Annotated in this window: 73 protein-coding genes, 1 other RNA gene and 1 pseudogene (1 of these 75 only partly in view); 58 read left to right on the forward strand and 17 right to left on the reverse strand. The window is 70.5% G+C overall.

What is annotated here, in order from left to right:
* Positions 1-1,583, reverse strand: partial view of an outer membrane protein assembly factor BamB family protein gene (locus tag AC07TY_RS01085; protein ID WP_494784088.1) — the 5' portion only. The gene continues 13 nt to the left of window position 1, outside the view; only the first 1,583 of its 1,596 coding nucleotides appear in the window; it begins with the start codon at positions 1,581-1,583; its stop codon lies beyond the left edge, outside the window.
* Positions 1,584-1,662: 79 nt separating this feature from the next.
* A complete protein-coding gene (locus tag AC07TY_RS01090; protein ID WP_494784089.1) occupies positions 1,663-3,231 on the reverse strand; it encodes an outer membrane protein assembly factor BamB family protein in 1,569 nt (522 codons plus the stop codon).
* A 135-nt stretch (positions 3,232-3,366) separates the two neighbouring features.
* Between AC07TY_RS01090 and leuC the strand changes: the two genes are divergently transcribed.
* The 6 genes from leuC to AC07TY_RS01120 all read left to right on the forward strand — a co-directional run bounded on the left by leuC (position 3,367) and on the right by AC07TY_RS01120 (position 9,821).
* Positions 3,367-4,830, forward strand: a complete 1,464-nt coding sequence (gene leuC / locus AC07TY_RS01095; RefSeq protein WP_488626537.1) for a 3-isopropylmalate dehydratase large subunit — start codon at positions 3,367-3,369, stop codon at positions 4,828-4,830.
* Positions 4,830-5,441 (forward strand): 3-isopropylmalate dehydratase small subunit, encoded by a 612-nt coding sequence (leuD, locus tag AC07TY_RS01100; RefSeq protein WP_123504960.1) that lies wholly within the window; start codon positions 4,830-4,832, stop codon positions 5,439-5,441. Before leuC ends, leuD begins: the two co-directional genes overlap by 1 nt.
* Positions 5,441-6,808: a UDP-N-acetylglucosamine 1-carboxyvinyltransferase gene (gene murA, locus AC07TY_RS01105; RefSeq protein WP_123504959.1), complete on the forward strand. Its 1,368-nt coding sequence runs from the start codon at positions 5,441-5,443 to the stop codon at positions 6,806-6,808. The genes leuD and murA overlap by 1 nt, the downstream gene beginning before the upstream one ends.
* 15 nt (positions 6,809-6,823) lie before the next feature.
* Positions 6,824-7,597, forward strand: a complete 774-nt coding sequence (locus AC07TY_RS01110) for a lysophospholipid acyltransferase family protein (protein WP_488626536.1) — start codon at positions 6,824-6,826, stop codon at positions 7,595-7,597.
* 85 nt (positions 7,598-7,682) lie between these two features.
* The gene (locus AC07TY_RS01115) at positions 7,683-8,684 is read left to right on the forward strand and encodes an NAD(P)H-dependent glycerol-3-phosphate dehydrogenase (protein WP_494784543.1); all 1,002 of its coding nucleotides are present in this window, start codon (positions 7,683-7,685) and stop codon (positions 8,682-8,684) included.
* A gap of 30 nt (positions 8,685-8,714) precedes the next feature.
* The gene (locus AC07TY_RS01120) at positions 8,715-9,821 is read left to right on the forward strand and encodes a D-alanine--D-alanine ligase family protein (protein WP_123504958.1); all 1,107 of its coding nucleotides are present in this window, start codon (positions 8,715-8,717) and stop codon (positions 9,819-9,821) included.
* A 102-nt stretch (positions 9,822-9,923) separates the two neighbouring features.
* Here the strand turns inward: AC07TY_RS01120 and AC07TY_RS01125 are convergent, their stop codons facing one another.
* The gene (locus AC07TY_RS01125) at positions 9,924-10,424 is read right to left on the reverse strand and encodes a DUF3515 family protein (protein WP_123504957.1); all 501 of its coding nucleotides are present in this window, start codon (positions 10,422-10,424) and stop codon (positions 9,924-9,926) included.
* A 24-nt stretch (positions 10,425-10,448) separates the two neighbouring features.
* Here AC07TY_RS01125 and thiL point away from each other — a divergent pair, with 24 nt between their 5' ends.
* Positions 10,449-11,450, forward strand: a complete 1,002-nt coding sequence (thiL, locus tag AC07TY_RS01130) for a thiamine-phosphate kinase (RefSeq protein ID WP_488626533.1) — start codon at positions 10,449-10,451, stop codon at positions 11,448-11,450.
* 30 nt (positions 11,451-11,480) lie between these two features.
* On the opposite strand, the gene AC07TY_RS01135 is transcribed toward thiL, so the two are convergent.
* Positions 11,481-12,047, reverse strand: a complete 567-nt coding sequence (locus AC07TY_RS01135; RefSeq protein ID WP_123504955.1) for an RsmD family RNA methyltransferase — start codon at positions 12,045-12,047, stop codon at positions 11,481-11,483.
* Positions 12,048-12,095: 48 nt separating this feature from the next.
* Here AC07TY_RS01135 and AC07TY_RS01140 point away from each other — a divergent pair, with 48 nt between their 5' ends.
* The 11 genes and pseudogenes from AC07TY_RS01140 to AC07TY_RS01190 all read left to right on the forward strand — a co-directional run bounded on the left by AC07TY_RS01140 (position 12,096) and on the right by AC07TY_RS01190 (position 26,857).
* Positions 12,096-14,276 (forward strand): ATP-dependent DNA helicase RecG, encoded by a 2,181-nt coding sequence (locus AC07TY_RS01140; RefSeq protein ID WP_494784090.1) that lies wholly within the window; start codon positions 12,096-12,098, stop codon positions 14,274-14,276.
* 95 nt (positions 14,277-14,371) lie between these two features.
* A pseudogene (gene coaD / locus AC07TY_RS01145) lies at positions 14,372-14,845 on the forward strand (pantetheine-phosphate adenylyltransferase); the annotation flags it as partial.
* 74 nt (positions 14,846-14,919) lie between these two features.
* Positions 14,920-15,939, forward strand: a complete 1,020-nt coding sequence (locus AC07TY_RS01150; protein ID WP_494784091.1) for an AAA family ATPase — start codon at positions 14,920-14,922, stop codon at positions 15,937-15,939.
* A gap of 2 nt (positions 15,940-15,941) precedes the next feature.
* Complete coding sequence (locus AC07TY_RS01155; RefSeq protein ID WP_494784092.1) at positions 15,942-17,210, forward strand: DUF58 domain-containing protein; 1,269 nt, start codon at positions 15,942-15,944, stop codon at positions 17,208-17,210.
* A complete protein-coding gene (locus AC07TY_RS01160; RefSeq protein WP_494784093.1) occupies positions 17,203-19,449 on the forward strand; it encodes a transglutaminase TgpA family protein in 2,247 nt (748 codons plus the stop codon). The genes AC07TY_RS01155 and AC07TY_RS01160 overlap by 8 nt, the downstream gene beginning before the upstream one ends.
* A gap of 11 nt (positions 19,450-19,460) precedes the next feature.
* Complete coding sequence (locus tag AC07TY_RS01165) at positions 19,461-20,000, forward strand: YceD family protein (RefSeq protein WP_494784094.1); 540 nt, start codon at positions 19,461-19,463, stop codon at positions 19,998-20,000.
* A 95-nt stretch (positions 20,001-20,095) separates the two neighbouring features.
* Positions 20,096-20,299, forward strand: a complete 204-nt coding sequence (rpmF, locus tag AC07TY_RS01170; protein WP_055958861.1) for a 50S ribosomal protein L32 — start codon at positions 20,096-20,098, stop codon at positions 20,297-20,299.
* Positions 20,300-20,339: 40 nt separating this feature from the next.
* Complete coding sequence (rnc, locus tag AC07TY_RS01175) at positions 20,340-21,065, forward strand: ribonuclease III (RefSeq protein WP_123504950.1); 726 nt, start codon at positions 20,340-20,342, stop codon at positions 21,063-21,065.
* A gap of 5 nt (positions 21,066-21,070) precedes the next feature.
* Complete coding sequence (mutM, locus tag AC07TY_RS01180; protein ID WP_494784095.1) at positions 21,071-22,030, forward strand: bifunctional DNA-formamidopyrimidine glycosylase/DNA-(apurinic or apyrimidinic site) lyase; 960 nt, start codon at positions 21,071-21,073, stop codon at positions 22,028-22,030.
* A 148-nt stretch (positions 22,031-22,178) separates the two neighbouring features.
* A complete protein-coding gene (smc, locus tag AC07TY_RS01185) occupies positions 22,179-25,715 on the forward strand; it encodes a chromosome segregation protein SMC (protein ID WP_494784096.1) in 3,537 nt (1,178 codons plus the stop codon).
* Between the two features lie 74 nt (positions 25,716-25,789).
* Positions 25,790-26,857, forward strand: coding sequence for a PrsW family glutamic-type intramembrane protease (locus AC07TY_RS01190; protein ID WP_494784097.1), 1,068 nt, complete (start codon positions 25,790-25,792; stop codon positions 26,855-26,857).
* Positions 26,858-26,911: 54 nt separating this feature from the next.
* Here AC07TY_RS01190 and AC07TY_RS01195 read toward each other — a convergent pair whose 3' ends face one another.
* Together AC07TY_RS01195 and AC07TY_RS01200 are read right to left on the reverse strand one after the other, a co-directional pair.
* Positions 26,912-27,490: a histidine phosphatase family protein gene (locus tag AC07TY_RS01195; RefSeq protein ID WP_123504947.1), complete on the reverse strand. Its 579-nt coding sequence runs from the start codon at positions 27,488-27,490 to the stop codon at positions 26,912-26,914.
* A 125-nt stretch (positions 27,491-27,615) separates the two neighbouring features.
* Positions 27,616-28,614 (reverse strand): TerC family protein, encoded by a 999-nt coding sequence (locus tag AC07TY_RS01200; RefSeq protein WP_494784098.1) that lies wholly within the window; start codon positions 28,612-28,614, stop codon positions 27,616-27,618.
* A 231-nt stretch (positions 28,615-28,845) separates the two neighbouring features.
* Between AC07TY_RS01200 and ftsY the strand changes: the two genes are divergently transcribed.
* Both ftsY and ffh read left to right on the forward strand, forming a co-directional pair.
* Positions 28,846-29,715 carry a signal recognition particle-docking protein FtsY gene (gene ftsY, locus AC07TY_RS01205; protein ID WP_123504945.1) on the forward strand — a complete coding sequence of 290 codons (870 nt, stop codon included), beginning with the start codon at positions 28,846-28,848 and terminating at the stop codon, positions 29,713-29,715.
* A gap of 23 nt (positions 29,716-29,738) precedes the next feature.
* The gene (gene ffh / locus AC07TY_RS01210) at positions 29,739-31,301 is read left to right on the forward strand and encodes a signal recognition particle protein (protein WP_123504944.1); all 1,563 of its coding nucleotides are present in this window, start codon (positions 29,739-29,741) and stop codon (positions 31,299-31,301) included.
* Positions 31,302-31,320: 19 nt separating this feature from the next.
* On the opposite strand, the gene AC07TY_RS01215 is transcribed toward ffh, so the two are convergent.
* The gene (locus tag AC07TY_RS01215) at positions 31,321-32,472 is read right to left on the reverse strand and encodes a glutamate--cysteine ligase (protein WP_494784099.1); all 1,152 of its coding nucleotides are present in this window, start codon (positions 32,470-32,472) and stop codon (positions 31,321-31,323) included.
* Between the two features lie 233 nt (positions 32,473-32,705).
* Between AC07TY_RS01215 and aroA the strand changes: the two genes are divergently transcribed.
* The 9 genes from aroA to trmD all read left to right on the forward strand — a co-directional run bounded on the left by aroA (position 32,706) and on the right by trmD (position 42,846).
* Entirely contained in the window at positions 32,706-35,840 is a 3,135-nt protein-coding gene (gene aroA, locus AC07TY_RS01220) for a 3-phosphoshikimate 1-carboxyvinyltransferase (protein WP_494784100.1), read from the forward strand.
* Positions 35,840-37,018 (forward strand): acyl-CoA dehydrogenase family protein, encoded by a 1,179-nt coding sequence (locus AC07TY_RS01225; RefSeq protein ID WP_199738183.1) that lies wholly within the window; start codon positions 35,840-35,842, stop codon positions 37,016-37,018. The genes aroA and AC07TY_RS01225 overlap by 1 nt, the downstream gene beginning before the upstream one ends.
* Before the next feature lie 32 nt (positions 37,019-37,050).
* Entirely contained in the window at positions 37,051-37,884 is an 834-nt protein-coding gene (locus AC07TY_RS01230; protein ID WP_494784101.1) for an SDR family oxidoreductase, read from the forward strand.
* The gene (locus tag AC07TY_RS01235) at positions 37,865-39,961 is read left to right on the forward strand and encodes an FAD-dependent oxidoreductase (protein ID WP_494784102.1); all 2,097 of its coding nucleotides are present in this window, start codon (positions 37,865-37,867) and stop codon (positions 39,959-39,961) included. The genes AC07TY_RS01230 and AC07TY_RS01235 overlap by 20 nt, the downstream gene beginning before the upstream one ends.
* A gap of 217 nt (positions 39,962-40,178) precedes the next feature.
* Positions 40,179-40,667, forward strand: coding sequence for an ArsR/SmtB family transcription factor (locus tag AC07TY_RS01240; RefSeq protein ID WP_123504939.1), 489 nt, complete (start codon positions 40,179-40,181; stop codon positions 40,665-40,667).
* Positions 40,668-40,819: 152 nt separating this feature from the next.
* Positions 40,820-41,245, forward strand: coding sequence for a 30S ribosomal protein S16 (gene rpsP / locus AC07TY_RS01245; RefSeq protein WP_123504938.1), 426 nt, complete (start codon positions 40,820-40,822; stop codon positions 41,243-41,245).
* 3 nt (positions 41,246-41,248) lie between these two features.
* Positions 41,249-41,485: an RNA-binding protein gene (locus tag AC07TY_RS01250; RefSeq protein WP_123504937.1), complete on the forward strand. Its 237-nt coding sequence runs from the start codon at positions 41,249-41,251 to the stop codon at positions 41,483-41,485.
* Positions 41,463-42,134, forward strand: coding sequence for a ribosome maturation factor RimM (rimM, locus tag AC07TY_RS01255; RefSeq protein WP_123505190.1), 672 nt, complete (start codon positions 41,463-41,465; stop codon positions 42,132-42,134). Before AC07TY_RS01250 ends, rimM begins: the two co-directional genes overlap by 23 nt.
* Positions 42,135-42,141: 7 nt before the next feature.
* Complete coding sequence (trmD, locus tag AC07TY_RS01260; protein WP_494784103.1) at positions 42,142-42,846, forward strand: tRNA (guanosine(37)-N1)-methyltransferase TrmD; 705 nt, start codon at positions 42,142-42,144, stop codon at positions 42,844-42,846.
* Between the two features lie 43 nt (positions 42,847-42,889).
* Here the strand turns inward: trmD and map are convergent, their stop codons facing one another.
* Positions 42,890-43,657, reverse strand: a complete 768-nt coding sequence (gene map / locus AC07TY_RS01265) for a type I methionyl aminopeptidase (protein ID WP_494784104.1) — start codon at positions 43,655-43,657, stop codon at positions 42,890-42,892.
* A 38-nt stretch (positions 43,658-43,695) separates the two neighbouring features.
* Here map and AC07TY_RS01270 point away from each other — a divergent pair, with 38 nt between their 5' ends.
* The 9 genes from AC07TY_RS01270 to AC07TY_RS01310 all read left to right on the forward strand — a co-directional run bounded on the left by AC07TY_RS01270 (position 43,696) and on the right by AC07TY_RS01310 (position 51,068).
* Positions 43,696-44,208, forward strand: coding sequence for a hypothetical protein (locus AC07TY_RS01270; RefSeq protein ID WP_494784105.1), 513 nt, complete (start codon positions 43,696-43,698; stop codon positions 44,206-44,208).
* A 224-nt stretch (positions 44,209-44,432) separates the two neighbouring features.
* The gene (gene rplS / locus AC07TY_RS01275; protein WP_123504933.1) at positions 44,433-44,783 is read left to right on the forward strand and encodes a 50S ribosomal protein L19; all 351 of its coding nucleotides are present in this window, start codon (positions 44,433-44,435) and stop codon (positions 44,781-44,783) included.
* A gap of 67 nt (positions 44,784-44,850) precedes the next feature.
* Positions 44,851-45,675 carry a signal peptidase I gene (gene lepB / locus AC07TY_RS01280; RefSeq protein ID WP_370454054.1) on the forward strand — a complete coding sequence of 275 codons (825 nt, stop codon included), beginning with the start codon at positions 44,851-44,853 and terminating at the stop codon, positions 45,673-45,675.
* Positions 45,672-46,310: a ribonuclease HII gene (gene rnhB, locus AC07TY_RS01285; protein ID WP_123504932.1), complete on the forward strand. Its 639-nt coding sequence runs from the start codon at positions 45,672-45,674 to the stop codon at positions 46,308-46,310. Before lepB ends, rnhB begins: the two co-directional genes overlap by 4 nt.
* Before the next feature lie 17 nt (positions 46,311-46,327).
* Positions 46,328-46,651: a DUF2469 family protein gene (locus AC07TY_RS01290; protein WP_123504931.1), complete on the forward strand. Its 324-nt coding sequence runs from the start codon at positions 46,328-46,330 to the stop codon at positions 46,649-46,651.
* Positions 46,652-46,769: 118 nt separating this feature from the next.
* Positions 46,770-47,180, forward strand: a complete 411-nt coding sequence (locus tag AC07TY_RS01295) for a YraN family protein (protein WP_494784106.1) — start codon at positions 46,770-46,772, stop codon at positions 47,178-47,180.
* Positions 47,177-48,712 (forward strand): YifB family Mg chelatase-like AAA ATPase, encoded by a 1,536-nt coding sequence (locus AC07TY_RS01300; RefSeq protein WP_494784107.1) that lies wholly within the window; start codon positions 47,177-47,179, stop codon positions 48,710-48,712. Before AC07TY_RS01295 ends, AC07TY_RS01300 begins: the two co-directional genes overlap by 4 nt.
* 17 nt (positions 48,713-48,729) lie before the next feature.
* A complete protein-coding gene (gene dprA / locus AC07TY_RS01305; protein WP_494784108.1) occupies positions 48,730-50,016 on the forward strand; it encodes a DNA-processing protein DprA in 1,287 nt (428 codons plus the stop codon).
* A gap of 128 nt (positions 50,017-50,144) precedes the next feature.
* Positions 50,145-51,068: a tyrosine recombinase XerC gene (locus AC07TY_RS01310; protein WP_494784109.1), complete on the forward strand. Its 924-nt coding sequence runs from the start codon at positions 50,145-50,147 to the stop codon at positions 51,066-51,068.
* 27 nt (positions 51,069-51,095) lie between these two features.
* On the opposite strand, the gene AC07TY_RS01315 is transcribed toward AC07TY_RS01310, so the two are convergent.
* Positions 51,096-51,779, reverse strand: a complete 684-nt coding sequence (locus AC07TY_RS01315; RefSeq protein WP_494784110.1) for a M23 family metallopeptidase — start codon at positions 51,777-51,779, stop codon at positions 51,096-51,098.
* 147 nt (positions 51,780-51,926) lie between these two features.
* Here AC07TY_RS01315 and AC07TY_RS01320 point away from each other — a divergent pair, with 147 nt between their 5' ends.
* The 10 genes from AC07TY_RS01320 to AC07TY_RS01365 all read left to right on the forward strand — a co-directional run bounded on the left by AC07TY_RS01320 (position 51,927) and on the right by AC07TY_RS01365 (position 60,786).
* Positions 51,927-53,384 (forward strand): sugar porter family MFS transporter, encoded by a 1,458-nt coding sequence (locus AC07TY_RS01320; RefSeq protein ID WP_123505186.1) that lies wholly within the window; start codon positions 51,927-51,929, stop codon positions 53,382-53,384.
* Positions 53,385-53,584: 200 nt separating this feature from the next.
* Complete coding sequence (gene rpsB / locus AC07TY_RS01325) at positions 53,585-54,604, forward strand: 30S ribosomal protein S2 (protein ID WP_123504927.1); 1,020 nt, start codon at positions 53,585-53,587, stop codon at positions 54,602-54,604.
* Positions 54,605-54,649: 45 nt separating this feature from the next.
* Positions 54,650-55,480, forward strand: a complete 831-nt coding sequence (tsf, locus tag AC07TY_RS01330) for a translation elongation factor Ts (RefSeq protein ID WP_494784111.1) — start codon at positions 54,650-54,652, stop codon at positions 55,478-55,480.
* 156 nt (positions 55,481-55,636) lie between these two features.
* Positions 55,637-56,356: a UMP kinase gene (pyrH, locus tag AC07TY_RS01335; RefSeq protein WP_494784112.1), complete on the forward strand. Its 720-nt coding sequence runs from the start codon at positions 55,637-55,639 to the stop codon at positions 56,354-56,356.
* 130 nt (positions 56,357-56,486) lie between these two features.
* Positions 56,487-57,002 (forward strand): ribosome recycling factor, encoded by a 516-nt coding sequence (gene frr / locus AC07TY_RS01340; protein WP_233579878.1) that lies wholly within the window; start codon positions 56,487-56,489, stop codon positions 57,000-57,002.
* Positions 57,002-57,973 carry a phosphatidate cytidylyltransferase gene (locus AC07TY_RS01345; RefSeq protein WP_123504923.1) on the forward strand — a complete coding sequence of 324 codons (972 nt, stop codon included), beginning with the start codon at positions 57,002-57,004 and terminating at the stop codon, positions 57,971-57,973. Before frr ends, AC07TY_RS01345 begins: the two co-directional genes overlap by 1 nt.
* Before the next feature lie 129 nt (positions 57,974-58,102).
* Positions 58,103-58,651 (forward strand): DivIVA domain-containing protein, encoded by a 549-nt coding sequence (locus AC07TY_RS01350; RefSeq protein ID WP_494784113.1) that lies wholly within the window; start codon positions 58,103-58,105, stop codon positions 58,649-58,651.
* Positions 58,652-58,798: 147 nt separating this feature from the next.
* On the forward strand, positions 58,799-59,560 hold the full coding sequence (locus AC07TY_RS01355; protein WP_488626504.1) for an aggregation-promoting factor C-terminal-like domain-containing protein: 762 nt from the start codon (positions 58,799-58,801) through the stop codon (positions 59,558-59,560).
* A 153-nt stretch (positions 59,561-59,713) separates the two neighbouring features.
* Positions 59,714-60,028: an Rv1322 family protein gene (locus tag AC07TY_RS01360; RefSeq protein WP_123504922.1), complete on the forward strand. Its 315-nt coding sequence runs from the start codon at positions 59,714-59,716 to the stop codon at positions 60,026-60,028.
* Entirely contained in the window at positions 60,025-60,786 is a 762-nt protein-coding gene (locus tag AC07TY_RS01365) for an alpha/beta hydrolase (protein ID WP_494784114.1), read from the forward strand. The genes AC07TY_RS01360 and AC07TY_RS01365 overlap by 4 nt, the downstream gene beginning before the upstream one ends.
* A 102-nt stretch (positions 60,787-60,888) precedes the next feature.
* On the opposite strand, the gene AC07TY_RS01370 is transcribed toward AC07TY_RS01365, so the two are convergent.
* The 3 genes from AC07TY_RS01370 to AC07TY_RS01380 all read right to left on the reverse strand — a co-directional run bounded on the left by AC07TY_RS01370 (position 60,889) and on the right by AC07TY_RS01380 (position 64,679).
* Positions 60,889-61,749: an oxidoreductase gene (locus AC07TY_RS01370; RefSeq protein ID WP_494784115.1), complete on the reverse strand. Its 861-nt coding sequence runs from the start codon at positions 61,747-61,749 to the stop codon at positions 60,889-60,891.
* 103 nt (positions 61,750-61,852) lie between these two features.
* On the reverse strand, positions 61,853-62,911 hold the full coding sequence (locus AC07TY_RS01375; protein ID WP_488626500.1) for an AI-2E family transporter: 1,059 nt from the start codon (positions 62,909-62,911) through the stop codon (positions 61,853-61,855).
* 7 nt (positions 62,912-62,918) lie between these two features.
* Positions 62,919-64,679, reverse strand: a complete 1,761-nt coding sequence (locus AC07TY_RS01380) for a coiled-coil domain-containing protein (RefSeq protein WP_494784116.1) — start codon at positions 64,677-64,679, stop codon at positions 62,919-62,921.
* Positions 64,680-64,891: 212 nt separating this feature from the next.
* Here AC07TY_RS01380 and AC07TY_RS01385 point away from each other — a divergent pair, with 212 nt between their 5' ends.
* Together AC07TY_RS01385 and AC07TY_RS01390 are read left to right on the forward strand one after the other, a co-directional pair.
* Positions 64,892-66,664: a DUF8094 domain-containing protein gene (locus tag AC07TY_RS01385; RefSeq protein WP_488626498.1), complete on the forward strand. Its 1,773-nt coding sequence runs from the start codon at positions 64,892-64,894 to the stop codon at positions 66,662-66,664.
* Positions 66,661-67,611 (forward strand): tetratricopeptide repeat protein, encoded by a 951-nt coding sequence (locus AC07TY_RS01390; RefSeq protein WP_494784117.1) that lies wholly within the window; start codon positions 66,661-66,663, stop codon positions 67,609-67,611. The genes AC07TY_RS01385 and AC07TY_RS01390 overlap by 4 nt, the downstream gene beginning before the upstream one ends.
* A gap of 90 nt (positions 67,612-67,701) precedes the next feature.
* Here AC07TY_RS01390 and glgB read toward each other — a convergent pair whose 3' ends face one another.
* From glgB to glgX, 5 genes are all read right to left on the reverse strand, one after another.
* Positions 67,702-69,873, reverse strand: a complete 2,172-nt coding sequence (glgB, locus tag AC07TY_RS01395; RefSeq protein WP_494784118.1) for a 1,4-alpha-glucan branching protein GlgB — start codon at positions 69,871-69,873, stop codon at positions 67,702-67,704.
* Positions 69,874-69,881: 8 nt separating this feature from the next.
* A complete protein-coding gene (locus AC07TY_RS01400; RefSeq protein ID WP_494784119.1) occupies positions 69,882-71,894 on the reverse strand; it encodes an alpha-1,4-glucan--maltose-1-phosphate maltosyltransferase in 2,013 nt (670 codons plus the stop codon).
* A gap of 444 nt (positions 71,895-72,338) precedes the next feature.
* On the reverse strand, positions 72,339-72,611 hold the full coding sequence (locus tag AC07TY_RS01405; protein ID WP_488626722.1) for a DUF3072 domain-containing protein: 273 nt from the start codon (positions 72,609-72,611) through the stop codon (positions 72,339-72,341).
* 153 nt (positions 72,612-72,764) lie between these two features.
* A complete protein-coding gene (gene ybaK, locus AC07TY_RS01410; protein ID WP_123504913.1) occupies positions 72,765-73,247 on the reverse strand; it encodes a Cys-tRNA(Pro) deacylase in 483 nt (160 codons plus the stop codon).
* 20 nt (positions 73,248-73,267) lie between these two features.
* Positions 73,268-75,331 carry a glycogen debranching protein GlgX gene (glgX, locus tag AC07TY_RS01415; RefSeq protein WP_233579797.1) on the reverse strand — a complete coding sequence of 688 codons (2,064 nt, stop codon included), beginning with the start codon at positions 75,329-75,331 and terminating at the stop codon, positions 73,268-73,270.
* A gap of 67 nt (positions 75,332-75,398) precedes the next feature.
* On the opposite strand from glgX, the gene AC07TY_RS01420 reads away from it, so the two are divergent.
* The 8 genes from AC07TY_RS01420 (at position 75,399) to AC07TY_RS01455 (ending at position 82,043) form a co-directional block, all read left to right on the forward strand.
* Positions 75,399-76,562 (forward strand): cysteine desulfurase family protein, encoded by a 1,164-nt coding sequence (locus tag AC07TY_RS01420; protein WP_494784120.1) that lies wholly within the window; start codon positions 75,399-75,401, stop codon positions 76,560-76,562.
* Between the two features lie 108 nt (positions 76,563-76,670).
* Positions 76,671-77,270: a hypothetical protein gene (locus AC07TY_RS01425; RefSeq protein ID WP_123504910.1), complete on the forward strand. Its 600-nt coding sequence runs from the start codon at positions 76,671-76,673 to the stop codon at positions 77,268-77,270.
* 25 nt (positions 77,271-77,295) lie between these two features.
* Complete coding sequence (prfB, locus tag AC07TY_RS01430) at positions 77,296-78,405, forward strand: peptide chain release factor 2 (RefSeq protein ID WP_123504909.1); 1,110 nt, start codon at positions 77,296-77,298, stop codon at positions 78,403-78,405.
* A gap of 74 nt (positions 78,406-78,479) precedes the next feature.
* Positions 78,480-79,322 carry a cell division ATP-binding protein FtsE gene (gene ftsE, locus AC07TY_RS01435; RefSeq protein ID WP_123504908.1) on the forward strand — a complete coding sequence of 281 codons (843 nt, stop codon included), beginning with the start codon at positions 78,480-78,482 and terminating at the stop codon, positions 79,320-79,322.
* Positions 79,319-80,233 carry a permease-like cell division protein FtsX gene (ftsX, locus tag AC07TY_RS01440; protein ID WP_123504907.1) on the forward strand — a complete coding sequence of 305 codons (915 nt, stop codon included), beginning with the start codon at positions 79,319-79,321 and terminating at the stop codon, positions 80,231-80,233. The genes ftsE and ftsX overlap by 4 nt, the downstream gene beginning before the upstream one ends.
* A gap of 105 nt (positions 80,234-80,338) precedes the next feature.
* Positions 80,339-80,848, forward strand: a complete 510-nt coding sequence (gene smpB, locus AC07TY_RS01445; RefSeq protein ID WP_123504906.1) for an SsrA-binding protein SmpB — start codon at positions 80,339-80,341, stop codon at positions 80,846-80,848.
* Positions 80,849-80,925: 77 nt separating this feature from the next.
* Positions 80,926-81,302: a transfer-messenger RNA gene (gene ssrA, locus AC07TY_RS01450) on the forward strand.
* Positions 81,303-81,395: 93 nt separating this feature from the next.
* On the forward strand, positions 81,396-82,043 hold the full coding sequence (locus AC07TY_RS01455) for a DedA family protein (protein ID WP_494784121.1): 648 nt from the start codon (positions 81,396-81,398) through the stop codon (positions 82,041-82,043).
* The last annotated feature ends 363 nt before the right edge of the window (positions 82,044-82,406 follow it).

Here is an 82,406-nt window from a genome sequence, read left to right on the forward strand (position 1 = left end):
CGTGCCAGTCCGTCGAGCCCGACGTCGATGACGTGCCCTCCCCAGACCCCCAGCTGCAGCTGCGAGGTGTGCGCCCACAGCCTCCGGCCGCTCGACAGGTCGAACGCCACGACGGTCGTCCTCGCTCCGGTGGCCCCGTAGGTGAGGGCGTAGCCGACCGTGTGGCCGGCGGCGACCACGTACGACCCGGCGGGCACGTCGGCGTGGAACCGGACGCGTCCGGTGCCTCCGTCGAGCGCGACCACCTGGGGGTCGTCGTTCGTCGACACCGTGTAGACGTCGTCCGTCCGCTGGCCGACGGCGCTGCCGGCGTAGCTGTACGACTCGGTGTCGCGACTCCAGCGGACCGCGCCCGTGCGGTAGTCGAGGCAGGTCAGCCGATCGCCGCGCAGGTTGGTGACGACGAGGCAGTCGCGGCCGACCGAGAAGCTGCCGCGCAGGTCGAGGTCGGACGACCAGAGCACCCTGCCGGTCTTGTCGACGGCCGAGAAGCCGCCCGCGGCGCTCGTCGTCACGCCGGAGCCGCGGGTACGGGCGGCGAAGACCACGTCGCCCCGCAGCGCGTAGCCGAGCGCCGTGTTCACCGGTCCGCTCCACGGACGGGGCGTGCCGGTGGCCAGCGGGATCTGAAGTGTCCCCCGGTCGCCCAGCAGCAGCCGGTCGTCGAGGGCGATCAGGGTCGCCGTCTCGTTCGCGGTGCCCTGCCACACCACCCTCGACAGCGCACGCGAATCACGGAGCTCGTAGATGTACTCGAGGCCGTCGCCCGTGCGGCGGCCCATGGCCACGACATCGCCGTTCGCCGTGAACCGGTCGTCGCCGCTCCACGACTGCGTGCCGGTCGAGCCGAGCACCTGGCCCGTGGTCGTCGACAGCGTCTCGACGACGGAGGAGGTCTCCGTGCCCGAGCGCACCAGGAGGCGCGTGCCGGAGCCCGTCGTCGAGACCCACGAGATGGCCACGCCCGACCGCGCATCCACGTCGTTGGCGGTGTCGTGCACCCACCGGACCGCGCCGGTCGCCGTGTCGAGGAGCGCCACGCGCGACTTGTAGCCCGAGGGGACGATGGAGCACGAGGCGTCGTCTGAGAAGCCGGAGTTCCACGCCGAGTCGGCGCGCACCGCGGCGAGGTCCTGGCCGACGTCGACGGCCGTGAACCGGAGGCACTCGGCGGGCGCACCGGGAGCGAGCGTCGAGGCGAGGTCGACGGCCCAGGCGCGCGGGGTCGGCGAGGCGCGGACGTCGTCGACGCGCACGCCCGACCACGGCGAGAGGGTGCCGTACGACGGCTGGACCACGACGCCCACGCCGACGACCGCGGCGATGACGGCGGCCAGAGCGACATAGGAGAGCAGGATCCGCCGCGGCAGCGAGGTGCGGAACCACAGACCGGCGATCCGCCCGCGGCGCGGTGCTCGACGACCCGGGCGGCGAGGGGGCGCCGACGGCGGGGTGGCGAGGCCGGGTGCGGGCAGTTCCTGCGCCCCGGTGCTCGGCTGCGCGGTCGGGAGGGGCGGGGTCCACGGCGAGGCGGGCCCCGGAGGACGCGGCGGAGTCCAGGGGCGGTGGTCGATCTGCGACATGACGACGCTTCCTCGCGCGACGCTGCGCGATCGTGTTGCGGCCGGAATCACCGACCGCCCCGGAGCCTAGTCTTCGCGCCTACGTTCCGAGCACCGTGCCCGGAGGATTCGTCAGCTCTCTCACGATGCCGTCGCTGGAGAGCTCGACCAGCCGCCCGCCCCACATCTCGGTGTCGCCGTCGTCGAGCACGTTCCGCTGCCACAGGATCCGCCCCGACTCGGTATCGAACGCGATCAGGCCGATCGGCGTGCCGCTGAGGCTCGACGACACCAGGTAGCCGGTCGTGCGCGAGACGGCGGCGATCGTCGTCGTCGGCAGGAGGTCGACCGAGAACTTCGGCCTGCCGCTGCCGCCGGCGAGCATCACGAGCTCGGAGTGGTTGCCGAAGCTCCGGAAGACCGCGACGTCGTCGGTCGTCTGGCCGATCATGCCGGTGGGCGAGCCCTGCGAGGCCAGGTCGCGAGTCCAGCGGCTCGCGCCGGTCGCTCGATCGACGCACCGCAGCGACGTGGTTCCGGGCAGGGAGGTCAGCAGGCAGCTGCGGCTGAGCCCCGCGAAGTCGCCGAGGCCGCCGCGCGTCCACAGGCGCCTGCCCTCCGGGCTCCACGCCGTGATCGCGACGCCGCTCGCCAGCGTGTCGCTCGTGAACAGGTCGACGCCGTCCTCCTCGACCGAGCCGAAGCCCACGGTGCCGTCGCCGACCTGGTTCGCCTCGCCGGTGGCGCCGTCGATGCGGACCGACCGGCCGTCGACCTCGGTGAAGAGGCCGCTCCGCAGCAGCACGACCGGGGTCGAGTCGGGCAGGAGATCGGTCCAGACCGGGTCGCCGAGGGTGCGGATGTCCGTGAGGGTCCACAGGCTCGAGCCCTCGCGCGACGTGCTGACGCTGTAGGCGACCAGGCTGCCCTCGACCAGCGGGCCCGAGCCGATGTCGCCGCGCGGCACCTGGATGCTGCTCAGCAGCGTCCCGTCGCCGAGCGAGAGCACCGCGAGAGTGAACCGGCCGTCGGTCGTGAACGCCACGAGCACGCGCCCCACGTCGGCGCGAATCCACGTCTGCTGCACCGTGAACGTCCCGGTCGTCGCCGGGAACTCGCGGCTCAGGTCGTGACGCCATCGCACGTCGCCGGTCACGGGGTCGAAGAGGGCGACGGTGGCGTCGACCTGCTGGATCGTCGACACCGAGCAGTTCGCCGTCGATCCGAGGGAGGGCGAGTCGGCCGTGATCATCACGAGCGGGTCGGTGGCCGACGAGGCCCGGAACTCCGCACACCGCGACGGCACGCCGGGCAGCATCGCGCGCGACAGGTTCGTCGTCCAGCCGGTGGGCTCGGGGCTCTGGCGCACGTCGGCGATCGCCGCGTCACGCCACGGAGCGAGATCGCCGTACGACGGAGTGAGGGCGGTGCCCACGCCCGTGACCGCCCCGATCACGAGGGCCAGCAGTGCGAAGCCGGCGATCACCCTCGTGGCGGGCGAGAGCGGCAGCCGCCGTCGACGGCGTCGGGAGGCGACGGGCGCAGGAACTCGCCGCTCGCCGACGGGCGCGACCGGCAGGCCCGCGATCGCCGTCGGCGTGCCGAGCGCGGCGCCGTGCGGTGCGGCGGGGGCGGGGCGCTCGGGGCGCGCCGGGGTCCAGCCCGTCATCCCAGCACCGCCTTCGCTCGGCCCCCTCGTCAGCCGCACTCTATCCGTCCGGGAAGAACGCGGCGCGGGGGCGCGTTGGCCTCCGCGGAAACACAGCCGTAACACGGCTAGACTCGTCCGATCCGAAGCCAACCGATGGAGGGCACACCCTTGGGTAGAACGCTCGCAGAAAAAGTGTGGGACGACCACGTCGTCGTCAAAGGCGCCGACGGCGCTCCCGACCTTCTCTACATCGACCTCCACCTTGTGCACGAGGTCACGAGCCCCCAGGCGTTCGACGGCCTCCGCCAAGCCGACCGCCCGGTCCGCCGCCTCGACCTCACGATCGCGACCGAAGACCACAACACGCCGACGCTCGCCATCGACCGTCCCATCGCCGACCTGACGAGCCGCACCCAGATCGACACGCTGCGCAGCAACGCCGCCGAGTTCGGCGTCCGCCTGCACTCGCTGGGCGACGCCGAGCAGGGCATCGTGCACGTCGTCGGCCCGCAGCTCGGCCTCACCATGCCGGGTGTCACGGTCGTCTGCGGCGACTCGCACACGTCGACGCACGGCGCCTTCGGCGCCATGGCGTTCGGCATCGGCACCAGCGAGGTCGAGCACGTCCTCGCCACGCAGACGCTGCCGCTCAAGCCGTTCAAGACGATGGCCATCACGGTCGAGGGCGAGCTGCGCCCCGGCGTCACGGCGAAAGACATCATCCTGGCCGTCATCGCCAAGATCGGCACCGGCGGCGGCCAGGGCTACGTGCTCGAGTACCGCGGCAGCGCCATCCGCTCCCTCTCGATGGAGGGGCGCATGACCATCTGCAACATGTCGATCGAGGCCGGCGCCCGCGCCGGCATGGTCGCGCCCGACCAGATCACCTACGACTACCTGCAGGGCCGTCCGCACGCCCCGGAGGGCGACGACTGGCGCGACGCGGTCGCCTACTGGAACACTCTGCCCACCGACGACGACGCCGTGTTCGACGCCGAGGTCTTCCTCGACGCGGGCGAGCTCGAGCCGTTCGTGACGTGGGGCACCAACCCGGGCCAGGGCGTGTCGCTCTCGGAGTCCGTCCCCGATCCTGCCGCCATCAGCGACCCGAACGAGAAGGCCGCCGCGTCGCGCGCCCTCGAGTACATGGACCTCGCCGCCGGCACTCCGATGAAGGAGATCGCCGTCGACGCGGTCTTCATGGGCTCCTGCACCAACAGCCGCATCGAAGACCTGCGGGCCTTCGCGTCGATCGTCCGGGGCCAGAAGAAGGCCGAGGGCGTCCGGGTCATGGTCGTCCCGGGCTCGGCGCGCGTCCGCATCGAAGCCGAGGCCGAGGGCCTCGACAAGGTGTTCACCGACTTCGGCGCCGAGTGGCGCTTCGCCGGCTGCTCGATGTGCCTCGGCATGAACCCCGACCAGCTCGCACCGGGCGAGCGCTGCGCCTCCACGTCGAACCGCAACTTCGAGGGTCGCCAGGGCAAGGGCGGGCGCACGCACCTCGTGTCGCCGCTCGTCGCCGCCGCCACGGCCATCCGCGGCACGCTCTCGAGCCCGTGGGACCTCGCGGCCGACTCGACGACCGCCAACGCCTCCGAGCTGGAAGGGGCCCTGTAATGCACAAGACCACCGTGGTCACGGGCACGCCCGCGCCCCTCAAGCGATCGAACGTCGACACCGACCAGATCATCCCGGCCGTCTTCCTCAAGCGCGTCACCAAGACCGGCTTCGAGGACGCCCTGTTCTACTCGTGGCGCCAGGACCCCGAGTTCGTGATCAACCGCCCCGAGTTCCAGGGCGCAAAGGTGCTCGTCGCCGGGCCCGACTTCGGCACCGGATCGAGCCGCGAGCACGCCGTCTGGGCGCTTCGCGACTTCGGCTTCGAGGTCGTCCTCAGCCCGCGCTTCGCCGACATCTTCCGCGGCAACTCGGGCAAGCAGGGCCTGCTCGCCGCCGTCGTGGCCGAGCCCGAGATCGAGAAGATCTGGGCCATCATCGACGCGGCCGTGGAGGCCGGCGAGCCGGTCCCCGAGATCACGGTCGACCTGGCCGAGCAAACCGCCACGATCGCGGGCTACACGGTTTCGTTCGAGGTCGATGCTTACACTAAGTGGCGTCTCCTCGAGGGGCTGGACGACATCGCCCTGACTCTCCGCGACGAGGCGGCAATCACAGAATTCGAATCACGCCGCGCCACCTGGCGGCCCAAGACATTGCCGGTGAAGTAGTGAACTCCCTTGTTCAGGATGCAGCAGCAGCAGGCGCCCGCGTGGGCCTGAAGTCCGACGAGATCGTCATCCGCGGCGGCAAGCCGCTGATCGGACGCATCGAGGTCCGCGGCGCCAAGAACCTGGCGACGAAGGCCATGGTCGCCTCGCTCCTCGGCGACACGCCCTCGATCCTGAAGGACGTGCCCGACATCAGCGACGTCAACGTCGTCCGCGGGCTCCTCTCGATCCACGGCGTCCGCATCACCGACCCGGCTCGCGGCGAGATGATCCTCGACCCGTCGAACGTCGAGGGCGCGCACTTCGCCGAGATCGACGCGCACGCGGGCTCCTCGCGCATCCCGATCCTGTTCTGCGGCCCGCTCCTGCACCGGCTGGGCGAGGCGTTCATCCCCGACCTCGGCGGCTGCCGCATCGGCGACCGACCGATCGACTTCCACATGGACGCCCTCCGCGCGTTCGGCGCCGTCGTCGACAAGTCGTACAACGGCATCCATCTGACTGCCCCGAACGGCCTCAAGGGCGCCAACATCGAGCTCCCGTACCCGAGCGTCGGCGCGACGGAGCAGGTGCTGCTGACGGCGGTCCTCGCCGAGGGCGTGACGGAGCTGCGCAACGCCGCCATCGAGCCCGAGATCATGGACCTCATCGCGATCCTGCAGAAGATGGGCGCGATCGTGAACGTCGAGCCGAACCGCGTCATCTTCATCGAGGGCCAGAAGTCGCTCCGCGGCTACACCCACCGTGCAATCAACGACCGCAACGAGGCCGCCTCCTGGGCCGCCGCGGCTCTGGCCACCAAGGGCGACATCTTCGTCGAGGGCGCCAAGCAGCAAGACCTCATGACCTTCCTCAATGTCTTCCGCAAGGTCGGCGGCGAGTTCGACGTCCACGAGGACGGCATCCGCTTCTACCACCCGGGCGGCGAGCTCAAGCCCGTCGTCATCGAGACCGACGTGCACCCCGGGTTCATGACGGACTGGCAGCAGCCGCTCGTCGTGGCCCTCACTCAGGCTCACGGCGTCTCCGTCGTCCACGAGACCGTCTACGAGAACCGCTTCCAGTTCACCGAGGCGCTCAACGACATGGGTGCGCAGATCGTCGTTCACAAGGACGGCCTCAAGCACGCCGACCGCCGCGTCGCCCGTCGCGACTTCGAGCAGGCCGCCGTCATCACCGGCCCGACTCCGCTCCACGGTGCCGACATCCGCGTGCCCGACCTGCGCGGCGGCTTCAGCCACCTGATCGCGGCGCTGACCGCGGAGGGCGAGTCGAAGATCACGAACGTCGGCATCATCGCGCGCGGCTACGAGCACTTCGTGGCGAAGCTGCGGAAGCTCGGTGCGGACTTCGACTTCGCGGGGTAGACGACCATCGTCGCAATGAACCCCGACGCGCCCCTGCCCCCGCAGAAGCGCAGGCGCGAACCCAATGCCGTCTTCGCCGTGGCAGGACGCATCGCCTACGTGCCGCTGCTGGCCCTCGCGAGCTACCGGCTGAAGAACCCCGAGAAGCTCCCGGCCGACGGCGCTTTCGTGCTCACGCCCAACCACTACAGCAACTTCGACCCGCTCGCCGTGGCGTTCGCCCTGTGGCGGCGGGGGCGGATCACGCGGTTCCTCGCGAAGGAGTCGCTCTTCCGGGTGCCCGTGCTCGGGTGGATCCTGCGCCAGACGAAGATGGTGCCGGTGGATCGCTCCGGGCGCACCCGGGGGTCCGACCCCGTCGCGGCCGGCGTCGCCTCGCTCGCCACGGGAGCCTGCGTGGTCGTCTACCCCGAGGGCTCGCTCACGCGTCAGCCCGACCTCTGGCCGATGCGGGGCAAGGGCGGCGCCGTCCGCATGGCGATCGACGCCGGCGTGCCGCTGATCCCGATGGCCAGCTGGGGCGTGCAGGAGCTCCTGCCGCCGTCGAACAAGCTCCGCCTCTTTCCGCGCAAGCGGTTCACCTTCGTCATCGGCGACCCGGTCGACCTCTCGGCCTACCGGGGGCGCCACCTCGACCAGCACGAGGTCGCCGAGGCCACCGAGCTCGTCATGAGCCGCATCGACGCGCTCGTCGCCGAGCTCCGGGGCGGGCAGCCGCCGGCTGTCCGATACGACCCCGCGCACCACAACCAATCCGAGATCGGGCGTTTCGACCGTGGCACCTCCTAGCTCCTCCGGCCCTCAGGAGGGCCTCGACCGACTCAACAAGGGATTCGTGACGACCGAGTCGATCTCGATAGTCCGGGCCGCGTCGATGGAGCGCCGCGTGGCCGTGCTCGGCGCCGGCAGCTGGGGCACGACGTTCGCGAAGGTGCTCGCCGAGGGCGGCGCCGAGGTGCAGATGTGGGCCCGCCGGCCCGAGATCGCCCGCGAGGTCACCGAGACCCACCGCAACAGCGACTACCTGCCCGGCATCAACCTGCCGATCACCCTGACGGCGTCGCCGAGCATCCCCGCGGTGCTCGACCGGGCCGAGCAGATCTACGTGTCCGTGCCCTCGCAGACGCTCCGCCAGAACCTCTCCGAGATCCGCGACCTGATCCCCGCCGGCGTGCCGGTCATCAGCCTGATGAAGGGCGTCGAGAAGTCGACGGGCCTGCGAATGAGCGAGGTCATCATCCAGGCCCTCGGCATCGACCCGTCGCTGGTCGCCGTCGCCTCCGGGCCGAACCTCGCCCTCGAGATCGCCAAGCGCCAGCCGACCGCGGCCGTCATCTCGTCCCAGAGCCTCGAGACCGCGACGCTGGTCGCCGCGACCGCCACGAACCCGTACTTCCGCTCGTTCGTCAACACCGACGTGATCGGCACGGAGTTCGGCGGCGTCCTGAAGAACCTCATCGCCGTCGCGATCGGGATCGTCGACGGAGTCGGCTACGGCGAGAACACGAAGGCGTCGATCATCACGCGCGGCCTCGCCGAGATGACCAGCTTCGCCGTCTCGTTCGGCGCCAAGCCGGAGACGCTCGCCGGTCTCGCGGGCCTCGGCGACTTGATCGCCACCTGCCAGTCCCCGCTCTCGCGCAACAACACGGCGGGGCGCCTGCTCGGCCAGGGCTACCGGTACGACGACGTGATCCGCCAGATGAACCAGACGGCCGAGGGCCTCGCGTCGGTCGCCCCCATCCTCGAGCTGGCCCGGTCGCGCGGCGTCGACATGCCCATCGTCCAGCAGGTCGCCGAGGTCCTCGCCGGTACTCTGGACCCGCGCAACATCGCGCCGCACCTCACCGAGACCGACGAGCCGCAGGGCGAGTAGGGCTCGCACCGCATCGTCGAAAGGCGCCCCGTGACCGACACCACTCCTGCCTCCCGTCTTCGCGTGGTCCTCCTGTTCGGCGGCCGCTCCAGCGAGCACTCGATCAGCTGCGCCACAGCGGGCGGAGTGCTCGCGGCGCTCGACCGCGACCGCTACGACGTGATCCCGGTGGGCATCACCCGTGACGGCGCCTTCACGCTCCAACCCGACGACGCGGCGCACTTCGCCCTCGACGCCGAGAAGCTTCCCTCCGTCGAGGCCAACGGCACGCAGGTGCGCTGGCCCGAGTCGTCCGCGACGCGCGAGATGACCGTCGTCGAAGACGGGGTCGAGCGGTCGCTGGGCGAGGTCGACGTCGTGTTCCCCATCCTGCACGGTCCCTTCGGCGAGGACGGCTCCGTCCAGGGCATGCTCGAGCTGCTCGGCCTGCCGTACGTCGGCGCGGGCATCCTCGCCTCGGCCGTCGGCATGGACAAGCACTTCGCCAAGACGGTGCTCCAGGCCGCCGGCATCGACGTCGCGCCGTGGATCACGGTCCCCGCCCGCGACTGGGCCGACCGTCGCGCCGTCGTCGAGGAGCACGTCGAAGAGCTCGGCTGGCCCGTCTTCGTCAAGCCGGCCCGCGCCGGCTCCAGCGTCGGCGTCTCGAAGGCGACCTCGCTCGCCTCGCTCGCCACCGCCATGGAGATCGCGTTGGCCGAAGACTCGAAGGTGCTCGTCGAGGCGGCCGTCGTCGGCCGCGAGCTCGAGATGGCCGTGCTCGGCGGCCGCGGCGGCGGAGCGCCCCGCACATCCGTCGCGGGCGAGATCGTGCTCGCTGACGACAAGTTCTACGACTTCGAGTCGAAGTACCTCGGCGCCCCCGGGGCCGACCTGGTCTGCCCGGCCGCTCTGTCGGGCGCCGAGTTCGAGCAGTTCTCCGAACTCGCCGCCCGCGCCTTCGACGCCATCGGCGGGGCCGGCCTCGCCCGCGTCGACGTGTTCCTCACCGACGAGGGGTTCATCGTCAACGAGCTGAACACGATGCCGGGCTTCACCCCGATCTCGATGTTCCCGGCGTGCTGGCTGGCCTCCGGCCTCAGCTACCCGGCGCTGCTCGACGAGCTGATCGCGCTCGGCCTCGAGACGATCCGCTAGGGCGAGTTCCTGCGCCGGCCCGCCTGTGCCCGCCCGTCTGCGCCTGCCCGTCTGCGCCTGCCCGTCTGCGCCTGCCCGCCTGCGCCTGCCCGCCTAGGCGGGCTACGGGGCGGGGGTCGCGTCGGACGGCGACTGGCACGCCCGGTTCTGCGGCAGCGTGCCGACGGCGCTCGACACGTCGTGCAGGACGTTCGTCGGGGCCTCGACGGCCTTCGTGTCGACGACGACCTGCACGCCGGGGCTGCGGCCGTACGTGGTGAAGGTGGCCTTCGAGGTGCCGATGTCGGCGAGCCAGTCGACGCCCTCGATCGTGTAGCACGAGAGGTCTGACACCTCGGGCGTCGTGATGCCGCACGTCAGCACGATCGACGTCGGTGAGCCCCACGCGCTCGTGCCCTGCGCGTTCGTCTCGCGGACGGTCTCGGACTCCACCGAGGTCGGCAGGTGCACGACGACGTCGGCGCACGCGACGGTGTCGGCCCGCGCCGCGGGCTGCAGATGCACGCTCGTGACCTGCACGGCGGCACACCCGGCGAGCACGGGCACGGCGGCCAGGGCGGCGGCGAGGGCGAGGGCCGCGCGGCGGCGGCGACGAGGAGGCATCGACGTCCACGCTACCGTGAGTGCATGAGTGAGAGTGCCGCGACCAGCGCGCCCGAGACCGTCGAGAGCCTCGGCGAGGTCGCCACCCTCGGCCGCATCCTGCCGCGCCTGCCGAAGGGCGACCGCACGCTGCTCGGGCCCGGCGACGACGCGGCGGTGGTGGCCGCGGCCGACGGGCGCTTCGTGGTCACGACCGACCTGATGGTGCACGGCCCCGACTTCCGGCTCGCCTGGTCGACGCCCTACGACCTGGGCTGGAAGGCCGCCGCCTCCAACTTCACCGACGTGGCCGCGATGGGGGCGGCTCCGACGGCGCTGGTCGTCGCGCTGGCGGTGCCGGGCGATACCGAGGCGGCCTTCCTCGAGCGGTTCGCCGACGGCCTCGCCGACGGCTGCGCGGTGATGGCGCCGGGCTGCGGCGTGGTCGGCGGCGACATGTCGGTCTCGCGCACGATGACCATCGCCGTCACCGCGTTCGGCGACCTCGACGGGCGTGCTCCGGTGCGGCGCGACGGCGCTCGTCCGGGCGACGTCGTAGCCGTGTCGGGGGTTCTCGGCGACTCGGGGTCGGGCCTCGAGCGGCTCTTCGCCGAGGCGGTCGACGGCGCAGGAACTCCCGATCGCCGAGCCGCCGACGCTCTCCGCCTGAGCGACCCCCGTGTCGCGTGGCACCTCGCGCCGACGCCGCCGGTCGCCGACGGTGTGCTGGCCGCCGTCGCCGGGGCCACCGCCATGCTCGATCTCTCTGACGGACTCGCCCTCGACGCGGGCCGCGTCGCCCGGGCCTCCGGCGTCACGCTCGACCTCGTCGGGTCGGCGCTCGGGCCCGACCCGCTCGCGGCCCTCCGCGGGGGAGAGGACCACTCGCTCCTGGCGACGTTCCCCGCCGACGCCGTCCTGCCCGGCGGCTTCCGCCCGGTGGGCGTCGTGCGCGCGGGGGAGCCCGTCGTGCTCCTCGACGGAGCGCCCCTCGCGGATGCGACGGGGTGGGACCCGTACGCGCGGTGGTCGGGCGGGGTGGGCTGAGTTCCTGCGCCCGATGCTCTGGGGAGGCCGCTAGGCGCGAGCCCACCAGAGCACGGTGTCGCCGTACGACTTCTTGGTCTCGAGGGCGAGGCCGTCCGGCCAGATCGGCTCGCCGCTGCGGGCGCGGCGCTCGACGACGACGAGCGCGTCGGCCTCGAGGGCCGGCACGAGGGCCACGAGGTCGAGGCGGAGGTCGTCGTCGCCGAGCTCGTAGGGCGGGTCGATGAGTACCAGGTCGAACGCCTTCTGCGGGGCGTGCTGCAGGTAGGCGCGCACAGTCTGGGTCGCGACGTCGATCGAGGGAGCCGACCCGCGGGGCGCGCGGCCGGCCACGAGCGTGCCGTTGGCGCGGCAGAGGCGGGCGGCCTGCGGGCCCTTCTCGACGAGGGTGACCGTCGCGGCGCCGCGGGAGGCGGCCTCGAGGCCGAGGGCCCCCGTGCCCGCATAGAGGTCGAGCACGCGGAGGCCGCGGACCTCGTCGCGCGCCTCGAGCGCCGAGAACAGCGCCTCGCGGACGCGGTCGCTGGTGGGCCGGGTGCCGGTCTTCGGGACGCGGAGGGCGGTGGAGCCGGCGAAGCCGCTGATGATGCGAGTCACGGCACCATCATCGCAGGCGGTGTCGGCGGCGCCGGGTAGCGTTGAGCCGTGCCCACCTCTCCGCTCGACACGACGCTGTCCAACGCGCTCGGCGGGCGCACGGCCGGTGCCCTCAAGCGCGCGTTCGGGTACGAGACGGTCGGCGACCTGCTCAGCCACTATCCGCGGCGCTATGCGCGGCGCGGCGAGCTCACCGCCCTCAGCGAGCTGGCCATCGGCGAGAGCGTCACGATCGTGGCCGAGGTGCTCGACGTGCGCGAGCGCACGATGCGCGCGCGACGCGGGTCGATCCTCGAGGTGCGGATCGGCGACGGCCAGGGGATCCTGACCCTGACCTTCTTCGACCAGGCCTGGCGGGCGAAAGACCTGGTCCCGGGCATCCGCGGCATCTTCGCGGGCAAGGTCGGCGACTACCGGGGCAACCGCCAGCTGGCGCATCCCGACTACGAGCTGTTCGAGCAGGGCGACGAGCGGAACGCCGAGGCCGGCGATGCCACGGCGCAGAGATGGGCGAAGCAGCCCATCCCGATCTACCCGGCCAGCGCGTCGGTGGCCTCGTGGCAGGTGCAGAAGTCGATCGAGGTCGCCCTCGACACCCTGCCGCCGCTGCCCGACTCCGTGCCCGAGACGGTGCGTGCCGAGCTGCAGCTGATGCCGCTGCGCGAAGCGCTCGAGAACGTGCACCGGCCCGAGCGCGACCGCGACTGGAAGGCCGCGCGCGAGACGCTGAAGTTCGACGAGGCGTTCGTGCTGCAGGCGGCGCTGCTGCAGCAGCGCGCCGAGCTGAGGGTGTCGGCGGCGGTGGCGCGAGTTCCTGCGCCCGCTGGTCTTCTGGCCCGGTTCGACGAGGCCCTGCCCTTCGACCTGACCGGCGACCAGTCGCTCGTCGGTGCCGAGATCGCACGCGACCTGGCGGCCGACGTGCCGATGAACCGTCTCGTGCAGGGCGAGGTCGGCTCGGGCAAGACGCTGGTCGCCCTGCGCGCGATGCTCGCGGTCGCCGAGTCGGGCGGGCAGTCGGCGCTGCTCGCGCCCACCGAGGTGCTCGCGGCGCAGCACCTCCGATCCATCGTGACGACCCTCGGTCCTGATCTCGCGGCCACGCTGCGGCCGGTCCTCCTGACCGGGCAGATGCCGGTCGCCGAGCGCCGCAAGGCCACGCTCGCCATCGTGAGCGGACAGGCGCAGATCGTCGTCGGCACGCACGCCCTCATCTCGGACCGCGTCGAGTTCTACGACCTCGGGCTCGTGGTCGTCGACGAGCAGCACCGGTTCGGCGTCGAGCAGCGGGAGGCGCTGCGGCGCAAGGGGCAGACCCCTCCGCATGTGCTCGTGCTGACGGCGACGCCGATCCCGCGCACGGTGGCCATGACGGTGTTCGGCGACCTCGACGTGTCGACCATCGCCGAGCTGCCGAAGGGACGGCAGCCGATCGAGTCGTTCGTCGTGCCGCTCGTCGACCACCCGGGTTGGATCTCGCGGGTGTGGGAGCGGTCGTCCGAGGAGATCGCGCGAGGCCGCCAGGTGTTCGTGGTGTGTCCGGCCATCGACGCCGCGACGCCCGAGGTCGCCGACGAGCTCGCCGAAGACGCGGAGGCCGCCGAGGCGCCGGTGGCCATAGCCAGCGTCGACGGCGTCCTGGCCGCCCTGCGCGACGCGCCCGCTCTCGCCGGCCGGCGCATCGAGCCGCTTCACGGCCGGATGAGCGCCGTCGAGAAAGACGCCATGATGCAGGAGTACGCCGCCGGACGCATCGACGTGCTCGTCGCGACCACCGTGATCGAGGTGGGCGTCGACGTGCCGAACGCCTCGACGATGGTGGTGCTCGATGCCGAGCGGTTCGGCGTCTCGCAGCTCCACCAGCTCCGTGGCCGGGTCGGCCGGGGCGGGCACCCGGGGCTCTGCCTGCTCGTCACGAACGCGGAGGAGGGGACGACCGCGCGAGAGCGGGTCGCCGCCGTGGCCTCCACGACCGACGGCTTCGAGCTCGCCCAGATCGACCTCGACCTGCGGAGGGAGGGCGATGTGCTCGGCAGCCTGCAGTCGGGCGGACGCTCGTCGCTGCGGCTGCTGCGGGTCGCGCACGACGGCGACGTGATCGCGCTGGCTCGCGAGCACGCCGCCGAGGTGATCGAGGCCGACCCGACGCTCGCCGGGCACCCGGCCCTCGCCGCGGCGCTGGCCCGCCGACTCGACGACGCCAGCCGCGACGCGCTGGCCAAGAACTGACACCCGTGCGCGTCACCGCGAGTTCACCGAGACCGTCAGTGACGCGTCACGGAAGTGTTCAGCCAGGTGTCGCCTTCGACTACTAGGGTGGCCGAATGAGCACGATTGCCGTCGTCCCGGGGTCTTTCGATCCGGTGACTCTCGGGCACCTCGACGTGATCGTCCGGGCCGCGGGCCTGTTCGACGAGCTCCACGTCCTGGTCGTGCACAACCCCGACAAGGCGGCCTTGATCCCCATCGAGAAGCGCGTCGAGTTCATCAGCGATGCGGTCGCTGCCGCAGGTGCGCCCGACACGGTGACGGTCACCAGCTGGAGCGAGGGGCTGCTCGTCGACTACTGCGTGCGCGTCGGAGCGAAGGTGCTGGTCAAGGGCATCCGCTCGCAGGTCGACGTCGCCTACGAGACGCCGATGGCGATCATGAACCGCAGCCTCGCCGGCGTCGAGACGGTGTTCCTGCTTCCCGACCCGGCGCACGCGCTCGTGTCGTCGTCGCTCGTGCGTCAGGTGGCCGCGCTGGGCGGCGACATCTCGCCCTACGTCCCCGCCGACGTGGCCGCGTACCTCGCGACCGGGCCCGGCACGCCCGCCGCAGCCGGCACGACCCCGCCCGAGCTCCCCTCGGCTCCGAACAACGGATCAGCATGACGACGACGACGGAGAACGCCCAGAACCCCTCCCTCTCATCCGGCGGCGAGGCCCCGATGGAGCTCGACGAGGTGCAGTACCTCGCGCGCACCATCCTCGAGGCCGTCGGCACCGTCATCGACGGCAAGGCCGGCGCGATCTCGACCGCCCTGACCGTCATGCTCGCCGAGGGCCACCTCCTGATCGAAGACGTGCCGGGTGTGGGCAAGACCCAGCTCGCACGCGCCCTCGCCAAGGCCGTCGACGCGTCGGTCAGCCGCATCCAGTTCACGCCCGATCTGCTGCCGAGCGACATCACCGGCGTCTCGATCTTCGACCGCCAGGCCAACGCGTTCGAGTTCAAGCCCGGCCCGGTCTTCGCCAACATCGTCATCGGCGACGAGATCAACCGGGCCTCGCCCAAGACGCAGTCCGCCCTCCTCGAGAGCCTCGAGGAGCGTCAGGTGACCGTCGACGGCTTCTCGCACCCGCTGCCCGACCCGTTCCTCGTGGTCGCGACTCAGAACCCGGTCGAGATGGAGGGGACGTACTCGCTCCCCGAGGCCCAGCGCGACCGCTTCATGGCCCGGATCTCGCTCGGCTACCCCGACGCCACCAGCGAGCTGCGCATGCTCAGCCAGCGCGAGACGGCGAGCCCCCTCGACGCGCTCCGGCCCCTCGTCACGCTCGCGCAGCTGCGCCGGATGATCGCCGCCGTGCGCCGCGTGTACGCCGCCCGGACTGTCGAGCGCTACACCGTCGACATCGTGCAGGCCACGCGCGTGCACCCCGACCTCCGCCTCGGGGCGAGCCCGCGTGCCACCCTGCAGCTCATGCGCGCCGCCAAGGCGTGGGCCGCGCTCAACGGCCGCCGCTTCGTCATCCCCGACGACGTCGACGCCCTGAGCGGGCCGGTGCTCGGCCACCGGCTGATCCTCGCCGGGCGCTCCGGCGCCGGCGCGGTGTCGGCCGCCTACGACATCGTCGAGCAGGTGGTGCGCACGACGCCCGTGCCGCTCGACGAGCCCGCCGTCTGAGCGTGCGGCGCGCACTCGCCGAGCGAGCGAGGGGCTGGCCGAGGCCGACCCCGCGCGGCCTCGGCGCGGCCGTCGCGGGCCTGGCAGTAGCCGTCGTCGGCTATCTGCTGAGCTCCATGCCGCTCGTCTTCGCGGGCGTCGCCCTCATCGCCGTGGTCGTCGCCGCTCTGGTCTCCGTCGGGATCACGATGCCCGAGCTCGTCGTCGCGCGCCGCTTCTCGCCCGACCGGGCCGTCGCCGGCTGGTCGGTCGTCGAGACGCTGAGCGTGTCGTCGCCGTCGTCGACCGGGCACGTGGCGCTGCGGGTGCGCGAGAGCGTTCCGTGGCGCAGCATGCACGCCGACGAGGCGATGGTGGCCGAGATCGAGCCCGGTCGGGTGGTCCGCCTGACGTTCGAGCACGACGACCTGCCCCGAGGCCGGCACCGCGTCGGTCCTGCCCGCATCGACGTCATCGAGTCGTTCGGCCTTGCTCGGCGGCACGTCGAGATCGTCGGCCGCGGCGAGCTGGTCGTGTTCCCCGAGATCGTCGGCACCGGTGGCGGCCGCGAGTCGGGTGCCCTGGGCGAGGGGGCGCGCCAGCGCCGCGACCACAGCCTCGCCGGCGGGCAGGACGATCCCATCACACGCGAGTACCGCCGCGGCGACCCCATGCGCCGCGTGCACTGGCGCGCGACCGCCCGGCAGGGCGAGCTCATGGTGCGGCAGGAGGAGCAGCACGCGCTTCCCAGCGTCCGCGTCGTCCTGCCCGTCGCCAAGGAGAACTGGCGCGACTGGCATCCGGCCCTCGGCTCGGGCGATCCGGTCAGCGACGGCTTCGAGTGGGCGGTGTCTCTGACGGCATCGCTCGCGCTCGAGTACGGCATGGCCGGCTCGCAGACCCGCGTCGTGTCGCTCGAGGGCAGCACGGTGGGCGTCCACGACCCCTCGACGACGCCGCTCTTCTTGGAGCGCCTCGCCGACATCGCCCTCGACGACCCGGTCGATGACCGCAGCCCGGACGCCGCACCGCGCGAGCCCGTCATCGCCATCGTCTCGAGCCTCACGCCCGGCGACCTGGTGCGCCTCGGCCACGCGCGCGGCCCCGGCGTCGGGGGAGTGGCGATCGTCGTTCATCTCGACGGTGACCCGCTGACGCCCGACGACACCGACCGCGATGCGCCGCGCCACGTGGCCGCGACCCTCCGCCAGACCGGCTGGCGGGTCGTCGAGACCGACTCGGTGGGCGACCGCGAGGCCGTCCTGCGCGCACCGGGGGTGCTCGGTGGCTGAGCGCGCGCCCGACCGGTTCGCGCCCGGGAATGCGCGCTGGGGGCTGACCCTCGTGCTCTGGCTGACCCTTCTCACTTCGCTGGCGAGCCTGCACCCGCTCTTCCAGGGCTCCTCCTGGTGGTTCGTCCCGGCAGTGGTCTCGGGCCTCGTCTTCGCCGCGTCGGCTGCCGCCCGCGCGGCCCACTGGCCGTCGGCGGTCGCCTCGCTGGCCGGCCTGGTCGTGGGGCTCGTCGCGTCGACGGTGATCGTCCAGGGCGGCACGGCGATCGCCGGCATCATCCCGACCAGCGACACCGTGGACCGCATCCGGCTGCTCGTTCAGCAGGCGGAGGACGCCATCGTCAGCGACCAGGCGCCCGTGGTCGTCGGCGACGCTCTGCTCGCGGTGATCGTGGTGTCGGTCGCTGCGGCGTCCGTGCTGCTCGACGTGCTCGCGCGCGTGAGCCGCATCCCGGGGCTGACCGGCGTCGTGTTCGCCGTCGTCATCCTCGTCCCGGCGCTGATCCCGAACATCGACCCGGCGTGGGTGTGGGTCGTCGCGACCGTCCTCGGTTACGTCGCGATCCTGCTGATCTCGACCGGTCGGAGGCCGTCGAAGGCCAGCTTCGTCACCGGTCTCGCAGGCATCGTGGTCGCGGGCATCATCACCGCTCTCCTCCCGACGTCGCTGGCGTCGCCGCTGACCGGCATCGGCACCGGGACAGGCATCTCGACGGGTGTCAACCCGGTCATCAACCTCGGCAAGGACCTCCGGCGCGGCGACCCGGTCACCGTCCTCACCTACAGCACGTCGGCCTCGACCGGGCAGTACCTCAAGCTCGTCGACCTCGTGGACTTCTCGGGCACCCGCTGGAGTCCCTCGGCTGTGCCGCTCGACTCCGCCGACAGCGTCGACAAGCTCCCTGCTCCCTCCGGCGTCTCGGCGGGCACGACGAGAGACACCGTCGACACCGACGTCTCGGTCACTCTGCTCCGCAGCCCGTATCTGCCGATCCCCGTACCGGCCACCAAGATCAGCGGGATCGGCGACGCCTGGAAGTACGTGAACGAGTCGGGCGTCACCATCCGCAGCGCGACGCAGGGCTCCCAGGGCCTCGACTACTCGGTGACGTCCAAGCCGGTCGACCCGACGACGCAGCAGATCATCGACGCGCTCGGCGAGCAGTCCGCCGACATGTCGAAGTACCTCGACGTCGACGGAGTTCCTGCGTCCATCACCCGCCTGGCGAAGCGCGAGACCTCGGGCGCGGCGAACAAGTTCGATGCCGCCGTCGCCCTGCAGGACTACTTCCGCAACGGCGACTTCACGTACTCCGAAGACACGCCGGTGCGCGAGGGCTACGACGGGTCGGGCCTCGACATGGTCGAGACGTTCCTGCAGCGCAAGAGCGGCTACTGCGTGCACTTCGCCTCGGCGATGGCCGTCATGGCGCGCACCCTCGGCATCCCGTCGCGCATCGCGGTCGGCTTCCTGCCCGGCACGCAGGTCGGCGGCAGCGACGACTGGACCGTCACAAGCAACGATCTGCACACCTGGCCCGAGCTGTACTTCCAAGGCCTCGGCTGGATCCCCTTCGAGCCGACGGTCGGCCAGGGCACGACCGCCAGCTACCTGACGCAGACGGGCACCGACACCAGCCCGTCGGCGTCCGCATCGGCGACGACCGAGCCCAGCGACACCGCCTCGGCCGAGGCCACGCCGACCAGCACGGCCGCGAGCAACGCCGCCACGGCGACCTCGACGAGCTCTGCCGACGCGCAGGCGGCCGGCAGCGGCACGACCGTCGGGGGAGTGCCGCTGACCGTCGGAGCCATCGCCATCGTGATCCTGCTCGGGATGCTGCCGTGGTGGCTGCGGACGTCACGCCGACGCCGCCGCCTCACCCAGAGACCACCCGACTCCGCCCTCGCCGCCTGGCGCGAGATCGTCGACACGGCTCGCGACCTCGGGCTGCCCGTCGATCCGGCGGCGACCCCGCAGCAGACCTCTGCCACCCTCGCGAAGGCCGTCGCGCCTGACGACCTCGCACTGGCGGCGGTCGACGCGGTGCGGCGCGCCGTCGAGGAGGAGCGGTTCGGCTTCGCCGATCAGCGCGCCGGAACTGAGGCGCAGGACGCCGCCCGCGAGGCCATCCGGGGCCTGCACCGCACCAGCGCGCCGCTCGCCCGGGTGCGCGCCACGGTGGTTCCCATCAGTCTCTTCGTCGAGGCTCGCCCGAGGACGGCGCGGGGAGCGTAGACTCGATCTTCGTGCCTCATTCCACTTCCTCCCCGTACGACGTCACCGTCTACGACCTCATGCGCAGCCCCGGCTCCATGCGCGAGGCCGATGTCGAGGTGACCGTGCCCTCCAAGCTCGGCGAGGGCGTCATCGCCGTCGCCGAAGGGGCGACGATCGATCTGAGCCTCCGTCTCGAGAGCCTGCACGACGGCATCCTGGTCACCGGGCACGTGTCCGGAGACGCTGACGGCGAGTGCAGCCGGTGCCTGAAACCGATCACCGAGAGTGTCGAGGTCGATTTCGCCGAGCTTTTCGCGTATTCTGACGACGAAGCCTTTGACTATCGGGTTCAAGACGATCACGTGGATCTTGAACCAGTCGTCAGAGACGCAGTGGTCCTGTCACTGCCCTTCCAACCGGTTTGCCGGCCTGATTGCCCAGGTCTCGACCCCGAAACGGGCGAGCGGGTAGAAGACCTGGTCGACTACCAGCCCCGCGAGGTGCTCGACCCCCGGTGGTCAGCTCTCAATCAGCTCGTCGCTGACGCGGACTCCAAGCCCACCGAATAGCGTGCGCCCGGCACAATCCTGTGCCACGGCGAACCACATCCGATCAACACAGATCCGATCCACATAGATCTGACCAACACAGAGAAGAGACAGTCATGGCAGTTCCCAAGAGGAAGCAGTCGCGCGCCAACACGCACGCCCGCCGTTCGCAGTGGAAGGCCACGCCCGCCACTCTCGTGAAGACCATCGAAGGCGGCAAGACCGTCTACAGCCTCCCGCACCGCGCGAAGGTTGTCGAAGACTCCGCCGGCACCGCCCTGTACATGGAGTACAAGGGCCGCAAGGTCGCCGACATCTGAGTTCTTCTCAGACAATTCGAGTCGACTAAGCTTGGCTTCCATGAGTCAGCCCGATCACGCACCAGTGCCTGATCGGGCTGATCTGGTTAACTTCCTCGACGTCGCCGTCACCCCCGAGCTGCTCGAGCTCGCGCTGACCCACCGCTCGTACGCGTACGAGCACGGCGGGATCGGCAACAACGAGCGCCTCGAGTTCCTCGGCGACTCGATCCTCGGGCAGGCCGTCACGGTGATGCTGTTCCGTGAGAACCCCCACCTCGACGAGGGCGACCTCGCTAAGCGCCGCGCGAGCCTGGTCTCGACGGTGGCGCTGGCCGAGGTGGCTGCGCACATCGGCCTCGGCCGGTACCTCCTGCTCGGCCGCGGCGAAGAGATGACCGGCGGGCGCGAGAAGCACTCGATCCTCGCCGACACCGTCGAGGCCATCATCGGCGCTACCTACCTCGACGCCGGGGCCGCCGCCGCGACCGGCCTCGTGATGCGCCTCATCGCCCCGCTGCTGGCCGACCCGGACCGCTTCGGCGCCGCGATGGACCCGAAGACGAGCCTGCAGGAGCTCGCCTCCGCCCAGGGTCGCGGCATGCCCAACTACCTCATCACCGACTCCGGTCCCGACCACGACAAGCGGTTCCACGCGATCGTGCGCCTCGGCAAAGACGAGATCGCCGCCGGTACCGGGAGCAGCAAGAAGATGGCCGAGATGGCAGCGGCTCTCGAGGCGTGGACTCAGCTCAGCGTCCCGCCGGTCGCGCCCGACCAGATCTGACCCGCGTGCCCGAGCTCCCCGAGGTCGAGGTCGTCCGTGCCGGCCTCCAGCCCGCCGTCGCGGGTGCGGTCGTCGAGCGCGTCGAGGTGCTCGAGCCGCGCAGCCTGCGCCGCAACGAGGGCCCCGCCGACGACTTCGTCGCACGGCTCGAGGGGGCCGAGCTGCGGGGTGCGGTGCGGCGCGGCAAGTTCCTGTGGCTCCCGTTCGAGTCGGCCGCGGGCGACGACAGCCATGCGCTCGTCGCCCACCTCGGAATGAGCGGGCAGGTCCTGCTCCGCGACCGCGACGCGCCCGACGACCGTCTGCTGCGGATCCGCCTCGATCTCGACCACCCCTCGCTCGGGCCGCAGCGCCTGGCGTTCGTCGACCAGAGGATCTTCGGCTCCATGGCGCTCGACGAGCTCGTCCCGACCGTGGACGGGCGGGCTTCCGGGTTCGCGGGGGCGTCCCTGCTGGGGTCCTCCGCCTCGGAGTCACCGGCGCAGGATCCGCCCTGGCTCTCCGTCATCCCGCGCCAGGTGGCCCACATCGCCCGCGACCCCCTCGACCCGGCGTTCGACGAGGGCCTCTTCTTCACGCGGCTCGCCGCCCGCGCCTCGGGGATCAAGCGCGCCCTGCTCGACCAGACCCTGGTTTCCGGCATCGGCAACATCTATGCCGACGAGTCGCTGTGGGCCGCCAAGCTCCACTTCGATCAGCCGGCGTCGTCGCTGTCGCGCGGCAAGGCGAAGCTGCTGCTCGTCGAGATCCGCGCCGTGCTGTTCAAGGCCCTCGCCGAGGGAGGCACGAGCTTCGACGCCCAGTACGTCAACGTCAACGGGCAGTCGGGCTACTTCTCGCACAGCCTCAACGCCTACGGGCAGCAGGGCAAGCCGTGCCCCCGCTGCGGCACCCCCATCCGGCGCGTCTCCTTCATGAACCGCGGCAGCCACTTCTGCCCGCGCTGTCAGCGCCGGCGGTACTAGCCCGCGGCGGCGGTAGAGAATCCCCGCCGGAGCTGCAGGTTCCCGCCGCCGCGGCGGGTCAGCAAGCAGGACGAACCGCGCCACGCCGCTACCCTAGGGGGATCGCACGGCGCAGGGCCGCGCGGGCGCCGACCAGAGGGGAGCCCCGGTGTACCTCAAGAGCCTCACCCTCAAGGGCTTCAAGTCGTTCGCCCAGCCGACCACCTTCGCGTTCGAGCCCGGGGTCACCTGCGTCGTGGGGCCGAACGGCTCGGGCAAGAGCAACGTCGTCGATGCGCTCGCCTGGGTGATGGGGGAGCAGGGCGTCAAGACCCTCCGCGGCGGCAAGATGGAGGACGTCATCTTCGCCGGCACCTCCACCCGCGGGCCGTTGGGCCGCGCGCAGGTGATCCTGACCATCGACAACAGCGACGGCGCGCTCCCCATCGACTACACCGAGGTGACGATCAGCCGCACGCTCTTCCGCAACGGCGGCAGCGAGTACGCGATAAACGGCGACAACTGTCGACTGCTCGATGTGCAGGAACTCCTGAGCGACTCCGGCCTGGGTCGCGAGATGCACGTCATCGTCGGGCAGGGCCAGCTCGACGCCGTGCTGCGCGCCACCCCCGAGGAGCGCCGCGGCTTCATCGAGGAGGCTGCCGGCATCCTGAAGCACCGTCGCCGCAAAGAGAAGACGATCCGCAAGCTCGAGGCGATGCAGACCAACCTCACGCGTCTGAGCGACCTCGCCGGCGAGATCCGGCGCCAGCTGAAGCCGTTGGGTCGCCAGGCCGAGATCGCCCGCGAGGCGCAGGGGATCGCCTCGATCGTCCGCGACGCCCGCGCCCGTCTGCTGGCCGACGAGGTCGTCGGCCTCCGCACCGTCCTGACGACGCAGTCGGCGAGCGAGAACGAGCGCAAGAGCGAGCGCATCGTGCTGCAGGAGCAGCTCGACCAGAACAAGATCCGCGAGCAGCGCCTCGAGCAGGCGATGGTGGGCGACGCGGTCGACGAGGCCCGCCGGGTGGCGTTCGGCCTCGAGTCGGTGCAGGAGCGCCTCCGCAGCCTGTCGAGCCTCGCCAACCAGAAGCTGACGATGCTCGCCCAGCAGGCCGACTCTCCGGGTGTGGCCACGACGGTGTCCGCCGGCATGGTCGCCGACGCGCGCGATGAGTCGGAGCACCTGCAGGCAGGTGTCGCGGAGGCCGAGCTCGCCGTGGCGAGGGCCGCGGCGGATGTCGCGACGACGCGGGCCTCGCTCGACTCGCTCGACGACGAGATCGCCGCCCAGAGCGCTCTGGTGTCTGAGCACGACCTCGAGGTCTCTCGGCTCGGCGCGGCCGTCGAGGTCGCGCGCTCGAAGCTGGCCGCCGTCCGCGGCGAGCAGCTCCGCCAGACGAACGCGCTCGAGGCGTCCGAGGCCCGCCGCGAGACCTCCCGCGCCGAGTTCGCCGCTCTCGAGAAGGAGTCGCCCGAGTCCAGCGGCGACGACGTCGACCATGCCGCGCTCCAGGCCGTAGCCGACGAGCGGGTGTCCACCGCGCAATCCCTGGTCGACGAGCTCCGCGAGGTCCTCCACGGCGCGGAGCGCGAGCGCGACTCCCTCGCCGCTCGCACCAGCGCCCTGTCTCTGGCGCTCGATCAGAACGACGCGTCCAGCGCCCTCGTGGCGGCGGCCCGCCCCGGCGTGACCGGTCTGGTTGCCGAGCACGTGCAGGTCGAGCCCGGCTTCGAGGTCGCCGTGGCCGCGGCCCTCGGGTCGGTCGCCGACGCGGTGCTGGCCGAGACGCTCGACGACGCCGTGGCGGCCGTCCGCCACGTCACGGACGAAGAGCTGGGCCGGGTCGAGGTCGTCGTCGCGACGCCGTCGCGCGAGACCGACGGTCTCCACCTCGACCTGCCGTCCGGCGCGGTCGCCGCCACCTCCGTCGTGGCCGGTCCGGCCGGTATCGCGGCGATCCTGGCGACCACGGTGATCGCCGACGACCTCGCAGTCGCGGCCGCCGTGCTCGCACTCGGCGGCGACGCGCCGTCGACCGTCATCACCCGCGCCGGCGAGGTGCTCACCGACTTCGTGGTCCGCGGCGGGTCGGCAGGAGGACGCTCGCGACTGGAGCTCATCGCCGACCGCGACGCCGCAGCCGAGGCGCTCACCGGCGTGAGCGTGACGATCGAGAAGTCGGCCGCGCAGCTCGACGACGCCCGCCGCGAGCTCGCCGAGGCCCGGACCGCCGCCAAGGAGATCCAGGCGGCCGCTCGCGAGCACGAGAGCCGCCTCGCGGCCCACGGCCAGCGCGCCGGGCGTCTCCGCGCTCGACTCGAGGCGGCCGAGGCCGAGGCCGAGCGTCTCTCGGCGGCGCTTGCGACGTCGGCCGAGGCGGTGCACCAGGCCGAGCGCGTCGTGGCCCAGGCGACGAGCGCGCTCGAGGAGTACGGCTCGAGGCCGCGCCCGATCCTCGACGTCTCGGCGCGCGACGGGGTCCTCGCCGAGGTCGAGAACGCGCGCGGCGTCGAGATCGAGAAGCGGATCCAGCTCGAGACCATCCGCGAGCGTGTCCGTGCCGAGGTGTCACGCGCGAACGAGCTGCAGCGCCAGCTCGAAGAGCAGCGGGCCGCCGCCGAGGAGCACGCCCGCCAGACGGTGGTGCGCCAGCGTCAGATGGCCGCGACGACGGCCGTGCTCGACGCGCTGCCCGCCGTGCTCGACGCCGTCGACCGCTCCGTCGCCGAGGCTCGTCGGGTGCTGGCGCTGCGCGAGGCCGAGCGGTCGGGGCAGAACGACGAGCTCGCGGCCCTGCGCCGCGACGAGCGCGCCCTCCGTGACCGCCTCCACACTGTCACCGAGAGCGTGCACGGGCTCGAGATGGAGATCTACGAGAAGAAGCTGCACCTGTCGAGCCTGCTCGAGCGCGCCGGCTCCGAGCTCGGCCTCGTGGAGTCGGTCCTGATCGACGAGTACGGCCCCGAGGTGCCGGTGCCGGGCACAGCCGAGGGCGACGAGCCGGTCGCGTACGTCCGCGACGAGCAGAAGAAGCGCCTGGCGGCGGCCGAGCGGACCCTGGCTCAGCTCGGACGCGTCAACCCCTTGGCGCTCGAGGAGTTCGCCGCTCTCGAGCAGCGCCACAAGTTCCTGACGGATCAGCTCACCGACCTCACCTCGACCAGGAAGGACCTCCTGACGATCATCGACGAGATCGACGAGAAGATGCAGGTGATCTTCGGCAGCGCCTTCGACGACACGCGCGAGGCGTTCAACCGGGTGTTCCCGATCCTCTTCCCGGGCGGCAGCGGCTCGATCCACCTCACCGACCCCGAGAACCTCCTCGAGACCGGCATCGAGGTCACGGTCAAGCCCGCCGGCAAGAAGATCGAGCGGCTCTCGCTGCTCTCGGGCGGCGAGCGGTCGCTGGCCGCGGTCGCGCTGCTCATCGCCATCTTCAAGGCGCGCCCGTCGCCGTTCTACATCATGGACGAGGTCGAGGCGGCGCTCGACGACGCCAACCTCGGCCGTCTGCTCACCATCTTCCGCGACCTGCGCGAATCGTCGCAGCTCATCGTGATCACGCACCAGAAGCGCACGATGGAGATCGCCGACGCCCTCTACGGCGTCTCGATGCGCCAGGACGGCGTCTCGGCGGTGATCGGCCAGCGCGTGGTCGATCCTCATGAGCGCGGCGCCGAGGCCGAAGCCCAGACCGCCTAGCCCCGAACCGGGTCAGGGCGCCCAGCCCCGAACTGGGTCAGGCCTGCCCGACGAGCCCCGCGTAGCCTCGGAGGATGCGCGCGAACTGGCCCCCGCCCCTCTGGCTTCAGTCGGAGGTCCCGGCGAAGAAGTGGCTCGGCCGCTGGGGAGGCCTGTGGATCGCCGCGGGCGGCACCGTGTTCTTCCTCTTCCTGATCCTGGTCGGCGGCCTCCTGCTCGAGAACGGCGCCGCGATCACGGTCGGCCTCCTGGTCGGCTCTGTCACCGTCGCGGCCGCGTTCGTCTACACGATGGCGTACCGCTTCGTGCCGCGCGACACCATCGGGATGCCGCGCCTGCTGCTCGCCTTCGGCCTCGGCGGCCTCATCGCCGTCGCCCTCGGATCCTCGTTCGACTCGCTCCTGAACAAGGCGACCGGCGGGGGAGCGCACCCCGGCCTCACCGTCCTCTGGCTCGCCGGCATCTCCGAGGAGCTCGCGAAGATCCTCGCCGTCATGGCGGTGTCGTGGAAGCTCCGCGACAAGAGCATGCGCAACGGCCTCTTCCTCGGCGGCGCGGTCGGCCTCGGCTTCGCCGCGCTCGAAGACCTCGCCTACGCCGTGAGCTTCTACCAGAGCCCGCCCGCGCAGCTGCACCTCACCCCGATCCTGGCGGCACTGGTGCTCGTGCCGACCCGCGGCATCCTGACGCCCTTCCTGCACCCGCTCTACACGGCGTTGTTCGCGGCGGCCCTGTTCTCAGCGTCAAAGGGCGGGAGGTTCCGCTTCCGCCCGATCGTGCTGGTCGCCTACCTCGGCGTCTCGCTCGCCCACGGCCTCTGGGACGGCGCCGCCGGCACCCTCCAGGTCGTCACCGGCCCGGCGCAGTACCTCCTGGCGATCGTCGTCGTCCTGCTGGTGTATCCCGGCGTGATCGTCGGCACGGGCCTCGTCTGGATCAAGGTGGCTCGCCGGGCTCGTCACGCGTTCCACCTCCGCGTCGTCTGGTGGCTCGCGCCGCCGCCCTCCGGCGGCTCGCCCCTGCCGCCCGGTCCGCCTCCGGGCCGCCACGCGGGCCCGCCGACCGCTCCGCCGCTTCCGGTATCGGCCCCGTCGGCGGTCCCGGCAGCCTGGGCGCCGCCCGCCCCGCACACGCGCGCGTAGACGCGGAAGCGCCCCCGACTCGTCAGAATCGAGGGCGCAAGAACTCGCCGACCTCTACGCGGCCACCCCGACCGGCTCGCCGTTCACCGTCAGCACGCGCCACTCGCCGTCGGCCCACTCGACCGTGTTCGCCGCGGCGTTGTGGATGTGGCCGACCTCATAGCCGAGGATCGCCGACAGGGTGAACCGGATGATCGTTCCGTGGCACACGACGACGATGTTGCTGTCGTCGCCGTCGAGGGGGAGGCGCGTGTCGCGGATGTCCTCGAGGGCGCCGAGGCCGCGCCGCGCGACCGACTCGCGCGGCTCGATGTCGGGGAAGTCGGCGTTGGGCTCGTCCGGGATCTTCGTCTCGGTGATGGTGCCCTCGCGCGAGGCGTAGTCGCGCTCGATCAGCTCCGGGTAGGCGTCGCCGAGCTCGATGCCGAGGTCGCCGGCGATGATCCGCGCGGTCTCCCGGGCGCGCCCGAGGGGCGATGACACGATGGCGGCCCAGTCGTAGGGGGCCAGGAGCTCGGCCGCTGCGTGCGCCTGGGCGCGACCCGTCTCGTTCAGGGGGATGTCGCTGGAGCCCTGCAGCTGGTCGTTGAGGTTCCAGTCGGTCTGTCCGTGGCGGATCAGTTCGAGGCGCATGTCTTCTTCAGTCTTCTTCTCGTCGATGCGCGCGGAGCGCGCGGGGGACGAGGGCCGGGCCGGCCCTCGACACCATCGCTGGTACTCCAACGCTGGATGCGGGGCCGGCCCTCAGGGTGCGTCGACTAGGACGCAGCGACCTCGTCTTTCTTCTTCGCGTCCGCAGCCGACTTGCGCAGGCTGAGGACGGTCGCGACGAGGATCGTGAGCAGGATGAACCCGAGCGAGAACCAGATGGGGATCTCGGGGGCCCATTCGACGGACCGACCGCCATTGATAAAGGGTACTTCGTTCACGTGCAGAGCGTGCAGGAGGAGCTTCACGCCGATGAAGGCGAGGATCACGCCGAGACCCTGGGCCAGGTAGACGAGCTTCTCAAGCAGGCCCGAGATGAGGAAGTACAGCTGGCGCAGGCCCAGCAGCGAGAACGCGTTCGCGGTGAACACGATGTACGGGTCCTGCGTCAGGCCGAAGATCGCGGGGATCGAGTCGAGCGCGAACAGCACGTCGGTGAGGCCGATCGCGACCATGACCAGGAAGAGCGGGGTGAAGAGGCGCTTTCCGTCCACCTTCGTGGTGAGGCGGTCCTCGACGTAGTCCTTGCTGGTCGGGATGATGCGGCGGAGGGTGCGGATCAGGCGGCTGTCGGCGTCACCGGAGTGGTCTTCCTCGCCGGGCTTGACCTGGCTCCAGGCCAGCCAGAACAGCAGGATGCCGAACAGGTAGAAGACCCACGAGAAGTTCTCGATGATGACGACGCCCAGCGCGATGAACACGCCGCGCGAGAGCAGGGCGATCGCGATGCCGACGAGCAGCACCTTCTGCTGGTAGATCCGCGGGACCGCGAACGCGGTCATGATGATCAGGAAGACGAACAGGTTGTCGACGCTGAGCGCCTTCTCGGTGATCCAGCCGGCGAAGTACTCGCCGCCCGGCTCCCAGCCAGCGAAGACGCCGATGCCGACGCCGAACAGGATCGCGATCGAGATGTAGACGACCGACCAGAACGCCGACTCCTTGATGGTTGGCTCGTGCGGCGTCTTGACGTGACTGTAGAAGTCGAAGACCAGGAGGCCGAGGATGCCGGCGATGGTGATCGCCCAGACGAGGAATGAGGTTTCCACGATGTTCCTTCAGTGTTGGGCCCTGCACGCCGTTTCACCGGTCGCTTTATGGCAGGGCTATTCACTGAAGGTCTCTAACGCCCCTACACAAGTGCCAGGACCAGCGGTACGGAACCAGGTCTTTCTGGAACGTATTGACGACACCGCTGCGTTGGGAATACTCCCCTTCAATGACGACAACGCTACGCGACGGCGAAAGCCGTTCGCAAGCTCCCGGCTAATGTTGCAGGCATGGCAAATCCCTGGTCCCTCTCCGGTGCCCTCCGCGGCGTCTTCAGTCGCAAGACGATCGACGACACGACGTGGGACGACCTCGAGACCTCCCTCATCGGCGCCGACTTCGGCCCCGACGTCACCGAGCAGATCACCGAGCACCTCCGCGAGCAGGTGGCCCGGTACAACACGACCGACCCCGCCGACCTCCGGCGCATGCTGCGCGAGAACCTCGAGGAGCGCCTGTCGAAGCTCGACTCCACGCTGAAGCTCTCGAACCGCCCGGCGGTGGTGCTGGTGGTCGGCGTCAACGGCGTCGGCAAGACCACCACGATCGGCAAGTTCGCCAAGTTCCTGCGCAATTTCGACCGCACCGTCGTCGTCGGGGCGGCCGACACCTTCCGTGCGGCGGCGGTCGAGCAGCTCGGCACCTGGGCCGAGCGCGCCGGCGTGCAGATCGTGAAGCCCCAGCAGCAGGGGCAGGATCCCGCGTCCGTCGCGTTCCAGACGGTCGAGAAGGCAATGCGCGAGAGCATCGAGATCGTCATCATCGACACGGCCGGTCGCCTCCAGACCAAGGCGGGGCTCATGGACGAGCTCGGCAAGATCAAGCGCGTCGTCGAGAAGCAGACCGAGATCGCCGAGGTGCTGCTCGTGCTCGACGCGACGACCGGGCAGAACGGCCTGGCGCAGGCCGAGGCGTTCATCCAGCACGCCGGCGTGACCGGGCTCGTGCTCACCAAGCTCGACGGCTCGGCGCGCGGCGGGTTCGTGCTGGCGGTGCAGGAGCAGACGGGCATCCCGATCAAGCTCGTCGGGCAAGGGGAGGGGATCAACGACCTGACCGGTTTCACGCCCCACGTGTTCGTCCAGAACCTCATCGGCTGAGTCTGAGTTAAGATCGATCCACAATGGCAACCTTTGGATCACTCTCCGACCGCCTCGCGGAAACCCTCAAGAACCTGCGCGGCAAGGGCAAGCTCAGCCCCGCCGACGTCGACGGGACCGTCCGCGAGATCCGCCGCGCCCTGCTCGACGCCGACGTCGCGCTCGACGTCGTCAAGTCGTTCACGGCCGCGATCCGCGAGCGCGCCCTCGGCGACGAGGTCAACAAGGCGCTGAACCCGGCGCAGCAGGTCGTCCAGATCGTTAACGAGGAGCTCGTCGAGATCCTCGGCGGCCAGCAGCGACGCCTCGAGTTCGCGAAGAAGCCGCCGACGGTCATCATGCTCGCCGGCCTCCAGGGCGCGGGCAAGACGACCCTCGCGGGCAAGCTGGCGAAGTGGCTGAAGAAGGAGGGCCACACGCCCGTCCTCGTCGCCTCCGACCTCCAGCGCCCCAACGCCGTCACGCAGCTCCAGGTCGTGGGCGAGCAGGCCGGCGTCCCGGTCTTCGCCCCCGAGCCCGGCAACGGCGTCGGCGACCCGGTCAAGGTCGCGAAGAACGGTGTGAGGTTCGCCGCCGACAAGCTCTACGACGTGGTCATCGTCGACACCGCCGGCCGTCTCGGCGTCGACGCCGACATGATGAAGCAGGCCGCCAACATCCGGAAGGCCGTCGATCCCGACGAGGTGCTGTTCGTCATCGACGCGATGATCGGCCAGGACGCCGTCGTCACGGCGAAGGCGTTCCAGGACGGCGTCGACTTCACCGGCGTCGTGCTGACCAAGCTCGACGGCGACGCGCGCGGCGGTGCCGCGCTCAGCGTCGCCCACGTCACGGGTCGCCCGATCATGTTCGCGTCGACCGGCGAGGGCCTCGACGACTTCGAGCCGTTCCACCCCGACCGCATGGCGTCGCGGATCCTCGACCTCGGCGACATCCTCACTCTCATCGAGCAGGCGCAGGGCGCCTTCGACGAGGCCGAGGCGCTCGAGATGGCGGAGAAGTTCGCCACCGACAGCTTCACGCTCGACGACTTCCTCAAGCAGATGCAGCAGCTGCGCAACATGGGCTCGATCAAGGGCATGCTGAGCATGCTCCCCGGCGCCAAGGGCATGCGGGAGCAGCTCGACAACTTCGACGAGCGCGAGATCGTGCGCACCGAGGCGATCATCCAGTCGATGACCAAGGCCGAGCGGGCCAACTCCAAGCTGCTCAACGGGTCTCGCCGCCTGCGCATCGCCCGCGGTGCCGGATCGACGGTCACCGAGGTGAACCAGCTCGTCAACCGCTTCGAGCAGGCCGCGAAGATGATGAAGACCGTGGCCAAGGGCGGGGTGCCGCAGGTTCCGGGCATGGGCCCGATCCCCGGCGCCGGCTTCGGCGGCGGCCGCAAGCAGGTCGCGAAGAAGAAGGGCTCGAAGGCGGGCAACCCCGCCAAGCGGGCCGCCGAGAACGCCCGACTCGCCAATGGCGAGAAGGCGGCTCCGGCTGCTCCGACAGGCGGGGGCTTCGGCCTCGGCGGCAAGAAGGGCGACAAGGCCCCCACGCAGGAGGAGCTCGCCAGCCTGCAGAAGTTCCTCGGCCGCTAGGCCGGGGCTCCGGGCGGCGCTAGGCGCCCGGCAGGCCGTCGCGGAGCTCGGCGACGAGCGAGGCCACCACCTCGCGCAGGGAGCCGTCGTGCCGGGAGGCGACCTGGAGCTGGCGCTGGTATGACGCGCCGTTCTCGATGATCGCTCGGACGCCGGCGAGTTCCTGCGCGCAGTCGAGCTTCTCGGCCGTCGGCGCCAGTCGCTCCAGCACGTCGAGGGTGTCGTCGGTGACCAGCCGCTCGTCGCCGTCGGCGTTCTGGATGATGATCGCCTCCATGCCGTAGCGGGCCGCGCGCCACTTGTTCTCGCGCACGAACCACGGCTGCAGCCGGGGGAGCTCCTCGCCGCGGTCGAGCCGGGCCGCGAAGTCGTCGACCAGGCACTGGGCCAGGGCGGCGACGGCGCCGACCTCCGCCAGCGTCGAGATGCCGTCGAAGACGCGGATCTCGAGGGTCCCCCACTTCGGCGAGGGGCGGAGGTCCCAGCGCAGCTCGGAGTTGTCGTCGATCACGCCGGTATGCACCAGATCGCCGACCATCGCCTCGTACTCGGCCCAGGTCTCGAACTGCGGCGGGAGGCCCGCCGTCGGCAGCTGCTGGAACATCATCGCCCGGTTCGAGGCGTACCCGGTCGCGTCGCCGGCCCAGAACGGGCTCGACGCCGTCAGCACCTGGAAGTGCGGCAGGTAGGCCAGCAGCGCGTTCATGATCGGCAGCACCTTGCGCTGGTCGGCGATCCCGACGTGCGCGTGCACGCCCCAGATCATCATCTGGCGTCCCCACCAGCGCGTGCGGTCGATGAGCGTCTCGTACCGCTCGCTGTCGGGGGTGATCTGCTGCTGGTACCACTGGCTGTAGGGGTGCGTCCCAGCGCACATCAGGTCGGCGCCGAGGATCGCGGCCCGCTCGCGCACGAGGTCGATGGTGCCGGACAGGTCGGCGAGTGCGTCGGCGACGCGGTGGTGCACGCCGGTGACCACCTCGACCGTGTTCGTCAGGAGCTCCTTGGTGACCCTGTCGCCGTCGGCGTTCAGGTACTCGAGCGACGGCAGGATCGCCGGAGCGTGCGGCGCCAGCTCGCCCGTCGCGGAGTCGACCAGCGCCAGCTCCCACTCGAGGCCCAGCGTCGACTGCTCGCTCGACGCGAACGGGATGGGCTGCGGTCCATTCATGCGCCAATCCTGCCAGCCCGAGAGCGGGCGCGGAGTCGGCAAGTGGGCATCCTCCGAAGTTCACGCCCAAATCTTGCAGGGTGTGTAACGACTTTCGACGACGCGTGCGGTGGGGGCCGCCGGTGACCCTCTGCTGGCGCGTGGAAGGTCTAACGTTGTGGGTTGGGACCGACACTGGGTAGAGGTTCTCTCCAACGACGCGTCCCGACTCACGCAGCAGAAGGAGTACAGCGATGCAGTTGGTCGTGCGCGGAACCACCACACGTCTCGAAGGGGAACTCGAGGTGCCCGTGTCGAAGTACCACGCGCACCGCGCGCTCGTGCTCGCCTCGCTCGCCCCGGGCCGCAGCGTCATCACCGGCGTGTCGACCACCCGCCAGGTCGAGTGGACCGTCGGCACGCTGCGTGCCCTCGGCACGACGATCACGATCACGGGCAACACCTACGTCGTCGAGGGCGGCCCGTACCGGGCCACCGACGTGGTCGACCACGGCTCCAAGGGCGCCGAGGGCCTGCTCAACATGGGCTCCTCGGGCACGACGCTCTACTTCATGGTCGGCCTCGCGTCGCTCGCCGACCAGCCGATGACCCTCACGGGAATGAAGTACTTCCGGCGCCGCCCGATCAAGGCGCTTCTCGACTCGCTCCAGCAGATGGGGGTGCGGCTCGAGGCCGACCAGGACCGCCCGCCGGTCCACGTGGAGCCCGTGCGCCCCCGCGGCGGCGAGGTCTCGATCGCCGGCACGCTGAGCCAGTGGATCTCGGGGCTCCTGCTCCTCGCGCCGTTCGCCGAGGACGACACCGTCATCCACGTCACCGGCGGCACGCTCAACGAGCAGCCCTACGTCGACCTGACCATCCGCATGATGCGGCTCTGGGGCTTGGAGGTCGAGCACGACGACGACTGGCTGACCTTCCGCATCAGGGGCAACCAGACGGCGACGCCGCACGACTACACGATCCCCGCCGACATCGGCTCGGCCGCCTTCGGCATCGCCGCCGCAGCGATCCACCCCTCCGACGTCCTGTTCCGCGGTCTTACCGCGACGACCACGGCCGAGACCGACCACCCCGAGTCGGAGTTCTTGGACATCGCCGCCTCGATGGGCGTGCCGTTCACGATCGACGAGGCCACCGGGTTCGTGCGGATCACCAGCGACGGCTCGCCGCTGAAGGCCATCGACATCGACTGTCAGCCGATCCCCGACCTGCTGCCGATTCTGTCGACGATGGCCACCTTCGCCGACGGCACCTCGACGTTCCGCAACGTGGGTCACATCCGCCTCAAGGAGAGCGACCGCGTCTCGGCCATGCTGCAGCTGAACACGCTGGGCGGCACCGCCGACCAGACGCACGACGAGCTGCGCGTCACCGGGGCGACCAAGCCGCTCGTCGGCGCTCCGCTCTCGTCGTTCAACGACCACCGCGTGCTCATGTCGCTGGCGATCGCAGCGACCCGCGCCGCCGGTCCGTCGACCCTCACCTATCCGCGCGCCTACCGCATCTCGTATCCGACCTTCCTCGAGGCCATGACGTCGATCGGCCTCGACCTCGACATGGGCGACCCGAAGAGCCTCGAGACCAGCGAGAACGTCGATTTCGAGCGCGACAGCCTGACCGAGGAGGCCGCGCTCCAGGAGGCCCCGCTCGAGCTGCAGGGCGTCGACGCCGACCCGCTGGTGCTCAGCGAGAAGGTCCGCCGTCTTGCCGAGATGCACCCGGACGAGGCCGCGGTGATCGAGGTCGGCGGCGTCGCCCCGGTCACGACCACCTGGCGCGAGCTGCAAGACGAGGCCGACAAGGTCTCGCAGCTGCTGATCGAGCTGGGCGTCGAGAAGGGCGAGTCGGTCGCGATGCAGCTGCCGAACTGGAAGGAGTTCGTAGCGATCACGCTGGGCACGGTGCAGATCGGCGCCGTCGCCACGCCGATCATGCCGGTCTTCGGCCCGCGTGAGACCACGATGACCCTGGCCCGCTCCAGGGCCCGCGTCGTCTTCCTGCCCAACCTGTTCCGTCGTCGTCGCCCGGCCATCGAGCTGCTCGAGGTCGTCGACGAGGCCCGCGCTCAGAAGCGCCGCCTGTCAGTCGAGCACGTCGTCGTGATCCGCTCCGAGTTCCGAGGCCATGGCGGCGGGCGCAGCGAGTTCACGCCCATCCCCGCTGCGGCGGCCGCCGCGGTGCAGGCCTCCGAGTGGAACTGGCGCTACTACGACATCGCCCTCGGCGCCGTCACCGCCGACGTCGATCGCATCCGCCAGCTCGCGCCGAGCCCCGACGACACCTGCCAGCTCCTGTTCACCTCCGGCACGACCGGCGAGCCGAAGGGCGTGCAGCACCCGCACCGCACTCTGGGCCTCGCGACCGCGATGGAGGTCGCGCACCTCGGGCTGAACGAGAGCGACCGCATCTACATCCCGTCGCCGCTCGCTCACCAGACCGGCTTCCTGTACGGCATGCTGCTCTCCTGGCGCCTCGGAGTCGCGAGCGTCATCCAGCCCGTCTGGGACGCCCAGGTCGCCCTCGACCAGGCCTTCCACGCGTCGAGGGCCTCCTTCGTGCAGTGCGCCACGCCGTTCCTCACCGACCTCGTGGCCGCCGTCGAGGGCGGGGTCGCCCAGCCCGAGAGCCTGCGCATCTTCGTGGCGACCGGCGCCGCAGTGCCTCGCGCCCTCGCCGAGAAGGCCACGACCGTCCTCGAGACGAGCGTGCTCGGCGCCTTCGGAACCTCCGAGACCTGCCTGGGCGCGCTGTCGACGCCGTTCGACGCGCCGGCCGACGCGTGGGGGAGCGACGGCAAGCCGCTGCCCGGCATCCGCCTTCGCATCGTCGACGACGAGGGCGTCGAGCTCCCGACCGGCTCGGAGGGCAACTACGAGCTGCACTCGCCGACGATGTTCGGCGGCTACCTCGACCGCCCCGACCTCACCGACGACGTCTTCACGTCCGACGGCTGGTACCGCACCGGCGATCTCGCGAAGATCGACGACAAGGGCTTCCTCCACATCACCGGCCGCGTGAAAGACGTGATCAACCGCGGTGGCGAGAAGATCCCGGTCGTCGAGATCGAGAATCTGCTGTACCAGCACCCGATGGTGTCCGACGCCGCGATCGTGGCCATGCCCGACCCGCGTCTCGGCGAGCGCGCGTGCGCCTTCGTGGTCCCCGCCAGATCGGGGCAGGAACTCCCGTTCGACACGATGCAGAAGTACCTCGGCGACGCCGGCGTCTCGAAGTACTACTGGCCGGAGCGGCTCGAGTTCATCGACGAGATCCCTCGCAACGCCGTCGGCAAGGTTCAGAAGAACATCCTCCGCGAGCGGGCAGCCGACCTGGTCGCCGCGGAAACGCCCGTCAAGGAGAACAGCTAATGACCATGACCATCACGACGCCTGCCGCCTTCGACGAGGCCGAGTTCCAGGCGATCAAAGCCGACATCACCGCCTGGGTGGAGGGGCCGGGCGAGGACTTCGCCGACGAGATCGAGGCCACCGGCCAGGTGCCGGACCGCCTGCTGCCCGAGCTCCGCGACCGCGGGTACCTCAGCCTCGCGGCGCCGGTCGAGCTGGGCGGACGCGGCATCCCGTTCTCGCGCTACCTCGAGCTGATGGAGATCGTGTCGCGGTCGCACGCGTCGATCCGCATGCTCGTCCACGTCATCAACGGCACCTGGCGCGCCATGGTCCCGTTCGCGACCCCGGAGCAGATGGAGGAGGTCGTCAAGCCCTCGATCGCCGGCACCAAGCTCGTCGCGTTCACCCTGACCGAGGCCACCGCCGGCACCGGCCAGGATCTTCGCACCACGGCCCGCCTCGAGGGCGACACCTGGTACCTCAACGGCGAGAAGCACCTCATCACCTTCGGCGTGAAATGCGACTACTGGCTCATCGCCGCGCGCATCGAGGGGTCGTCCGAGAAAGACGGCTTCGTCGCCTTCCTCATGCCCAACACGGGTCTCGCCGGCGCCGAGGTCATCGACGACTCCGAGACCATGGGCATCCGCGGCACCGACCACGCGATCCTCCGCTTCACCGAGACGCCGGTCCCGGCCGGAGCGCTCCTCGGCGAGCAGGGCGACGGCCTCAAGGTCGCCCTCGGCGGCTTCCTCCTGCCCAGCCGCGTGTCCGTGGCGATGAGCGCCGTCGGCCTCGCCGAGCGCGCCCAGCAGCTCGCCGTCGAGTACGCCGACCGGCGAGAGACGTTCGGCAAGAAGCTGTCGAGCCGCCAGGCGATCCAGTTCTACCTCGCCGAGAACTACGCCGACATCGCCGCCGCCCGCGCCCTCGTCATCGAGGCGGCGAAGGCCTATGAAGACGGCCGTCCCGACGCCGGAGTCCTGTCGAGCGCATCGAAGATGGTCGCGGTCGACATGCTCGCGCGCGTCACCGACAAGGCGCTGCAGGTCCACGGCGGGCAGGGCTACTGGAAGCGCAACAAGATCGAGCGCGTGTACCGCGACGCTCGCGCGCAGCGCTTCGAGGAGGGCACCAACGAGATCCAGAAGCTCATCGTGGGGCGCGCCGTCGTGACCGGCGCCGTCTCGTACTGATCACCATCCCGAGTTCCTACGAAAGGCCGAAGTTGGCTTCCGAAACCCCCACCCGTCCTGTCGCTCTGATCACCGGGGCCTCGCGCGGCATCGGCAAGGTGCTCGCCCTCAAGCTGGCGAGCCGCGGCGTCGACGTCGTCGTGACCTACAAGAAGAACGCCGAGATGGCCGAGGGCACGCTCGCGGAGATCCGCGCGCTCGGTGCCGACGGCATCACGGCGCAGCTGGACGTCGAGCAGCCCGAGTCGATCGAGGCGGTCTTCGAGCTCGTCAAGACGACCTACGGCAAGCTCGACATGTTCATCGCCAGCGCGGCGGCGTCGGCCTTCAAGCCGGTCTCCGAGCTGAAGCTGCACCACCTCGACCGCAACTACGCGACGAACATCCGCTCGTTCGTCCTGGGTGCGCAGGCGGCCGAGGCCCTGATGCCGAACGGCGGCCGCATCGTGGCCATCACGAGCTACGGATCGCTCCGCGCGTTCCCAACCTACGCGTCCCTCGGCGCTGCCAAGGCCGCGGTCGAGGCGTACGTGAAGTTCATGGCGACGGAGTTCGGCCCTCGCGGCATCACGGTCAACGCCGTCAACGGCGGGCTCATCGACACCGACTCGCTCGACTACTTCTACAACTCGGTGCCCGGCATGGCGCCGATCGAGAGCGTGGTCGAGAAGATCCCGCTGCAGCGCAAGGGCACCGCCGACGATGTCGCCGACGCGGTCGACTTCCTGCTCTCCGAGAAGGCTGGCTACATCACGGGCCAGACCCTGTCGGTCGACGGCGGGCTGACCGTGATCGCCCCGCCGTTCTGGGTCGACACGACGAGTCCGCTACGGGACGCGGTGCTGGGTGCCTCCGACGCCTCCTAGCGCGCAGACGCTTCCGCTGACCATGCGGCCGTGGCGCCTCGGACCGCTCGAGGTGCCGCACCGCGTCGTCATGGGCAGCATGCACACCGGCCTCGAGCTCCGCGACGACGGGGGAGCGGCGCTCGCGCAGTTCTACCGGGAGCGCGTCGAAGGCGGTGCGGGCCTCATCATCACCGGCGGCCTGGCCGTCGATCATGCGGGCCGCGGGGGCGACGACTACGCGATGCTCGGCGACCCGGCCGCCGACGAGCGGCTTCGCACCGCGGTGGCCGCCGTCCACGACGCCGGCGGACTCGTCGCCGCGCAGCTGTTCCACGCCGGCCGCTACGCGCTCACGCATGGCCTCCTCGACGAGTCTGGCCGCCCCCAGCAGGCCGTCGCGCCCTCGGCCGTAGCGTGGCGCGGCGCCCGCGGAGCCGTTCCGCTCGAGCTCGACGAGGCCGGCGTCCTCGCGACCATCGCCTCGTTCGGCCGTGCCGCGTCCTCCGCCGCCGCCGCCGGATTCGACGCCGTCGAGATCATGGCCTCCGAGGGCTACCTGATCAACCAGTTCTGCTCGCCGCTCACCAACCTGCGCGACGACGCGTGGGGCGGAGACTCCCAGCGCCGGCGTCGATTCGCCGTCGAGGTTCTGCGCGCGGTCCGCCAGGCGGGGATCCCCGTCAGCGTCCGCGTCTCAGGCGACGACCTGATGCCCGGCTCATCGACTCCCGGCGACGTCGACGCCCTGGTCCGCGACCTCGTCGAGTCCGGTGCCGACGCGATCAGCATCGGCGTCGGCTGGCACGAGTCGCGCGTCCCCACCGTCCAGTCCGCCGTGCCGCACGGCGTCTGGGTGCCCTTCGCCCGGCGCATCGCCGGCGTCGTCCGCGCCTCGAGCCGCCCCGACGTCGCCGTCATCGCGAGCAACCGCCTCACCGACCTCCGCGACGCCGAAGACGTCCTCGCCGGCGGGCTCATCGACGCCGTCGCGATGGCCCGCCCGTTCCTCGCCGACCCCGAGATCGTCGCCAAGAGCACGGCGGGCGACTTCGCGGCGGTCACGACCTGCATCGGCTGCAACCAGGCCTGCATCGACCGCTCCCTCTTCGGCAGGCCGGTCTCCTGCCTCGTCAACCCGCGCGCCGCCCGCGAGCTCGAGTTCCCGACCGTGCCCTCGGCAGTCCGCCGCGGCGTCGCCGTCGTCGGAGCCGGCCCCGCCGGCCTCGCCGCCGCCGTAGACCTGGCCAAGCGCGGCAATCCGGTCACCGTCTTCGAGGCCCGCGACGTGCTCGGCGGCCAGTTCGACCTCGCCGCGACCATCCCCGGCAAGGAGGACTACGCCGGCCCCGTCCAGGCCTGGCACTCCGCCCTCCTGGCCCTCGGCGCCGCTGTCCACGTCGGACGCCGCGTCACCGCCGCCGATCTTGCGGGCTTCGACCATGTCGTCGTCGCCACCGGCGTCGAGCCGCGCCGCATCGACGTGCCCGGAGTCGACCTGCCGCACGTCCTCACCTACGAGCAGGCGCTCCGCCACGGCGTGCCCGGCGGCACCGTCGCGCTCATCGGCTCCGGAGGCATCGGCGTCGACACAGCCGCCTTCCTCGTCGAGTCCGGCCGCGAGGCCGACCGCGCGGCGTCGTTCGTGGCCGACCACGGCCTACCCCGCGCAGGATCCGCGGAGTCCGACCGCCCGCAGCGCCGCCCCGCGCTCCGCCCGCACCCGCCCCGCCCCGGCGCCGATGTGACCCTCGTGTCGCGCTCCGGCAGATTCGGCAGCGGCATCGGCGTCACCTCCCGCTGGGTCGCCGTCGGCCGCCTCCGCTCCGCCGGCGTGCGCTTCGTCGACCACGTCGACTACCGCGAGATCCGCCCGGGCTTCCTCGACGTCGTCGACGACGCCGGCCGGGTCACCGCCATCCCGGCCGACACGGTGATCGTCTGCGCCGGCCAAGAATCCGTCTCGTCCCTGGCGCAGGAACTCGCGGCGGCCGCCATCGAGCACACCGTCATCGGCGGCGCCCTCGACGCCCGCGCCGTCGACGCCGTCCGGGCGACCTCCGAGGGGCTGTCCGCGTCGCGCGCCATCGCCCCCTGACGCGGGCTCCCCACCCGCCCGCCTGCCCCCCCCCGGGGTTTCCTTTTCGGCCGCTTTCCCTGGGCGTGAATTCACGCGCGGGGAAAGTCTTCCGGAGGGGAACCGACAGGGCCGGGCGATGCGCGTGCGAGCGGCGACGGTTCTCCACAGGGCCTTCGGGGGGCTGGATTCTTGTGGACAGCCGTCGGGCAGAGTCACCTCGCGGAAGAATCGACGCATGCCGCTCACTCCTGCGACTCCTGAGGCGCCGCCCGCGCCGTGGCTCGTCGATGCCGCGAACGCATTCGACGTCATGGGGCACCCGGTTCGCCGGTATCTGCTCGCGGTCCTGGCATCGGAGGAGTGCGCGTCGTTGTACCTCGCCGAGAGGGTGCAGCACGTGTTCGGAGTCGGGTGGCCCGCGGTCAGCAAGCACCTCAAGATCTTGCACGGCGCCGGATTCGTTCGAGTCCGCGACGCCTGGCCGCAGCGCCTCTACCGTCTGGACGACGACGCCATCGGCCGCCTCGAGGCGGCCGTGGCCGGACTCCGCGCCGCGTGGGCGAGACGCGAGGGCGGAGGCTACACGGGAGCGTTCGAACCGGCGGAAGCGCTGTGGCCACGGCGGCGTGCGAGCCGGAGGCCGGCGGACGCAGCGGACGCGATCGACCGGATCTTGAGGGACGAGGGCATCGATCCCGACACGGGCCAGCGGATGATTGGCTGAATGGGCACCAGTCTGCAACAATGAGAGGTCGAGTCAGCGGCCACCCGACCCTCTAATCAGGTGGCACGCATGACCCCTTAGAGCTTTCGAGCCGAGTGTGCCCCCACGCTCACGGCTAGCAACTCGCCTCAAATCACTGCCACAGGAGAATTGTGTCCGTCAAGATCCGCCTCAAGCGTCTCGGTAAGATTCGCGCCCCGTACTACCGCATCGTCGTCGCCGACTCGCGCACCAAGCGCGACGGCCGCGTGATCGAAGAGATCGGCAAGTACCACCCCACCGAAGAGCCCTCTGTCATCGAGGTCGACTCGGCTCGCGCCCAGTACTGGCTCGGCGTCGGCGCTCAGCCGACCGAGCAGGTCGCCGCCCTCCTGAAGCTGACCGGCGACTGGGGTCAGTTCAAGGGCGACAAGGACGCCGTCTCGACCGTCAAGACCAAGGCCCCCAAGGAGGCCTTCGTCGCCGACGAGAAGAAGAAGCCCGTCCTCAAGCCCAAGACGGAGAAGGTCGCCGAGGCGCCCGCTGCCGAGGCTCCCGCTGCCGACGACGCCGCTGCCGACGAGTCGACCGAGGCGTAGTCAGTGCTCGCACCTGCACTCGAACACCTCGTCCGGGGGATCGTCGATCACCCGGACGAGGTGCAGGTGGTCTCGAAGACCTCGCAGCGCGGCGACGTGCTCGAGGTCCGGGTCCACCCTGAAGACCTCGGACGCGTCATCGGACGCTCCGGGCGCACCGCCAAGGCGCTGCGCACCCTTGTCACGGCGATCGCCGACGGCAAGCGTGTCCGCGTCGATGTCGTCGACACCGATTTCTGATTCGGTGTCCGACAGCTCCACTCCTGGCGACGGCCAGACGCGGCTCCGCGTCGGCCGTCTGACCAAGGCCCACGGCCTCAAAGGCGCTCTCAAGGTCGAGCTCTACACCGACGCTCCCAAGAAGCGATTCGTCCCCGGGGCCGTCTTCGCCCTGCAGGTGCCGAACGACTCACCCTGGCACGGTAAGACCCTCGAGCTCGTTGAACTCCGCTGGTACAACTCGCACCCTGTCGGCTTCTTCGTCGGAGTCGACGACCGCACCGCGGCCGAGACGCTCGTGAAGGCGATCCTCTGGGTCGAGCACGAGGGCGTCGAGGTCAGCGACGAGCCCGATGCGTGGTTCGACCACCAGCTGATCGGCCTCTCCGTCGTCCGCGACGGATCCGAGGTCGGCACCATCGCCCGCGTCGACCACCTCCCGGCCCAGGACCTCCTGGCCGTCGACACACCTTCGGGCGAGGTGCTCGTGCCGTTCGTCTCCGCGATCGTCCCGAGCGTCGATCTCGCGGCGGGCACGGTCACTGTGACGCCTCCGCTCGGCCTGTTCGAGAGCCTCGACGACGACGAGCCTGCCGATGCAGAGGTGCCCGCGACGGCAGTTCCTGCGCCCGCGGCTCGTGACCCGAAGCCTGACGAGACGTCCGAGTAGGCATTCGGTGCGCATCGACATCGTCTCGATCTTCCCCGAGTTCTTCGGCGTGCTCGACGTCTCGCTGCTCGGCAGGGCCCGGCAGCAGAGGCTCCTCGACGTGCAGGTCCACGATCTGCGCGACCACACTCACGACCGGCATCGCACCGTCGACGACACGCCCTACGGCGGCGGCGCCGGGATGGTGATGAAGCCGGAGCCCTGGGGCGAGGCGCTCGACGCGATCCTCGACGGAACGCCCGAGGGCACCGTGGTGGTCGTGCCGTCGCCGGCGGGCACGCCGTTCACGCAGGCGCAGGCCCGCGAGCTCGCGCTCGCGCCTCGTCTCGTCTTCACGTGCGGGCGCTATGAGGGCATCGACCAGCGCGTCATCGACCACGCGGCGACCAGGCCGGGTGTGACGGTCCGCGAGGTCAGCCTCGGCGACTACGTTCTGAACGGCGGCGAGGTCGCGGCCATGGCAATGATCGAGGCCATCGGGCGCCTCGTGCCGGGTGTCGTCGGCAACCCGGAGAGCCTCACGGAGGAGAGCCACGAGGGCGGCCTGCTCGAGTACCCGAGCTACACCAAGCCGGCCGTCTGGCGGGGGCACGAGGTTCCGCCGATCCTGCTCAGCGGGAATCACGGGGCTATCGCGACGTGGCGCCACGAGCAGCAGGTGGAGCGCACGCGCCGGGTGCGGCCCGACCTGCTTCCCGACGCCGAGGCGTGACCTCGGAGCGACGGATTCGCCGGTCGCCTGGCGGCGCCGCCTCCTAGCGGGCGGTCAGCACCAGGGGGCCGTCGGCGGTGATGGCCACGGTGTGCTCGACGTGCGCCGTGCGCGAGCCGTCGACGCTGCGGAGCGTCCAGCCGTCGGCGTCGGTGTAGATCTCGTCGGTCGACTGCATCAGCCACGGCTCGATCGCGATCACCAGGCCCGGGCGGAGCGGGAAGCCACGGCCGGCGCGACCGTCGTTGGGCACGTGCGGGTCTCCGTGCATCTCGGTCCCGACTCCGTGGCCGCCGAACTGCAGGTTGACCGAGTATCCCGCGGCGTGGGCGACCTCGCCGATCGCGGCGCTGATGTCGCCGAGCCGGCCGCCGGGCTGGGCGGCGGCGACCCCTCGGACCAGCGCCTCCTCGACCGTCGCGATGAGCGCGGCATCCTCGGGTGAACCGTCGCCGCCCACCACGAGGCTCACGGCGCTGTCCGAGACCCAGCCGTCGACTCTGGCGGCGAAGTCGAGGCTGAGGAGGTCGCCCGTCTGCAGGGCGTAGTCGTGGGGGAGCCCGTGCAGCACGGCGTCGTTGACGGAGGTGCAGATGACCTTGCCGAACGGGCTGGCGCCGAACGACGGGTGATAGTCGACATAGCAGCTCTCCGCCCCGGCGTCCCGGATCATGCGGTGCGCGAGAGCGTCGATCTCGAGGAGATTGACTCCGGGGACAGCTGCCGCCCGGGTGGCCTCCAGAACGGACGCGACGAACCGCCCGGCGGGCCTCATCGCTTCGATTTCTCCCGGGGTGCGTAGATCGATCATGCAGTCATTCTTCACGGTCGGTGCCTAGGCTCCACTGCATGAGGCTTCGCAGAGTGGTGTATCGCGTGTCGTGGATCGCGGCTTTCGCGTTGCCGCTGTGGGTGCTGTTCGGGCGCGGCTTCTTCGGGGCGCCCCTCGGCTTCCAGTTCTTCGCCCAGCTCCTGTTCGTGCCCGTCCTGTTCGTCGGCCAGGCCGTCGCGACGGCTCTGGTCACCCTTCGCGGCACCAATCGCCGCACCCGCTCGGTCTCCTGGAGCGATTCCGGGCTGCTCGCCGTGGCCTGGATCGGTCAGCTCGCCGCCGGTTTCTTCCTCGTCGACTCCGCGGCCGGGCGCACCGCCGCTTCGGCGTTCACCGTCTTCGCCGGCGCCGGGGCGTCGACGCTGTCGAGCGTGCTGGCGGCCGCGGCGATCATGCTCACCGTGGTCGCCCTCGCCGTCCTGATCGCCGTCAGCGTGCGTCGCTCCGTGCGCGCGCTCCGTCAGGGGTTCGTCTCGACCACCGCAGCGCTCGACCCCGACCGCACGGTGACGGTCGGCCCGCACTCCTGAGGCATCGGCGTCCCTGGGGCGGCGGCGACCTCGAGGCCACGGTGTCACCTGGCGCCGGGACCGCGGTCTGTGGCACAATAGGCGTTTGTGCCCGCGCACGACTCTGCCACAGGGGAGTCGGCCATCACGAGGCACGATCTTCCACGAAGCGTTCCCGCACGATCACCGTGCGCCGGGACCCGAAACCGCGGTCGACCTGTGGCGGCCCGAGAGAGCGAACCATCATGAGCCACATCCTCCAGAGTCTGGATGCAGCGTCGCTTCGCAGCGATGTCCCCGACTTCCGTGCCGGCGACACCGTCAAGGTCCACGTGAACATCATCGAGGGCACGCGCTCGCGCGTCCAGGTGTTCCAGGGCGTCGTCATCGGCCGCCAGGGCGACAGCGTCCGCGAGACCTTCACGGTCCGCAAGGTCAGCTTCCAGGTCGGCGTCGAGCGCACCTTCCCCGTGCACTCCCCGGTCATCGACCACATCGAGCTCGTCAGCCGCGGCGCCGTGCGCCGCGCGAAGCTGTACTACCTGCGCGAGCTGCGCGGCAAGAAGGCCAAGATCAAGGAGAAGCGCGACAACTAGTCGTTCAGCGCTTTGCCGAACTTCGAGCTCCCCGTCCAGTACATTTGGGCGGGGAGTTCGGTGATTTATGACAGATAACAGCACGTTCATGCGCAGCCTGCGGCGGGGGCTGCAGATGCAGACCGCCGACGGATCGTCGCCCGTCCGCGGGCGACGCCGTGCTCCCGACGGCGAGGGCGGCGAGACCGTCAGGCGTCCGGGCGGCATGGGCCGCTTCCTTCGCGACATCGTCATCATCTTTCTCGCGGCCCTCCTGATCTCGTTCCTGATCAAGACCTTCCTGGTCCGCTCGTTCTACATCCCGTCGGCGTCCATGGAGAACACGCTCCAGATCAACGACCGGATCATCGTCAACGAGCTCGTCCCGAACGTCGTCCCGCTGAAGCGCGGCGACATCATCGTCTTCAAAGACCCGGGCGGGTGGCTCTCGACGAGCGACCAGGTCTCGTCGACGACCGGCAACCCCGTGGTCGACGGCTTCCAGTGGTTCCTGACCCAGGTCGGCCTCGGCACGCAGGACAGCGACGACCACCTCGTCAAGCGCGTCATCGGCCTGCCCGGCGACAAGGTGGCCTGCTGCAACGACTTCGGTCAGATGACCGTCAACGGCGTGCCCCTCGACGAGCCGTACACGAAGCTCCCCGCCGGCATCTCCCGCGAGTCCGAGAAGGACTTCTCGGTGACCGTCCCCGCCGGCTCGCTCTGGGTCGAGGGCGACAACCGCTACAACTCGGCCGACAGCCGCCTTCAGACGAACACGCCGTCCAAGGGCTTCGTGCCGGAGTCCGACGTCGTCGGCCGCGCCTTCATCATCACGTGGCCCCTCAGCCGCTGGACCTGGCTCGACGACTACCCCGACGTGTTCCGCGGAACGGACTCGAGCACCAAGTGACCCCGGTCGCCGATCCGACGCTCGACTTCGAGCGCGAGCTGCACGACGACGGCGCCGTCTGGGTGCTCGGCTGCGACGAGGTGGGTCGCGGGGCCATCGCCGGTCCGGTCGCCGTCGGCATCAGCGCTGTGCGCATCACCTGCGGGCCGCACCCCGAGGGCCTGCGCGACAGCAAGATGCTCAGCGAGAAGCGCCGGGAGGCGATGGCGCCCCTCGCCGCCCAGTGGTGCGAGGCGTCGGCGGTCGGCCTGGCCGAGGCGGCCGAGGTCGACTCCGTCGGCATCATCGCCGCCCTCGGTCTGGCGGGCAGGCGGGCTCTGGCGCAGCTCCACGGGCTCGGCGTCGGGATCCTCGACTCGGTCGTCGTGCTGGACGGGAGCCACGACTACCTCACGCCGGCGCTCCTGACGCCGCCGCGCATCGTCACTCGCATCAAAGCCGACCGCGACTGCGCGTCCGTCGCCGCCGCGTCGGTGATCGCCAAGGTGCACCGCGACCGGCTCATGATCGGCTACGACGACGTCCACCCGGGCTACTCGTGGACGGCGAACAAGGGCTACGGCTCGGCGGCCCACTACGCCGGTCTCGAGGCGCACGGCCCCTCGCCGCTGCACCGCCTCTCCTGGCTGCATTGACGTAAGATAGCCGCTCGATGGACGACGACGATTTCGACGACTACGACCGCGAGGTCGAGCTTGCCCTCTACCGCGAGTACCGCGACGTCGTGTCGCAGTTCCGCTACGTGATCGAGACCGAGCGACGCTTCTACCTGGCCAACGAGGTCGACCTCGTCCGCCGCGACACCGAGCACGACTTCTACTTCGAGCTCACGATGACCGACGTCTGGGTGTGGGACGTCTACCGGTCCGACCGCTTCGTCAAATCGGTGCGCGTGCTCACCTTCAAAGACGTCAACGTCGAAGAGCTGACCACGCGCGACCTGGAGCTTCCGAAAGAGCTCGCGCTCGACGAGTAGGGCGACCACCTGCGGGGTGTTCTCCACAGGCGGGCCCTGGCCGATGGTCTGTCCACAGATGTGACCGGCGGCCGCGGGGAGTTCCTGCGATTCACGATCCTCGTACGAGGAGGTCGTGATGACAGAAGACAGAACACACAGCAGTCCCGACAGGGGCAGCAGTCCCGACAGGGGCAGCAGGCTCGAACTGGGCGCTGCCGGCGAGGAGATCGCCGCCGAGTACCTGCGCGAGTGCGGCTACCGGGTGCTGGCGCGCAACTGGCGGTGCCCCGAGGGCGAGATCGACATCGTCGTCGCCGACGACGACTGGGTGGTCGTCGTCGAGGTGAAGACGCGGTCGAGCCATGCGGCTGGGCATCCGTTCGAGTCGGTGACGCCGACGAAGCTGGCGCGGCTGCGACGCCTCGCGGGGGCCTGGGCGCGCGAGAACCCGCGCGAGGGCTCGCGTCTGCGCGTGGACGCGGTGGCAGTGACGGTCGCCGCAGGAACTGCCCCGCCCACCGTCGAGCACCTCGAGAACGTCGCATGAGCGTGGCACGCACCCAGGCCATCGCCCTCCAGGGGCTCCACGGTGCGATCGTCGAGGTCGAGGCCGACATCAGCGACGGCCTGCCGGGGTTCCTGCTGATCGGGCTGCCGGACGCATCGCTCGGCGAGGCCCGCGACCGGGTCCGGGCGGCCGCTGCCAACTCGGGATGCCCGCTGCCGTCGCGCAAGCTGACCGTGAACATGTCGCCCGCGTCGCTCCGCAAGCACGGATCGTCGTTCGACCTGTCGATCGCCGTGGCAGCCCTCGCGGCCGGCGACCTCGTGGGCGCCGCGTCGATCCGGTCGGTGGTCCACATCGGCGAGCTCGGCCTCGACGGACGGCTTCGGCCGGTCGACGGCATCCTGCCGAGCGTGCTCGGCGCCGCCCGGGCCGGGGCGACGACCGTCATGGTGCCGTCCGCGAACGTCGACGAGGCGTCACTGGTGCCCGACGTCCGCGTGGTCGGGGTCGCGAGCCTCCGCGACGCCGCGATCTGGCACGGCGGCGACTTCGAGCCTGAAGCCGTCGAGGCGCTGACCCGGCCCGCGACCGAGGCCGTCGACGAGGCCGACCTCGACCTGGCCGACGTGATCGGCAACCGGGCGGCCGTCGAGGGCATGATCGTGGCGGCATCGGGCGGCCACCACATGCTCATGGTCGGGCCGCCGGGCGCGGGCAAGACGATGCTCGCGGCACGGCTGCCGGGACTCCTGCCCGACCTCGACATCGATCAGGCCCTCGAGGTCTCGTCGGTGCGATCGCTGAGCGGTCTCCCGGTGCAGGCGCTCCTGTCGCGACGCCCGCCGTTCGAGAGCCCGCACCACTCGTGCTCGGCCGCGGCCCTCGTCGGCGGCGGGCACGCCATCATGCGGCCCGGCGCCGTGACGCGTGCTTCCGGCGGGGTGCTCTTCCTCGACGAGGCGCCGGAGTTCGCGGCCGCCGTGCTCGACGGGCTGCGCCAGCCCCTCGAGAGCGGGTCGATCGTGATCCAACGGACCCACGGCTCGGCCACGTGGCCGGCCCGGTGCCAGCTGGTGCTCGCCGCCAACCCGTGCCCGTGCGGCGAGTACGGGTCGCGCGACGTCGCCTGCTCCTGCTCGCCGTTTCAGCGACGGCGCTACCTCGGCAAGCTGTCGGGGCCGCTCATCGACCGGATCGACATCCAGCTGCGGGTGTCGCGGATCGACTCGGCGCAGTTCCGGCAGGCGACCGAGCCGCTCGGCGGGCAGATCACGACCGCCGAGGCGCGATCACGGGTGGTCGCCGCCCGCGATCGGCAGAGACGCCGGTGGGAGGGCACGCCGTGGCGGCTCAACTCCGAGGTGCCGGGCAGCCGGCTCCGGTCGCGCGACCTGCGCCTCGCGACCGCCGACACCGAGGTGCTCGACCGGGCGCTCGAGGGCGGGGCGCTGACGATGCGCGGCTACGACCGCGTGCTTCGGCTCGCATGGACGGTCGCCGACCTCGATGCCGCCGAGCGGCCGACCCGCGAGCACGTGGGAGCCGCCCTGGCCCTCCGGAGGGCATTGTGAATGCGGCGGAGGGCGCTGTGAGCGCAGCAGAGGGCACTGCAGGTTCGGCGCGGGACACCCTCGGTGCCGGCACGCTCAGTGCAGGCACGATCGGCGGCATCCTGTCGCCGGGCGACGCGCAAGCCGCTGCCCGGGTGCTCGGTCGCGTCGACGGCTGCGCGGTCGAGCCGACCGCGGCGATATCCGGAGCGATCTGGTCGTGCCTGGCCGAACCGGGCGACGGCGTCGCGGGGCTGTTCCGCACGGTGTTCGGCGCCGAAAGAGCGCTGGGGCTCCTGACGCTCTCGGCCGATCAGATCCGGTCCCGGCTGCGTGACGCTCACGTGGCCGAGGCCGCGAACGTCGACGTCGACGCGGCGCTGCGACGCTGGGTCGGGCGCCTGACCGAGGCGCGCGTCCGGGCCGCGATCCGTGCGGCGCGCTCGGTCGGGGCGCAGCTGCTCGTGCCGGGCGACGAGTCGTGGCCCGCCGGGTACGCCGATCTCGGCCCGCACGCGCCGGCGGCGCTCTGGGTGCGGGGTGACCCGGCGCGGCTGACCGCGGAGCCCGGGGTGGCCATCGTCGGCTCGCGGGCCTCGTCGGGCTACGGCGAGCAGGTTGCGCTGGAGCTGGGCGACGGGCTGGCCTCGCGCGGCATCGCCGTCCACTCGGGCGGCGCCTACGGGATCGACGGGAGCGCGCATCGCGCTGCCCTCGCCGCCGAGGGGTCGACCGTCGCGGTGATGGCCGGCGGGGTCGACCGCTTCTACCCGGCCGGGCACTCCGAGCTGCTGGCCCGTGTCGTCGACCGCGGAGCCGTGGTGGCGGAGGTGCCGTGCGGCACGAGTCCGTCGCGCTGGCGGTTCCTGCAGCGAAACAGGCTTCTGGCGGCAGGAACGGGCGCCACGGTCGTCGTCGAGGCCGGCGAGCGGTCGGGCGCGTTGAACACGGCGACCCACGCTCGCGGGCTGGGGCGTCCGCTCGGCGCGGTACCGGGGCCCATCACGTCGCCGTCGTCGGCGGGGTGCCACCGTCTGCTGGGCGAGCCCGAGGTCCGGCTGATCGGGGGAGTGCACGACGTCGTCGGGCTCCTGCGCCCGGCCCTCGACACCGGCGGGGCCGACCACCTGGGCACCGGCGAGGGGCGACCGCACCCCGTCGAGGTGCGGGTGCTCGACGCGCTGAGTCCGCGACGGCCGCGCACCGAGGCCGAAGTGGCCCTGTCGGCGGGTCTCGGCGAGAGCGAGGCCCGCGCCACCCTGGCGGTCCTCGAGCTGACGGGCCGCGCCCGCGAGCGCGATCGGGGGTGGGTCGCCGCCGTGTGAGTCGACGGCGCGCCGGGGCCGCAGCGCGTCGGGCTCGGCGCCGCGGCGCGCGGCGGGGACCGCCCCGGTGCGCCCGCGGTCGTGGCGCGCCCCGCCGCGCCCGGCCGCCGCCGTGCCTACCCTTGACCGTGCCCGCCACCCTCGTCCGCGACATCGACGCCTTCCTCGCCTGGCTTCGCCACGGCCGCGGGCTGAGCGAGCACACCGTCCGCGCGTACGGCTCCGACCTCGAGTCGCTCCTGGCCTTCGTCCGCGGCCGCGTCGACGGCGAGCCCGAGACGTCCGGGCTCGACCTCGACACGCTCCGCGACTGGCTGTGGCAGTCGACGCAGCAGGGGCTGGCGCGGGCGACGATCTCCCGCCGGTCGGCGTCGGCGCGCGCGTTCACGCGGCGGCTGCACGAGTCGGGTGCGACCCCGACCGATGTCGGAGTGCGGCTTCGCGCTCCCAAGGCCGAGAGCCACCTGCCGCGCGTCCTCACCCGCGAGCAGATGGACGGCATCCTGACCTCGCTGGCGACTCTCGCCGACACCGGAGACCCGGGCGCTGTGCGCGACCTCGCCGTCATCGAGCTGCTGTACGGCGCAGGGCTGCGCGTCGCCGAGCTGGTCGGCACCGACCTCGGCGACATCGACCTCGAGCGGCTCACGGTGCGGGTCGTCGGCAAGGGGTCGAAGCAGCGGGTGGTCCCGTTCGGAGTGCCGGCAGCGGCGGCGCTGGGGGAGTACGTCGACCGCGCCCGCCCGAAGCTGGTGGACGGCGGCGGCGGAGTTCCTGCGCCCTTCTTCGTTGGGAGGTCGGGCCGACGGCTCGGCACGCGCGCCGTCTACTCGCTGGTGGCCCGGCTGCTCGAGCCGCTGCCGGGGTCGGGCCCCGCGGGTCCGCACGCGCTCCGGCACACCGCCGCGACCCACCTGCTCGACGGGGGAGCCGACCTGAGGGCGGTGCAGGAACTCCTCGGCCACGCCAGCCTGGGCACCACGCAGATCTACACGCACGTCTCCACGGAGCGGCTGCGCGAGAGCTACCGGACGGCTCACCCGCGCGCCTGACCGCATGCCCGAGCTTCGCAAGGACAGTCAGCCCGGGCGTCCTCGTGGCGCTCGCAGCTCGAGCCCGAGATCCTTCTTGGGCTTGCGCGTCGCGGCGGATCTCCTTGCGGGTCGCCCACGCGTCCTTGTCGAAGGACCCGTCTCCGCGCCGGCCAGCGGCCGCGTCGGCAGCAGCACGGCGCGCGGCACCCCGCCGAGGAACACCAGCGGCGACACGTACGCCCCGTCGACCCGTGCGCCCACGTGCACGCACGGGATCGCGTCGGCGCAGTGCCCGGCCTCGACCACGCCCACCGGCTGACCTCGTTGCACGGAGTCGCCGCGGGCCACGGTCGCGGCGACCGGCTCGAAGCTCGACAGCACGCCGCCTGGATGCTCGATCGACAGCACCGGACGGTCGACGACCACCCCGGCGTAGTGCACGACGCCCGACTCGGGTGCGAGCACGACGGCGCCGATCGCGGCCCCGACGTCGATGCCGCGGTGCCCGGGCGACCAGACCTCGGTCGGCGCCTCGAACCCCGTCAGGACCGGATGGGGCGCAGGAACGGGCCACGACCACGGCGACCCCGCCTCCTCGCGCGCCGCGGCGGCGCCCGGCGCCCCCACGAGCAGCACTCCGGCCAGCAATGCCCCCGCCGGCAGCGCTGCGGCCCGCATCGCGGCGACGAGCAGCGCCGCAGCACGCGGCACGACGAGGATCGATCTCACACGCCCAGGATCGCGTGGCGATGCACTCTGCAACGGGCGTAGGGTCGATCTGTGCACAACGACTCGTGCATGCCGCACCTGGGGAGGCGGCGATCATGAGTCGCTGCCTTCCTCACAGAGGGTCGACGACAAAGCATGTCGTCGCCGATGGAAAGTAGAAGAACAGTGTCAGACAAGACGACAGAACCGAAGACCGACGAAGCCAGACGGCTCGACCGGAGGGTCACCGCTCTCGCGGTCGTAGCGGCCATCGGCGGGTTCCTGTTCGGATTCGACTCGTCGGTCATCAACGGCGCGGTCAACTCCATCACCAAGGAGTTCGACATCCCCGAGGCCGCCTCGGGCATCACGGTCGCGTCAGCGCTGATCGGCTGCGCGGTCGGCGCCTACCTGGGCGGCCGCTTCGCCGACCGCTGGGGCCGCATCCGCGTCATGCTCATCGCCTCGGGCCTCTTCCTGATCAGCTCGATCTTCGCCGGTCTCGCCTTCGCCACGTGGGACTTCATCATCTGGCGCCTGGTCGGCGGTCTCGGTATCGGCATCGCGTCGGTCATCGCGCCGGCATACATCTCGGAGGTCTCGCCCAAGAGCATCCGCGGCCGCCTGGGCTCGTTCCAGCAGCTCGCCATCACGCTCGGCATCTTCGCCGCTCTGCTCTCCGACCAGCTCTTCGCCGTCACCGCCGGCTCAGCCGACGCCATGATCGGCCCGTTCCCCGCCTGGCGCTGGATGTTCCTCGTCGGCGTCGTCCCGTCGGTGGTCTACGGCATTCTCGCACTCCGCCTGCCCGAGTCGCCGCGCTACCTCGCGGGCGAGGGCCGTCGCGACGAGGCGCGCGACGTGCTGAAGCAGATCGTCCCGACCGAGACGATCGAGACGAACCTCCACGACATCGAGGACGCCATCAAGAAGGAGGCCCAGCTCACCAAGAAGTCGAGCGTGCGCGGACCGGTCTTCGGCCTGCAGGGCATCGTCTGGGTCGGCATCATCCTGGCGATCCTGCAGCAGTTCGTCGGCATCAACGTGATCTTCTACTACTCGACCACGCTCTGGCAGGCCGTGGGCTTCAAGGAAGACCAGTCGTTCCTCATCTCGACGATCACCGCCGTGGTCAACGTGGCCGTCACCTTCATCGCGATCGCGCTCGTCGACAAGGTCGGCCGCCGCCCCATGCTCCTGGTCGGATCGATCGGCATGACGGTGAGCCTGGCGTTCATGGCCATCTCGTTCAGCCAGTCCAACGTCGTCGACGGCAACCCGCAGCTGCCCGGCGCCTGGGGCCCTATCGCCCTCGTCGCGGCGAACCTCTTCGTCATCTCGTTCGGCGCCACCTGGGGCCCGCTCATGTGGGTCCTGCTCGGCGAGATGTTCCCGTCGAACATCCGCGCGGCCGCCCTCGGCATCGGCTCCAGCTTCAACTGGATCGCGAACTTCGTCGTGACCGTCGCGTTCCCGGCGCTGGCCGCACTGAGCCTCACGCTCTCGTACGGGATCTTCGCCTTCTTCGCCTTCCTGTCGATCCTCTTCGTGTTCTTCAAGATCAAGGAGACGAAGGGCCGCTCGCTCGAGGAGATGGGCTCCGAAGCGGTGGGTGCTTCCGCCTAGCGAGTGCTATTGTTGGCACGCACTCCGTTCGCGGGGTGACTTCGCATGCCCTAGCGGTCCTCGACCGCGGTGACTCCACCCATTCGGTCCTTGCCACGCAAGGCGGGTACGAGCCCGGGCATCAGGCAGAGGCGACCGACCGGTCGTCCATCCAACTGAGAAGACGTGCGCGTTCGCGTGCGTAGAACAGGAGAACGGCCATGGCCGTCGTCACCATTCGCCAGCTGCTCGACAGCGGCGTCCACTTCGGACACCAGACCCGTCGCTGGAATCCGAAGGTCAAGCGCTTCATCCTCGCCGAGCGCTCCGGCATCCACATCATCGACCTGCAGCAGTCGCTCGGCTACATCGACCAGGCCTACGACTTCGTCAAGGAGACCGTCGCCCACGGCGGCACCATCCTCTTCGTCGGCACCAAGAAGCAGGCTCAGGGCTCGATCTCCGAGCAGGCCATCCGCGTCGGCCAGCCGTTCGTCAACCAGCGCTGGCTCGGCGGCCTCCTCACCAACTTCCAGACCGTCTCCAAGCGACTCGCTCGCATGAAGGAGCTGGAAGAGATCGACTTCGACGACACGACTCAGGGCTTCACCAAGAAAGAGCTCCTGATCAAGAAGCGCGAGCTCGACAAGCTGCACAAGACGCTCGGCGGTATCCGCAACCTCACGAAGACCCCTTCGGCTCTCTGGGTTGTCGACACTAAGAAGGAGCACCTCGCGATCGACGAGGCTAAGAAGCTGGGCATCCCGGTCATCGGCATCCTCGACACGAACTGCGACCCCGACGAGATCCAGTTCCCGATTCCGGGCAACGACGACGCGATCCGCTCCGTCGGCCTGCTGACGCGCATCGTCGCCGACGCCGCCGCGGAGGGCCTCATCCAGCGCCACCAGAAGCCTGAAGAGGGCGCTGCGCCCGTCGAGCCGCTGGCCGAGTGGGAGGCCGAGCTCCTCGCTCAGTCGACCGAGGCTCCCGCTGCTGCTGAGACCGCTGCTGCCGAGACCCCTGCTGCTGAGACCCCTTCGGCCGAGCCCGCCGCTGCCGAGGCGCCCGCCGCCGAGGCCGCTCCCGAGCCGACCGAGGAGAACGACGCCGACGCTCAGGTCGCCGACAAGGCACTGGGCGAGCCCGTCGCCAACCCGGTCGCCGAGGCCGACCCCGAGGTTGCCAACGCCGTTGACGCCGACGCTGCCGCTGTCGACGCCGCCGCCGCCAAGAAGTAACCTCTCCACCTTTTCAGCACGCCTGATTCACGAAAGGGCACATCAATGGCCAACTACTCACTCGCCGACGTCAAGGTCCTCCGCGACCGTCTCGGCGCGGGCATGCTCGACTCCAAGAACGCGCTCGTCGAAGCCGAGGGCGACCTCGAGAAGGCGATCGAGATCCTGCGCGTCAAGGGTCTGAAGGGCGTCGCCAAGCGCGAGGGTCGCACGACCACCGCCGGCCTCGTCACCGCGAAGGTCGGCGCGGACACCGCGACGATCATCGAACTCGCCAGCGAGACCGACTTCGTCGCGAAGAACGACAAGTTCGTCGCGCTGGCCGAGACCATCCTCGACACCGTCGCCGCCTCGGGCGCCGACGACGCCGAGACCGGCAATGCCGCGATCGTCTCGGGCGACCAGACGGTCGCCGCCTTCGTCGACCAGGAGGCCGCTCTTCTCGGGGAGAAGGTCGAGCTCCGCACGGTGGCAACGGTCCCGGGCTCCGAGTTCGCCGTCTACCTGCACAAGACCTCGAAAGACCTGCCCCCGCAGGTCGGCGTGGTCGTGGGCTACACCGGCGGCGACGCCGAGACGGCTCGCTCGATCGCTCAGCACATCGCGTTCGCTGACCCGAAGTACCTGAGCCGCGACGAGGTCCCGGCCGAGGAGGTCGCCCGCGAGCGCGCCATCGTCGAGGAGACCGCGAAGAACGAGGGCAAGCCCGAAGCGGCTCTGCCCAAGATCATCGAGGGACGCCTCACGGGCTTCTTCAAAGAAATCGCCCTGCTCGACCAGGCCTACGCGAAGGACAGCAAGCTGTCCGTCGAGAAGGTCCTCGCCGAGGCCGGCATGACCGTCCAGGGCTTCGCCCGGATCAAGGTCGGCGCGTAGAACCACCCGATGGGGCCCGAGACGAGCGATCGTCTCGGGCCCCATCTGCGCGCGCGCAGACGATTCGCCGCACGGCGACGGGCGCTTCGTTCCTGCGCCCGCCCGCACTCTGATTTCTGGCTACGCTGACATGAGCCATCACCGAGGGAGAACACGATGAAGACACCGAAGACCGCCCGCCGCCGAGTTCTCCTGAAGCTGTCGGGCGAAGCGTTCGGGGGCGGATCCCTGGGTGTCAACCCCGACGTCGTCAGCGCGCTGGCCAGCGAGATCGCCGAGGCCTCGGCCGACGTCGAGGTCGCGATCGTGGTCGGCGGCGGCAACTTCTTCCGCGGCGCGGAGCTCAGCCAGCGCGGCATGGACCGAGGCCGCGCCGACTACATGGGCATGCTGGGCACCGTCATGAACGCCCTCGCCCTGCAGGACTTCCTCGAGCAGACCGGCGCCTCCACCCGCGTGCAGTCGGCCATCGCGATGACCCAGGTCGCCGAGCCGTACATTCCGCGCCGCGCCGGCCGCCACCTCGAGAAGGGCCGCATCGTCATCTTCGGCGCCGGCGCGGGCCTGCCCTACTTCTCGACCGACACCGTCTCGGCGCAGCGGGCGCTCGAGATCGGCGCCACCGAGGTGCTCGTCGCGAAGAACGGCGTCGACGGCGTCTACTCGGCCGACCCGCGCACCGATCCGACGGCCACGAAGTACGACACCCTCACCTACCAGGACGCCCTCGTGAAGGGCCTCAAGGTCGTCGACTCGACCGCCTTCAGCCTCTGCATGGACAACGGCATGCCCATGCGCGTGTTCGGCATGGAGGGCGACAACAACGTGGCCCGCGCCATCCGCGGTGAGGCCATCGGCACCCTCGTCAGCAACTGAGTGGCGACGGGGCGCGAACTCCCCGACCGGCGGCGGGGCGCAGGTCGAGCATCGGCCCCCCGAGTAAGCTGACGACGAACTAAGGAGCAATGTGGCGATCGCAGATGTACTGACCGAGACCAAAGACAAGATGGGCAAGGCCGTCGAGGTCGCGAAAGACGACTTCAACACGGTGCGCACGGGCCGTATCAACCCGGCGCTGTTCCAGAAGATCCCGGTCGACTACTACGGCACCCCGACCCCGCTCGCGCAGCTGGCGTCGCTTCAGGCGCCCGAGGCGCGCACGCTGATCGTGACGCCCTACGACAAGACGGCGCTCAAAGAGATCGAGAAGGCCATCGCGACCTTCCCCAACCTCGGTGCCAGCCCGACGAACGACGGCACGATCGTGCGCGTGACGATCCCCGAGCTGACGCAGGACCGCCGCAAGGAGTTCGTCAAGATCGTCAAGACCAAAGGCGAAGACGCCAAGGTCGCAATCCGCAACATCCGCCGCAAGGCGAAAGACGACCTCGACTCGCAGCCCGAGGTCGGCGAAGACGAGATCTCGCGCGCCGAGAAGGAGCTCGAGTCGATCACGAAGGGCTTCGTCGACCAGATCGACGACGCGCTGAAGAAAAAAGAGGCGGAGCTCCTCGAGGTCTGATGGGAACCGTTCCTGACGATCCGGAGCGCGGCACCACTCCGACCAGACCCGACGTCGACGCGCGGGCCCACTCGGCGCGCCACGAGATCGAAGACCAGCTCCGCGCCCAGCGTGCACGCCTCGAGGCCAGCAACGCGAAGCTGACCGAGCGCACCGGCCGCAACCTGCCGGCGGCGATCGGCATCGGCGTCGGCCTCGGGGGCTCCGTGCTGGTCAGCCTGATCCTCGTCAAGGCCCTGTTCATGGTCGTCGCGGCCGTGCTGATCCTCTTCATGGTGATCGAGCTGACCAACGCGGTGCGAGTCGCCGGGCGCAACGTGCCTCGCGTTCCCAGCGTCCTGACGGCGCTGGCCGTGGTCCCAGCCGCCTACTACTGGCGCGCCGAGGGCCAGTGGCTCGTGCTGCTGGGCGGAATCCTCTTCATCTCGCTGTGGCGCGTGGCCGAGATCGCCGTGCCCTCGCGGAAGGCCACGGGTGCCGACCTGGTCCGAGACCTCGGCACGGGCGCGTTCGTGCAGATCTACACGACCTTCCTCGGCTCGTTCCTGGTGCTCCTCACGGCCCAGGACGGCGGTCAGTGGTGGGCGCTCGGCACGCTGATCATCGTGATCTCGGTCGACACCGGCGCCTACGCTGCCGGCCTCAACTTCGGCAAGCACAAGATGGCGCCGCGCATCAGCCCCAAGAAGACCTGGGAGGGGTTCGCAGGATCAGCGGCAGCCGCCATGATCGCGGGCGTCCTGATCGCGCTGTTCATGATCCACGAGGCCTGGTGGCTGGGCGTGCTGATGGGCGCCGTGCTGACGCTGACCGCCACGGTCGGCGACCTGACGGAGTCGCTCATCAAGCGCGATCTCGGCATCAAGGACATCTCGACGTGGCTCCCCGGGCACGGCGGCTTCCTCGACCGGCTCGACTCGACGCTGCCGTCAGCGGTCGTCGCGTACGCCCTCTACCTCATCTTCGCGTAGGCCCGCGGCACCCCCACGGCGGCGGAGAAGCCCCGCGCGGCGGCGGAGAAGCACGCCGCGGTGGCGAGTTCCTGCCGCTGGTGCGGGTCGCGCGACCGCTTCCACGGGATCGTGCGGCACAATGTCACCGTGAGCGCGACATTCCCCAAGGTGACCGGCTCGACCCGCGGCTACGACATCGAGCAGGTCGAAGACTTCCTCAAGGACGCCCGTGCGGCCTACTCGGGCGACGCGGAGTCCCCGGAGGTGTCGGCGGAGTCCATTCGCCGCACGGCCTTCTCGATGGTCAAGCACGGCTACGTGCCCGACCACGTCGACTCGGCCCTCGAGCGCCTCGAAGACGCCTTCGCCATGCGCGAGCGCGAGCGGTACCTCCGTTCGACGGGCGACGAGACCTGGTTCGCCGAGGCGAAGGCGACGGCCGAGGCTGTCGTCGCGCGCCTGGAGCGACCAGAGGGTCACCGATTCGACCGAGTCAGCGTGCTGTCGTCCGGCTACCACCCGAAAGATGTCGACCGCCTCGCGACGCGTCTTCGCGGCTACTTCTCCGAGGGGCGGGCGCTAAGCATCGAAGAGGTCCGCACGAGCGTGTTTCGCTCGAAGCGCGGCGGCTACCGCGAGGCCCAGGTCGACCTCGTGCTCGATTCCGTGGTCGACGTCATGCTGGCCGTTCGCTGACGATTCACTCCGCACATCCTCCGGGATACATCTCACGGATGATGACGCGCCGGCATGGAAGGCTGTACGGCTCGTGATCCATCCGTTATAGTTGACGGACTTATGGGTAGGCACTCCGCAGTACACGCATCCGGTCCCTCGCGATCCGTGGTCTCACGACCGCGCGCCAGCGCACCGGCAGTCCGTCAGACCGCTCTGGTCCTCGCCCCGGCAGCCGCTTCGTCGGGTTTCCGCGCTCCCAAGAAGCGCGTCGTCCTTCCGCTCGTCGGGTTCGCGGCCACGTTCGCCTTCGTCTCCGCCTCGCTCGTGAACCCGCTCTCCGGTGCCTATGCGTCGACGACGACGCCCAGCACCGACACGGCCATCTCGACGGGATACACCGTGGGCGGCCAGAGTTATACCGTGGCCGACGGGGCGTCCATCTCGACGAGCCGCGATGCCTACACCGTCAACTACACGGCCCCTGTGGTCGTCGAGAAGGCCAAGACCACGGCCACCGCCGAGTCCACGGCGACCGACACGGCCACGACCGACACGACGGCTGCCGATGCTGCCCCGACGACGACCACCACGACGGTCACGGCGGCACCGGCCGCCGCAGCCGCTACCCCGGGCAGCGCCCAGGCCATCGGCGCGCAGCTCGTCGCCGCTCGGGGCTGGGACACCTCGCAGTACAACTGCCTCGTCTCGCTCTGGAACAAAGAGTCGGGCTGGAACGTCTACGCAGCCAACCCGTCGGGCGCCTACGGCATCCCGCAGGCACTGCCCGGCAGCAAGATGGCCTCCGTCGGTGCCGACTGGCAGACCAGCGCGTCCACTCAGATCACCTGGGGCCTCAACTACATCCAGGGCCGCTACGGTAACCCCTGCGGTGCCTGGGCCCACTCGGTCGCCAACAACTGGTACTAGGCCTCATCTCCGCCGCAGCCGACGCATCGGCGGCGACGCGGTTGACGATGCATTCTCTGCGCCGTCAGGGTAGCCAGGGGCAAACGAGCACGAACTCCGGCGCCCCGCCGGTTCGACCACCGCCCCGCCAGCCCTTTCGCTAGGCTGGAGGGCATGCCGCGCAGCAACCGACCTCGACGCGCCCCCGGCGGCCGTCCGGGCCAGGTGCCCGCGCACGACGACGGCGGCGACCTCAGTCGCATCCTCTACGGCGGCCAGCGAACAGAGACCCGACGAGGGCGCGAGTGGGTCGTTCAGGCCATCTCGGGTGCGTCGTCGACGAAGCCCTACGTCTGCCCCGGTTGCACACTCCCCGTCGAGCCCGGAACGCCGCACGTGGTCGCATGGCGCGCCGACGGCCTGTTCGGCGAAGACTCCGACCTGGCGGCTCGCCGCCATTGGCACACCCACTGCTGGAAGATCTCATGACTGATGCGCACGCCGATGAAGCCGCACGCGAGCCCCTCCAGGTGCGAGGGGGCGTCGAGCTCCCGGCGCGGCGGAGCGACATCGAGCTGCACACCGCCGACGGGCTGACACTGGTCGGCGAGTGGGCAGTTCCTGCGTCCCGGCCCCCGGCTGCGACCCTGCTGACGCTGCACCCGCTGCCGACCGCAGGCGGCTTCATGGACTCGCACGTGATCCGCAAGGCGGCGGCGCGGCTTCCGGCACAGGCCGACCTGTCCGTGCTGCGGTTCAACTTCCGGAGCGCCTCGTCGCCCCGCGGGACGTCCGAGGGGGAGTTCGGCGACGGCGTCACCGAGCGCTTCGACCTCGCGGCCGCCATCGAGTTCGTTGCGGCCCAGGGGCTGCCGGCGCCGTGGCTGGTCGGCTGGTCGTTCGGCACCGAGGTCGCGCTGAAGCACGGCCTCGAGCACGACATCGCGGGCGCGATCCTTCTGTCGCCGCCCCTGTCGCGCACGAGCGAAGCCGAACTGGCTCGCTGGGCCGGGTCGGGCAGGCCCCTGGTGGCGATCGTGCCGGAGTTCGACGACTTCCTCCGACCCGCCGAGGCGCGCGAGCGATTCGCTGTCGTGCCCGAGACCGAGCTGGTCGAGGTCGAGGGCGGCAAGCACCTGTGGGTCGGCGAGAATCAGACCCGTCGGGTGCTGAGCGAGATCGTCCGGGTGGTCAATCCGGGGGCGCTGCCGCTGTCTGAGTCCTGGCCCGAGCCGGCGCGGGTGTAACGACCGCGCGTGGCGACTGTGCCTGCTGGCGATGGGCCGCGGTCCCCGCAAGCGGAGGCGGCACAGCCCATCGCGTCGAGCTCGGCTCGACGCCGCCACCGCTCACCCGATCGCGTCGAGCTCGGCCACCGCGTCGGCGGGTAGCTCGAGCTCGGCCGCGGCGACGTTTTCGCGCAGGTGCGCCTCTTTCGAAGTCCCGGGAATCAGGAGGACGTTCGGCGACCGCTGCAGCAGCCAGGTGAGCGCCACCGCGTTGGGAGTCTGACCGAGTCGAGCCGCCACCGCGTCGAGTACCCCCGACTGCAGCGGGCTGAAGCCGCCCAGTGGCCAGAACGGCACGTACGAGATCCCCTGCTCGGCCAGCGACGCGATCAGCTCCTCGTCGCCGCGGTGGGCGACGTTGTACCAGTTCTGCACTGTCACGATGGGGGCGATGGCTCGCGCCTCTGCGACCTGCTCGGCGTCGACGACGCTGACGCCGAGATGCCGGATCAGCCCCTCGGCCCGCATCTCGGCCAGCGCGCCGAACGGCTCGGCGATCGAGCCGGGCACCGTCGAGTGCCCGTCGGCCCCGCCGCCCACGCGGAGGTTGACGACGTCGAGAGCATCGACGCCGAGCGTCCGCAGGTTCGAGTGCACCTGGTCGCGCAGCTGCTCGGGGGAGCGCGCGTGCGGCCAGCCGCCGTTCTCGTCGCGCACCGAGCCCACCTTCGTGACGATCGTCAGGTCGCCCGAGAAGGGCGCGAGGGCTTCGCGCAGGATCTCGTTCACGACGTGCGGCCCGTAGAAATCGGCGGTGTCGATGTGGTCGACGCCCAGCTCGACGGCCGTCCGGAGCACTGCGATCGCCTCGCCGCGGTCGGCCGGCGGGCCCCAGACCCGTGGGCCTGCCAGCTGCATCGCGCCGTAGCCCATCCGCGCGACCGTGGGGCCGCCTGTCATCGTGTACGTGGAGTTCATCATGCCCCGAGTCTGCATCGGGCGCAGGAACTGCGGCAGTGCCGCCCCGCTCCTGGTAGCGCCGCGCCCAGCCTCGTGCCCCGGCGGGCCTCCGCCTCAGGTCGGCTCAGCGCTCGTTCTGCCGCGGGATCACGACCTCGCGCACCACGAGCAGCACGGCCGCTGCCACGGGCACCGCGATGAGGGCGCCGAGCACGCCGAGCAGCGTGCCGCCGACCAGAGCGGAGATGATCACGATGACGCCCGGGACCTTGACCGCCTGGCGCATGACGCGCGGGGCGAGGATGTACGCCTCGACCTGCATGTAGACGAGGTAGTAGATGCCGAGGAAGATCCAGGTCGCGGGGGAGAGGGGCAGCAGTGCCACCTGCGCCAGCACGACCACCGCGGCCGCGCTCACCGTGCCCACGAGCGGGATCAGCGCGCCGATGAAGGCGATGAAGGCGAAGAAGGCCGGCAGCTGGGCGCCCGCGATCGACAGCACGATGAAGCTCAGGATGCCGTTGAGCAGCGCCAGCGACACCTGGCCGATCACGTAGCGCCCGACGGACGAGCTGATCCCCTCGGTGAGGCGCAGGAACTCGGGGCGACTCGACTTCGGCACGAGCTGCGAGAGGCCGCCCTTGATGCTGTCGAGCGACGCCATGAAGTAGAGAGTGAGGATCAGCACGATCAGCACCCCGGCGAGGCCGTTCGAGATCGCGACACCGACGGCCAGGACGCCGCCGCCGATCGTGACGACGTTCTTCGGGTCGGTCAGGAAGTCGATCACGGTGTTCAGGGCGTCTTGCACGTCGAAGACGTCTTTCGGCACCAGAGACTGCAGATTGTCGGTGAACTGCTTGGCCGTGACGCTCTGCAGGTACGTGCTGAGGTTGTTCACGAGCACCGAGGTCTGCTGCACGATCGTCGGCACGATGGCGAAGACGACGCCGACGAATGCGGCGAGCACGGCGACCATGACGATGACGATCGCCAGCCAGCGCGGCACCCGGCGCTTCTCGAGGAAGCGGACGACGGGGTCGAGGCCGAGGGCCAGGAAGATGGCGACGCCGACGTAGGTCAGGATCGTCGAGAGCTCGCCGAGCGCGGTGCCGATCAGGACGGCGGTCAGGACGCCCAGGCCGCCGAAGAGGCCGAGGCGGTAGGGGTTGGCTATTCTCACGGGGCGGTCACTCGGCCGCGACCTGCTCGACCTGCTCGCCGTCGCCGATCATGCCGCGGAGGTTGCCGAAGTACGCGGCCACCTCGTCGCGGCGAGCGTTGATCTCGGAGAGGCGCTCCTCGGCGTCGCCGATGATGTCGCGCGCCTGGCGCTCGGCGTCGGAGACCAGGAAGCCGGCGCGCGACTGCGCGTTGCTCAGCGTCTCGGACGCCACGCGCTCGGACTCGGACCGCACCTTGCGGGCTGTCGAGTACGCCGTCTCCTCCGCCTTGCGCGACTCGCGGCGCTTGGCCTCGGCGCGGGCCGTGACCTCGGCGAGCTGCGCGTTGGCGTCGTCGAGGAAGGTCTGCGTCTGCGTGACCGCGTCGTGGTGGCGCTCGACGTACTCCTTCTCTGCCTCGTCGCGGCGAGTGGCCAGCTCGGCGTCGAGGTCGACGCGGGCCTGCTCGGCCTCCTTGTCGAGGGCCTCCTGCACCTCCTGGGCGCGAGCCTTCGTCTGCGCCTCGAAGTTCTCGAGCTCGTTCTTCAGACGGGCGCGCTGCGCCTCGTCGTCGTGGGCCAGGCGCGCACGAGTCTCGGCGAGGTCGGCGTCGAGCTCGGAGCGGGCGCGGGCGGCCTCGTCGGCGATGCGGGCATCGTGCTCGGCCAGCTCGCGGGCGATCCGCTCGCGGGTCTGCTCGAGGTCGCGTTCGATCTGCTCGGCGGTCTCGCGGGTGCTGCGCGCGATGGCCTCGGTGCTGGCGGCGCGGGCGGCCTCGATGTCGGCGTGGGCCTCGCCGACCTCGCGGTCGAGCTCGGCGCGCGTGACCTCGGCCTCGCGGGCGAGCGCCTGCCGCGTCGTCGACGCCTCGTTCTCGAGGGCGGCGCGGGCGGCGGTCGTCTCGCGGTCGAGCTCGGCGCGGCCGTTGGCGACCTCGTCAGCCAGCTCGGCGCGGCCGCCCATGACCTCGCGGTCGAGAGCGTCGCGGCGGGTGACGACCTCGTGCTCGAGGTCGGTGCGCGTGGTCTCGCTGAGACGCAGGAGCTCGTCGCGGACGGTCATGCCCTCGAGCTCGAGCTCGGCGCGCTGACGCTCGGAGTCGCTCTCGAACGCGGCGCGGCCCTCTTCGGTGTCGCGGGCGAGCGTCGCGGCGGCGTCGCGCGCGGCAGACACCTCGGCGGCGACGGTCTGGCGCAGCTCGGCGGCCTCCCGCTCGGCCTCGGCGCGAAGCGCGGCGGCCTCGCGGTGGGCGGTGGTCAGCGCCTCGGCGGCCTCGGTCGCGGCCGCGGTGCGGGTGGCGGACGCGTCGCGCTCGGCATCGGCGATCATGGCGCTCGCGTCGTCGCGGGCGCGAGCCACGAGGCGGTCGGCCTCGCCGGTCGACTCCTCGATCTGGGCGGCGGCGCGGCCTCGGGCGTCGTCGAGGATGTCGGCGGCGCGCTCTCGGGATTCGTCGGTGACGCGCTCGGCCTCCTCGGCCGCTGACGACCGGAGCTCCGACGCCTCGCGCTCCGTCTTCGAGATGAGGTCGTTCGACTGCTCCTCCGCCAGGCGGAGGGTGCTCTCGAGCTTCGCACCCAGGCCCTTGTAGGTCGGCTCGCCGACCTCCTGCAGGTCGTCCTCGAGCGACTCGACGCGCTGGTTCAGGGCCCTGACGGACTCGGCCTGCTCGGCGCGGTCGCTGTTGGCCTTGATCAGCTCTCGCCGGAGGTCGCCGAGAGCCTTCTCGACCTCCTCCTTCTTGTAGCCGCGGAGCTCGGTTCCGAATTCAGCCTCATCAGTGGCCACGAATGTCTCCCTGTGGTTGGGGTGCCCGAAAGGAAGGGGCGCGAGAACGATGAACACGTTGGAACCCGCTGCGACGGCCAACCTCCGTATTTTAGCGGGATACCGAGGATGTGATGCGGGCTAGGTCTCTCCCAGAGAGGTCGGCTATCCTGAACCGTCTTAAATTCGCTGCCGCCAGAAAGTCGGATGGTGGCACGAAGGGAGAAAAACTCGTGCGTTTCGTCTTGGCCGTCGTCACCCTGGTGATCGCGGCTCTGCTGGTCCTTCTCGGTCTGGCCCAACGGACGGTGTTCGCACCGGCCGACTCCGTCACCGCGACGTCCCAGTCGTCGTCGTCGGCACCGCTCACGCTGCTGCCCGCTTCGGCGCTCAAGGCGTACGAGGGGCGCGAGAGCATCCACATCGCCGGCGCGAAGGACTCCTTCGCCGCCTACGGCCGCACCGCCGACATCGTCGGCTGGATCGGCGACACGACCTACAACCGCGTGTCGTACGACAAGGCCACCGGCGACTTCACGACCAGGACGGTCGACGGCACCAGCACCACCGCGCCCGACCCGCGCGACTCCGACCTCTGGACGGCCGAGTACTCCGGGTCCGACCTCCGGTTCTCGCTCGTCGGCGACACCGACATCTCGGTGCTCGTGGCCACCGACGGCAGCGCGGCCGTCCCCAAGACGGTGTCCGTGACCTGGCCGCTCTCGACGGCGACCCCGTTGGTCGGCCCTCTGATCAGCGCCGGTCTGCTCGTCTTCGTGATCGGCGTCCTGCTCTTCGCGTGGGCCGTCGCCCACCACCGTCGCACGCGCGGCCCGCGACGGTCGGGCGGCGGCAAGCCCCCGCGCCTCAAGCGCTCCGAGCGCCGCGGCTCCGTCCGCTCCTCCCGCAAGGCCGCCCTCGGCCTCACCTCAGGCCGCGGCCCGCGCGGCCGCCGCATGGTCGCCGTCGTGCCGGTCGTGCTCGTGACGGCGCTCGGCCTGTCTGCGTGCTCCTCGGACTACTGGCCGCAGCCCGCGACCGGCGACTCCACGAGCGCGGCGACGCCGTCGGCGACGGCGACCGCCGCGCCGGGCGACGACCTCCAGCCCCCGGCGGTGACCGTGCCGCAGGCGAAGCGCATCATCGCCCGGATTACGGCCGTCCAGACCAGCGCCGACAAAGACCTCGACCCGAAGCTGGCGGCGACGCGCTTCACTGGTCCGGCTCTCCAGCAGCGCACGGCGAGCTACACCATCCGCAAGGCCGACAAGACGGCCGCCCTGCCGGTGTCGATCCCGAGCGGCTCCGTCAGCCTCACGCTCCCGCAGCAGACCGACTCGTGGCCGCGCACCGTCTTCGCGCTCGTCCAGAGCACCACGTCGACGAAGGTCGCGCCCGTCGGCGTGATGCTCGTGCAGGAGAGCGCCCGCGACCCCTACAAGGTCGACTACCTCGTCGGCCTCGAGGCGGGCGCGCAGATTCCCAAGGTGGCGCCGGCGACGATCGGCGCCGCGCGACTCGCTCCCGACGTGAAGCTCCTCGCGCTGGAGCCCGACAAGGTCGCAGCGGCCTACGCCGCCATCCTCAAGAACGGCGACACGGCCTCGTCGGCCTCGGCCTTCCAGGCCGACGGCGACACGCTCCGCGACAAGATCGGCAAGCCCTACAAAGACGCCAAGGCGAAGAAGCTCCCGTCGACGGCGTCCATCGCCTACTCGAGCAAGGTGGGCACCGAGCCGAGCATCGCCTTCGCGACCAACGACGCCGGCGCGATCGTCTCGGTGTCGCTCGACGAAATCGAGACCGTCAAGCCCACGAAAGACGGCGCCGAGGTCAACACCGAGGGCGAGGTGAAGTCGCTCAGCGGCGTCTCCAAGTCCACCAAGGGCATCGTCGCCACGTACGGCGTCCAGCTCCTGTTCTCCGTCCCCCCGGTCGGCAGCTCCGACAAGATCGTGCTGCTCGGCTTCAGTCAGGCCCTGATCTCCGCGAAAGAGGCGTCATGAGCAATGTCCCCCCGAGCGCCGCGAGCCTTCGCGGCGCGGTCGACCTGTCGTCCCTCGTCAACCGTTCCGATCCCGCCGCGCCGGCACCGGCCGCGCAGCAGGCGGGCCCCGGTCCGGGAGGCGTCTCGTCGCTCGTGGTCGACATCACCGACGAGACGTTCTCGTCCGTCCTCGAGCTGAGCAACACCGTTCCGGTCATCGTCGACATCTGGGCCGAGTGGTGCGGGCCGTGCAAGCAGCTCTCGCCGATCCTCGAGAAGATCACGAACGAGTACGCCGGCCGCGTGGTCCTCGCCAAGGTCGACGCCGACACGAACCCGCAGCTCACTCAGGCCTTCCAGGCGCAGTCCATCCCGACCGTCGCCGCCGTGATCGGCGGGCGTCCGATGGGGCTGTTCGTCGGCGCGCTGCCCGAGGCCCAGGTGCGCGACGTGTTCGAGCAGGTGCTGGAGTTCGCCGCGCAGAACGGCGTCACGGGGTCGGTGCCCGTCGAGGGCGCCGCGGATCCTGCGGCCGAACCCGAGCAGGAGCCGCTGCCGCCGCACCACCAGGACGCCTATGACGCCATCGAGCGCGGTGACTACGAGGCGGCCAAGCAGGCCTACACGACCGCGATCGCCCAGGACCCTCGCGACCAGCTCGCTGTCGCCGGCCTCGCGCAGGTCTCGCTGCTCGCCCGCCTGCAGGGCGTGACGATGGCCGAGGTCCGGGACGCCGCGGCCGCGGCTCCCGGCGACGTCGACGCGCAGCTCGCCGTCGCCGACCTCGACGTCAGCGGCGGGCACGTCGTCGATGCGTTCGACCGCGTGCTCACGCTCTTCCCGTCACTCGACCAGGAGGGCAGAGACGCCGTGCGCACCCGCCTCCTCGAGTACTTCGAGATCGTCGGGCTGGACGCACCCGAGGTCGTCGCGGCCCGCCGTCGTCTGACGATGCTCCTGTACTAGCCGCTCGCAGAGATGCCGGCCCCGACCAGTCCTTGCGGATCGCTCGGGGCCGGCGTGTCTCTGCCAGGCTTCCGGCAACGCGGCGCAGGATCAGCGCGCGAGCTTGAGCCAGATCACGCCGAGCGGCGGCAGCACGACCTCGACCGATGCCGGTCGACCGGACCATGGGTCGGAGGTCGCCGTGACGCTGCCGAAGTTGCCCACGCCGGAGCCGCCGTACTCGCCGGCGTCGGTGTTGAGGATCTCGTGCCAGACGCCGGCTTCGGGGAGCCCCATGCGCATGGTGACGGGCTGCCCCGAGAAGTTGGCGAAGACGGCGACGCGGTCGCCGTCGGAGGACTTCCGCAGGAACGCCACGACGCTGTCGGACGCCGCTCCGCCGTCGATCCACTCGAAGCCGTCGGTGTCGAAGTCGTGCTCCCACATCGACTTCTCGCCCTGGTACACGAGATTGAGCGTCCGGACGAGCGAGTGCAGGCCCTCGTGCATGGGCTGATCGAGCACCCACCAGTCGAGGCCGCGCTCCTCGCTCCACTCGGACGGCTGGCCGAACTCGGACCCCATGAACAGCAGCTGCTTGCCGGGGTGAGCCCACATGAAGGCGAGGTAGGCGCGCAGGTTGGCGAGCTTCTGCCACTCGTCGCCGGGCATCTTGCCGTACAGAGAGCCCTTGCCGTGCACGACCTCGTCGTGGCTGATCGGCAGCATGAAGTTCTCGCTGAACGCGTAGACGAACGAGAACGTGATCTCGCCGTGGTGGTAGCTGCGGTACATCGGGTCGCGCTCGATGTACTCGAGCGAGTCGTGCATCCAGCCCATGTTCCACTTCAGGCCGAAGCCGAGGCCGCCGTCGCTGGTCGGGCGCGTCACCCCGGGCCACGACGTGCTCTCCTCGGCGATCATGACGATGCCCGGGTTGCGCTTGTAGGCGGTCGCGTTGACCTCCTGCAGGAAGGCGATCGCCTCGAGGTTCTCGCGCCCGCCGAACTTGTTCGGCACCCACTCGCCGTCGTTGCGGCTGTAGTCGAGGTACAGCATCGAGGCCACGGCGTCGACGCGGAGGCCGTCGATGTGGAACTCCTCGAGCCAGTAGAGGGCGTTGGCGACCAGGAAGTTCCTGACCTGCGAATCACCGAAGTTGAAGACGTGAGTGCCCCAGTCGGGCTGGTCGCCGAGCCGCGGATCGGAGTGCTCGTAGACGGCGACTCCGTCGAACTTCGCCAGCGCCCACTCGTCTTTGGGGAAGTGGCCGGGCACCCAGTCCATGATCACGCCGATGTCGGCCTGGTGGAGGCGGTCGATGAGGTACTTGAGGTCGTCGGGCGTTCCGAAGCGCGAGGTGGGCGCGTAGTAGCCCGTGACCTGGTAGCCCCACGAGCCGCCGAACGGGTGCTCGGAGAGGGGCAGGAACTCGACGTGGGTGAACCCCAGGTCGGTCACGTACCCGATGAGGTGGTCGGCGACCTCGCGATAGGAGAGTCCGGGGCGCCAGGAGCCCAGGTGCAGCTCGTAGACGCTCATCGGGCGCCTGGAGTGGTCGGCGCGATCGCGCGACTCGAGCCAGTCGGAGTCGGCCCACTCGTGGCTGCTCTGAGTGATGACGGAGCCCGTCGCGGGCGGCACCTCGGAGTACCGGGCCATGGGGTCTGCGCGGTCGACCCAGCGGCCGTCGGGCGTCAGGATCTCGAACTTGTAGGTGCCGGAGGTGACGCCCGGCACGAAGAGCTCCCAGATGCCGTTGCCGTCGAGGCGGCGCATGGCATGCGCGACGCCGTACCAGCCGTTGAAGTCGGCCTTGACCCGGACGGCCTGTGCGTGCGGCGCCCAGACCGAGAAGGCGGTGCCGAGCGTGCCCTGGTGCTCGCGCACGTGCGACCCGAGCACGTTCCAGAGCTCTTCGTGGCGACCCTCGCCGAAGAGGTAGAGGTCGACCTCGCCGACCGTCGGCCAGAAGCGGTACGGGTCGTCGGCGAGCCAGGGCGCGTCGGCACCGTCGTAGGTGGCCTCGATCCGGTAGGCGCCGGGCTCGATGATGGCGAGGGCCTCCCACACCCCGTCGGAGACGTGGCTCATGGAGAGGCGGGCACCGGTCTCGATCACCAGCGACACCGAGGTCGCCAGAGGCCGGAGGGCGCGGACCAGGACACCGGCGTCGACGTGGTGCGGCCCGAGGACACGGTGAGGGTGCGGGTGCGACCCGACGGAGACGAGATGGGCCTCGTTCGGGTCGAGTGCGGGGATAACGAGGTTCTGAGTGGTCATGGTGCCTCCTACGGGGCGCGGGTGTAGTCGACGGCCAGGATGTGGGCGGGTTCGACGAAGGCGTCGAGGCGGACGTAGTTGTCGTCGCCCCAGGTCCAGATCTGGCCGGTGATGAGGTCGCGCACGGTGAACTGCGTTCCGGGCTCGACGCCGAAGGCGCTCGGATCGAGCCGCACGATCGTCTCTCGGGCGGAGTGCGGATCGGTGTTCGCGACGACGATGATGCCGTCGGTGCGGCCGGACCGCGTGTGGCGGCCGTCGAGGTACTTCGAGAAGACGAGGATCGCGTCGTCGTCGCACGAGTGCACGTGCACGTTGCGGAGCTGCCGGAGCGCCGGGTGCTGCGAGCGGATCCGGTTCAGCAGCGTCAGGTACGGCGCGATCGAGGCGCCGGCAGCCTCTTCGGCGGCCCAGTCGCGCGGTTTGAACTCGTACTTCTCGTTGTCGATGTTCTCTTCAGAGCCCGGACGCGCCACGTTCTCGATGAGCTCGTAGCCGGAGTAGACGCCCCACGTCGGGGAGCTGGTCGCGGCGATCGCCGCCCTCACCTTGTAGGCGGGCACGCCGCCGTACTGGAGGTACGGCGTGAGGATGTCGTGGGTGTTGACGAAGAAGTTCGGGCGGAACCAGGGGCTGGTCTCGTGAGAGACCTCGTTCAGGTACTCCTCGAGCTCCCACTTCTCGTTGCGCCAGGTGAAGTAGGTGTACGACTGCTGGAACCCGACCTGGGCGAGCGCCTGCATCATCGCCGGCTTGGTGAACGCCTCGGCCAGGAACACGACCTCGGGGTGGTCCTCGCGGATGTCGGCGAGCAGCCATTCCCAGAAGTGGACCGGCTTGGTGTGCGGGTTGTCGACCCGGAAGATCGTGACGCCCCGGTCGATCCAGAGGCGGACGATTCGCAGGATCTCGGCGCTCAGACCCTCGTAGTCGACGTCGAAGTTGAGCGGGTAGATGTCCTGGTACTTCTTCGGCGGGTTCTCCGCATAGGCGATGGTGCCGTCGGGCAGCTTCGTGAACCACTCCGGGTGCTCCTCGACCCACGGGTGGTCGGGCGAGCACTGCAGCGCCAGGTCGAGCGCGAGCTCGAGGCCCACGTTCTTCGCGGCGCCGACGAACCACTCGAAGTCGGCGACGGTGCCGAGCTCGGGATGGACGGCGTCGTGGCCGCCGTCGGGGGAGCCGATGGCGTACGGCGAGCCGGGGTCGTCCGGGCCGGCCTCGAGCGTGTTGTTCGGCCCCTTGCGGAAGGTCGTGCCGATCGGGTGCACCGGCGGGATGTAGACGACGTCGAAGCCCATGCGCGCGATCGCCGGCAGTCGCCGGGCGGCCGTGCGGAAGGTGCCGCTCTGCCACGAGCCGTCGTCGCGTCGCTTGGCGCCCTCGCTGCGCGGGAAGAACTCGTACCAGCTGCCGACGCCCGCACGGGTGCGCTCGACGCGCACGTGCTTGCGGTCGCTCTGCGTCGCCAGGCTCGCAAGCGGCTGGGCGGCGAGTGCGGCGGCGATGCGGGAGTCCGTCGCCACGCGCAGGCGGGCCGCAGGTGAGAGGTTAGTGTTGCCGATCGCCTTGGCGCCGTCGCGGAAGAGGGCGGATGCGGGGTCGCGCTCGGCGGCCTTGCGGAGGAGGTCGGTGCCCTGGGCGAGCACGTTCTCGACATCCTGCTCAGCGGGCACCTTGATCTCGGCCACGTGAAGCCAGGTCGCCCAGTCGTCGTTCCACGACTCGACCCACCAGGTGTGCAGGCCCTCGGACTCGAACAGCCACTCGGCGCTCCAGCGGTCGGTGCCCGGGATTCCCGGGGTCATCCGGCTGCGGCCGACGCTGCCGTCCGGGCCCAGCACGACGAGCGCTGCGTCGATGATGTCGTGCCCCTCGCGGAACACGGTGGCGCTGAAGGGCACCACCTCGCCGACGAAGGCCTTGGTATCGAACACGTCGTCCGGCGTCCGTGGCTGCAACCCCATGACGGGGATGCGGCCGACTCGGGTTCCGACTCTGGATTCTGTAGGGATCGCCACGCTTCGACCGTACCCGGTCAGGGTGACGCCGCGTCCATGCCGTACCCGGCCGAGCATGTTCGGGGTACAGGTGAGTGTCCACGCTGCGGGGGATAGACCGAATGCCCCCCGTACTGGGTGCACGACACGTGTCCACGCGTGTTGTCCGCACTATGGGGGACCAGTAATGTCGTCATCACGCCGCAGGCCAGGGTCCCGAAAGCCCGGGCCGGCGGAGGACGAACCGTCGATGTCGACCGGCCGGCGATCGAGGCATTCCCGCCCCGATCTCTCAGGACCCCACCCGAATGGGCCCTGCACCGGCAGACGACTGCACTCGCATGCCCGAATCATGCGAGCCGCGCCCGAAACGCGGACGACGAGTCGTTCTCCCCGGTGCACGACACGAAGTGCCGCTCCGGACTACCCGCCGGGGCGGCACTCGTCGTCTGGCGGCAGGTTCGGCTACGCGCCGCGTCCGGTCTTCTGCTGGAGCCGGTCGATGTGCTCGCTCGCCTCGGCCTTCGTCAGGTCGGCCGACAGCTCCTCGCCGGCCTGGCGAGCGAGCGTGTCGAGGTAGCTGCGCTGAGCGGGTGTCATGGGCTCGTCGCCGGTCACCCACTCCTCCGGGTCTTTCGATGCGGGATTGGACGGGTCGGGCCGGGTGCCGCCGAGAGTGTCTCCCTGGTCGGCCGCCTGGTCGCCCAGAGGGTCGTCACCGAGCCCGGCGGTGGCCATGGGCTCGACATCGTCGTCGTTCGTCGGCTGGTTGTTCGCGGAAGAGGGTGCTGTCTGGTCGCTCATGGCCGAAACGGTACGCCGAGCCGCCGACATCGCCGCGACGGGATGTACCCCGAACTCCGAAGCCGCAAGCGCAGAGGGCGCAGGAACTCAGCCGCGCGCCACCGGGGCGAACGCCGCCCCGGTCACGCGCGCAAGGTCGGCGGGCGCGAGCTCGATGTCGAAGCCCCGGCGCCCGCCCGACACGAACACCGTGTCGTACAGCTCGGCGGTCTCGTCGATCACCGTGCGCAGCCGGGCCTTCTGCCCGACCGGGCTGATGCCGCCGACGACGTAGCCCGTCCGCCTCGACGCCAGAGCGGGATCGGCCATGGCCGCCTTCTTTGCGCCGACTGCCGCCGCGAGCTTCTTGAGGTCGAGCGTGCCCGAGACCGGAACGACCGCGACGACCAGGGCGTCGTCGGCCTGGACGACCAGCGTCTTGAACACCTGGCCCTCGTCGAGGCCGAGCAGTGCCGCGGCCTCTTCGCCGAAGCTGGAGGCCGTGTCGGCGTGGGCGTAGGTGTGCGGGGTGAAGGGGACCCCGGCGGCGTCGAGGGCGACGGTGGCGGGAGTTCCTGGTGCCGAGCTCATCCGAGGTGGCCCCTCACGAGTCAGGACACCCGCCAGAGCGTCACCGTCGGCCCCACGATCTCGTGAGCGTCGCCCGGCTTCCGGGGCTGGGGGTCGAAGGCGTCGCCGCTGGTCCAGAGCACCTCGTACGAGGCGACGCCCTCGTGCGACGGCAGCGTGACCGTGATCGGGCTCTCCGAGCCGTGGACGACCACGAGCACGCGGTTGAACTCCTCGACCTCGGGGGTGGAGGCCGCGAGGTACTGCAGAGTGCGGCAGCCGGGGTCGTTCCACGCCTCCGGGAGCACCTCCCGGCCGTCGGGGCCGTACCAGCTCATGTCGGTGGCCGAGAGCGTGACCTTGCCGGTCTCGCCGAACCGCACCGGCCGCAGCGCGGGGTTCTCGCGGCGGTGCCGGATCAGCGCCTTGGCGTCGGCGAGAAGCGCTTCGCGCTCGTCGTCGAGCTGCCAGTCGACCCACGAGATCTCGTCGTCGCTGCAGTAGCCGTTGTTGTTGCCGCGCTGCGTGCGGCCGATCTCGTCTCCCGCGGTGAGCAGGGGGATGCCCGCCGACAGGAAGAGCGTCGCCAGCAGGTTGCGCGACGCCCGCCGACGCGCGTCGAGCACCCACGGGTTCTCGGTCGGGCCCTCGGCGCCGTGGTTGAACGACTTGTTGTCGTCCGTGCCGTCGCGGTTGCCCTCGCCGTTCCGGAGGTTGTGCTTGGAGTCGTAGGCGACGACGTCCGCCAGGGTGAAGCCGTCGTGGGCCGTGATGAAGTTGACGCCGGCGAGCGGGCCGCGGTCGTGCGCGTAGATGTTGCTCGACCCCGACAGCTTGGAGGCGAACGACCCGAGGCCGTTCGAGGCGATGCCGTGCACGCGGGCGTCGGCGATGTCGCGCAGCCAGAAGTCGCGGGCCCGATTGCGGAAGCGGTCGTTCCACTCGCTCCAGCCGTCCGGGAAGTTGCCGGTCTGCCACCCGCCCAGCCCCACGTCCCACGGCTCAGCGACGAGCTTCACGCCTTCGAGCGCCGGGTCGGAGGCGATGGCCTCCAGCAGCGGGGCGTTGCGCGAGTAGACGGCGTCGGCGCCGCGGCCGAGCGTGGCCGCCAGGTCGAACCGGAAGCCGTCGATCTGCAGGTCGTTCGCCCAGTACCGCAGGCTGTCGAGCACCAGGCGCGCCGCCGCGGGGAGGCTCGTGTCGAGGGTGTTGCCGCAGCCGGTGACGTCGATGGGACGGGCGTCCTCGTCGTGGCGGTAGTAGTGGTTGTCGAGGCCGCGCAGGCTCGTCACCGGGCCGCCCTCGCCCTCCTCGGCGGTGTGGTTGTAGACGACGTCGAGCCAGACCTCGATGCCGGCGGCATGCAGCAGCCGCACCATGCCCTTGAACTCGCGCAGCACCGCCGACGGCCCGCCGAGCTGGGCGTCGCGCGACGCGTAGGCCGGATGCGGTGCGAAGTACGACAGCGTGTTGTAGCCCCAGTAGTTCTGGAAGCCCTGCGCGACGAGGCGCTGCTCGTCGACGTGGTGGTGCACCGGGAGGAGCTCGACGGCGGTGACGCCCAGCTCTCTCAGGTAGGCGATGGTGTTCTCGTGGGCGAGGCCCGCGTAGGTGCCGCGGAGGTCTTCGGGAACGAAGGGCGCCAGGCGGGTGAACCCGCGCACGTGCGCCTCGTAGACGACGGTGTGATCGAGCGGCGTGCGGGGCTTGCCCACCCCGCCCCAGTCGAACGACTCGTCGACCACGACTCCGCGCCAGTCTCCGCGACCCGTGCGGGCGAGGCCGCGCGCGTACGGGTCGAGCAGGTTGACCGTCGGGTCGAACGGCGTCACGACGTCGTCGACCCCGGTCGGCTCGCCGTCGGCGCGCAGCCAGTAGCGCCGCCCGGGAACGAGCCGCGGGTCGGAGCCGGTCCACACGCCGGACGCATCGCGCATCAGGGGCACGACCCGCTCGGACGGCGCGTCGTCGATCACCAGGTCGATGCTCGACGCGGCTCCCGACCAGACGCGCAGCGTCGGCCCGTCGGGGCCCGGCCTCACGCCGAGATCGCGCAGGGAATCGACGAGAGCGGGATCGCCCTGGAGGAGCTCGATGTCAGACACGCGTCTTAGAGTACTTAAGAGGGCCCACCGGCACAGAACCGGCGAACACGCCCTGAGAGGAGCACCCATGGCCGTCTACCTCGACCACGCGGCGACCACGCCGATGCTCCCCGCGGCCATCGACGCGTACACCGACGCGCTCCATGCCGTCGGCAACCCCTCGTCCATCCACAGCGCCGGCCAGAACGCCAAGCGCGTGCTCGAAGAGGCCCGCGAGCGCGTCGCCGACTCGCTCGGCTGCGACCCCATCGAAGTCGTCTTCACGTCCGGTGGCACCGAGTCGGTGAACCTCGCCGTCAAGGGCCTGTGGTGGGCGCGGCAGGCCGACCGCCCCCGCCCCCGGATCCTCGTGCCCGGCGGCGAGCACCACGCCACGGTCGACACTGTCGAATGGCTCGAGCGGTACGAGGGCGCCGTGATCGAGTGGATACCGCTCGATGCGCTGGGTCGCGTGAGCCTCGAGTTCCTGCGCCGCGCCCTCGCCGAGCACGACGACGTCGCTCTCGTGACGCTGCTGTGGGCCAACAACGAGGTCGGCACCCTGCAGCCCGTCGACCAGGTGGTCGCGCTCGCGGCCGAGTACGGCGTGCCCGTGCACTCCGACGCCGTGGCCGCGTACGGGCAGGTGCCCATCGACTTCCGGGCCTCGGGCCTCGATGCTCTCAGCGTCTCGGCGCACAAGATCGGCGGGCCGATCGGCATCGGCGCGCTCGTGCTGTCGCGCACGGCGACGGTCGTGCCCCTGATCCACGGCGGCGGGCAGCAGCGTCAGGTGAGGAGCGGAACGCAGGATGCCCCGGCCGCCGTCGCCTTCGCCGTCGCCGCGCGTGCGCCCCATCAGCCCTACGACGCCCTGCGCGACCGCGTCATCGCCGGCGTGCGCGCGGCCGTGCCGTCGGCCGTCCTCCGCGGCGACCCCGTCGACCGGCTGCCCGGCAACGCGCACTTCACGTTCCCGGGGTGCGAGGGCGACTCGCTGCTCTTCCTGCTGGATGCGGCCGGGGTATCGGTGTCGACCGGGTCGGCCTGCCAGGCGGGGATCCCCGAGGCGTCGCACGTGCTGCTCGCCATGGGGCTCAGCGACGACGAGGCGCGCGGGGCGCTGCGGATCACCGTCGGCCACACCACGACCGAGGCCGACGTCGATGCGCTGCTCGCGGCGCTGCCCGACGCCGTCGCGCGGGCGACCCGGGCCGGCTACGCCGACCGGGCGCCGCTCCTGGGGCGCTAGTCGCGCGCAGCCGCTCGGGTGGCTTGCCCCGATCCGGGGCTCTCGCCGTCGACTGGACCCGATCCGGGCGTCTCGACGGGCGCGGCCGCACAGGCGCAGAATCGGCCCATGCAGATCTACTCGGGCGACGCCGCTCACCGTGCCCGCCAGACGCTCGCCGACGTGACCGCTCTCGCAGGGATCGTCGCCTTCGCCGTGCTGGGCGCCGTGGTCGCGGGTCTCGTCGCCACTCTCGCGCAGGTCGGCCGCAGCATCGAGACGGCGGGGTCGGACTTCCGCAGCCGGCTGGCCGACGCCGCGGACACGCTCGGGGGAGTGCCCCTGATCGGGCCGACCGCGAGCGCACCGCTGCAGCGGGCGAGCGACGCCGGCTCGACGCTGGTCGACGCGGGTCAGCGCCAGCAGGAGATCGTCGGGCAGCTCAGCCTGATCGCCGGGCTGGTCGTCGCTCTCGTGCCGATCGGCATCATCCTGCTCGCGTGGCTCCGACCCCGCCTCGCCTTCGTCCGCCGGGCGCGCGTCACCCGGAAGCTCGCGCAGACCGACGGCGGCCTGGAGCTCCTCGCCTTCCGGGCGCTGGCTTCCGGCGACGTCGACGCGCTCCTGCGCATCAACCCGAATCCCGTGGCCGCCTGGAGCGCGGGCGACGCGCTCGAGCAGCGGCAGCTCGCCGAGCTCGCTCTGCACGAGGCGGGCGTGGTCCGCTGAGCCGCGCCCGGTAGGCTGGACCACCATGATCGAGCTCGACTTCTCCGACCGGATCGCCGCCCTGCGATCCACCTTCGCCGACATCTCCGCCGTGATCGGCGTCGAGCGGCTCGAGACCGAGATCGCCGAACTCGAGCAGCAGGCGTCCGACCCCGACCTCTGGAACGACACCGAGAACGCCCAGCGCGTCACCAGCGACCTCAGCCACCGCAAGTCGGAGCTCGACAAGATCACGACGACCGGCCAGCGGCTCGACGACCTCGAGGTGCTCGTCGAGATGGCCAACGAGGGCGACGACCAGGAGAGCGCCGACGAGGCCCAGGTCGAGCTGAAGGCCATCCAGTCGATGATGGACACCCTCGAGATTCAGACCCTCCTGGACGGCGAGTACGACCCGCGCCCGGCCGTCATCACCATCCGCGCCGGGGCCGGCGGCGTCGACGCGGCCGACTTCGCCGAGATGCTCCTGCGCATGTACCTCCGGTATGCCGAGAAGCACGGCTTCAAGGTCAGCGTGATGGACACCAGCTACGCCGAAGAAGCGGGCATCAAGTCGGCCACCTTCGAGGTCGACGCGCCCTACGCCTTCGGCACGCTCAGCGTCGAGGCCGGCACGCACCGGCTCGTCCGCATGTCGCCGTTCGGCGCGGCGGGCAAGCGCCAGACGAGCTTCGCGGCCGTCGAGGTCATCCCGCTGATGGAAGAGACCGAGGCCATCGAGATCCCCGAGAACGACATCCGCGTCGACGTGTTCCGCTCGTCGGGCCCCGGCGGCCAGTCGGTCAACACCACCGACTCGGCGGTGCGCATCACCCACATCCCGACCGGCGTCGTCGTCTCGATGCAGAACGAGAAGAGCCAGATCCAGAACCGCGCGGCCGCCATGCGCGTGCTCCAGTCGCGACTGCTGATCCTCAAGCGCGAAGAGGAGAACGCCAAGAAGAAGGAGCTCGCGGGCAACATCACCGCGAGCTGGGGCGACCAGATCCGCTCGTACGTGCTGGCCCCCTACCAGATGGTCAAAGACCTCCGGAGCGAGTTCGAGGTCAACAACCCGTCGAACGTCTTCGACGGCGACCTCGACGGCTTCCTCTCGGCGGGCATCCGCTGGCGCAAGCGCTCGGACGACGAATAGGGTTTTCACAGCCTTCGGGTTAGAGGCGCGCCTGCCTCGAATTGTCGGCCGTCGTGCCTAGTCTTGCCCCCGTCATGATTCGCTTTGATGAGGTCTCCAAGTTCTACGCCGGCAACCCCCGCCCGGCGCTCAACGGCATCTCCCTTGAGATTCTCAAGGGCGAGTTCGTCTTCCTCGTGGGTGCTTCCGGTTCCGGCAAGTCCAGCTTCCTCCGCCTCGTGCTGAAAGAGGAGAAGCCGTCGAAGGGCCAGATCCACGTGCTCGGGCAGCGGCTGGGCACGCTGTCGAGCCGCAAGGTGCCGTACTTCCGCCGCAACCTCGGCGTCGTCTTCCAGGACTTCCGGCTCCTGCCGCAGAAGTCGGTGTTCGACAACGTCGCCTTCACGCTCCAGGTGATCGGCAAGAGCCGCGGCTACATCCAGGAGGCCGTGCCCGACGTGCTCAAGATGGTCGGCCTGGCAGGCAAGGCCCAGCGGCTTCCTCACGAGCTCTCCGGCGGCGAGCAGCAGCGCGTCGCGATCGCCCGCGCCATCGTCAACCGCCCGGCGATCCTCCTCGCCGACGAGCCCACCGGCAACCTCGACCCCAGCACCAGCGCAGGCATCATGACTCTCCTCGACCGGATCAACGCCTCCGGCACCACCGTTCTCATGGCCACGCACGACGCCGGCATCGTCGACCAGATGCAGCGCCGCGTCATCGAGCTCTCGGGTGGCAACGTGATCCGCGACGAGCGCTCCGGCGGGTACCAGACGCAGGCGGTCCCGATCCAGGCTGTCGGCATCGACCGTCTCGGGGTCGACGCCGACTCCCCGGGCGCAGGAACTCCCTCCGGCATCCCCACGCCGCCCGAGCCCCGCCTCGATCCCGACTCCGTCGCCACGCACAGCGTGCCCACCTGGGGAGCCGACAAATGAGGCTCGGGCTCGTCTTCAGCGAGGTCGGCTCCGGCCTCAAGCGCAACCTCTCGATGGTCGTCTCCGTCGTGCTGGTCACCTTCATCTCGCTGACCTTCGTTGGCACCGCGGTGCTGCTCCAGATGCAGATCAACCAGATGAAGGGCTACTGGTACGACCGGGCCCAGGTCGCGGTCTACCTCTGCACCGACACCGACACGACCGGCAACTGCACGGGCGCGAAGGCGACTACCGGTCAGAAAGACCAGATCGAGGCTCAGCTGCAGTCCTCGACCCTCAAGCCCTACATCCAGCGCTCGTACTTCGAGACGCAGCAGCAGGCCTACGAGCGCTTCAAGAAGCAGTTCGCCGACAGCCCCGCCACCGAGTTCGTGCAGCCGTCGTACCTCAACGAGACGTTCTGGGTGAACCTGAAAGACCCGTCTCAGGCCGACGTGCTGAAGGAGAGCCTGTCGAACCAGGCCGGCGTCCAGAGCGTGGTCGACCAGCGAGGCTACCTGCAGCCCATCTTCTCGGTGTTGAACGCCGCGTCGTACACGGCGATCGGCATCGCCGTGCTCATGCTGATCGCCGCCGTCCTGCTGATCGCCACGACCATCCGGCTCTCTGCCTTCAGCCGCCGAAGAGAGCTCGGCATCATGAGACTCGTCGGTGCGTCGAACCGGTTCATCCAGACGCCGTTCATCCTCGAGGGCGTGATCGCCGCGCTCGTCGGGTCGGTGCTGGCCGGCGGCGCGATCGTGCTGATCGTCAAGGTCTTCGTGCGCGGCTACCTCGCCGAGAACTTCGCGTCAACGCCGTTCGTCGGGATGTCCGAGACGTACTTCGTCGTGCCGCTCCTGATCGTGATCGGCGCCGTGCTCGCCGCCCTGTCGGCGAACGTCGCGATCCGCCGCTACCTCAAGGTCTAGCCCGGCCGGTCGTCGCATTTGGAGTGCCAGGCGTACGTGGCATAGACTGCAGGGCTGTGCTCGACCGGGTACGCACCCCCTCGGCCTCGTCACGAAGGAGACACCATGGCAACCGTGACATCGGAAAAGCGCAAGGTCTCCGACCGCGACAAGGGCGAGAAGGTCGTCGCCACGAATCGTCGTGCGCGCCACGACTACCTCATCGACGACACCTACGAGGCGGGCATCGTGCTCTGGGGTACCGAGGTCAAGGCTCTCCGCCAGGGCCGCGCGTCGCTCGTCGACGGGTATGCGTTCGTCGACGGCGGCGAGATCTGGCTCGATGCGGTGCACATCCCCGAGTACACCGAGGGCACCTGGAACAACCACGCACCCCGGCGCAAGCGCAAGCTGCTTCTCCACAAGCAGCAGATCATCAAGATCAGCCACAAGACCAAGGAGGGCGGATACACGCTCGTCCCTCTGCGGATCTACTTCTCGGACGGCCGGGCCAAGGTCGAGATCGCCGTAGCGAAGGGCAAGCGCGAGTACGACAAGCGCCAGACCCTGCGCGAGCGCACCGACCGCCGCGAGGCCGACCGTGCGATGAGCGCGCGACGCAACCTCGGCGACTAGCGGTACAGTAGGAGACCGCGCAAGCGGCAGCAGCACCAGGTTGACAACTCCACAGAGCACGACAGAGACCCACTCGGGGGGATGATCGGTTTCGACATCGCCTGTTTGCGAACGAGAAGCGGGTCGAGGATCCAGGGTTATCTCGTAAACGATCTCTGGAAAACAATAAGTGCCAATAAATCGCGCACTGACTTCGCTCTCGCTGCGTAAGCAGTAGAGCCACATAAGTCCGTCAGACCGGAGACTGCTCTCTATCCGGAGCCTGACGTCATCTAGAGGGCTTGCTGGACGACTGCGCCACAGGGTCGTCTGGGACTTTCACTGTGACTGGGCTCGTCCACCTAGATGCCGGTAGCAAAGGTGGGGGCCGAGTAGAACGACTCATCCGGCTACACCCGTAGAAGGCGTTCAACTTCAGCGATGGACGGGGGTTCAATTCCCCCCATCTCCACCACTGGTCTCTGTCGTGCTCCGTGTTCTCCCCGTGATACCTGCGCTCTGCGCACGTTCTACGGGGTTTCCGAGAGTTCGCTGTCACACTCGTCGCATGCTTCTCGACCCTCAGGCCCTGCTCGAAAACCTCGGCCCCTGGGCACTCGTCGGCCTCTCGATCATCATCTTCATCGAATCCGGCGTGCTCTTCCCCTTCCTGCCGGGCGACTCCCTGCTCGTCACGGCGGGGCTCCTGCACGACAAGCTCGGCCTCGCCGTCGCCACCATCGCCATCTGCGCGTTCGTCGCGGCCTTCCTGGGCGACCAGGTCGGCTACTTCCTCGGCAACCGCTTCGGACGACGCCTCTTCAAGCCCGACGCGCGCATCCTGAAGACCGAGTACCTCGAACGCGCCGAGGCGTTCTTCGCCCGGTACGGCGGCCCCGCGCTCATCCTCGGACGCTTCGTCCCGATCGTCCGGACGTACGTGCCGCTCGCGGCGGGGGCGAGCGGGTACACGTACCGCAAGTTCCTGCTGTGGAACGTCACGGGAGCCGCGCTCTGGGCCGGCGGGCTCACGGTGATCGGGTCGCTGCTGAGCGGCTTCCCGTTCATCACCGAGCACATCGACGTGCTGGCCATCGTCATCGTGCTCATCTCGGTCGGGCCGATCGTCGTGCACGGCCTGCTCGAGCGGCGCAAGGCGAAGCGCGCGGCCGCTGCTGACGCTGCCACCGCCGCCGCTGCGCCGACGGGAAAGTAGGGGCGTTCGGCAGGCCAGCGTCGGGGCTGGACCCCCCCCGCGTTCGGCCTGGGTGCCGGCCCGCGGGCTGGCGCTGGGGCCGTTTCGGCGGGTCTGACCCCGAGTCCGTGTGTGAACGGGGCTCCGTGGTTGTGGTACTCCGCCGCACCCGCCGATTCGGCGCGAACCCGCCTGCGCGTCGGCGGGGTCGTGCCGCTTCGGCGGGGCGCCGTCGCCGATGTGGCGGGGCTGGGCCGATGTGGCGGGGTGCGGCCCTTCTGGCGGGGCTGGGTCGATCGGGTCTGCTGCACCCGCCGATTCGGCGCGAACCCGCCTGCGCGTCGGCGGGGTCGTGCCGCTTCGGCGGGGCGCCGTCGCCGATGT

The organism is Frondihabitans sp. GW821-FHT04F02 (assembly GCF_059420045.1).

Bases quoted from the DNA above. Each gene is read 5' to 3' on its own strand.
- AC07TY_RS01090 (WP_494784089.1), bottom strand. From the start codon at position 3,231: ATGACGGGCTGGACCCCGGCGCGCCCCGAGCGCCCCGCCCCCGCCGCA.
- leuC (WP_488626537.1), top strand. From the start codon at position 3,367: ATGGAGGGCACACCCTTGGGTAGAACGCTCGCAGAAAAAGTGTGGGAC.
- leuD (WP_123504960.1), top strand. From the start codon at position 4,830: ATGCACAAGACCACCGTGGTCACGGGCACGCCCGCGCCCCTCAAGCGA.
- AC07TY_RS01110 (WP_488626536.1), top strand. From the start codon at position 6,824: ATGAACCCCGACGCGCCCCTGCCCCCGCAGAAGCGCAGGCGCGAACCC.
- AC07TY_RS01115 (WP_494784543.1), top strand. From the start codon at position 7,683: ATGGAGCGCCGCGTGGCCGTGCTCGGCGCCGGCAGCTGGGGCACGACG.
- AC07TY_RS01125 (WP_123504957.1), bottom strand. From the start codon at position 10,424: ATGCCTCCTCGTCGCCGCCGCCGCGCGGCCCTCGCCCTCGCCGCCGCC.
- thiL (WP_488626533.1), top strand. From the start codon at position 10,449: ATGAGTGAGAGTGCCGCGACCAGCGCGCCCGAGACCGTCGAGAGCCTC.
- AC07TY_RS01150 (WP_494784091.1), top strand. From the start codon at position 14,920: ATGACGACGACGACGGAGAACGCCCAGAACCCCTCCCTCTCATCCGGC.
- rpmF (WP_055958861.1), top strand. From the start codon at position 20,096: ATGGCAGTTCCCAAGAGGAAGCAGTCGCGCGCCAACACGCACGCCCGC.
- rnc (WP_123504950.1), top strand. From the start codon at position 20,340: ATGAGTCAGCCCGATCACGCACCAGTGCCTGATCGGGCTGATCTGGTT.
- AC07TY_RS01190 (WP_494784097.1), top strand. From the start codon at position 25,790: ATGCGCGCGAACTGGCCCCCGCCCCTCTGGCTTCAGTCGGAGGTCCCG.
- AC07TY_RS01195 (WP_123504947.1), bottom strand. From the start codon at position 27,490: ATGCGCCTCGAACTGATCCGCCACGGACAGACCGACTGGAACCTCAAC.
- ftsY (WP_123504945.1), top strand. From the start codon at position 28,846: ATGGCAAATCCCTGGTCCCTCTCCGGTGCCCTCCGCGGCGTCTTCAGT.
- ffh (WP_123504944.1), top strand. From the start codon at position 29,739: ATGGCAACCTTTGGATCACTCTCCGACCGCCTCGCGGAAACCCTCAAG.
- AC07TY_RS01215 (WP_494784099.1), bottom strand. From the start codon at position 32,472: ATGAATGGACCGCAGCCCATCCCGTTCGCGTCGAGCGAGCAGTCGACG.
- aroA (WP_494784100.1), top strand. From the start codon at position 32,706: ATGCAGTTGGTCGTGCGCGGAACCACCACACGTCTCGAAGGGGAACTC.
- AC07TY_RS01225 (WP_199738183.1), top strand. From the start codon at position 35,840: ATGACCATGACCATCACGACGCCTGCCGCCTTCGACGAGGCCGAGTTC.
- AC07TY_RS01240 (WP_123504939.1), top strand. From the start codon at position 40,179: ATGCCGCTCACTCCTGCGACTCCTGAGGCGCCGCCCGCGCCGTGGCTC.
- rimM (WP_123505190.1), top strand. From the start codon at position 41,463: ATGTCGTCGACACCGATTTCTGATTCGGTGTCCGACAGCTCCACTCCT.
- map (WP_494784104.1), bottom strand. From the start codon at position 43,657: ATGATCGATCTACGCACCCCGGGAGAAATCGAAGCGATGAGGCCCGCC.
- AC07TY_RS01270 (WP_494784105.1), top strand. From the start codon at position 43,696: ATGAGGCTTCGCAGAGTGGTGTATCGCGTGTCGTGGATCGCGGCTTTC.
- rplS (WP_123504933.1), top strand. From the start codon at position 44,433: ATGAGCCACATCCTCCAGAGTCTGGATGCAGCGTCGCTTCGCAGCGAT.
- lepB (WP_370454054.1), top strand. From the start codon at position 44,851: ATGACAGATAACAGCACGTTCATGCGCAGCCTGCGGCGGGGGCTGCAG.
- AC07TY_RS01290 (WP_123504931.1), top strand. From the start codon at position 46,328: ATGGACGACGACGATTTCGACGACTACGACCGCGAGGTCGAGCTTGCC.
- AC07TY_RS01295 (WP_494784106.1), top strand. From the start codon at position 46,770: ATGACAGAAGACAGAACACACAGCAGTCCCGACAGGGGCAGCAGTCCC.
- AC07TY_RS01300 (WP_494784107.1), top strand. From the start codon at position 47,177: ATGAGCGTGGCACGCACCCAGGCCATCGCCCTCCAGGGGCTCCACGGT.
- AC07TY_RS01320 (WP_123505186.1), top strand. From the start codon at position 51,927: ATGGAAAGTAGAAGAACAGTGTCAGACAAGACGACAGAACCGAAGACC.
- rpsB (WP_123504927.1), top strand. From the start codon at position 53,585: ATGGCCGTCGTCACCATTCGCCAGCTGCTCGACAGCGGCGTCCACTTC.
- tsf (WP_494784111.1), top strand. From the start codon at position 54,650: ATGGCCAACTACTCACTCGCCGACGTCAAGGTCCTCCGCGACCGTCTC.
- pyrH (WP_494784112.1), top strand. From the start codon at position 55,637: ATGAAGACACCGAAGACCGCCCGCCGCCGAGTTCTCCTGAAGCTGTCG.
- frr (WP_233579878.1), top strand. From the start codon at position 56,487: ATGGGCAAGGCCGTCGAGGTCGCGAAAGACGACTTCAACACGGTGCGC.
- AC07TY_RS01345 (WP_123504923.1), top strand. From the start codon at position 57,002: ATGGGAACCGTTCCTGACGATCCGGAGCGCGGCACCACTCCGACCAGA.
- AC07TY_RS01360 (WP_123504922.1), top strand. From the start codon at position 59,714: ATGCCGCGCAGCAACCGACCTCGACGCGCCCCCGGCGGCCGTCCGGGC.
- AC07TY_RS01365 (WP_494784114.1), top strand. From the start codon at position 60,025: ATGACTGATGCGCACGCCGATGAAGCCGCACGCGAGCCCCTCCAGGTG.
- AC07TY_RS01370 (WP_494784115.1), bottom strand. From the start codon at position 61,749: ATGATGAACTCCACGTACACGATGACAGGCGGCCCCACGGTCGCGCGG.
- AC07TY_RS01390 (WP_494784117.1), top strand. From the start codon at position 66,661: ATGAGCAATGTCCCCCCGAGCGCCGCGAGCCTTCGCGGCGCGGTCGAC.
- glgB (WP_494784118.1), bottom strand. From the start codon at position 69,873: ATGACCACTCAGAACCTCGTTATCCCCGCACTCGACCCGAACGAGGCC.
- AC07TY_RS01405 (WP_488626722.1), bottom strand. From the start codon at position 72,611: ATGGCCACCGCCGGGCTCGGTGACGACCCTCTGGGCGACCAGGCGGCC.
- ybaK (WP_123504913.1), bottom strand. From the start codon at position 73,247: ATGAGCTCGGCACCAGGAACTCCCGCCACCGTCGCCCTCGACGCCGCC.
- AC07TY_RS01420 (WP_494784120.1), top strand. From the start codon at position 75,399: ATGGCCGTCTACCTCGACCACGCGGCGACCACGCCGATGCTCCCCGCG.
- AC07TY_RS01425 (WP_123504910.1), top strand. From the start codon at position 76,671: ATGCAGATCTACTCGGGCGACGCCGCTCACCGTGCCCGCCAGACGCTC.
- prfB (WP_123504909.1), top strand. From the start codon at position 77,296: ATGATCGAGCTCGACTTCTCCGACCGGATCGCCGCCCTGCGATCCACC.
- ftsE (WP_123504908.1), top strand. From the start codon at position 78,480: ATGATTCGCTTTGATGAGGTCTCCAAGTTCTACGCCGGCAACCCCCGC.
- ftsX (WP_123504907.1), top strand. From the start codon at position 79,319: ATGAGGCTCGGGCTCGTCTTCAGCGAGGTCGGCTCCGGCCTCAAGCGC.
- smpB (WP_123504906.1), top strand. From the start codon at position 80,339: ATGGCAACCGTGACATCGGAAAAGCGCAAGGTCTCCGACCGCGACAAG.
- AC07TY_RS01455 (WP_494784121.1), top strand. From the start codon at position 81,396: ATGCTTCTCGACCCTCAGGCCCTGCTCGAAAACCTCGGCCCCTGGGCA.